102 protein-coding genes, 3 tRNA genes and 1 pseudogene (2 of these 106 cut by a window edge) are annotated in these 115,343 nt (G+C 57.7%); 52 read left to right on the top strand and 54 right to left on the bottom strand.

The features are described from left to right. Positions 1-923: the 5' portion of a glutamate--tRNA ligase gene (gene gltX / locus P2081_RS03780; RefSeq protein ID WP_278921555.1), read on the bottom strand. 490 nt of this gene lie to the left of the window's left edge; only the first 923 of its 1,413 coding nucleotides appear in the window; the start codon lies at positions 921-923; its stop codon lies beyond the left edge, outside the window. Positions 924-1,000: 77 nt separating this feature from the next. Between gltX and P2081_RS03785 the strand changes: the two genes are divergently transcribed. After that, positions 1,001-3,064 carry a ComEC/Rec2 family competence protein gene (locus P2081_RS03785; protein ID WP_278921556.1) on the top strand — a complete coding sequence of 688 codons (2,064 nt, stop codon included), beginning with the start codon at positions 1,001-1,003 and terminating at the stop codon, positions 3,062-3,064. Positions 3,065-3,100: 36 nt separating this feature from the next. Here the strand turns inward: P2081_RS03785 and lexA are convergent, their stop codons facing one another. From lexA to P2081_RS03820, 7 genes are all read right to left on the bottom strand, one after another. After that, on the bottom strand, positions 3,101-3,808 hold the full coding sequence (lexA, locus tag P2081_RS03790; RefSeq protein WP_278921557.1) for a transcriptional repressor LexA: 708 nt from the start codon (positions 3,806-3,808) through the stop codon (positions 3,101-3,103). A gap of 242 nt (positions 3,809-4,050) precedes the next feature. Beyond that, positions 4,051-5,223 carry a molybdopterin molybdotransferase MoeA gene (locus P2081_RS03795; protein ID WP_278921558.1) on the bottom strand — a complete coding sequence of 391 codons (1,173 nt, stop codon included), beginning with the start codon at positions 5,221-5,223 and terminating at the stop codon, positions 4,051-4,053. Beyond that, the gene (moaC, locus tag P2081_RS03800) at positions 5,224-5,694 is read right to left on the bottom strand and encodes a cyclic pyranopterin monophosphate synthase MoaC (protein WP_278921559.1); all 471 of its coding nucleotides are present in this window, start codon (positions 5,692-5,694) and stop codon (positions 5,224-5,226) included. 2 nt (positions 5,695-5,696) lie between these two features. Beyond that, the gene (gene trpC / locus P2081_RS03805) at positions 5,697-6,509 is read right to left on the bottom strand and encodes an indole-3-glycerol phosphate synthase TrpC (protein ID WP_278921560.1); all 813 of its coding nucleotides are present in this window, start codon (positions 6,507-6,509) and stop codon (positions 5,697-5,699) included. 84 nt (positions 6,510-6,593) lie between these two features. After that, positions 6,594-7,304: a uracil-DNA glycosylase gene (locus P2081_RS03810; protein ID WP_278921561.1), complete on the bottom strand. Its 711-nt coding sequence runs from the start codon at positions 7,302-7,304 to the stop codon at positions 6,594-6,596. Next, positions 7,301-8,323, bottom strand: a complete 1,023-nt coding sequence (trpD, locus tag P2081_RS03815) for an anthranilate phosphoribosyltransferase (RefSeq protein ID WP_278921562.1) — start codon at positions 8,321-8,323, stop codon at positions 7,301-7,303. Before trpD ends, P2081_RS03810 begins: the two co-directional genes overlap by 4 nt. Continuing rightward, on the bottom strand, positions 8,320-8,904 hold the full coding sequence (locus P2081_RS03820; protein ID WP_278921563.1) for an anthranilate synthase component II: 585 nt from the start codon (positions 8,902-8,904) through the stop codon (positions 8,320-8,322). The genes trpD and P2081_RS03820 overlap by 4 nt, the downstream gene beginning before the upstream one ends. 309 nt (positions 8,905-9,213) lie before the next feature. Between P2081_RS03820 and P2081_RS03825 the strand changes: the two genes are divergently transcribed. Beyond that, entirely contained in the window at positions 9,214-10,863 is a 1,650-nt protein-coding gene (locus P2081_RS03825) for a divergent polysaccharide deacetylase family protein (protein WP_278921564.1), read from the top strand. 96 nt (positions 10,864-10,959) lie between these two features. Here the strand turns inward: P2081_RS03825 and trpE are convergent, their stop codons facing one another. The 5 genes from trpE to fabI all read right to left on the bottom strand — a co-directional run bounded on the left by trpE (position 10,960) and on the right by fabI (position 17,316). Beyond that, positions 10,960-12,471, bottom strand: a complete 1,512-nt coding sequence (gene trpE / locus P2081_RS03830) for an anthranilate synthase component I (protein WP_278921565.1) — start codon at positions 12,469-12,471, stop codon at positions 10,960-10,962. A gap of 14 nt (positions 12,472-12,485) precedes the next feature. Next, positions 12,486-14,327, bottom strand: a complete 1,842-nt coding sequence (locus P2081_RS03835; protein ID WP_278921566.1) for a peptidylprolyl isomerase — start codon at positions 14,325-14,327, stop codon at positions 12,486-12,488. 255 nt (positions 14,328-14,582) lie between these two features. Then, positions 14,583-15,758, bottom strand: coding sequence for an aminotransferase (locus P2081_RS03840; protein ID WP_278921567.1), 1,176 nt, complete (start codon positions 15,756-15,758; stop codon positions 14,583-14,585). 214 nt (positions 15,759-15,972) lie between these two features. Continuing rightward, entirely contained in the window at positions 15,973-16,503 is a 531-nt protein-coding gene (gene gpt / locus P2081_RS03845; protein WP_278921568.1) for a xanthine phosphoribosyltransferase, read from the bottom strand. 6 nt (positions 16,504-16,509) lie between these two features. Beyond that, positions 16,510-17,316 (bottom strand): enoyl-ACP reductase FabI, encoded by an 807-nt coding sequence (fabI, locus tag P2081_RS03850; protein WP_278921569.1) that lies wholly within the window; start codon positions 17,314-17,316, stop codon positions 16,510-16,512. 186 nt (positions 17,317-17,502) lie between these two features. Between fabI and pdxH the strand changes: the two genes are divergently transcribed. The 5 genes from pdxH to P2081_RS03875 all read left to right on the top strand — a co-directional run bounded on the left by pdxH (position 17,503) and on the right by P2081_RS03875 (position 24,085). After that, positions 17,503-18,108, top strand: a complete 606-nt coding sequence (gene pdxH, locus P2081_RS03855) for a pyridoxamine 5'-phosphate oxidase (RefSeq protein WP_278921570.1) — start codon at positions 17,503-17,505, stop codon at positions 18,106-18,108. 119 nt (positions 18,109-18,227) lie between these two features. Next, on the top strand, positions 18,228-18,770 hold the full coding sequence (locus P2081_RS03860; protein ID WP_278921571.1) for a cold-shock protein: 543 nt from the start codon (positions 18,228-18,230) through the stop codon (positions 18,768-18,770). Between the two features lie 4 nt (positions 18,771-18,774). Beyond that, positions 18,775-19,263, top strand: coding sequence for a DUF192 domain-containing protein (locus tag P2081_RS03865; protein WP_278921572.1), 489 nt, complete (start codon positions 18,775-18,777; stop codon positions 19,261-19,263). A 44-nt stretch (positions 19,264-19,307) separates the two neighbouring features. Further along, positions 19,308-19,384 (top strand) — tRNA-Pro (locus P2081_RS03870). A 1,050-nt stretch (positions 19,385-20,434) separates the two neighbouring features. Then, positions 20,435-24,085 (top strand): vitamin B12-dependent ribonucleotide reductase, encoded by a 3,651-nt coding sequence (locus P2081_RS03875; protein ID WP_278921573.1) that lies wholly within the window; start codon positions 20,435-20,437, stop codon positions 24,083-24,085. Between the two features lie 151 nt (positions 24,086-24,236). Here the strand turns inward: P2081_RS03875 and proB (P2081_RS03880) are convergent, their stop codons facing one another. Beyond that, positions 24,237-25,397 (bottom strand): glutamate 5-kinase, encoded by a 1,161-nt coding sequence (proB, locus tag P2081_RS03880; protein WP_278921574.1) that lies wholly within the window; start codon positions 25,395-25,397, stop codon positions 24,237-24,239. A 272-nt stretch (positions 25,398-25,669) separates the two neighbouring features. Between proB (P2081_RS03880) and proC the strand changes: the two genes are divergently transcribed. From proC to P2081_RS03935, 11 genes and pseudogenes are all read left to right on the top strand, one after another. Continuing rightward, a complete protein-coding gene (gene proC, locus P2081_RS03885) occupies positions 25,670-26,449 on the top strand; it encodes a pyrroline-5-carboxylate reductase (protein WP_278921575.1) in 780 nt (259 codons plus the stop codon). 36 nt (positions 26,450-26,485) lie between these two features. Further along, on the top strand, positions 26,486-27,766 hold the full coding sequence (locus tag P2081_RS03890; protein WP_278921576.1) for a glutamate-5-semialdehyde dehydrogenase: 1,281 nt from the start codon (positions 26,486-26,488) through the stop codon (positions 27,764-27,766). A 209-nt stretch (positions 27,767-27,975) separates the two neighbouring features. After that, on the top strand, positions 27,976-28,734 hold the full coding sequence (locus P2081_RS03895) for an enoyl-CoA hydratase-related protein (RefSeq protein ID WP_278921577.1): 759 nt from the start codon (positions 27,976-27,978) through the stop codon (positions 28,732-28,734). 292 nt (positions 28,735-29,026) lie between these two features. After that, the gene (locus tag P2081_RS03900; RefSeq protein ID WP_278921578.1) at positions 29,027-31,372 is read left to right on the top strand and encodes a FecR domain-containing protein; all 2,346 of its coding nucleotides are present in this window, start codon (positions 29,027-29,029) and stop codon (positions 31,370-31,372) included. A 54-nt stretch (positions 31,373-31,426) separates the two neighbouring features. Next, positions 31,427-36,286, top strand: a complete 4,860-nt coding sequence (locus P2081_RS03905; RefSeq protein WP_278921579.1) for a PKD domain-containing protein — start codon at positions 31,427-31,429, stop codon at positions 36,284-36,286. A 9-nt stretch (positions 36,287-36,295) separates the two neighbouring features. Beyond that, positions 36,296-38,017 carry an adenylate/guanylate cyclase domain-containing protein gene (locus tag P2081_RS03910; protein WP_278921580.1) on the top strand — a complete coding sequence of 574 codons (1,722 nt, stop codon included), beginning with the start codon at positions 36,296-36,298 and terminating at the stop codon, positions 38,015-38,017. A 149-nt stretch (positions 38,018-38,166) separates the two neighbouring features. Further along, positions 38,167-38,586, top strand: coding sequence for a hypothetical protein (locus tag P2081_RS03915; protein ID WP_278921581.1), 420 nt, complete (start codon positions 38,167-38,169; stop codon positions 38,584-38,586). 152 nt (positions 38,587-38,738) lie between these two features. Beyond that, entirely contained in the window at positions 38,739-39,038 is a 300-nt protein-coding gene (locus P2081_RS03920) for a hypothetical protein (protein WP_278921962.1), read from the top strand. A 108-nt stretch (positions 39,039-39,146) separates the two neighbouring features. Next, positions 39,147-39,251 (top strand): annotated as a pseudogene (locus P2081_RS03925) (IS5/IS1182 family transposase); the annotation flags it as partial. Positions 39,252-39,289: 38 nt separating this feature from the next. After that, positions 39,290-39,430 carry a tail protein X gene (locus P2081_RS03930; protein ID WP_369011390.1) on the top strand — a complete coding sequence of 47 codons (141 nt, stop codon included), beginning with the start codon at positions 39,290-39,292 and terminating at the stop codon, positions 39,428-39,430. Then, positions 39,421-39,732 carry a hypothetical protein gene (locus tag P2081_RS03935; RefSeq protein WP_278921582.1) on the top strand — a complete coding sequence of 104 codons (312 nt, stop codon included), beginning with the start codon at positions 39,421-39,423 and terminating at the stop codon, positions 39,730-39,732. Before P2081_RS03930 ends, P2081_RS03935 begins: the two co-directional genes overlap by 10 nt. 85 nt (positions 39,733-39,817) lie before the next feature. Here the strand turns inward: P2081_RS03935 and P2081_RS03940 are convergent. Together P2081_RS03940 and mepK are read right to left on the bottom strand one after the other, a co-directional pair. Beyond that, positions 39,818-39,894 (bottom strand) — tRNA-Arg (locus P2081_RS03940). A gap of 263 nt (positions 39,895-40,157) precedes the next feature. Continuing rightward, positions 40,158-40,727: a peptidoglycan L,D-endopeptidase MepK gene (gene mepK, locus P2081_RS03945; RefSeq protein ID WP_278921583.1), complete on the bottom strand. Its 570-nt coding sequence runs from the start codon at positions 40,725-40,727 to the stop codon at positions 40,158-40,160. Positions 40,728-41,080: 353 nt separating this feature from the next. Between mepK and P2081_RS03950 the strand changes: the two genes are divergently transcribed. Genes P2081_RS03950 through P2081_RS03965 form a run of 4 tightly spaced genes read left to right on the top strand, consistent with a single transcriptional unit; the run spans position 41,081 to position 45,372 of the window. Further along, positions 41,081-42,706 (top strand): L,D-transpeptidase family protein, encoded by a 1,626-nt coding sequence (locus P2081_RS03950; protein ID WP_278921584.1) that lies wholly within the window; start codon positions 41,081-41,083, stop codon positions 42,704-42,706. Between the two features lie 46 nt (positions 42,707-42,752). Then, on the top strand, positions 42,753-43,826 hold the full coding sequence (lpxD, locus tag P2081_RS03955) for a UDP-3-O-(3-hydroxymyristoyl)glucosamine N-acyltransferase (protein WP_278921585.1): 1,074 nt from the start codon (positions 42,753-42,755) through the stop codon (positions 43,824-43,826). Between the two features lie 48 nt (positions 43,827-43,874). Further along, positions 43,875-44,132 carry an acyl carrier protein gene (locus P2081_RS03960; RefSeq protein WP_278921586.1) on the top strand — a complete coding sequence of 86 codons (258 nt, stop codon included), beginning with the start codon at positions 43,875-43,877 and terminating at the stop codon, positions 44,130-44,132. A gap of 31 nt (positions 44,133-44,163) precedes the next feature. Continuing rightward, on the top strand, positions 44,164-45,372 hold the full coding sequence (locus P2081_RS03965) for a beta-ketoacyl-[acyl-carrier-protein] synthase family protein (protein WP_278921587.1): 1,209 nt from the start codon (positions 44,164-44,166) through the stop codon (positions 45,370-45,372). A gap of 271 nt (positions 45,373-45,643) precedes the next feature. On the opposite strand, the gene P2081_RS03970 is transcribed toward P2081_RS03965, so the two are convergent. Beyond that, the gene (locus P2081_RS03970; RefSeq protein WP_278921588.1) at positions 45,644-46,264 is read right to left on the bottom strand and encodes an invasion associated locus B family protein; all 621 of its coding nucleotides are present in this window, start codon (positions 46,262-46,264) and stop codon (positions 45,644-45,646) included. A gap of 573 nt (positions 46,265-46,837) precedes the next feature. On the opposite strand from P2081_RS03970, the gene P2081_RS03975 reads away from it, so the two are divergent. Next, complete coding sequence (locus P2081_RS03975; RefSeq protein ID WP_278921589.1) at positions 46,838-48,382, top strand: helicase HerA-like domain-containing protein; 1,545 nt, start codon at positions 46,838-46,840, stop codon at positions 48,380-48,382. Positions 48,383-48,566: 184 nt separating this feature from the next. Here the strand turns inward: P2081_RS03975 and P2081_RS03980 are convergent, their stop codons facing one another. From P2081_RS03980 to P2081_RS04005, 6 genes are all read right to left on the bottom strand, one after another. Beyond that, positions 48,567-49,889, bottom strand: coding sequence for a branched-chain amino acid ABC transporter permease (locus P2081_RS03980; protein WP_278921590.1), 1,323 nt, complete (start codon positions 49,887-49,889; stop codon positions 48,567-48,569). Continuing rightward, complete coding sequence (locus tag P2081_RS03985) at positions 49,886-50,896, bottom strand: branched-chain amino acid ABC transporter permease (protein WP_278921591.1); 1,011 nt, start codon at positions 50,894-50,896, stop codon at positions 49,886-49,888. Before P2081_RS03985 ends, P2081_RS03980 begins: the two co-directional genes overlap by 4 nt. Before the next feature lie 3 nt (positions 50,897-50,899). Next, positions 50,900-51,613: an ABC transporter ATP-binding protein gene (locus P2081_RS03990; protein WP_278921592.1), complete on the bottom strand. Its 714-nt coding sequence runs from the start codon at positions 51,611-51,613 to the stop codon at positions 50,900-50,902. A 108-nt stretch (positions 51,614-51,721) separates the two neighbouring features. Continuing rightward, the gene (locus P2081_RS03995; RefSeq protein ID WP_278921593.1) at positions 51,722-52,507 is read right to left on the bottom strand and encodes an ABC transporter ATP-binding protein; all 786 of its coding nucleotides are present in this window, start codon (positions 52,505-52,507) and stop codon (positions 51,722-51,724) included. Between the two features lie 99 nt (positions 52,508-52,606). Next, complete coding sequence (locus P2081_RS04000; protein WP_278921594.1) at positions 52,607-53,800, bottom strand: ABC transporter substrate-binding protein; 1,194 nt, start codon at positions 53,798-53,800, stop codon at positions 52,607-52,609. Between the two features lie 520 nt (positions 53,801-54,320). Beyond that, positions 54,321-55,319, bottom strand: a complete 999-nt coding sequence (locus P2081_RS04005; protein ID WP_278921595.1) for a GlxA family transcriptional regulator — start codon at positions 55,317-55,319, stop codon at positions 54,321-54,323. Positions 55,320-55,512: 193 nt separating this feature from the next. Here P2081_RS04005 and P2081_RS04010 point away from each other — a divergent pair, with 193 nt between their 5' ends. Next, positions 55,513-56,886 carry a class II 3-deoxy-7-phosphoheptulonate synthase gene (locus tag P2081_RS04010; RefSeq protein ID WP_278921596.1) on the top strand — a complete coding sequence of 458 codons (1,374 nt, stop codon included), beginning with the start codon at positions 55,513-55,515 and terminating at the stop codon, positions 56,884-56,886. 191 nt (positions 56,887-57,077) lie between these two features. Here P2081_RS04010 and P2081_RS04015 read toward each other — a convergent pair whose 3' ends face one another. Next, on the bottom strand, positions 57,078-57,890 hold the full coding sequence (locus P2081_RS04015) for a PAS domain-containing protein (protein WP_278921597.1): 813 nt from the start codon (positions 57,888-57,890) through the stop codon (positions 57,078-57,080). 253 nt (positions 57,891-58,143) lie between these two features. Here P2081_RS04015 and P2081_RS04020 point away from each other — a divergent pair, with 253 nt between their 5' ends. From P2081_RS04020 to phoB, 10 genes are all read left to right on the top strand, one after another. Next, a complete protein-coding gene (locus P2081_RS04020) occupies positions 58,144-59,040 on the top strand; it encodes a YicC/YloC family endoribonuclease (RefSeq protein ID WP_278921598.1) in 897 nt (298 codons plus the stop codon). A gap of 19 nt (positions 59,041-59,059) precedes the next feature. Further along, positions 59,060-59,701, top strand: a complete 642-nt coding sequence (gmk, locus tag P2081_RS04025) for a guanylate kinase (protein WP_278921599.1) — start codon at positions 59,060-59,062, stop codon at positions 59,699-59,701. Continuing rightward, positions 59,698-60,219: a gamma carbonic anhydrase family protein gene (locus tag P2081_RS04030; protein ID WP_278921600.1), complete on the top strand. Its 522-nt coding sequence runs from the start codon at positions 59,698-59,700 to the stop codon at positions 60,217-60,219. The genes gmk and P2081_RS04030 overlap by 4 nt, the downstream gene beginning before the upstream one ends. 140 nt (positions 60,220-60,359) lie before the next feature. Then, complete coding sequence (locus P2081_RS04035; RefSeq protein WP_278921601.1) at positions 60,360-61,403, top strand: ATP-binding protein; 1,044 nt, start codon at positions 60,360-60,362, stop codon at positions 61,401-61,403. Between the two features lie 255 nt (positions 61,404-61,658). Beyond that, positions 61,659-62,714, top strand: coding sequence for a substrate-binding domain-containing protein (locus tag P2081_RS04040; protein ID WP_278921602.1), 1,056 nt, complete (start codon positions 61,659-61,661; stop codon positions 62,712-62,714). Positions 62,715-62,817: 103 nt separating this feature from the next. Next, complete coding sequence (gene pstC / locus P2081_RS04045; RefSeq protein WP_278921603.1) at positions 62,818-64,296, top strand: phosphate ABC transporter permease subunit PstC; 1,479 nt, start codon at positions 62,818-62,820, stop codon at positions 64,294-64,296. Continuing rightward, entirely contained in the window at positions 64,296-65,648 is a 1,353-nt protein-coding gene (gene pstA / locus P2081_RS04050; RefSeq protein ID WP_278921604.1) for a phosphate ABC transporter permease PstA, read from the top strand. The genes pstC and pstA overlap by 1 nt, the downstream gene beginning before the upstream one ends. Before the next feature lie 14 nt (positions 65,649-65,662). Further along, positions 65,663-66,460 carry a phosphate ABC transporter ATP-binding protein PstB gene (gene pstB, locus P2081_RS04055; protein ID WP_278921605.1) on the top strand — a complete coding sequence of 266 codons (798 nt, stop codon included), beginning with the start codon at positions 65,663-65,665 and terminating at the stop codon, positions 66,458-66,460. Positions 66,461-66,480: 20 nt separating this feature from the next. After that, positions 66,481-67,191 (top strand): phosphate signaling complex protein PhoU, encoded by a 711-nt coding sequence (phoU, locus tag P2081_RS04060; protein ID WP_278921606.1) that lies wholly within the window; start codon positions 66,481-66,483, stop codon positions 67,189-67,191. A 3-nt stretch (positions 67,192-67,194) separates the two neighbouring features. Further along, entirely contained in the window at positions 67,195-67,884 is a 690-nt protein-coding gene (phoB, locus tag P2081_RS04065; RefSeq protein ID WP_232402585.1) for a phosphate regulon transcriptional regulator PhoB, read from the top strand. 72 nt (positions 67,885-67,956) lie between these two features. Here phoB and P2081_RS04070 read toward each other — a convergent pair whose 3' ends face one another. Then, entirely contained in the window at positions 67,957-68,871 is a 915-nt protein-coding gene (locus P2081_RS04070) for a LysR family transcriptional regulator (RefSeq protein WP_278921607.1), read from the bottom strand. A 104-nt stretch (positions 68,872-68,975) separates the two neighbouring features. Here P2081_RS04070 and P2081_RS04075 point away from each other — a divergent pair, with 104 nt between their 5' ends. The 3 genes from P2081_RS04075 (at position 68,976) to P2081_RS04085 (ending at position 73,613) form a co-directional block, all read left to right on the top strand. Next, positions 68,976-70,196: an acyl-CoA dehydrogenase gene (locus tag P2081_RS04075; protein ID WP_278921608.1), complete on the top strand. Its 1,221-nt coding sequence runs from the start codon at positions 68,976-68,978 to the stop codon at positions 70,194-70,196. A 736-nt stretch (positions 70,197-70,932) separates the two neighbouring features. Next, positions 70,933-72,672 (top strand): SulP family inorganic anion transporter, encoded by a 1,740-nt coding sequence (locus tag P2081_RS04080; protein WP_278921609.1) that lies wholly within the window; start codon positions 70,933-70,935, stop codon positions 72,670-72,672. A gap of 173 nt (positions 72,673-72,845) precedes the next feature. Then, complete coding sequence (locus P2081_RS04085; RefSeq protein ID WP_278921610.1) at positions 72,846-73,613, top strand: SDR family oxidoreductase; 768 nt, start codon at positions 72,846-72,848, stop codon at positions 73,611-73,613. Positions 73,614-73,617: 4 nt separating this feature from the next. Here the strand turns inward: P2081_RS04085 and P2081_RS04090 are convergent, their stop codons facing one another. From P2081_RS04090 to P2081_RS04130, 9 genes are all read right to left on the bottom strand, one after another. Beyond that, positions 73,618-74,481, bottom strand: a complete 864-nt coding sequence (locus tag P2081_RS04090) for an acyl-CoA thioesterase (protein ID WP_278921611.1) — start codon at positions 74,479-74,481, stop codon at positions 73,618-73,620. A 44-nt stretch (positions 74,482-74,525) separates the two neighbouring features. Continuing rightward, entirely contained in the window at positions 74,526-75,737 is a 1,212-nt protein-coding gene (locus P2081_RS04095; RefSeq protein ID WP_278921612.1) for a serine hydrolase domain-containing protein, read from the bottom strand. A 50-nt stretch (positions 75,738-75,787) separates the two neighbouring features. Then, positions 75,788-76,552, bottom strand: coding sequence for an enoyl-CoA hydratase/isomerase family protein (locus P2081_RS04100; RefSeq protein ID WP_278921613.1), 765 nt, complete (start codon positions 76,550-76,552; stop codon positions 75,788-75,790). A gap of 192 nt (positions 76,553-76,744) precedes the next feature. Beyond that, complete coding sequence (locus P2081_RS04105; RefSeq protein ID WP_278921614.1) at positions 76,745-77,779, bottom strand: phosphotransferase family protein; 1,035 nt, start codon at positions 77,777-77,779, stop codon at positions 76,745-76,747. A 12-nt stretch (positions 77,780-77,791) separates the two neighbouring features. Further along, positions 77,792-78,442 (bottom strand): histidine phosphatase family protein, encoded by a 651-nt coding sequence (locus P2081_RS04110; RefSeq protein WP_278921615.1) that lies wholly within the window; start codon positions 78,440-78,442, stop codon positions 77,792-77,794. A 2-nt stretch (positions 78,443-78,444) separates the two neighbouring features. Beyond that, positions 78,445-79,440 carry an NAD(P)H-dependent flavin oxidoreductase gene (locus tag P2081_RS04115; RefSeq protein WP_278921616.1) on the bottom strand — a complete coding sequence of 332 codons (996 nt, stop codon included), beginning with the start codon at positions 79,438-79,440 and terminating at the stop codon, positions 78,445-78,447. Positions 79,441-79,482: 42 nt separating this feature from the next. Then, the gene (locus P2081_RS04120) at positions 79,483-80,301 is read right to left on the bottom strand and encodes an SDR family NAD(P)-dependent oxidoreductase (RefSeq protein ID WP_278921617.1); all 819 of its coding nucleotides are present in this window, start codon (positions 80,299-80,301) and stop codon (positions 79,483-79,485) included. An 11-nt stretch (positions 80,302-80,312) separates the two neighbouring features. After that, positions 80,313-81,431, bottom strand: a complete 1,119-nt coding sequence (locus tag P2081_RS04125) for an acyl-CoA dehydrogenase family protein (RefSeq protein ID WP_278921618.1) — start codon at positions 81,429-81,431, stop codon at positions 80,313-80,315. 5 nt (positions 81,432-81,436) lie between these two features. Beyond that, on the bottom strand, positions 81,437-82,612 hold the full coding sequence (locus tag P2081_RS04130; RefSeq protein WP_278921619.1) for an acyl-CoA dehydrogenase family protein: 1,176 nt from the start codon (positions 82,610-82,612) through the stop codon (positions 81,437-81,439). A 161-nt stretch (positions 82,613-82,773) separates the two neighbouring features. Between P2081_RS04130 and P2081_RS04135 the strand changes: the two genes are divergently transcribed. The 3 genes from P2081_RS04135 to P2081_RS04145 all read left to right on the top strand — a co-directional run bounded on the left by P2081_RS04135 (position 82,774) and on the right by P2081_RS04145 (position 85,125). Beyond that, the gene (locus P2081_RS04135; RefSeq protein WP_278921620.1) at positions 82,774-83,769 is read left to right on the top strand and encodes an NADPH:quinone oxidoreductase family protein; all 996 of its coding nucleotides are present in this window, start codon (positions 82,774-82,776) and stop codon (positions 83,767-83,769) included. A 148-nt stretch (positions 83,770-83,917) separates the two neighbouring features. After that, positions 83,918-84,370 (top strand): type II 3-dehydroquinate dehydratase, encoded by a 453-nt coding sequence (gene aroQ, locus P2081_RS04140; protein ID WP_278921621.1) that lies wholly within the window; start codon positions 83,918-83,920, stop codon positions 84,368-84,370. Then, complete coding sequence (locus P2081_RS04145; protein ID WP_278921622.1) at positions 84,370-85,125, top strand: LuxR family transcriptional regulator; 756 nt, start codon at positions 84,370-84,372, stop codon at positions 85,123-85,125. The genes aroQ and P2081_RS04145 overlap by 1 nt, the downstream gene beginning before the upstream one ends. A gap of 548 nt (positions 85,126-85,673) precedes the next feature. Here P2081_RS04145 and tsf read toward each other — a convergent pair. The 5 genes from tsf to P2081_RS04170 all read right to left on the bottom strand — a co-directional run bounded on the left by tsf (position 85,674) and on the right by P2081_RS04170 (position 89,434). Beyond that, entirely contained in the window at positions 85,674-86,549 is an 876-nt protein-coding gene (tsf, locus tag P2081_RS04150; protein ID WP_278921623.1) for a translation elongation factor Ts, read from the bottom strand. 78 nt (positions 86,550-86,627) lie between these two features. Beyond that, a complete protein-coding gene (gene rpsB / locus P2081_RS04155; RefSeq protein WP_278921624.1) occupies positions 86,628-87,395 on the bottom strand; it encodes a 30S ribosomal protein S2 in 768 nt (255 codons plus the stop codon). Positions 87,396-87,552: 157 nt separating this feature from the next. Next, on the bottom strand, positions 87,553-88,380 hold the full coding sequence (gene olsA, locus P2081_RS04160) for a lyso-ornithine lipid O-acyltransferase (protein ID WP_278921625.1): 828 nt from the start codon (positions 88,378-88,380) through the stop codon (positions 87,553-87,555). Between the two features lie 2 nt (positions 88,381-88,382). After that, positions 88,383-89,144: an L-ornithine N(alpha)-acyltransferase gene (gene olsB, locus P2081_RS04165; RefSeq protein WP_278921626.1), complete on the bottom strand. Its 762-nt coding sequence runs from the start codon at positions 89,142-89,144 to the stop codon at positions 88,383-88,385. A 107-nt stretch (positions 89,145-89,251) separates the two neighbouring features. Then, positions 89,252-89,434 carry a DUF3553 domain-containing protein gene (locus P2081_RS04170; RefSeq protein WP_232402655.1) on the bottom strand — a complete coding sequence of 61 codons (183 nt, stop codon included), beginning with the start codon at positions 89,432-89,434 and terminating at the stop codon, positions 89,252-89,254. A gap of 27 nt (positions 89,435-89,461) precedes the next feature. On the opposite strand from P2081_RS04170, the gene P2081_RS04175 reads away from it, so the two are divergent. Next, positions 89,462-90,058 (top strand): histidine phosphotransferase family protein, encoded by a 597-nt coding sequence (locus P2081_RS04175; protein ID WP_278921627.1) that lies wholly within the window; start codon positions 89,462-89,464, stop codon positions 90,056-90,058. Between the two features lie 97 nt (positions 90,059-90,155). Here the strand turns inward: P2081_RS04175 and P2081_RS04180 are convergent, their stop codons facing one another. From P2081_RS04180 to P2081_RS04210, 7 genes are all read right to left on the bottom strand, one after another. Beyond that, positions 90,156-91,421 (bottom strand): glutamate-5-semialdehyde dehydrogenase, encoded by a 1,266-nt coding sequence (locus P2081_RS04180; protein WP_278921628.1) that lies wholly within the window; start codon positions 91,419-91,421, stop codon positions 90,156-90,158. Between the two features lie 109 nt (positions 91,422-91,530). Then, a complete protein-coding gene (gene proB / locus P2081_RS04185) occupies positions 91,531-92,637 on the bottom strand; it encodes a glutamate 5-kinase (RefSeq protein WP_278921629.1) in 1,107 nt (368 codons plus the stop codon). Then, the gene (gene obgE, locus P2081_RS04190) at positions 92,625-93,659 is read right to left on the bottom strand and encodes a GTPase ObgE (RefSeq protein ID WP_278921630.1); all 1,035 of its coding nucleotides are present in this window, start codon (positions 93,657-93,659) and stop codon (positions 92,625-92,627) included. Before obgE ends, proB (P2081_RS04185) begins: the two co-directional genes overlap by 13 nt. A 133-nt stretch (positions 93,660-93,792) precedes the next feature. Beyond that, positions 93,793-94,329 carry a GNAT family N-acetyltransferase gene (locus P2081_RS04195; RefSeq protein WP_278921631.1) on the bottom strand — a complete coding sequence of 179 codons (537 nt, stop codon included), beginning with the start codon at positions 94,327-94,329 and terminating at the stop codon, positions 93,793-93,795. Positions 94,330-94,579: 250 nt separating this feature from the next. Then, positions 94,580-94,849 (bottom strand): 50S ribosomal protein L27, encoded by a 270-nt coding sequence (gene rpmA / locus P2081_RS04200; RefSeq protein WP_027240304.1) that lies wholly within the window; start codon positions 94,847-94,849, stop codon positions 94,580-94,582. Positions 94,850-94,860: 11 nt separating this feature from the next. Continuing rightward, a complete protein-coding gene (locus P2081_RS04205; RefSeq protein ID WP_278921632.1) occupies positions 94,861-95,424 on the bottom strand; it encodes a 50S ribosomal protein L21 in 564 nt (187 codons plus the stop codon). Positions 95,425-95,660: 236 nt separating this feature from the next. Beyond that, on the bottom strand, positions 95,661-96,524 hold the full coding sequence (locus P2081_RS04210; protein ID WP_278921633.1) for a DUF2059 domain-containing protein: 864 nt from the start codon (positions 96,522-96,524) through the stop codon (positions 95,661-95,663). A gap of 123 nt (positions 96,525-96,647) precedes the next feature. On the opposite strand from P2081_RS04210, the gene P2081_RS04215 reads away from it, so the two are divergent. Further along, positions 96,648-96,737: transfer RNA gene (locus tag P2081_RS04215), tRNA-Ser, on the top strand. Between the two features lie 199 nt (positions 96,738-96,936). On the opposite strand, the gene P2081_RS04220 is transcribed toward P2081_RS04215, so the two are convergent. Both P2081_RS04220 and P2081_RS04225 read right to left on the bottom strand, forming a co-directional pair. Continuing rightward, positions 96,937-97,383, bottom strand: a complete 447-nt coding sequence (locus tag P2081_RS04220) for a hypothetical protein (RefSeq protein ID WP_278921634.1) — start codon at positions 97,381-97,383, stop codon at positions 96,937-96,939. Continuing rightward, positions 97,380-97,946, bottom strand: a complete 567-nt coding sequence (locus P2081_RS04225; RefSeq protein ID WP_278921635.1) for a type II toxin-antitoxin system PemK/MazF family toxin — start codon at positions 97,944-97,946, stop codon at positions 97,380-97,382. Before P2081_RS04225 ends, P2081_RS04220 begins: the two co-directional genes overlap by 4 nt. 449 nt (positions 97,947-98,395) lie before the next feature. On the opposite strand from P2081_RS04225, the gene drt3a reads away from it, so the two are divergent. From drt3a to P2081_RS04250, 5 genes are all read left to right on the top strand, one after another. Beyond that, entirely contained in the window at positions 98,396-99,772 is a 1,377-nt protein-coding gene (gene drt3a / locus P2081_RS04230) for an antiviral reverse transcriptase Drt3a (protein ID WP_278921636.1), read from the top strand. Then, positions 99,762-101,852: an antiviral reverse transcriptase Drt3b gene (gene drt3b / locus P2081_RS04235; RefSeq protein WP_278921637.1), complete on the top strand. Its 2,091-nt coding sequence runs from the start codon at positions 99,762-99,764 to the stop codon at positions 101,850-101,852. Before drt3a ends, drt3b begins: the two co-directional genes overlap by 11 nt. A 716-nt stretch (positions 101,853-102,568) precedes the next feature. Beyond that, positions 102,569-103,798: a plasmid recombination protein gene (locus P2081_RS04240; protein ID WP_278921638.1), complete on the top strand. Its 1,230-nt coding sequence runs from the start codon at positions 102,569-102,571 to the stop codon at positions 103,796-103,798. 189 nt (positions 103,799-103,987) lie between these two features. After that, positions 103,988-104,407 carry a hypothetical protein gene (locus P2081_RS04245; protein ID WP_278921639.1) on the top strand — a complete coding sequence of 140 codons (420 nt, stop codon included), beginning with the start codon at positions 103,988-103,990 and terminating at the stop codon, positions 104,405-104,407. A 199-nt stretch (positions 104,408-104,606) separates the two neighbouring features. Further along, the gene (locus tag P2081_RS04250) at positions 104,607-104,870 is read left to right on the top strand and encodes a hypothetical protein (protein ID WP_278921640.1); all 264 of its coding nucleotides are present in this window, start codon (positions 104,607-104,609) and stop codon (positions 104,868-104,870) included. A 129-nt stretch (positions 104,871-104,999) separates the two neighbouring features. Here the strand turns inward: P2081_RS04250 and P2081_RS04255 are convergent, their stop codons facing one another. The 3 genes from P2081_RS04255 to P2081_RS04265 all read right to left on the bottom strand — a co-directional run bounded on the left by P2081_RS04255 (position 105,000) and on the right by P2081_RS04265 (position 108,056). Then, on the bottom strand, positions 105,000-105,200 hold the full coding sequence (locus tag P2081_RS04255) for a hypothetical protein (RefSeq protein WP_278921641.1): 201 nt from the start codon (positions 105,198-105,200) through the stop codon (positions 105,000-105,002). A gap of 335 nt (positions 105,201-105,535) precedes the next feature. Then, entirely contained in the window at positions 105,536-106,861 is a 1,326-nt protein-coding gene (locus P2081_RS04260) for a DUF6538 domain-containing protein (protein ID WP_278921642.1), read from the bottom strand. Positions 106,862-107,189: 328 nt separating this feature from the next. Further along, positions 107,190-108,056 (bottom strand): LysR family transcriptional regulator, encoded by an 867-nt coding sequence (locus P2081_RS04265; RefSeq protein WP_278921643.1) that lies wholly within the window; start codon positions 108,054-108,056, stop codon positions 107,190-107,192. Positions 108,057-108,162: 106 nt separating this feature from the next. Between P2081_RS04265 and P2081_RS04270 the strand changes: the two genes are divergently transcribed. From P2081_RS04270 to P2081_RS04290, 5 genes are read left to right on the top strand one after another with little or no spacing between them, the layout of a single operon-like run. Next, positions 108,163-108,762, top strand: coding sequence for an amino acid synthesis family protein (locus P2081_RS04270; protein ID WP_278921644.1), 600 nt, complete (start codon positions 108,163-108,165; stop codon positions 108,760-108,762). Beyond that, entirely contained in the window at positions 108,734-109,522 is a 789-nt protein-coding gene (locus tag P2081_RS04275) for an alpha/beta fold hydrolase (RefSeq protein WP_278921645.1), read from the top strand. Before P2081_RS04270 ends, P2081_RS04275 begins: the two co-directional genes overlap by 29 nt. Continuing rightward, positions 109,519-110,433 (top strand): flavin reductase family protein, encoded by a 915-nt coding sequence (locus P2081_RS04280; RefSeq protein ID WP_278921646.1) that lies wholly within the window; start codon positions 109,519-109,521, stop codon positions 110,431-110,433. Before P2081_RS04275 ends, P2081_RS04280 begins: the two co-directional genes overlap by 4 nt. Positions 110,434-110,436: 3 nt before the next feature. Continuing rightward, positions 110,437-111,471, top strand: coding sequence for an LLM class flavin-dependent oxidoreductase (locus tag P2081_RS04285; protein WP_278921647.1), 1,035 nt, complete (start codon positions 110,437-110,439; stop codon positions 111,469-111,471). Between the two features lie 8 nt (positions 111,472-111,479). Further along, positions 111,480-112,958 carry an aldehyde dehydrogenase gene (locus P2081_RS04290; protein ID WP_278921648.1) on the top strand — a complete coding sequence of 493 codons (1,479 nt, stop codon included), beginning with the start codon at positions 111,480-111,482 and terminating at the stop codon, positions 112,956-112,958. A 290-nt stretch (positions 112,959-113,248) separates the two neighbouring features. Here the strand turns inward: P2081_RS04290 and P2081_RS04295 are convergent, their stop codons facing one another. The 3 genes in view from P2081_RS04295 to napA are tightly spaced (at most 1 nt apart) and all read right to left on the bottom strand, a layout consistent with a single transcriptional unit that may run on beyond the window. Further along, positions 113,249-113,941: a NapC/NirT family cytochrome c gene (locus P2081_RS04295; protein ID WP_278921649.1), complete on the bottom strand. Its 693-nt coding sequence runs from the start codon at positions 113,939-113,941 to the stop codon at positions 113,249-113,251. A gap of 1 nt (position 113,942) precedes the next feature. After that, on the bottom strand, positions 113,943-114,401 hold the full coding sequence (locus tag P2081_RS04300; protein ID WP_278921650.1) for a nitrate reductase cytochrome c-type subunit: 459 nt from the start codon (positions 114,399-114,401) through the stop codon (positions 113,943-113,945). After that, positions 114,401-115,343, bottom strand: partial view of a periplasmic nitrate reductase subunit alpha gene (gene napA, locus P2081_RS04305; RefSeq protein ID WP_278921651.1) — the 3' end only. 1,565 nt of this gene lie beyond the right edge of the window; the window shows 943 of its 2,508 coding nt (coding positions 1,566-2,508); its start codon lies off the right edge, out of view; its stop codon occupies positions 114,401-114,403. The genes P2081_RS04300 and napA overlap by 1 nt, the downstream gene beginning before the upstream one ends.

Here is a 115,343-nt window from a genome sequence, read left to right on the forward strand (position 1 = left end):
AGGTTTTCCAGCTTCTTGGTGTCAAAACGTGCCGGGCTTTTGCCGATTGCTTCCAGGCCGAACCATTCTTTCGCCTGCGCGTCGCTGAAGAATTCGTCGTCGCCGTGGCTCCAGCCCAGGCGGGCCAGGTAATTGCGCATGCCAGCCGCGCTATAACCCATGGCCTGATATTCCTGCGCGCCAAGCGCCCCATGCCGTTTGGACAGTTTTTTTCCATCGGGCCCATGAATAAGCGGAATATGGGCCCAGATAGGAACCTCCCAGCCCATGGCATCATAGATCATCATCTGGCGCGCGGCATTGTTCAGGTGGTCATCACCGCGAATGACATGGGTGACGCCCATATCGTGGTCATCAACCACAACCGCCAGCATGTAGACCGGCGTTCCATCCGAGCGCAGAAGAATCATATCATCCAGCTGGTCGTTTTGAATGGTAACATCACCCTGGACCTGGTCGTGAATCACCGTGGTGCCCGTGGTTGGTGCCTTGATGCGGATCACAAAGGGCGCATCCGGATGGCTGGCGGCATCCGCGTCGCGCCAAGGAGAGCGGTAAAGCGTTGATTTGCCTTCAGCCTTTGCCGCCTCGCGGAAGGCTGCGATCTCTTCCTGACTGGCAAAACACTTGTAGGCCTTGCCCGCAGCCAAGAGCTGCTGTGCGACCTCTGCGTGGCGACTGGCACCTGCAAATTGGCTGACAATCTCGCCATCATGATCCAGGCCCAACCAGGCCATGCCCTGCAAAATGGCGGCGGTGGCCTCTGGAGTGGAGCGGGCGCGATCAGTGTCTTCGATGCGCAGCAGGAATTTCCCACCCCGCCCGCGCGCAAAAAGCCAGTTAAACAAGGCGGTGCGCGCACCACCAATGTGCAAATAGCCTGTAGGAGAGGGGGCGAATCGGGTGACGACCGGTTTGGACATGAGGTGATCTACCTTTGGAAACCAAATATGAGCGAGATTTTCCGCCTATGTACCGGGCCGCGTGGCTTGGAGCAACCATGCGGCTCTTGCGGGGTGCCGATCATGCACTGCAGGCGCAGCGTGGCCATCTGTTGGCCTGGGGGCCTGTCTGCATCGGGCTGGGCATTGGCAGCTTCTTTTGTCTGAAACGTGACCCAGACGCGCTGATCTTTGGCTCTCTTTTTCTGACTATGATCGTGGCGCTGTTTTTTATCCGCAAAAGCGATATACGCGGGATGCTGGCAATGGCCATATTTCTGGCCGGACTGGGATTTTGCATCACCGCCTCGCGCAGCTATCAGGTTTCTGCCCCCATTCTGAGCTTTCGCTATTTTGGCCCGATCGAGGGGCGTGTGATTGCCCTGGATCGTTCGGGCAGCGGGGCGCTTCGGATGACGCTGGATCAGGTGCGCCTTGTGCGGGTCGCACCGGCCAAAACACCTGAACGGGTGCGCCTGTCCCTTGGGCCGACGCAAAGAACGCCGCTGATTGGCGCGCGGGTTGCCACCACCGGGCATCTGATGCCGCCGCAGGGCCCCAGTGAACCAGGCGGGTTTGACTACCGACGCCATGCCTGGTTTTTACAACTTGGGGCCAATGGTTACACCCGCAATCCCGTTCTGACCGTGATGCCACCGCAGTCCGGCCTGGCGCTGCAACGGTTCCGTCAGAACCTGTCGCAGCTGGTGCAGCATCGTTTGGATCCTGCGATCAGTGGGTTTGCCGCAGCGATCATTGCCGGGGACCGCAGCGGCGTGACGCAGCAGGTCACTACGGCGCTGCGCGCAAGTAACCTTTCGCATCTCTTGGCGATTTCCGGACTACACATGGGGCTGTTGTCCGGGTTTGTCTTTGCCTTTCTCAGGTTCGGCCTTTGCCTTTGCCCACCCTTTGCGTTGCGTTGGAATGTCAAGAAAATTTCCGCCGGTGCAGCGCTGGTCACGGCAATGGTCTATCTCGGTATCTCCGGCGGAAATGTTTCAACAGAACGGGCCTTTATCATGGTTTCGGTCCTGCTCTGTGCGGTCTTGCTGGATCGGCGGGCCCTGTCCTTGCGGGCGGTTGCGGTGGCCGCGATTCTTGTGCTTTTGCGCCGACCTGAAACCCTGCTGAGCCCAGGTTTCCAGATGAGCTTTGCCGCCACGACCGCATTAGTGGCGGTCTTTGGATGGATCCGGTTGCAGCCCTGGAAGCTGGGGCCGACCTGGCTGCGCCCGGTCTTCACAGTCGTGATTTCCTCTGCAGTTGCAGGCCTCGCAACCGCCCCCTTTGGCGCGGCGCACTTCAATACTCTGTCTCACTATGGGTTGGTGGCGAATGTTCTGGCGGTGCCCGTCATGGGGGCTGTGGTTGTTCCGTCGGCGGTGCTGTCCCTCTGTCTTGCGCCATTTGGTCTGGAAGAGGTCGGGTTTTGGCTGTTAGAGCGGGGGCTGCGTTGGATACTATGGGTGGCGACTTGGGTATCGGGCTTTCCCAATGCCCAAAGTGGCGTCCCATCGCCAAATAGCTGGGTCTTGCCTGTCTTTTCCCTTGGGGCACTGATCCCGCTGCTCTGGCAGGGAGGGCGGCTGCGTTGGTGTGGGATTCCTGTCATTCTGCTCTCCCTAGGGGGATGGGCAGGCAGCAGCAGACCGGTTGTCTTGATCTCATCTGATGGCGGCCTGGTTGGAGTCTTGACCCCTGCTGGACGGGCGGTGTCGCGCAAGGCGGCGAAAGGATATGTAGCCAGGTCATGGTTGGCCGCAGATGGAGACCTGAGTGAACAAGCACAGGCAGCGGCACGCTGGAGTGCATCCTCTCTATCCGCCCCCTCGGTGCCAGAGCCAGCCCCCCCAAAGGCAGGTGGCCTGCGCAGAATAAAGATCCTGGGTTTCAGCCTGACCCATGTTGTTGGCAAAAGGCAGGCGCGCGCTCAAACAGAGTGTTCCGCAGCAGATCTTGTGGTGACCAATGTCGCCTTGGACTTGCGAGGGCCCTGTCGAATTCTCACTCCTGCCCTGTTGCTGCGCAGTGGAAGCATCAAAATAGGTTCTGATGGCATCCTTGTTTCAGCCCGTGACGTTGCAGGAAACCGCCCCTGGTCCCGTCCTTGGAGAAGGTGAAGGCCTCGTCCTTGCCATTCGCCATGGGCAAAACCACTAGTAGCTGCGGATCAAACCGACCAACCGTCCCTGAACCTTGACCTGATCTTCAGAATAGCTGCGCGCTTCATATGCTGGGTTTTCAGCCTCCAGCACGACAAGGCCATTCCTGCGGAACAGTCTTTTTAGGGTGGCTTCTTCATCGGCCACCAAGGCGACGACAATGTCGCCATCATCAGCTGTATTCGTTTCGCGGATCACAACGGTGTCGCCATCATTGATGCCTGCATTGATCATGGAATCGCCGCGAACCTCCAATGCGTAGTGCTTGCCATTCGAAGATAGCATGGTTTGCGGAATTGCAATTTGATGGCTGATTTGATTGATTGCTTCGATTGGAACACCTGCCGCGATGCGGCCCATGACAGGGATCTCCTGCGCGGTGGCGACCGGCTGCGCCGTCGATTGGCGCGTCTCCCGCAGTGGTCCCGGGGAAGGCGTGGCGACGCTGCTCTTCGGTGGCGGAGAGGACATGGGAGGAGGGCTCATATTCTCAGGTAGGCGCAGGATTTCAATGGCCCGGGCTCGGTGGGCAAGGCGACGAATAAAGCCGCGTTCCTCGAGGGCTGTGATAAGCCGATGGATCCCCGATTTGGAGCGAAGATCCAACGCAACTTTCATTTCATCAAAACTAGGGGGAACACCGTCCTTCTGCAGGCGACGATGAATGAAGTTCAATAGATCCAACTGCTTCTTTGTCAGCATGACTGCCCCTTTCAACCCGTAATTGGCATTTGTTCTACTCATGTTCCCGTTTTGTGTCAATGCTTCAAGCATGCTTTGAGGTTTTTATGAGAGTTTTACTCCGCTTGTTCATTTTTTGTTCTATAAGCGAATAATAATATCTCTTCTGGCGAAGCGAAAAGGCAGGCCTGGAAAATGGAGGTCCAATTGTAAAAAGGCAGTTGCTTAAACTATTCCGACAAACGGGGCGGACTGTTTTGAGTTCAGAGCGGTAGGTATTGCACCGTGTCACCGGCGTCATGGGCGGGTTCATGCGGTGGGAGAATTAGAAGCGCATTGGCTGCTGATAGCACCGTGAGCAGCGCGCTGTCCTGGTTGTCTGCCACGGTGATTTCGCCGTTGGAAACGGTGGCGCGCATATAGTGTTGGCGCGGGCCGTTCCCTTTGGTGGGATGAGAAAGCCGGGCCATCGAAATTTGGCAGAGCTGGGCCGGTAGCCCGCACATTTGGCGGATCATCGGTTGTAGAAAGACATGACCGCAAACCATTGCGGATACAGGGTTTCCAGGCAATCCAACCATCGGAGTGCCCTGCAGCCGCCCGGCCATAAGCGGTTTGCCCGGACGCATAGCAACCTTGTAAAATGCGCGCTCCATGCCAAGGTCGGCGGCAACCCTTGCGACAAGATCATGGTCTCCAACCGAGGCACCGCCAATTGTGACAATCAGGTCAGCGCCTGCGGTCAGAGAGAAAGCAGTGCGCAGGGAGGCGATATTGTCTTGTGCGATTGGAAGTATACGCGCGTCGGCACCAAAACTTTCGAGCATCGCCTTTAGCCCAAAGGTATTAGAGGCGATGATTTGATCCGGGCCCGGGGTTTCCCCTGGCATGACCAATTCATCGCCCGTAGAAATAAGGGCAACAATGGGGCGACGGCGGACCGGAATGTTGGGGATGTTCATGGCCGCCAAGAGAGCAACATCTGCAGGCCGCAAAATCCGCGGGGCCGTAAGGCACTGACCATTACAAAAGTCGCCAGCTCTTGGGCGAATATTGTCAGAGGGCCCAGGTTGGTTGACGATGGTGATCAGGTCTTTTTTTCGGCTGACATCCTCTTGAATAACAACAAAATTTGCGCCGACGGGCAGCGGCGCGCCGGTGAAAATTCTGACCGCCTGACCGGGCTTGAGTGGCGCGTCATATCGATGTCCTGCAGCGGCTTCTCCGACCACCTGGAACATCGCGTGTAATTCCACCTCTTCGGCCTTTACGGCATAGCCGTCCATGGCCGAGGCGGAAAAGGGCGGCTGGTCGCGGCGGGCGTGGACGTCCTGCGCCAGGACCCGGTTTGCCGCCTGACTCAGGGGGACATCTTCGATCTCTAGTGTCGCGCAAAGATCCAATAGGGCCGCGTGGGCCTCGGAAACTGAAATCATCTATGCCTCGTACAGACCTGATTTTCCACCGTCTTTAAGAACAACACGGATGCCGCCAATTTGCATCGCCTTATCCACGGCCTTTGCCATGTCATAGATCGTCAGACAGGCGATGGATACAGCCGTGAGCGCCTCCATCTCTACACCAGTTTGGCCGGTTGTTTTGACAGTGGCGGTGACCTGCACACCAGGCAGGGCGGGATCCAGGGTTAATTCAACTGCAACCTTGGTGATCGGCAGGGGGTGACACAGGGGGATCAGTTCAGGGGTTTTTTTTGCTCCCATAATACCGGCGAGCCTTGCGACACTGAGCACATCGCCCTTTTTTGCCTTGCCTTGTGAAATGATTTCAAAGGTTTCGGGCGCCATGCTGATCTCGCCCGTTGCTGTCGCAATGCGCGCAGTAACAGCTTTATCAGAGACATCCACCATATGGGCATCTCCCTTCCCGTCGAAATGGGTTAGCGCCATACCTACAGTGCTCCGGGGGTTAGGGGGGTGGCAAGCAGGTTGCGGGTGGCCTGGGCCACGTCATCCTGCCGCATCAACGATTCACCAATCAGAAAACTACGGGCACCGTAACGGGCCATATCGGCCAGATCTTGCGGTGTTGACAGGCCGCTTTCACAGATGATGGTGCGCCCGGCCGGGACCAGCCGCGACAGCTGCCGGGTGGTGTCCAATGTCGTCTCAAAGGTTTTGAGATTGCGGTTATTGATGCCCATCAAGGGCGATTTCAGCAGCGAGGCGCGCTCCAGCTCTGCTTCATCGTGAACTTCAAGCAGCACGTCCATGCCCCAGCCCATGGCGCAGTCTTCCAGTTCTGCCGCCTGGTTGTCGGTGACAGAGGCCAAGATGATCAGGATGCAATCAGCGCCAAGGGCACGGGCCTCGGCGACCTGATAGGTATCATACATGAAATCCTTGCGCAGGGCGGGCAGGGTGCAGGCCTCGCGGGCTTCCACCAAAAAGGATTTTGCGCCTTGGAAACTGGGCGTATCGGTCAGCACGGACAGGCAGGCGGCCCCCCCCTGTTCGTAGGCCTCTGCCAGCGCCGCTGGGGCAAAATCTTCCCGGATCAAGCCTTTGGAAGGGCTTGCTTTCTTTATTTCAGCGATGAGCCCATAGCCATCGCGTGATGCCGCGGACAGAGCCTTGGCAAAGCCGCGTGGTGCAGAGGCGTCGCGGGCTTCGGCCTCAAGCGCGGACAGTGGCTTGGCGGCCTTGTCGGCAGCTATTTCTTCCAGCTTGTAGGCTTTGATCTTGTCCAGCACATTTTCAGCCATGTCCCTGCCTTTCGGTCTTAGTGTTTATCATTGTATGTCGCATTCGGTCCGGTTTGCCATCAGGCCAGCATTTCGGCAGGCCGACTAGCCCGCCCAATTTATCGGCTTGGACCCACGGGCAACAAGCCAAGTGTTTATCGCCGAAAAGGGCCGCGAGCCAAAAAAACCGCGATGCGCGGAGAGCGGTGAGGGATGGGCGCTTTTCAAGACCAAGTGATCGCCCGGATGGATATGTTTTTCAAGCCTTTGCGCTTGTTTACCCCACAATACATAGGCGGTCGGCACAATTGAAGTCTTTGCAATCGCCTGCTGCGCCAGCTTCTCCCAGCCGAGATGCTTGTGGCCGTTGGCCTCACCCGCCGGTACAGAAAGTGCTGTGTTCAGCAACAAAACCCCCTGACGGGCCCAGCCTTGCAAATCCCCGGTGGCAGGGCATACGCCAATGTCGTCTTGTAACTCTTTGAATATATTTGAAAGAGAGCGCGGTAGCGGGGTGACGTCAGGCGCGGTTGAAAAGGCCAACCCATTGGCGTGGCCGGGGGTTGGATAGGGGTCCTGGCCAAGGATCACCACCCGCGTTTGCGCCGCTTGGGTCAGGGCCAGGGCGGCAAAACGCTGCGGCGAAGGTGGCAGGATCTGGCGCTGATCAGTTGCGATCTGCGCCCGGATAGCTGGCCAGTCTTGGTCGAAAAACGCCAGATCGGCCCAGTCGCCGATGGCAGAGGTATCGTTCAAACTGGCCGTGTCTGCCTGTGGCTTGCCGCCGTCAGCTATGCGCGCTGGGGGCAGGGTCATCCGGCTGACGTGGTGATTTCGGCAAGCGCTGCCAGCTTGGATTTTGCCGCACCGGAATCAATGCTGTGCCGCGCCATTTCAACGCCTTCTGTCAGCGACCCGGCTGCATTGGCCACCACCAATGCGGCGGCAGAGTTCAGCAAGACAGCATCGCGGTAGGCACCTTGATCCCCGTCGAGCAGGGAACGAAAGGCGGTCGCGTTATCCGCTGGGCTGCCGCCGACAATTGCCTCAAAGGGATGCACAGGCAGCCCGGCCTCTTCAGGGTGCAGTTCGAAATCGCGGATCTGGCCGTCTTCTTCCAGCGCCGAGACCCAGCTGATGCCGGTGATGGTCAACTCGTCCGTGCCGTCAGATCCATGCACCAACCAGGCGCGTTCAGATCCGAGCTGGCCCAGGGTTTCGGCCATCGGGCGGATCAGATCTCGGCTAAAGGCGCCGGTCAACTGTCGCGTGACGCCTGCAGGGTTTGTCAATGGTCCCAATATGTTAAATATCGTTCTTGTACCAAGTTCCTGGCGGGTGGGCATCACATGGGCCACGGCCGGATGGTGCATGGGCGCCATCATGAAGGCAATGCCGCACTGTGCGAGGGCGCGTTCAACCACCGCAGGGGGCACCATGACATTGATGCCCATCTGCGTCTGTACATCCGCAGTGCCCGAGCGCGACGACAGGTTGCGGTTGCCGTGTTTTGCCACCACAACCCCTGCGCCTGCGGTGACAAAGGCGGTGGCGGTTGAAATATTCAGCGTATGCTTGCCGTCGCCGCCAGTGCCGACGATATCCATCGCGCCTGCCGGGGCGGCGACAGTATTGCACTTGGCCCGCATCACCGTGGCAGCGGCGGTATATTCATCGACCGTTTCGCCACGGGTGCGCAGGGCCATCAGAAGCCCGCCAATCTGGCTGGGTGTCGCTTCGCCTTCAAACAGAAGGGTAAAGGCCTGCTCGGCTTCGCTGCGGCTCAGGGGGCGGTCGGCAACCGCATTCAGCAGGGGCTTCATCGGATCGCTCATGCGGGCACCTTTTGCATGTCGTCAAGAAAGTTTTTTAGCAGGGCATGGCCATGTTCGGATGCAATGGATTCGGGGTGGAACTGGACGCCATGGATAGGCAGGCTGCGGTGTTGCAGCCCCATGATGGTTCCGTCTTCCAGTTCGGCGGTGATTGCCAGGCAGTCCGGCAGGCTGTCACGATCCACCACCAGTGAATGATAGCGCGTCGCCGCAAAGGGGCTGGGCAACCCGGCAAACAGCCCGGTATTGCTGTGCTGCATCTGCCCCATCTTGCCATGTACGATTTCGTGGCAGCGCACCACCTTGCCACCAAAGGCCTGGCCGATGGTCTGATGGCCAAGGCAAACCCCCAAAAGCGGTGTGCCGGTCTCTGCCGCTGCCTGTGTCAGCGCGAGGCATATGCCAGCCTGTTCAGGTGCCTTGGGCCCAGGCGAGAGCAGAATGCCCTTGGGTTTGAGCGCCATGGCATCCTGCACGGTCAGCGCGTCATTGCGATGCACCTGCATCTCGCAGCCCAGTTCACCCAAATAGTGCACCAGATTGTAGGTAAAGGAATCGTAGTTGTCGATTAGCAGCAGCATCTTGGCGGGCTCTTTTATGGGTGGCGGGCGGGGGCCGCGCCGCAGTATAGTGGTTGCTGTATACATGTTCAGGCTTGCGCGGCAGCGTCAAGGGCGCGAGGGTCAATTGCTGCGCGGCATGGCGTCGAAGATATGGAATCCGACCATGGGGTCGTGGCCTGGCGGGGCTATTTGCTGCGCTTGTCTGTGCTGGGCGGAATGGGGCCAGTCTAATGTTGGCCGGTAGAATTTTGGCCTCTAGCTTGGCCATAGGATGAAAACCACCACGAGATGTCAGGGTGGAAACAGGTGATGAGAGGCAGGACGGCAATGAAAGGGTTTCTCGGAGGGGTCAGCATTGGCGCAGTGGTTGCAGTTGCGGGGGCTGCGATGTGGTCGCTTTCCGTGCCGCTGCCGCCGCAGGTCGAGGTCGAAACAACAACCCCGAACCAAGCCGCACAGCCCGTGAGCGGGCAGGACACCGCCCCTCAGCCCCCAGAGCAGCGCGATGCTGATCTGGTCGAGGTCGCGCCAAGCAGCCCACAGGGGCTTGATGGCGCGGATAACAGCCCGATTGCGGTGCTTGATACGGACCCTGGCAGCCGACCTGAGGTGACGATTCCCGATGGCGCATCGGCGGGGAATACTGCGCCCTCTGGGACGGTTGTAAGCCTGCCACAGGCCCCGGGCGCGGCCCCCACAGGCCAGGCCAGTGGCAGTGTGCCAGATGCGCCGGGTCAGGATGATCGCCCGGAGGTTTCAACCGAGACCGCGGCCCTGCCAGAGCCCCCCCTGAAGGAGCAAGTCCCCCCCGCAGCTCTCGATACGGCGGAGCCCGAGGCCGAGGCGGCTGCACCAGAGGTCGTTCAGGTGGCGCCCTCGCCGGATGAGGCCGCGCCCCAGGACAACCTCGCCAGCGGGCAGGGCGCGCCGGCTGCAACCTCTGCATCGCCGGTTCTGCCTGAGATTACGCTGCCGGACATGGGCCAGGCCCCGCAGCCGACGGCCCGGCCAAACCTTGGTCAGTCCACAACAGCGCAGAAGACCGCCGAACCTGTCATGCAAGAGGTGGTCCCAGATGGGGCAACCTCTGCCGAAGGGGCCGCGTCAGAAGCCGGTACCGACCCGGAGCAAGTAGCAGCTGCCGAGCCCGGCACTGGCACTGACACGGGTATCGACACGGAGGCTAGCCCAGGTATCGGCACCCCGGTGGTGCCGTTGACAGAACGTAGCAGCACGCCGACGCTGATCGCCGGTGATGACCCGCAAGAGCAGGCAGAGGATGCGACCGCAGCGTCACCAACCCCGTTTGAGATCAACGCAGAGCCCTATGCCGCGCTGGGGGATCGCCCCTTGATGTCGATCATCTTGATCGATGATGCGGCGGCAATCGGTGCCGAGGCCCTGGCAGAGTTCCCCTATCCGCTGACCTTTGCGATTTCCCCCGACGATCCACGCGCGGTTGAGAAAATGCAGGCCCGCCGCGCAGCCGGGTTTGAGGTGCTGATCCTCGCCGATCTTCCGCGTGAGGCGGCGCCACAGGATGCCGAAACCGCCTTGCCCGTCTGGATGAAGAAGCTGCCGCAAGCGGTTGGGATCCTGGAAGGCGTCGAAACCGGGTTTCAGGGCAATCGTCCCTTGGCGGATCAGGTGGTGGCCGTATTGGACAGCGCTGGCTACGGCATGGTGACCCAGAACAGTGGCTTGAATACGGTGCAGAAACTGGCGCTGCGCGATGGCATGCCTTCGGGTGTGGTGTTCCGCGATTTTGACGGGGCAGGGCAAACCCCACGCGCCATTCGCCGCTTTCTTGATCAAGCGGCCTTTCGGGCGCGGCAGGAAGGCGCTGTTATCATGCTGGGACGTTTGCGCGCGGACACGATATCGGCCCTGCTGCTCTGGGGGGTGCAGGATCGCGCAAATCAGGTGGGCCTTGTGCCGGTCTCGGCGGGGCTCAAGGCGAACCTGACGTCGCAATAAGATCAGAAGTATCAGCCGGTAGCGGACATAAAAAGGGCCTCAAAGTCTGAGGCCCTTTTGGTGTTACAGGTGCAGGTGCAGTGGCACGGGGGGCGGTCAGGTGTTGCCCTTACCGATAAAGCGGGCAGCATCGGCGGCTGCGCGCCGGATGGCATTGGATTTGTGCACCGTTTCCATAAACTCTGCCTCGGGGTCGCTGTCATAGACCACGCCGCCGCCCGCCTGCACATACAGGGTTTGATCCTTGATGATGGCGGTGCGTAGCGCGATACACATATCCATGTCGCCACCGGCCGAGAAATAGCCAACACCGCCGCCATAGACACCGCGTTTTTCCGGCTCCAGCTCGTCGATGATTTCCATCGCCCGCACCTTTGGCGCGCCGGATACGGTACCCGCAGGCATGCCGGCAAAGAACGCATCCAGCGCGTCTTTGTCCTCGTGCAGTTCCCCCACCACATTGGAGACGATATGCATCACATGGCTGTAGCGTTCGATAATGAATTGCTCGGTCGGGTGTACGGTGCCTATCTTGGCCACGCGGCCTGTATCGTTGCGGCCAAGATCCAGCAGCATCAGGTGCTCTGCCAGTTCCTTTTTGTCGGCCAGAAGATCCAGCTCGTTTGCCTTGTCCTCTTCCGGTGTCGCGCCACGCGGGCGGGTGCCGGCGATGGGGCGGATGGTGACCTCATTGCCAAAGACACGCACCAGAATTTCCGGGCTGGCACCAATCACCTGAAAATCGCCAAAATTGAAATAGAACATAAAGGGCGACGGGTTGGTGCGCCGCAGAGAGCGATAGAGCGCAAAGGGGGGCAGCGGGAAGTCCTGGCTCCAGCGTTGCGCCGGAACCACCTGGAAGATATCGCCTGCGCGGATGTAATCCTTGGCCTTTTCCACCGCTTCCATATAGCCGGATTTGGTGAAATTCGACACCGGCGGCGCCACCTCGCGGGCATCGCCCAGATCGCGGGTTTCAGACGGCATGGCGCGTTCCAGATCACGCACCGCATCCATCACCCGTTCGGCGGCCTGGGCATAGGCGGCGCGGGCCGTCTGGCCGTCGCTGGCCCAGGCGGGGGATACCACTGTGACCTCTCCCTTGACGCCATCCAGCACAGCAATGACCGAGGGGCGAAGCATTAACGCATCGGGCAATTGCAGCGGGTCGGGGTTCACATTTGGCAGGTGTTCCACATGGCGCACCATGTCATAGCCAAGGTAGCCAAACAGACCCGCCGCCGCCTGTGGCATGTCTTCAGGCAGGTCGATTTTGCTCTCGGCCAGCAGGGCACGCAGATTGTCCAGCGGGTTGCCTTGCTGCGGCTCATAGGCCTCTGGGTCAAACCGGGCAGAGCGGTTCAGCTCTGACCGGGGGCCCTGGCTGCGCCAGACCAGATCCGGCTTCATGCCAATGATGGAATAGCGCCCGCGCACCTCGCCGCCAGTGACGGATTCCAGCATAAAGGCGTCTTTCTGGGCACCGGTCAGTTTCAGCATCAGCGACACAGGCGTGTCGAGATCTGCCGCCAGCCGGGTATAGACAACCTGGTTTTCCCCGGCGTCATAGGCCCGGGCAAAGCTGTCAAATTCTGGGGTCAAAGCCATCTTGGCCGCCTCGCTTACTGGAAATTGGCCTGAACGGCATTTAGCGCCTGTTGATCAACGCGCGGCGCGGCGCGCAGCTGTGCATCGGCAACAAAGGCGGTGAACAGCGCCTCTGAAACCGCCTGATCAAGCTGAGTTCCCAGCGCATCCGCCATGAGCTGCATTTCTTCGCTGGTTTCCGTGGGCAGCACCGCATCAAGACGTACGATAACGGTGCTATCCTCGCCGGAGATCACCTTGAAATCACCGGGTTCCATGGTGAAAATCTGGTTCATCATATCGGCCGGTGTGTTGTCGAGATAGGCGGTGCGGGTCAGGCCAGTTTCGGTTTTGACCTCACTCTCTTCGGGGAAGGCACCCGCCTCCTTGGCGGCCAGCAAAAGCGCATCAGCCCGGGCCTGCAGCGCAGCCGCAGCACGGTCGGCATTCCAGGCATCCAGAACTTTTTGTTTTGCCGCTTCAAAAGGTTCGGGGCGTTCTGGCAGGATTTCGTCCAGGCGCAGGGCAAACAGGCTGCCATCGCCCAGGAATTCCGCCTCTGGGAAGTCCTCCAGTGTTACCACGCTGGCAGCCGTACGAAAGTCTTCATAGGCGCTGATATCTTCGCCTGTTTCGCCGCTCCAGTTGATGCTTGCGACCTGCATGTCGCTTTCAGTTGCCAGGTCTTCCAGAGTGGCGCCACCGGCCAAGAGATCGTTGATCTCTTCGGCCTGCTGTTCGATCAAGCGGCGGGCGCGATCGGCTGCCAGTTCGTCGCGCAGCTCTGGCATTGCGTCTTCATAAGAGGTTACCCGCGCTTCAAGGTGACCATTGATCCGAAACAGGGCCGGCCCCAGATCCGTCGGGAGCGGGCCGACAACTGTGCCCACTTCGGCAGCAAAAACACTGTCGGATGCCGCACCCAGGTCGCCGGTGGTGACATCGCCAAGATCAACATCGCTCAGCGCCAGACCGCGCCCATCAACCAGGGCTTCAAAGGTGGTGCCGCCAACATCCAGCTGCGCCTTGGCCTCTGCGGCGCTTTGCTCATCGGCAAAAACCAGGCGTTCGACCAGGCGGCGTTCCGGCACCTGATACTGATCTGCCCGCTCGTCATAGAGCTTGCGCAGGGCAACCTCGTCGAGCTCGACGCTGTCCATGATCATTTCGGGGCTGAGGCGCGCATAGGTGATGCGCTTGGTTTCGGGCAGGGCAAAGCGCGCCTGGTTGTCATCGTAGTAGGATTGCAGTTCTGCATCGGTGGGCATCACCTGAGTCAGGGCAACCTGATCGGCAGATAGCTGAACATAGGAAAAGCTGCGGCGGGCACCGATATAGTTGGTCAGCGTGTCGGTGAGCGTCTGGGGCATTTTTGCGCCAACCACGATGGCCCCTTGGACCAGGGTGCGGGCAGATTCGCGGCGCAGGTCAGCCTCAAAGTCCTTTTCGTTCAGGTTTACGTTCTGCAGGGCAAAACTATAGGCCTGCCGGTCAAACTTGCCGCTGGCGTCCTGAAAGGCTGGGATCTCGGCCAGTTCCTGGCGCAGGTTTTCGTCGCCAATGGAAATGCCAAGGTTCTTGACCTCGTTGTCTATGGCGGCAATCGAGATCAGGCGCTGTAGAACAACCCGGTCCAGACCAAAGGCAGCCATTTGGGCAATGGTAAGCGACTGACCGCCCTGCGCCTGCAAAGCGCGCTGTTCGCGCTGCAATTCCCGCAGGTAGGCATCAACGCTGACTTCTTCGTCGCCGACCTGGGCGATCGAAGACATGGAGCTGTTGAAATTCACCGCACCAAAGCCGGCAAGGCCGATGATCAGCAAACCCATGAGGATCCAAACAAAGGTATTGGATAGTTTCTTAATGCCTGTGGCCATGCTGCCCTCTTTAACTTCGCTTTCGGGGGGAGGTGCCGGGATGTCGTGTCCGGGGCTCCCTGCTTAATAGATGTTCCTGCCTTGCATACGCTGCTGCCCCAAGCGGGGCAAGATCCTCTGCCCGCTCAAAGGCTTGATTGCTGGGCTTTGTCGGGTCATGGTGCATGTCGGGCCGGGGTTCTGCGCCCCCGCACGGTGTCCGGCCGATACCCGCGTGGGGCAATGGCTTGGGGCGGGCGGATGTCAGGGCGGGTCTCAGGGCTGAAACTGGCTCAGCCGGGAAAAGAGTTCACCAATGCCTGCGGCATCGACATTGGCAAAGGCAATGCGGAACTGTCGTTCGGCGGATTGGTCGCCTTCGGGCATGAACATGGTGCCGGGCAGCATCAAGATAGAGGCCTCGGTGACCAGTTTCTGGGCGATCTGTGACGCCGGCAGATCAAAGGGATGTTCGACATAGGCAAAATAGGCACCACACCCCAACAACCGCCACCCGCGCGAGGCGAGTAGCGGGAAAGCGTCAAGAATTGCCTGCTTGCGGTCCAAGATTTCGGCGCGCTCACCAGCGAGCCAGTTTTGAAGGTTGTGAATTCCCCACTGCGCCCCGATCTGTCCCAGCTGCGACGGGCAGATGGTTACTGTATCCAAAAATTTTTCCATTTCGAACAACCGTGCCGGTGCTGCGGCAATGGCGCCAACCCGGTGACCGGTCAGGCGATAGGCCTTGGAAAAGGAATAGAGGTGGATCAGGGTCTGATCCCAGTCTGTCTGCTGAAACAGTGTATGCGGCGGCCCGGAGCGGCTGTCGAAATCGCGGTAGGTCTCATCCACGATCAAGGCCAGCCCGCGCGACTGTGCCAGATCAAAATACGCCCGCAGTAGGCCTTCGGGGTATTCCGCCCCGGTTGGGTTGTTGGGCGTCACCAACAGTATCGCTTTCGTGCGGGGCGTAATCAGGGCCTCGGCCGCAGCCGGGGCGGGCAGCATGTCATCGCCAACCTGCAGCGGGCGGGCGGTGACGCCGCTTAGGTCCAGCCACATCTTGTGGTTGAAGTACCAGGGCACTGGAATGATCACCTCATCGCCTTCACCGCAGAGCGCGGCAATGGTGGCGGCAAAGGCCTGGTTGCACCCCGAGGTGATGCCGATCTGAGCGGGCGAAACCGTGGCACCGTAGTGTGAAGACATCTGTTCAGCCAGGGCGCTGCGCAGGCCGTCACGCCCCAGCACGGGACCATAGAGATGTGCGTCATCCTGGTTGAGCGCCGCCTCGGCCAGGGCCTGGCGCAGCCCCAGCGGTGGCGGATCAGCCGGGGCGGCCTGGCTTACATTCAACAGCGGGCGGTCATCCGGGAAGGTGACGCCGGCAACCCAGCGACGGGATTCGACGATGGGAGAGAGGAAGGTTGCCTCTGTGCGCGATGTGATCATGCCCACTCCTGTTGGTCTTGTGGTGATTTGCTGCAGAATTGGTAGGGGCTTGCCGGGGGGATGGCAATCACTTGTCACAGATCCACTGGCCGGGTGCGCAGCCTTTGGCGGGGATCCGCATTGATCCAAATCGACCGGGCGCATCGCACCGCAAAAAAACGCGCCCTGGACAAGAGAGCGCGTTTGGGTCGTTTCGGATGTGTTTGGTCAGGCCTTAGTCGGTGCCGCGATAGGGTTCGACATATTGCAGAGCCATATCCCAGGGGAAAAAGATCCATGTATCCTGGCTCACACCGGTGATGAAGGTGTCCACCTGCGGCTCACCCTGAGGTTTCGCATAGACGGTGGCAAAATGCGCCTGCGGATAGAGGTCGCGCACCAGTTCCAGGGTTTTGCCAGAATCGACCAGATCGTCGACAATCAGAATGCCGGTGCCATCGCCCATCATGTCCGCATCGGGGCTTTTCAGCACCTCAGCTTCACGGCGCTGATCGGCCTTGCCGCCGCCAGAATGGTAGGACTTGACGCTGATCGTGTCGACGGTGCGAATGTCCAACTCGCGGGCGACGATCATGGCTGGGGCCATGCCACCACGGGTGATCGCCACAACGGCGCGCCAGTGGCCATCATCGGGACCCTGCCCATCCAGTCGCCATGCCAGCGCCCGGCTGTCACGGTGGATCTGGTCCCAGGAGATGTGAAACCCTTTTTCATGGGGCAGGCGGCTTGTATCCTTGGTGCTCATCTCGGGTCAGCCTTTCTCGATGTCCGGGGCGTCCACGGCCTTCATGCCGACCACATGATAACCCGCATCCACGTGCAGATTCTCACCGGTCACGCCAGAGGCAAGATCCGACAGCAGGTAGAGCGCGGATTTCCCCACGTCACCGGTGGTCACGTTGCGGCGTAGCGGTGAATTATACTCGTTCCATTTCATGATATAACGGAAATCGCCAATACCAGAGGCCGCAAGGGTCTTGATCGGACCGGCGGAAATTGCGTTGACGCGAATGCCATCCTTGCCCAGATCTTCGGCCAGATATTTGACCGAGGCCTCTAGCGCGGCCTTGGCAACGCCCATGACATTATAATGTGGCATAACCTGCTCAGCGCCATAATAGGTCAGGGTCAGCATAGAGCCGCCCGCATCCATCATCTTTTCGGCCCTCCGCGCGATGGCGGTAAAGGAATAGACCGAAATATCCATGGTCATCTGGAAGTTTGCGCGGCTGGTGTCGACATAGCGGCCCCGCAGTTCGCTCTTGTCGGAAAAGCCAATGGCGTGCACGACAAAGTCCAGTTTGCCCCATTTTTCTTCGAGCGCGACAAACAATTCATCCATCGAGGCCTCATCCGAGACATCGCAGGGCAGAACGATATCGCTGCCCAGTTGTTCTGCCAGCGGCAGGACGCGTTTTTTCAGCGCATCCCCCTGGTAAGAAAAGGCCAGTTCGGCACCGGCCTCGGCACAGGCCTTGGCGATCCCCCAGGCAATCGATTTGTCATTGGCCAAGCCCATGATCAGACCGCGCTTGCCGGTCATCAGTTGATTAGACATTCAGGTTCTCCGCCTGTGATCCGTGAAGTTAAAGACGTTTAATATGCCGCGGCGTTTGCTTCAAGGGGCGACCTTGAATGATCGTACAAGCCTTACCATATGCGCGGGGGCTGGTTCTGCCCGAGGCCCCTTGCCGATCCCTGGGGGGCTGCCTAATGTGGCGCAAGTTTCAGACAGGAGGTTGTATTGAGTGAACGTTCAGGGCTGTTTGCCGGAAATGACCCCTTTGCCATTGCGCGCACTTGGTTGGCGGACGCCGAGAAAACCGAAGTGAACGACCCCAATGCCATCGCCTTGGCCACGGTGGATGCCGATGGTCTGCCCAATGCCCGTATGGTCTTGTTGAAAGACATCGAGGCCTCGGCTTTTGTTTTCTACACCAACTATGAAAGCGCCAAGGCGCAGGAGTTGGACAGCGCTGGCAAGGCCGCCTTTGTGATGCACTGGAAATCGCTGCGCCGACAGATTCGGGTGCGTGGCGATATTCGTCGGGAAGAGGGGCCAAAGGCGGATGAATACTATGCGTCGCGCTCTCTCAAGAGCCGCCTGGGCGCCTGGGCCTCAAAACAATCGCGGCCGCTGGACAGTCGCGCCAGCCTCATGGCCGAAGTGGCCAAGGTCACTGCAAGCAAGGGGCCGAATCCGCCGCGCCCGCCATTTTGGGGGGGCTACCGGATCACCCCGGTCGAGATTGAGTTCTGGGCGGATGGGGCGTTTCGCCTGCATGATCGTTTTGTATGGCGGCGTAGTAGCGAACAGGACGATTGGTCGGTTTCGCGCCTTAATCCTTAAGCTTTTGATGTCAAAAATAGCACTTTTCTTACAACTGAGAGGATTTTTGCTTGAACTTGGTTGGTGAAATCGCGCATCACGCTGGCAAGAAAATGAAAAAGACGCAGTGGAAAAGTTAAGTGGCAGAAGATCTGAGCAGCCTCCAGCACATCCAAGGCCTTGTTAAATGGTTTGACCCCACCAAGGGGTTTGGTTTTGTTGTGTCCGATCTGGGCGGCCCTGATATTTTGCTGCATGTGAATGTACTTCGTAATTTTGGACAGAGTTCGGTTGCGGATGGAACCCGTATCGAAATCGTCACCCATAACACCGATCGTGGTGTTCAGGCGGTTGAGGTTCTGGCCATTCACCCGCCGGAGCGGGAAGATGTCCCGGTGCTGAGTGATTTTGCCGAGCTGGATCTGACGGACCTGCAGGCCAAACCATTGGAACCCGCACGGGTGAAATGGTTTAATAAAGGCAAGGGCTTTGGCTTCGCCAATATATTTGGTCGCAGCGAAGATATCTTTCTGCATGTCGAAGTGCTGCGCCAGTCGGGGTTGGCCGATCTGCAACCCGGAGAAGCCCTGGCAATCCGGGTGATCGATGGCAAGCGGGGGCAGATGGCCACCGAAGTTCAGGCCTGGGAAGCTGCCATACCTTGCAGCGATCAGGCAGGCTGATCCGATGACGCGACCGAGAGCTTCTCTCGTCGCACCGGCCCTGGCCCTGATTCTTGGCCTGGGCCTTCCCCTTTCCGCCCAGGCAGAGACCTGCCGCCCAGAACGGATTGAGCTGCGCGGCAGCTGGGGACAAACCTCCTTTCATATAGAAATCGCCGATGACGAAGCGGAACGCGCCCGTGGCTTGATGTTTCGCGAGTCGCTGCCCCGTGGGGCTGGCATGCTGTTTGTCTATCCAAAGCCGCAGCGCGCTGCCTTTTGGATGAAGAACACCCTTATTCCGCTTGATATTATCTTTCTGGATCAAACCGGCCAGGTGACCGGGATCCAGGCCAATGCGATTCCCGGTGATCTAACCCCGCTTCCGGGCGGGGATCAGGTCTTTGCGGTGTTGGAAATCAACGCGGGTTTGGCGGCGCGATACGGCATTTCTATGGGTACAGAGGTGCGCCACAAAGTTTTTTCAAAAACTGGCCCAATTTGGCCTTGTTAGGGGTTTTCAAATCCATTCACTGGCGTTAGGAACAGCGCACGGTTCGGGGCGTGGCGCAGTCTGGTAGCGCACCTGTTTTGGGTACAGGGGGTCGTGAGTTCGAATCTCGCCGCCCCGACCACTTTCAAAGAAAACCCAATGTTTCTTTGATGTTCTCGCGAGAGGCCAGGATATCCTGGCCCCTCGCCAGAGATCAGATCCTGAAGAACTCATCAACATCAATAACCGCTGATCCGACCACGGCACTTGGCGGTTTCTTGTGGCGTTCGTGGTCGCGTGGTCGGAGCTTTGCTTTACCATTTCACCCTGCCTTTGACTGGCAGCTTTGCGCTGCATTGCCCCTTTGCGAATCCGGGGTCTGATTCTGCATCACGGTGCAGACATGGCCTTGTGGTGACGCGATAGGGGGCTCTAGCCGCGATCTGTTGCGCCTGTTTCCCCTGATCTCTTGCATGGCCTGTCAGTCGGCGGTGGGGCTTGTCGATAGAATCACAGAATCTAGCGGTGCGATCTGCGTGCCGGGATGGATTGGCGTTAAGACATCATTAAGGAATTGACGCGGAGTTGTTTCAACTCGTTGCCAATCTTGCGCGTGCTGGTAAAAGCCTCGGCGCAGGGGCCGCCGGATTTGGGGCATCGATGCAACATCTGCGGCCCGCGTGCCGTGTTGCATCGGGGTGGGAAAAGACTGCACAAAATTTTGGCTAAGGCTGGCATTCGCGGCGATCAGTTTTTGGCTTTGCGCGGCAAGTCTTTGCTGTTTCGCGGAATTTCGAGGAGGATCGAGACAAGACTGTTTGGGCAAAAGAAGGGGGGATGGGCAGATGAATCACCAAGACAGCGCATCACCTGTTTCGCCTCTGCTAGGTCAACAGCAAAGAAGGCAAAAAAAGGGTAAATTATTCGTTGACCCTCTTGGCTGGAATACGTCAAGTTGTAGTGGTCATCTGCAAGGCCACAATATCTAGTTACATATTGCCGCTTTGTGACAATGTGAAAACACAAGCTACATCCACCGAAATGACCGGCGAAGGTCTCTTAAACAGCAAGCCCATCAAAAGGCATGCCGGTCCGCTCGTGCTTTCAAAATGAAGAATGTCGCATTCAATGCGGCGCAGATATGTGACCGGGGTGCAGGCGCATCAGGTCGTACAGGCACAAGGGGCAGAGCATGAAGATCGAGCGCAAGTTTACAAAGGCCGGGCAGGACGCCTACGCTAGTCTGGATTTCATTTCGGCAACCTCCGAGATCCGCAATCCGGATGGCACCATTGTATTCCGGCTGGAGAACATCGAAGTTCCCGCCGAGTGGAGCCAGGTGGCCAGCGATGTGATTGCACAGAAATACTTTCGCAAGGCCGGGGTGCCGCAGCGCCTGAAGAAGGTCGCGGAAAAGGGCGTGCCAGAGTTTCTCTGGCGTTCTGTGCCTGCGGGCAAGGATGTGCCCTGCGGCGGCGAGATCTCTTCCAAGCAGGTGTTCGATCGTCTGGCCGGTGCCTGGACCTATTGGGGCTGGAAGGGCGGCTATTTCTCAAGCGAGGATGATGCCCGCTCGTACTTTGATGAGATGCGCTACATGTTGGCCAGCCAGCGCGCCGCCCCCAACAGCCCGCAGTGGTTCAACACCGGGCTGCATTGGGCCTATGGTATCGACGGGCCAGCCCAGGGCCACCACTATGTTGATTTCAAAACCGGCAAGCTGACCAAATCCACCAGCTCTTATGAACACCCGCAGCCCCACGCCTGTTTCATCCAGTCGGTTTCCGACGATCTGGTCAATGACGGTGGCATCATGGATCTCTGGGTGCGCGAGGCGCGACTGTTCAAGTATGGGTCTGGCACGGGCACCAACTTTAGCCATCTGCGGGGCGAAGGAGAGCCGCTGTCAGGCGGCGGGCGCTCCTCTGGCTTGATGGGGTTCCTCAAGATTGGTGACCGGGCCGCAGGGGCGATCAAATCGGGGGGCACCACCCGGCGCGCCGCCAAGATGGTGATCGTCGATGCCGATCATCCGGATATCGAAGACTTCATCCAGTGGAAGGTGATCGAAGAGCAGAAGGTGGCCTCTATTGTTGCGGGCTCCAAGATGCATGAAAAGATGCTGAACGGTATCTTTGCAGCAATCCGGTCCTGGGATGGTGCCGCAACAGAGGCCTATGACCCGGCAGCCAATCCAGCGCTGAAACAGGCGGTGCGCGAGGCCAAGAAGGTTGCAATCCCCGAGACCTATGTCAAACGGGTGCTGGACTATGCCAAACAGGGCTACGACAGCATCGAATTCCCGATCTATGACACCGATTGGGACTCTGATGCCTATAGCTCTGTTTCGGGGCAGAATTCCAACAATTCGATCCGGGTGACCAATGCCTTTTTGCACGCGGTGGAAAAAGACGCCGATTGGCAGCTGATCAACCGCACCGACGGCAAGGTCGCCAAGACCGTCAAGGCGCGCGATCTGTGGGAAAAGGTCGGCCATGCGGCCTGGGCCTGTGCTGATCCTGGCATTCAGTTCCACGATACCGTCAATGAATGGCACACCTGCCCGGCAGACGGTGAGATTCGTGGCTCAAACCCTTGTTCAGAATACATGTTCCTGGATGATACTGCCTGCAATCTGGCCTCTTTGAATCTGCTGACCTTTTACAAGGATGGCAAATTCCAGGCAGAAGACTTTATGCATGCCTGCCGGTTGTGGACGGTGACACTGGAAATTTCGGTCACCATGGCGCAGTTCCCATCCAAGGAAATTGCCCAGCGGTCATATGACTTCCGCACCCTGGGGCTGGGCTATGCCAATATCGGCGGCTTGCTGATGAATATGGGGCACGGTTACGACAGCGAAGAAGGCCGCGCGCTTTGTGGCTCTTTGACGGCGCTGATGACCGGGGTGGCCTATGCGACTTCCGCTGAGATGGCGGCCGAGTTGGGCGCTTTTGCCGGTTATGCGCGCAACGCCGATGCCATGCTCAAGGTGATCCGCAATCACCGCACTGCCGCCATGGGCAAGATCAGCGGCTATGAGGGGCTGTCGGTGCCGCCGGTGCCGTTGGATATCGACAACTGCCCAGATGCGCGGCTGGTTGATCTGGCCATGGGGGCCTGGGACGAGGCGTTGAAGCTGGGCGAAAAACACGGCTACCGCAATGCCCAAACCACTGTCATTGCGCCCACCGGAACCATTGGGTTGGTGATGGACTGTGACACCACGGGGATTGAACCAGACTTTGCGCTGGTGAAGTTCAAGAAACTGGCCGGTGGCGGCTATTTCAAGATTATCAACCGTTCGGTGCCTGCGGCGCTGGAAGGGCTGGGCTACAGCTCTTCGCAGATCGAAGAGATCGTGTCATATGCGGTGGGGCATGCGACCCTGGGTAATGCCCCGGTCATCAATCACACCTCGCTCACCGGGCACGGCTTTGGCCCCAATGAATTGTCCAAGATTGACAGTGCCTTGGAGGCCGCTTTTGATATCCGCTTTGTGTTCAACCAATGGACCCTGGGCGAAGATTTCTGCACCGGCGTGCTGGGCATTCCCGCCAAGAAACTGAACGATCCAACCTTTGATCTGCTGCGCCACCTTGGCTTTACCAAAGCTGATATCGACGCCGCCAATGATCATGTCTGCGGCACCATGACCCTGGAAGGCGCGCCGCACCTGAAGGAAGAGCACTACAATATCTTTGACTGTGCCAACCCCTGCGGCAAGAAAGGTAAGCGTTATCTTGGTGTTGAAAGCCATATCCGTATGATGGCCGCAGCCCAGAGCTTTATCTCCGGGGCGATTTCAAAAACCATCAACATGCCAAATGATGCCGCGATCGAGGAATGTCAGAAAGCCTATGAACTCAGCTGGTCGCTGGGGGTCAAGGCGAATGCGCTCTACCGTGATGGATCCAAGCTGAGCCAGCCACTGGCCGCCGCGCTGGTCGAAGACGACGACGAGGCCGCAGAGGTGCTGGAGAGCGGCAAGCCGCAGGAAAAAGCCACAGTTCTGGCGGAAAAGATCGTCGAGAAAATCATCATCAAAGAGATCGCCAAATCGCAGCGCACCAAGATGCCACAGCGCCGCAAGGGCTACACGCAAAAGGCAGTTGTCGGCGGACATAAGGTCTATCTGCGCACTGGCGAATACGAAAGCGGTACTCTGGGCGAGATCTTCATCGACATGCACAAGGAAGGTGCAGGCTTTCGGGCGATGATGAACAACTTTGCCATCGCGGTGTCGGTCGGCCTGCAATATGGCGTGCCGCTGGAAGAGTTTGTCGATGCCTTTACCTTTACCAAGTTTGAACCGGCCGGCATGGTGCAGGGCAACGACTCGATCAAGAATGCCACCTCGATCCTGGACTATGTGTTCCGCGAACTGGCGGTCAGCTATCTGGACCGGACAGATCTGGCCCATGTGAAACCACAGGGCCCAGCCTTTGATGATATTGGCCGCGGCGAGGAAGAAGGCGTTTCCAACCTGTCAGAGCTGAGCGAAAGTGCTGCAAGCCGCTCGCTGGAGGTTCTGAAGCAGATCTCTTCCACCGGCTATCTGCGCAAGCGCCTGCCACAGGATCTGGTGGTGTTGCAGGGCGGGCAAGCCAGGCCCTCCAGCCTGTTGGACGCAGCCAAGACGGGCAGCAATCCGGTGGCCGATCTGCAAGCGCTGGTTCCCGAAGCCTCGCCATCAGTAGCAACCGGGATGGATGCACGGGTCAAGGCAAAGATGCAGGGGTATGAGGGCGAAGCCTGCGGCGAATGTGGCAATTACACATTGGTACGCAATGGAACCTGCATGAAATGCAATACCTGCGGATCCACCTCTGGGTGTTCGTGATAAACTGCGACTGAGCCTGCGGGCGACGTTTACAGGACGTAGAAAGAAAGGGGGCCGCAGAAACTGCGGCCCCCATATTATTGATGCAATCAGTATGGGCTGAAGCTGCCCGCTTATTTCCAGAACAAGCGGGCAGGATCAGCCGCAACCATTATGCCGGAATAACGACCTTCTGATCATGCTCTGGCGCATCAAGCTGCAGGTGGTTGTCCTTCAGGATCAGTATGTTCTCGATCGCGATGACATCGCTTTTGGTCTTGTAGCCAATCACGTCTTCGACGGGCATATCAAGGTGGCGTGCCATCAGCATGGTTTCTTCCGATGAGAAGTTTGTCAGCCCGCGTGCGACTTCTTCCCCGTCTTCGTTATAGACGTGCAATACATCGCCCTTGGTGAAATCACCCTGGATCGAAATCACATCTCCCCGGCTCACGCCGCAATTCCCGTTGACAAGTGCCGCCGCCATATCGTTGCCCACCACCAGGGTGCCGGAAACCTGCAAGCGGTTGCTGAGCCACACCTTCAGTGGCGATGCCGTCTCGCCCGTGACCAGACAGCGGGTAAAGCGGCGTTCGTTTTTCAAGACCGAGGAAACCGGGCGTTCGATGATGCCTTCGGCGATGATGGTTTCGACGCCGGCGTTCTGGGCCATATTCGCCGCATGCATCTTTGTCAGCATCCCGCCGCTGCCCAGGGCGCTGATACTGGTAGTGGATTCCAGGTGTTCGCTGACGTCGTCGATTTCAGCGATGAACTCGGCGTTTGGATCCGAAGGGTCGATGTTATAGAGCCCGTCAACACTGGTCAGGATGATCAGCGCATCTGCTTCGACCATCTGGGCGATTTTGGCCGACAAACGGTCATTGTCACCCACCCGCAAGTCGCGTGTCGCGATGGAATCATTCTCATTCAGGATCGGCACGATGTCGTTTTCGAACAATCTGTACATGGTGTTTTTGATGTTCAAAAAGCGGCGTCGATCTTCCATATCGTCGACCGTAACAAGCATCTGGGCGACGTCCATATCATGTTCGGATGCGACCTGCCGATAGGCATTCATCAGCAATGGCTGCCCGCATGCGGCGGCCGCTTGCTTGTCCAAAATGCCTGCATCTTCGGGCCGCTTATCAACCATATTCAACCCCAGAGCGACCGAGCCAGAGGAGGTCAGAATAATGTCGTGGCCCTCTTTTTGCAGCTGTGCCAGATCGCTCATCAACCCGTTCATAAAGGCATATCGAAGGGTCAGCTTTTCGCTATTTGCAAGCAGGCTGGACCCGATCTTGACAACGATTTTCTTCTTCTTTGGCATCAGTATCTCCGATATCTATCTGTATTTAGAGGATAAAATACTACCTGTTTGCGTCTTGTCGCGCAGCCAGATAGCTAGACCTCATTCAGGGCTGGTGTCTGTATAACACGTAGACCGCACCTGAATGCAAATAGGTTGCTGCAATGCAGCGTCCGCAGCGGGGAGGTTTGCATCCCTGGTGCCGACGGGAAACACCACCAGATTCGGCCCCCGTTTCAGGCCGGGCAACAGGCAATGCCTGCGGGTCTGGATGAAGAGAAAGGAAAGCGACGATGAAGATACTTTTGATTGGCTGCGGCAAGATGGGCGGGGCGATGTTGCGCCAGTGGGTCCGACGCGATGAGCATGAATTTACCGTCGCCGATCCCGCTGCTGCCGACCTGCCAGAGGGTGTGCGTCATGTCACAAAAACGACAGATCTGCCTTCGGGTGCATTTGATGTTGTGGTGATCGCTATCAAGCCGCAAATGATCAAAGATCTGCTACCCGCCTACACCCATGCGCTGAAACCCGGCGGTTGTTTTGTGTCGATCGCGGCGGGCTACAGTCTGGACAGTCTGGCAGAGATCACCGGCAAGGCGGCGATCATCCGGATTATGCCGAACCTGGCCGCGATGGTCGGGCTTGGGGTTTCCGGGCTTTATGCCAATGCATCCTGCAGCGTAGAGCAGGTTGAACAGGTCAGCGCCTTTATCGCCGAGACGGGCCGCTGCGTCGAACTGGCCAACGAGGATGAAATCGATCGGCTGACGGCGGTCAGCGGCAGTGGGCCCGGCTATGTGTTTGAAATGATGCGTAGCTATGTCGCGGCAGCCATGGGGCTAGGCTTTGACGAAGACACTGCACGTGCCTTGGTTTTTGACACCATCACGGGAACGGTGGAAACCGCGCGCCAGTCGGACGCCTCGCTTGAGGAGCTGCGCAACTCGGTCACCAGCAAGAATGGCACAACCCAGGCCGGGCTGGATGAGCTGCGCCGAGATGGCCAATTGCATGCACTGTTCGAAAACACCGTGCAGGCCGCCTATCGCCGCGCCGCCGAATTGAAATGATACGGGGCGCGCTTGGCGCGCCAGACAGGATTTATCATGAATACGATGACAACTGAGACAGACAAACCGCAGATCAAGGCCCTGGTTGATACCCTTGGCCAGCGGGCACGGGCGGCGGCGCAGGCCCTGGCCCTGGCCACAGCCGAGCAGCGCAACCTAGCCCTGCGTGAAGCGGCCAAAGCACTGCGCGAGAGCAGCGACGCAATTCTGGCCGCGAATGCGCAGGATCTCGACAGTATCCAGGGCAGCGGCAAAGACGCGGCCTTTATCGACCGGCTGACCCTGACAACGGATCGGGTGGCGGATATGGCGACAGCGGTAGAGGCCATTGCCCACCAGGCGGATCCGCTGGGCCGGTGTCTTGCAACATTTGAACGGCCCAATGGGCTGAAGATCGAGCGCAGAAGCGTGCCGATCGGGGTGATTGCGATGATCTACGAATCGCGCCCCAACGTTGGATCAGATGCCGGGGCGCTGTGCATCAAATCCGGCAATGCGGTGATCCTGCGTGGTGGCTCTGAAAGCCTGCATTCCTCGCGGGTGATCGTGGCCTGTCTGGCGCGTGGGCTCAAGGCGGCGGGCCTGCCTGAGGATGCGGTGCAGCTGGTGGATACCCGCGACCGTGAGGCCGTCAAACTGCTGTTGCACAGCACCGAGAGCGTCGACCTGGTGATCCCGCGTGGCGGGCGTGGTCTGGTCTCTTTGGTGCAAAAGGAGGCGCGGGTACCAACGCTGCTGCACCTGGATGGTAACAACCACAGCTATATTCACGAAAGCGCAGATATCACCAAGGCGGTTGGCATCGTGCAAAACGCCAAGATGCGCCGCACCGGGATTTGTGGCGCCACGGAATGTGTGGTGATCGACCGCAAGATTGCCGATCAGGTCCTGCCGCAGCTGGCGCAGGAACTGGGCGATTGTGAGCTGCGCGGCGATGCGGCCGCACAGCAGATCCTGGCCAATATGACACCCGCCACAGATGAAGACTGGGATACGGAATACCTGAGCAACATCATTTCGGTGAAAATCGTCGAAGATCTGCAAGAGGCGATCACATTTGTTCAGGCGCATTCCTCGGGCCATACAGATGCCATCGTCACCGAGGATCACAAGGCTGCTGCCGCCTATATGACGGCAATTGATTCCGCGGTGGTGATGCACAATGCCTCTACCCAGTTTGCCGATGGCGGCGAATTTGGCATGGGGGCCGAGATCGGCATTGCCACTGGAAAAATGCATGCACGTGGGCCGGTGGGCGCCGAACAGCTGACCAGCTTCAAGTATTTTGTCTTTGGCGACGGCCAGCAACGCCCCTAAGGCCGCAATGGCTGGTTTGAGAGAGCAGGGGGCGGGCCGGGCTAGGGGTTTTGCCCGCCTTGCGTAACGACAGCCGCCGCTGTGACACAGGGTAACCTGTGACAGCGGCGGCTTTGTTTTGTAGGCAAAGACATAAGGGGCGGTGCGCAACTCTGGGTGGGAGGCGGCGAAATGGCTTCTGGTGAAACCTAACACATCGGGCGGATATTATGAGCGATACAATTACCCTGCAAACCCTGGATCGGGTCACCACGCTGACCATCAACCGACCAGCCAAGCGCAATGCAATCACCCAAGAGATGTATGGCGAAATGGCAGCGGCGCTACGCGCCTATGAGGCCGCGCCCGATCAGCGTGCCTTTGTTATCACCGGGGCCGAAGACTATTTCACCGCAGGCAATGACTTGCAGGATTTTTCTATGGCGGATCATTCCGCCGAGCAGCCACCCGTGGCCCAGTTTCTGGCGGCGATTTCGACCTGTTCAAAACCGGTGATTGCCGCCGTCAATGGCCCGGCGATTGGCATTGGCCTGACCATGCTGCTGCATTGCGATCTGGTTTATGCGGCTGAAAGTGCCACCTTTACCGCGCCTTTTGTCAAACTGGCGCTGGTGCCAGAGGCAGCCTCTTCGATGCTGCTTGCGGCCTCGGTTGGGATGGCGGTGGCCAATGATATTCTGCTGGCAGGCCGTAGTCTTAGCGCAGCTGAAGCACATGACTATGGCCTGATTTCGCGGGTCTTTGCGGATGCGACACTGACGCAAGAGGTCGCAGCCCTGGCCAAACATGTTGCGGGCTCTGCGCCAGAGGCGATGAAGCTGTCAAAGTCGCTGATCCGTCACCAGCGTGACCAGGTCACCGCGCATATGGCGCAAGAGGCAGCGCTGTTTGTCGCGCAGTTGAAATCGCCGGAATTTGCCGAGGTGGTCTCGGCGATGATGCAAAAGAGAGCGCCCTCTTTTCCCTGATCGGCCCGTATTTTGGGTGCGGGGGGTGGTTGAATTCCGGCCTCTCGCCAGTTCGCGTGCGGCGGCTTGGGCCAAGTCGAAAATTTCAATCCAGCCCAACCTGTCGACAGGTGTATTAACGCGCCGATTTATCTGCCCTGGGTTGAATTGTGAGGTATTAACAAGGGGTCAGCGGCGGCAATTTAACCGCCTGTTTTAGATTTTTCCTTGCTGAAATGGGGGTGATCAGGAAAGATACGTAACAATTAACCAGTTTTGAAAACTTCGACAGGCCCGGTTTTGAGGATGCTGCATGAAGTTTATTGTACCAAGTGTTCCAATATATGTTCGACTGCGTTTTGCAGCCGTGGTGGTCGGGCTGTCTCTCTGCTCTGCGCTGACCTTGGCCGCTGAACCGCGCGGTTTGGACGCGCCGATGCAGATCGTTCGCTTGGGTGAGGGGGACAGTATTCGTGGTGTGGTTGGCCAGTATCTAAACGACCCGGATCTGTGGCCAACGGTTCTTGAGATCAACCAGATCGCCTCTGTTGCCGATCTGGTTCCGGGGATTGAGCTGCAACTGCCGGTGCAGCAGGTGCAGGCCGCTGATGCAGCGCTGTCGACCTCTCTTGCCGCCATTCAAAAAGCCACCTCCGAGGGCGCCGGGATATTTGCCCCGCGCCAGATTGGCAGTGCCATTGAAAACCGCGACGCTGCTGTCGCCCAGCGTCAGACGGGATCTTGGCGCAAGGTGGTAAGCTTTGCCACGATTGCCACCGACTTTGCTGTCGAGGCGCTGGAGATAGCCCTTGCCCAGCGTGACAAGGCCGCCGAGGCGCTTGTCTCGGATGTGCAGGGGACCGTAGAGGGGCGGTCTCCGGTGCAGCAGGGGTGGTCGGCGCGTAAGGTGAACGACATCCTTGTCGAGTATGAACGCATGCGTACGCTTTCGAACAGTACCACCCAAATAACCTTTCGCGATCTGAGCAGACTACGGCTGAACCCGAATTCCAATGCCACGATCCAGCGCATGCGATCGGATCCGCTGACCGGCGGTGAAGTCACCAAGGTATCGCTTGTGAACGGTGATTTCTATGCGCTGCTCAACCAGCTGTCAGAAAAGACCTCTTTCGAGATTGATGTTCCGGGGGTTCAAACCAACACCGGATCGGGGGACTTCTGGGTCAAGAATGACCAATCAGGGGCGCGGTTTGTAAACTACGACGACAGTGGTATCGAAATCACCCGCAATGGTGAAAGCATCCTGCTGGGCGAAAACGAGGGCGCGGTGCTAGGTGGCCAGGGGATTGAAAAGGCAGAGGTTCTTGTCAGCCCGGTTCTGCTTGCGCCGCCCATTGGGGGTATAATCTATACCAAGGTTTCTGGGGTGGCTTGGCAGGCCTTTGATCAGGCAGAGGCCTATTGGCTGGAGATCGCCAGCGACCCCGGATTCAATCACATGCAGATTTCAGAGTGGGGCATCCGAGAGAGCCGCTTTGACGCACCCCTGCCGCCGGCCCGGTATCACTGGCGCGTCGCCGCGCTTGATCAGCTGGGCCTGCCGGGGCAATGGAGCAAGGCGCAGGATTTCACCGTGCGTCACGACGAGAGCCCTCCCTTCCTGACCCTGCTGTCACCGGGGCCTGATGTCATCGTGGCCATACCCTTTGTGGAGGTTCTGGGCGCGACCGAAACGGATGCGTTGTTAACGCTGAATGGCGCTGCTTTGGACAGGGCGGCTGACGGCAGCTTTGTTACCCGTGTGGCCTTGGAACAGGGACAAAACACAATATCGGTGGTGGCGATGGATCCAGCCGGCAATACCAGTACCCGCAGCCAAACCGTGACCTTCCGTCCCGCAGCCTCTATCAAGATCACGCTGGATCCTGCGCTGCCGCGGCGCGGTGATGCTCTGGCGACCCGGTCTGCGGATCTGTCTGTTGTTGCCCAAACAACGGCAGAGCCGGACGCCCTGGCGCGCGTCCGGGATGCAGGCGGAGAGATCGTAGTGCAGACCCGCGTCACCGACAGCGGAGGCTTGCGTTTCACTGTTCCTGCCAAACCCTCAGTGCGCAGCTATCAGATAGAGGTTCTGGGGCCGGGGGGCGCTGTCGAGGGACGGCTGAAGTTCACCGTGCTGCGCGATCAGACTGCGCCCAAGATCGACCTGGACCTGCCGCCGCCGCGCGCCACCTCTGAGGCTGAGATTGACCTTTCCGGCTTTGCCGGGGATGCCACCGCGCTAGAGCTGAACGGTCGCCCGGTTGCGATGACATCCGGGCGGTTCGTGCTGGATCTGGTATTGCAGCCAGGTCTGAACATTTTTGAACTGGCCGCCAGCGATGCGGTGGGCAACGTGAATGTGAAACAGTTTCAAAGCGTTCTGGATCTTGCACCGCCTGAAATTCTGGCAGTTGATTTCAACCGCCCACAGGGGGCGAAGGGTCCAATAGAACTGAAGGTTGCCGCCAAAGATGCCAGCGGCCTGCGCCAGGCTGCGCCTTTTGTTGTAGCTGTTGGCAGCAGCCAAATTGAGGGATTCATGCGCTGCGATTCCGCCAGCGGGCTTTGCCGCACGAGTTTGCCGCCGCAGGACGGAACCCTCAGGGTTATTGAACTGATCATCGAGGATTATGCCGGGAATACAGCGATCAAGTAATCAAGGAAGATATTGACCCCGGGCCAAAACCTATGCCGTGAAAGGACGACCGCTATGAGGATGATTTTTCGTTTGGCAGTGGTGACTGTACTGATGCTGGCCGGGATGCTTCCAAATGTTACCATTTCGCAGGCAACAGCGGCAAAGGAAGGCCTGCTGGTGGTCTATGGCGTTTTGGCGCCGACCCGTGAAGGGGATGTTGACCACCGGGAACAGATCTTTGTCAGCGTGCCTGCGGATCTGCGTGATCGCTTTTACCTGCGGATCTTTGACCCGGAAGTGTCTGGCTTTGGCGATTTTACCTATGGCGGCACAGGCAATGCGCTGACCACCTTTCGGATTTTTGGCGGTGCGGGGGCCTATAGCGCGGCTGATCGCCCTGCGCCGGAACCAGATGGCGCGCGTGTACCACAGCAAAGACGGGTTGAACCGATCACCGGCCCCGGAACCCTGCTGAAAGACGTCAGTTTTGGCAACGATAGCGCAACGGACAAAAGCTGGGTGAGCCTGTCAGCCTTGCAGGCGAAACAGGGGGAAGTGATCGGCCAGCGCGCTTACTTCCGTCTTGATATTCAGGGCAGCGGCGGCGATGACGGCAATGGGTTTTCGGTTGCTGTCAGCCTGGCGCGGGACCGCAACAAACCGGTGGAAGGGGCTGATATGTTTGCCTTTCGTCCCACCGTGCGCTGGTGGAAAGGGCAACCTGCAACCCAGATTTGGCTGCAGCCGGACAGCACAGGCCCCCACCGGATCCAGAGTTTTGATGCCGCCAGGGGCACCCTGGCGCTGACCACGGATTATGTTGATATTCCGGTACGGGTGTCTGGCCAGGATTTCTGGACCTCCGATCTGGTCCCGCTACAGGGCGACAATCTCGCGCTGAGCCTGGTGGGCGGCTTTGAAACGCCAAATGACGTGACGCTGGCGGTGTTTGACGCCGAGGGCAACCCCGTGCCGTTGCAAATGCCGCCGCAGCGGGCACCGACGCCGGCCCGTCCCAGTGCCATAGCAACGGGACGCCCGCTGGCGGATTGTCGTAGTGTTGCTTTTGACGGTGACCCGTCCGTCGGGCGCAGACCTTTGGCCTATAACTGGGATTTTGGTGACGGCACCAACAGCGACGCCGCCGTCATTGCCCATCGCTATGATCGCGTGGGGCATTATACCGCCCGACTGCGCGTGCTGGAACCGGGGGTGCGCCCTGGTCGCGGGGCCGAGGTAACAATCCCGGTGCACATCCGTAACGCCCCCATCGCAAAGGCTGGCGCAGAGGTTGTGGTCGCGCCGGGGCAGATGTTGGATTTTGACGGCTCTGGATCGCAGGCCTCGGATCTGCCGATTACCCGGTTCCACTGGACCTTTGGGGATGGCAGCCTGTCCACTGCGGCGCAAACGCAAAAATCCTACGCGGTGCCGGGCCAATACCGTGTGGTGCTGCGCGTGGAAGACGACAGCGCCCACCCCTGCAATTTCGGCCTGGCCACCAGGCTTGTCATCGTCAATGCCCGGCCCATCGCCGAAGCGGGCCGCGATCAATCGGCGATCGTTGGGCAATCGGTGCGTTTCAACGGCGGTGCTAGCTATGACATTGACGGCCGGATTTCGGCCTATCAGTGGGATATGGGCGATGGCATGCGGCTCAGCGGCGAAACGGTTGATCATGTATTTGAAAAGGCGGGTAAATATGATGTTGTCCTACGCGTGGTGGACGGCAGCGGTGTTGCCAATGACAGCAGGGTGGACCGGATGCAGGTGGTGGTGAATGCGCCGCCAGATCCGCAGTTTACCATCCCGGAGCGCCCCATTTCGGTGGCCGAGGTTGCAACACTGGATGCCGGTGCCTCCACCGACGATGACGGCGCTATCCTAAGCTATCAATGGGATTTTGGCGACGGCGTGGTCGCGGAAGGCCTTAAGGTGAACTACGCCTGGAGCCAGCCCGGTGTTTTCCCGGTGACGCTGACCGTGCTGGATGACAGTGGCACGGCCTCGGCACTGCAGCGACTGACGCGAAAGGTCACTGTGGATGCTGCGCCGGTGGCCGATGCCGGGCCAGACCAATATGTGACCGCCAGCGAGGTGCGCTTTGATGGTCGCGGCTCATGGGATGCCGAGGGGCAGATTACGTCATATGAATGGGATTTTGGCGACGGCAGCACGGGGCAGGGTGCAACTGTTGATCATGCCTATCTCCGTCCCGGTGTTTTTGAGGTCGCCTTGCTTGTACGGGATGACAGCGGCGCGCCACTGAACCGGCATCGCGACACCATGACCGTCACCATCAATGCCAGCCCGATTGCCGATGCCGGTCCGCCGCAGACGGTTGCACCGGGAGAGGAGTTCGTTCTCAGCGCCCGCGCCAGTGTGGATCCCGATGGCGATATTTCACAGTATATCTGGACCTTTCCAGATGGCAGCCAGGCCCGCGGCCTGCGGGTTGCGCAGAGCATGTCAAAGCCGGGACTGCATCGCATAGGGCTGACCGTTCATGACAATTTTCAGGGCGGTGCCGCCTCGGACGAAAGCGAAGTGTTGATCACCGTCAACAGTGCACCGGTTGCGGTTGCCGGGGCCGATATGCTGATCGCTCCGGAAGGTACAGCCATATTTGATGCCTCGCAGTCCTTTGATGTGGATGGAGATATTCAAGGGTTTCGCTGGGAATTTGACGATCTTGGCGCCCCGCTGGAGGCCCCGGTGGTAGAGCGGGCCTATGTAAACCCAGGCGTCTGGTCGGCACAGCTCTTTGTGACCGACGACAGCGGGGTGGCAAATAGCACTGCAACCGACAGCCTTACCATTCGGGTCAACAGCCAACCAGTGGCCGAGGCCGGCCCCGCCATCGTCAGCGACGAGTTGCATGTCCGGCTAAGTGCTGTCGGCTCTGCCGATAGCGATGGCGACGCCCTGATTTATCGCTGGGATTTTGGCGATGGCTCGGCGCCTGCTGTTGGCCGTGAGGTCTTGCATGTGTTTCCCGGTGCTGGGGTCTACCCGGTCACCCTGCATGTTGACGATGGCACCGGCCTGTCAAACGCAGGGGCAATTGATGCAACCTCGGTGACAATCAACGCCAGACCTGTTGCCAATGCCGGTGGCAATCGTGATGTCTGCTCGGGCGAGCCAATCCTGTTTGATGCCTCTGACAGTCTGGATCCGGATGGCGGGTTGCTGCGGTATTCCTGGGATTTTGGCGATGGCTCCGGATCGGATCTGATCAACCCGACCAAGATCTACGAACAGCCCGGCGTCTATTCCGTTACGCTTCAGGTCGACAATGAAACGCGGAGTGATCGCGGCAGCAGCCTGGACCGGATCGCCGCAATTGTCCGCGAAGGCCCGATTGCGGATGCTGGGCCAGACAGGACCGTCTGCACCAACAATAAGGTCCGCTTTGATGGGGCGGGCTCTTCCGATGCGGATGGGGCGGTAAACGCCTATGCTTGGACATTTGGCGACGGCGGCTCCGCCAGCGGTGAATCGCCAGAGTATTTGTTCGACAATGCAGGGACTTATGTCGTGACCTTAACCATCACGGGCGAGGCCCTTGGCAGCTGCAGCCCGCTTGACACCGATACGGCTGCGGTCACCGTTGTCGAAGCGCCGGGCCTGCGGATTCTTGGCCCGGATCGGGTGGCCGCTGCGGTAGAGACAGGCTTTAGCGCCGGTCTTTCACGGCTTGGCCAGTCGGTGCCAGAGAGTTTTCAGTGGGATTTTGGCGATGGGAGCCAGGGGGCTGGCAAGGAGGTCACGCATAGCTATGCCAAGCCGGGGACCTATCTGGTGACCCTGTCGGCAGAGCTGAGCGGCGGCAGTGCCGAATGTGGTCGGCTGCAGGCGCGCCGAAAAGTCACCGTCAATGCCGCGCCCCAACCGGTGATCACTGGCCCCCTTGTGGTGGCGGCGGGTCAGGCGGTGGTCTTTGAGGCCGACAAGAGCAGCGACAGCGACGGTGCGGTAACTGTCTTTGACTGGGATTTCGGCGATGGTCAGTCCGCAAGCGGGGTCTTGGCCACGCATCGCTTTGCCGAACCGGGGCGCTATACCGTGACGCTTGGCGCGACAGACGATGCTGCGGTGGCGAACAGTCGGGCGACCACGACCCAGGAGGTCATGGTCAACCCGCCGCCGCTGGCCGGATTGGCGCGGCGCGGCGTGGTTTGTCCCAAGGTTGATCTTGACTGGGCTGTTGCCGCAGATGCAGGCACGCAGGTTGCATGGGATATGGGCGATGGGACCAGCGCAAAGGGCAGCAGTCTTTCGCATCCCTTTGCACGGCCAGGCGTGTATCCGGTGGTCGTCACGCTGGATGATGGGCGCGGGCTGGCGAACAGTCGCAATAGTGAAGCAACCTATGTCCGGGTGAACGCCGCGCCAAGCGCCTTTGCCGGCCCTGACAGGCTGGTCTGTGCGCAAGACACCGTTGTGTTCGACGCCGGCGCATCCAGCGATCTGGACGGGCGCCTGACAAAATGGATTTGGGAATTTGCTGATGGCGTTACACTGGAAGGTGCACGGGTCGAGCGCAGTTTTCCCGCCGCGATGGACACCAGCGTTCGCCTGACCGTCACGGATGACAGCGGGGCGCCGGGCTGTACGACAGGGACGGACAGTGCCCGCATCCTGGTGAATGCGCCGCCGCAGGTGGACGCAGGCCCAGACAGACAGGTCATGGTCGGGGCCAGCCATGATGTGGTGCGCTTTGACGCCAGCGCAAGCACAGATCCCGATGGGCAAGGCGTTCATCTGAGCTGGATGTTTGGCGATGGCGGCGAAGCCTCGGGCGCAATTGTGCGTCACCGATATTCCGCCCCCGGTACCTACGAGGTGCAGGTGGTCGCACGTGATACCAGCGGTTTGATCTGTGGTACCGCAACAGATACGGCGACGATAATCGCAATCGCGCGCGAGTAGGGGGAGGTGATGAAGTTTCCACTACGCCTGAAATTTTTTGTTTTTGCCAGCCTTCTGGCTGTCGCGCCTTTGGTTTTGGTTGCGCAAAATCTAACACGTCTGACGCGGGATGAACTGAGAAGCGCCGCCAATGAAGAACTTACAACCGTTGCCACCCAACTGCGGACGGAATTTGACAGCACCTTTCGCGGACGATGGCTGACACCGCTCATGGTGATCCGCAATGCTATCGACAGTGACGCGCTTGGGGTGTCGCAAAAGATTTCGTTGCTGACGCTGGGGCTGGAAGAGCTGCCGCAGGTGGTAGCGCTGCAGCTCTCGGTGCAGGGGTCGGACCTGCCCATCCTCGTAACCAATGAGAGCTTTTCCAAAAGGTTGGTGCAAAATGGCCTGGATCCGATTGAGACACTGACCACATCGGATGATCTTATCAGCGCCATTGAGGGCACCGGTCAATTTGGCCGCCCACTGATTGCACAGATCAGCGAGACGGGCGATTGGCTGGCGACACTGGCGCTGCCGTTGACCAGCACAATTGCCGGGCGGCAGGTGACCATGGCCGCCAAAATCGATCTCTCGGTGCTGGGGCAACTGGTGAAACGCCACCCCTTTGCCCAGCGTGGAGAAATCACGGTGATTGATCATGCAGGGCGCCGGGTTTTGGGCGAGCAGGTTGAACTGCTGACCACGCGCAGCATCGTCAGCTCGGCCCTGCCTCTGATTGTTGCCGGGGCCAGGGCGGACGCGCTGGAACCCTACACCCGCCCGGATGGCAGCGCGATGCTGGGTGCCTACGCCTTTCCGGATTGGTTTCCATGGGCGGTAATCACCGAATTAAGCGAAGCCAGCGCCTATGCGGTGAGCAATGCCATCACGCGCCAGATCCTGGTGGTCGGCCTGGTTGGTTTTGCCATTGCCAGCCTGGGCGCGATGATCTTTGCCCGGCAATTGACGCAGCCGATCCTGTCGATTGGCCAAGTGGCTGAACGGGTGCGCCATGGGGATTTTACCGCGCGCGTCGAAAACATTCGAACTGGCGATGAAATCGCCGATTTGGCAAGACGTTTCAACCAGATGATTGCCCAACTGGGCCAGCGGCTGGAGCTGATGAAATTTGTGTCCGAGGGCACGATCTCAGCGATCCGCAAGGCCGATCAGGACGGCATATCGCGCGGTGGAGAACGCAGCAGTGTTTCGGTGATCTTTACCGATATTCGGGGTTATACAGAGTTTTCGGAACGTGTCGCGCCAGAGGTCGTGATCGAGGCGCTGAACTGCTATTTTGAGGTGCAGACAGGGATCGTGAACCGTCATCACGGCGACATCGACAAGTTTATTGGCGATGCCTTGGTGGCGGTCTTTGAAGGCCCGGATAAAGAACAGCGGGCTGTCACCTGCGGCGTCGAAATCACCGAGGCAATGACGAGCCTGCTGGAGGAATACCCTGAATACAACCTGCATGTGGGCATTGGTGTGGCCTCTGGAGAGGTCGTCAAGGGTGCGATTGGCGCGCGCAACCGGATGGATTTCACGGTCTTGGGATCAACGGTCAACCTTTCGGCACGGCTCTGCAGCAAAGCTGCACCAGAACAGGTTCTGGTTGATCAGGCAACGATGAAAGCCGGTCAGTCAAAGGCCGATCTTCAGTTCAACCAACTGGCCCCGATCATGCTAAAAGGCTATTCTGATCCGGTTCAGACCTACTCGGCCTTGCGGCATATACAGCCCTAGGACGGGCGTCTTTCCAGGGCCAAGTCGCTTGTCTTATTGTCCAGAAATTTTACTGGTGCCAATCGCTCTGATATATCTCAGGACGGGGAGATACCCGGCAATATCCGCCTGATGCAGGTGATTTTAGGCGTTGCGAGAACCTGGTGGAAATGCTGCCTAGCCTACGCGCCGAGTTGCACCGCATGGCCGAGGTCAATGCATATTGGGCGGCGCTTTCTACGCGCTGGGAAGAAATCCGGGGCAGCAGAAAGAGAACTGCGCTGATTCAGAAAATTGTTGAGCCGCCAAGAAAAGCTGATCCGGGTCAGGTTCCCTTTGGCGATGATGTTCATATCCACGTCGGCGCGAATACTTACCAAGGGAAAGATGGGGCACCAGCTGCAGCCCCGCTAAAATCCGAAGGAGAGGCGGCCACACGCCTCAGTTTCAGCCATGGCAACTGCATTGTTGAGCTGCCGTTCTGTTTTGCCCTGCGTAACAAGGCCTATGCCGCAGATCATGCGTTGCGCCTGCGCGATGTTGGTGCCCCCGCGGCAGAGATTGCCGAAGAGCTGGGCCTTGAGCAGTAAACCGTCCAGAACTTCTTGGAGGCTGCAGATTATTGGCACCCTCGGCTTGGTTGAGTGAGCGGATGATGTGGGATTCGCTGAGCTCCAGATCCGGATCGCGATAGTGAACCGCTACACCGCTCTTGGCATACTCGTCACAGAGGCCGTAGGAAATGTTCGTCTGGGGAAAGGGGAAGAGCGCTCAAACCCCGATTGGTGCGACAAAGCCGCCCGGCGTCAGAACTCCCGCCGGGCGTTCTCTTGATCAACCGCCGGCAGCAGCTTTTGCTACTGTCGCTGCACCTGCAGCAACCGCACCAATGACTGCAACCTTGCTGGCGGTTTTGGCGGTGGTATTTGTGGTGTCAGCAACCTTGTCAGCGGTGCTGCAGGCAGAGATCAACGCAACAAGTGTCAATACGGAGACAATCTTCATAGTCTTTTATTCTCATAAAGTTAGTGTTTCTACATAAGCTCGAAAGCCTCAATCTCTATGCATCATTCTTAGGCACAAGCAAGGCTTTGTTGCACAAATAATGTGCTGGATTCCCTCTGTGAATTCAGCATGGTAGCTGGCCGGCATGAGCAGTTGGTCCCCTACGACGTACAAGGCCTGGAACTGGCCTTCGTACAACACGGCGCTAGAGCAGCGCGGTTCGCTATTGATCTGGTTTGATCCTGAGATACGGTCGATGAGATCGTCTGGCGCCACTATGAAAACACCGTGACGGGTACTCTCGAGCAAGTGCTCGAGGCAAACCGGGGGCTGGCAGATCTGGGGCCGGTCCTGCCGGTTGGCACTGTCGTTTTGCTGCCAGTGTTTGAGAAAACAAGAGAATCCGAGAGCGTGAGCCTATGGGACTAATCGATTTTTTGCCCATGTTCCGTGTCGAGGTGGATGGCAAGAACATCAGCAAGGCTCTGGCGCCGCGCATGTCGAGCCTGACAGTAACAGATGGGGCCGGGGTCCAATCCGATCAGGTGACAATGACCCTAATCCCGCGCCATTTCCGGTCCTATGTCGATGAGGCTTGGTTGATCACGCGGGCGGTTCACATGCTGGACAGCGGCGGCTACCGCACCAGCATTGCCGCTGAACCGGTGGCGGAAGACAGGTCGATTGCCTCAGTTCTGTCCTCTAGGTCGGCGTTGAAAGATGTAAGGTAAAAACCCACTCACACTTGCTCTGTTCGTTTCTGTTACATGTAACAACAAACTACGAGAACTGGGATTTGCTAAGTCATTGGAAAAATGGCGCACCTGAGAGGATTCGAACCTCTGGCCTCTGCCTTCGGAGGGCAGCGCTCTATCCAGCTGAGCTACAGGTGCTTTTGGTAGGGCGGGTATAGCGGCCAGGCCAATGCACCGCAATGGGAAAAACTTCTTCCTTTTGGAAAAAACACCTAGGTAATCTGGCGGCCGGAGGCATGTCCTATGGACCTTGCTCTGGACTTTTACATCAGGAAGTTGGTGAAAGAAAAAGGCCCAACTGCATATGCAATGGGCCTTGCCTCATTTCGAACGGGCTGGGATGGCCTGTCACAGAAAGATATGATTTGTGGGCCCGCAATGACACGAGCGCAAGCGCGGGATTAGCCGCTCCAGCTGCGCACAATGCCACAGTCCATGTGAACAAAGTTAGAGCCGCGGTACTTTCCAACGCCACCGGCGCGACAGGCCTTTGCGGCGTTTGCCATTTGCCCAACAGAGCGCGATGCGAGACGCAGATCGGCGGCCTGACCGCGCATATGCAGCGAATTCTTTGCAACGCCGCGGGACCGCCTGCGCAGCATCGCGTTGGTTTTGGGGCTGCGGTAGCCCGACAGCATCATGTAGGGTTCGTCTACATCCAACAAGTTGTGAGAGGCTGCCATGATATCAATGGTACGCAGATCGATGGATATGGTTTCATCGGTGCGCCAGTCACGCATGAAATGGTTAATCTCTTTCACGGCGTCCTTGATATAGTCGCCGTCGATCCAATAGACCATGTCGATGCGCTCGCCCGTTCGGCCAGAGAACATCCGGATGCGGCGAATATCGCCGCCGCCACGCAGGAAGCCTGCTGCTTTGGAAAAAGTAGGTGTTGCTGCAACTGCTGTTGCAGCAAACGCGCCCAACAGTGCCCTCCGGGTCATGCCCGTCTTGGTGATTTCTGCCATGTGTAACTACGCCATCCCGAACGAGTTTAGTCCTGCCTATGTCCGATGTTACGGACCTGCTAAGTTTTTCTGTGGGTTGTATGCCACAGGGCGGAAGATTTACCAAGTTCCGTTTTACGCCAAATATGATTGCTGCATTTTATCGGCAAAAATTTGCGCAAAGGGGGACGATTGGTTAATTTTTCCCCTAAGAGACAGGTCAATTACGCTGTTTATGCGACTGCATCGCACCAGTCTGAGATTGTCACATCATGGTTTCGCAAATGTGAATGGACTTTCCCCCCTGCCTTTCACCAAAATTTCATGTAGCTGCCCTGATAATTGTTGCGCATCGCTGTTGAGGACCAAATATTATGACCAAACCGCACACCCCGAGCCGTTCTGCCCGGTTGAAATACGGGCTTTTTGCTCTGGCCCTGAGCGGGATCGGCAGTCTTGGGGTTGGCTCATCGGTTGCCGCGCAGTCGACGGCCTTTCGTCAGGCCGTTGCCGAGCAGGCCTCGGTTAACGATGCGGTTGCGCAATTCTATCGTGACACCACCTATGCACCGCTTTGGACGGGCTCGGATGAGGCGGCAGCCATGCGCCGCGCCGCGCTGTTGCGGGCGCTGGAAGATGCCACCAGCCATGGTTTGCCGGATCAGTCCGCTACAGTGGCAGATCTGGTAGGGCAGATGCGCGCCGCCCGTACCGCCCGTGACTTTGGCCAGGTTGAAGCCGCGCTGAGCACCGCCTTTGTTACCTATGCCGCGATGCTGCAGACTGGCATGTTAAAACCATCGTCGATTGATGATGGTATGGTCCGCACCCGGCCAAGCCATGACGGCGTCGCCGCGCTGAACGGTCTGCGCACAGCACAGCCCTTTGCCTATCTGCGCAATTTGGTGCCGACATCTTCGCAGTACCGCGCCCTGATGCGTGAAAAGCTGCGGCTGGAACAATTGATCGCAGCGGGCGGATGGGGCCCAACGGTACCTGGCAGCAAGCTGGAACCCGGCGATCGGGGGCAGCAGGTAATTGCCCTGCGTGATCGCCTTATTGCCCTGGGCTATATGGAGCGCAGCGCCACTGCCAGCTATGACAATGATATCGAGCGCGCTGTGCAGCAGTTCCAGTCGGATCACGGGCTGGAAGAGGATGGCGTCGCCGGTGCCGGCACCCTGAAAGAGATCAATCGCCCTGTACGGGATCGCCTGAAATCGGTCATCATCGCGATGGAGCGTGAGCGCTGGCTATCGCCGGATCGTGGCGCGCGCCATGTGCTGGTGAACCAGACCGATTTCACCGCCAAGATTGTCGATAATGGCGATGTGACCTTTGAAACCCGCTCCGTCATTGGCAGCACTCAGTCGGATCGCCGCTCGCCCGAGTTTTCGGATATGATGGAGCATATGGTGATCAATCCCAGCTGGTATGTGCCGCGCTCGATCATCACCAAGGAATACCTGCCCAAGCTGCGCAACAATCCCAATGCGGTGGGCCATATCGAGATCACCGATAATCGCGGTCGCGTGGTCAGTCGCGCCAATACCGATTTCTCGCAGTTTACCGCGCGCAACTTTCCCTATGCGATGCGCCAGCCGCCCAGCCGCAGCAATGCGCTTGGCCTCGTCAAGTTCATGTTTCCAAACAAATACAACATCTACCTGCACGATACGCCGCAAAAAAGCCTGTTCAAACGGGAAGTGCGCGCCTTTTCGCATGGCTGTATTCGCCTGGCCCAGCCCTTTGAATTTGCTTATGCGTTGCTGGCCCGACAGACCGAAGACCCATCTGCCTTTTTCAACCGGATCCTGAAGTCCGGCAAGGAAACCAAGGTTGAGCTGGAGCAGAAGGTGCCTGTTCACATTATCTATCGAACCGCATATGTGTCCAACAAAGGCCGGGCCGAGTTCCGCCGGGATGTCTATGGGCGTGATGCCAAGGTTTGGGCCGCATTGGAGCGGGCCGGGGTGGCACTGCCAGACGTCCAGGGCTAAATTGGGGGCCGGTTTTACTGCGTGACGCCTGGAAAGGGCCCTCAATATGTATACAGTTCGCGAGATTGCTCGCTCTCTTGATCTGACCGCCGAAGGGGATCTGGATCTTGTGATCATTCGCGCGGCCGAGCCGCAGGATGCAGGTCCGCAGGATCTGGCGATGGCGACCTCTGCCAAATACAGTGAAAACCTGTCGCAGGGCAGCGCCCAGGTGGCGCTGCTGTGGCAGGGGGCCGATTGGCAGGCGATGGGGCTGAAGGCGGCAATCTTTGCGCCGCGTCCCCGCATGGCGCTTGGCGGGGTTTCAACCCTGCTGGACCGTGGACAGGGGTTCGAAACGGGCATTCACCCCACGGCTGTTGTACATGAAACTGCCGTGCTGGGGGATGATGTATCGGTCGGACCGCTGAGCATCATTGCCGCAGGTGCCAAGATCGGTGCCGGATCGGTGATCGGACCGCATTGCTACATCGGGGCAGAGGTCGAGATCGGCGCGCAGGCGCAGCTGCGCGAGATGGTTTCCATTGGTGCCCGCGCCCGCATCGGTGATCGGTTTCGCGCCCAGCCCGGTGCCCGGATTGGCAGCGACGGTTTTTCCTATGTCACCCCCGAGGTTTCAGGCGTTGAAAATGTCCGCAAGACGGTCGGCGATCAGGGCGAAGCACAAGCCCAGAGCTGGATGCGCATTCATTCACTGGGAGCGGTCAGCATTGGCGATGACGTGGAGCTGGGCGCCAATTGCACCATCGACAATGGCACCATTCGCGACACGGAAATTGGCAGCGGCAGTAAATTGGACAATCAGGTGCATGTGGGTCACAACACCCGGATTGGGCGCGATTGCCTGCTCTGCGGTCAATGCGGGATTTCGGGGTCGGTAAACATAGGCAACAATGTTGTGCTGGGCGGCCAATGTGGCGCGGCCGACAATATCTTTATTGGCGACGGGGTGATTGCGGGGGGCGCGACCAAGATTATCTCTAACGTGCCTGCGGGCCGCGTGGTCATGGGCTATCCGGCGGTAAAGATGGAAACCCATACTGAAATCTACAAGGCACAGCGGCGCTTGCCACGTTTGATGCGCGATATCGAAAATCTGAAAAAGGCTGTTTTCAAATAGGGAATCAGCCGCTACATCTGCCAGGACATCACAGATCAGGGGGCCGAAATGAGCACTCGAGACAAGGTCATCGCAATTGTTGCGGAACAGGCGCTTTTGGCGCCATCGGATGTAACCCTTACCAGCACCTTGGACGATCTTGGGATCGACAGCATGGGCCTGGTAGAGTGCATTTTTGCCATCGAAGAAGAATTTGATATCTCTATCCCCTTTAATGCAAATACCCCGGATGAGAGCGATTTTGACATTTCGAACGTTGCTGCAATCATCGCTGGGATTGACAAGCTGGTGTCACAGAAAACGTGATATAAGCGCCTGAACATTAAGGGACAGATCCATGAAGCGCGTTGTCATTACCGGGGCAGGGACGATCAATGCCCTGGGCCATTCGGTCGCTGCCACCTTTGCGGCAATGCGCGAAGGTCACTGTGGCATTGGCCCGCTGGAGTTTCGCGATGTTGAACGGCTTGCCATTCGAATCGGTGGCCAGGTGCACGGGTTCGAGGCCGAGGGCCGGTTCAATCGCCAACAGATGAGCCTCTATGACCGGTTTACCCAGTTCACCCTGATTGCTGCCAAAGAGGCGATTGCCCAATCGGGCCTGGAATTCCATGGCGAGCTTTCCGCCAAATCCGGTGTTGTGCTGGGCACTGCGGGTGGCGGCGTTTCGACCTGGGATGATAATTATCGTTCAGTCTATGAAGACGGTAAAAATCGGGTGCATCCCTTTGTGGTTCCCAAGCTGATGAACAATGCGGCCGCTAGCCATGTCTCGATGGAATTCAACCTCAAAGGCCCCAGTTTCACCGTTTCCACTGCCTGTGCGTCTTCGAACCACGCCATGGCGCAGGCCTTTCAGATGGTGCGCTCGGGCATGAGCGCGGCAATGGTGACGGGCGGATCGGAATCCATGCTGTGCTTTGGTGGCGTCAAGGCCTGGGAAGGGCTGCGGGTAATGTCAAAAGAGGCCTGCCGCCCCTTCAGTGCTAACCGAAATGGAATGGTACAGGGCGAAGGGGCCGGCATTTTTGTGTTTGAAGACTACGATCATGCCCGCGCGCGTGGCGCAGAGATCCTCTGCGAAGTGCTTGGCTTTGCAATGTCTTCGGATGCCTCTGACATTGTGATGCCCAGCAAGCAGGGCGCGGCGCGGGCGATTGCCGGCGCATTGAAAGATGGCGGCATCAACCCTGAACAGGTTGGCTACATCAATGCTCATGGCACCGGTACCGTCGCCAATGACAAAACCGAATGTGCCGCCGTCGCCGATGTCTTTGGTCCGCATGCGGATCGCTTGATGATCTCTTCGACTAAATCCATGCATGGCCATCTGATCGGCGGCACCGGCGCGGTCGAATTGCTGGCCTGTATCATGGCCCTGAAAGATGGGGTGATTGCCCCGACAATCAGCTATGAAGAGCCGGACCCGGAATGCGCGCTAGATGTGGTGCCCAATACCGCCCGCGATGCGCGGGTCGAGGTGGCCCTGTCTAATGCCTTTGCCTTTGGCGGGTTGAACGCGGTACTGGCCCTGGGGCGGGTTTGACGCAGCCTGAAACATGTGCGCCAACCTGGGCCGCAGTATTGCGCCGCTGAAATATGTAAGACCAAATAGGGAAAGCCCGCCGCGCGAGCGTAGATGAACGCGCTCCCCTCTCGTCTAGGTGCTACGCTGGAGTATACCATTCGGGGTGCTTGTCAGCTTGCCTTGCAAAATCAAAGCCACCAAAGGGGAAACCCGATGGTGGCTTGTTCTTTGCCCGGCAGCCCCAGATAGGCGGGCGCTGCCAAAGGTGGTTTTGTTTTAGATCAGGCGGTTACTGCGTGACCACGTCAACAACATCAAATCCGGCGGTAAAGCCCTTGAGCGACATCTTCATTTCAACCAGCTGATCGGGGGCTGGGGCAGGGCGCAGAGACAAAACTGCCTCGCTACCGCGTTTGAAAGTGTCGATATCTGCCTGTGTCAGACCGATCTGCGCGACGCAGCCCAGCGGATTACAGAACGAGTAGTTATAGCGCTTGCCAGGCGCGCCATCGACCGACAGGGTCAGGGCGGCGGGCAACAGGGTTTCCAGCGGCACGATGATGGTGGCCCCGGCAACGGCCTGGCCGCCTGGCTGGTCAATGCGGAACAGCGACACCTCGGCCATCGGGTTGCCGTTTGGATCGGTCAGGATCTGCAGCAAGGAACAGGGGTCTGTTTCTTCTTCGGTTTTGACGCAGGCCAGATCCCAATCACCATGGGTTTCCTTGGCGTAGCGATCACCAAGCTTGGGGGTACCATCATCAACAGGTTGGCCAAGGTCCAGGACCTGATCCGCCGACGATTCGGTGGCTGGGGCTTCAGGTGTTGTTTCACTGCTTTCCTGGGCGAAAACTGGGCTCGCCACCGCTATAAGTGCGGCCAGGGTCATCGGCGTAAGGGACTTGATCATGCATGCCTCATTTATCACAGGTCGTTTGCAATGGCTTTACCATGTTGCAGCAGGGGTGTCAGGCCACAATCCCCGCCCGTGCCCAGAATAAGCGGGGAATTACCTGCAAGTTTAGTAACAAGTGAAGCGCTTGAACAAACAGCAAAAAAGGAAGCTCTCCGGCTTCCTTTTTTGGTCTTACTCCCCGTCGGACTGGCCGACTTAGTTATTGGATAGGACGTTACGAAAGGCCTGTGTCTGGGTCAACATGCAATACGGAAAAAATCTGCCGTCCGGCCGCTTTAGTTGGATTTGAGCGTTTTACGCGCGTATTTCGCGATCGTCAGACTGGCCCTGCCCGATAAAGAGGCAGGGTTGGGGCGAAAAAAAGGGCCGTGCCCATGGCACGGCCAGTCTGACAGGGAGGAAATGCCCAACTATCTCGAAAGACAGGGTGGGCAAGACATATATCGCATGTAAAAGTTAATAATCGATGTTCAAGGGGTTACCTGGGACACAGGCCTGTTTTGCGCCGGAAACCAACAGATTCCGCAAATGAGGTTAAAGCCCAGTCAAGGCAGCTAAAGGATGAATATGACGGACAAACTTTTTATCGGCGGTGGCGGTGAAGACTATGGCGTGCCCCAGGAGATGCATTTTAAATACGCCAACCGGCATGGGCTGATTGCTGGGGCCACCGGTACTGGGAAAACCGTCACCCTGCAGATCCTTGCAGAGAGCTTTTCCAATGCGGGGGTGCCAGTCATCCTGGCGGATGTCAAAGGGGACCTTTCTGGCCTGGCCAAGCCCGGCACGCCCGGCCACAAATTGCACGATGCCTTTATGGGGCGGGCCCAAACCATTGGCTTGCACCCCTATCACTATCACAGCTGTCCGGTTACCTTTTGGGATCTTTTTGGCGAGCAGGGCCATCCGGTGCGCACCACCCTAGCAGATATGGGGCCGCTCCTGTTGGCACAGTTGCTGGAGCTGAGCGAGGCACAGGAAGGCATTTTGAACATTGCCTTCCGGCTGGCTGATGAACAGGCCTTGCCACTGCTGGATCTGAAGGATCTGCAGGCGCTCTTGGTCTGGGTCGGAGAGCACCGGGCGGAGCTGTCGCTGCGCTATGGCAATGTCTCGCCTGCCTCGATCGGGGCGATCCAACGCCGCTTGCTGGTGCTGGAAAACCAGGGAGGCGCCGATCTGTTTGGCGAACCTGCCCTAGCGCTGAGCGACCTGATGCGACAGGACGGCAGCGGGCGCGGGATGGTCAATATTCTGGCCGCCGATAAATTGATGGCTTCGCCGAAGCTTTATGCGACCTTTCTGCTCTGGCTGTTGAGCGAGCTGTTCGAGGAATTGCCAGAGGTGGGGGATCCGGAAAAGCCGCGCCTGGTGTTCTTTTTTGACGAGGCGCATCTGCTGTTTGATGATGCGCCAAAGGCGCTGGTGGACAAGGTCGAGCAGGTCGCCAGGCTGATCCGTTCCAAGGGGGTTGGGATCTATTTCATCACCCAGAACCCTGCCGATGTGCCCGAGGACATTCTTGGCCAGCTGGGCAATCGCATTCAGCACGCGCTGCGCGCCTTTACCGCGCGCGACCGCAAGAACCTGAAACTGGCAGCGGAGACCTACCGCGAAAACCCGCGATTTTCCACGATGGAGGCCATTCGCGAGGTTGGCGTCGGCGAGGCCGTGACATCAATGCTGCAAAAGAAGGGCGTGCCCGGGGTCGTTGAACGCACCCTTATTCGCCCGCCCAGCAGCCAGCTGGGGCCGATCAGCCCAGCAGAACGCGCCGCTTTTTTGCAGGGATCTGACATGGCGGGGAAATACGACAAGTCGCTTGATCGGCATTCTGCCTATGAAATCCTGATGCAGCGCAGTGCCAAGGCGGCGGAACAGGCGGCAGTTGCAGAGCAGGCGGCAGAAGAGTCACCAGAACCGATGGCGCGCGAATTCAGCGCCGCCCGGCGCTATTCCGGCAGCCGTATCCCGCGTTCCAGCGCCCGGAACTATCGGCCCAAGGACAGCTTTGCCTCTGCCATGTCAGAAGCGGTGATCAAAGAGCTGAAAGGCACAACTGGGCGGCGTCTGGTGCGTGGTATTCTGGGGGGGCTGTTCAAGGGCCGCTAGCGTTTGATTTCGTATGCTCAAGTTGTGCGAAATCAGCCCGCAGTTTTGCCCGACATGCCTTAGAAGGAAATAGAGGCCCGGCGTTGCCAGGCCTCTATGGGGTCCGCCTTCGGCGGGGATATTTTTGGCCAAATGAAATCTGGACCAGTTCAAGGGCCGCCATGGGTGCAGCGGCCCTGGTTTGTCATTTTTCCGGTATCAATCCACGCGGGCTGAACCGTAGGACCAAGAGCAGGATCAACCCCATGGTGAACAGCCGCATATGGGCTGCGTTTTCCATCAGATGGGCGCGCAGGCCACTGTTTTCGCCCAGGCCCGAGGTCAACAGGGTGATCAGTTCCAGGCTCATCGGTTCGACCTTGATCCACAGGAACCAGATCAAGAAGCCGCCCAGGACTGCGCCAAAGTTGTTGCCGGAGCCGCCAACAATCACCATCACCCAGATCAGGAAGGTAAAGCGCAGGGGATTATAGGTTCCTGGCGTCAGCTGCCCGTCCAGAGTGGTCATCATCGCGCCAGCAATGCCACAGATGGCAGAGCCGAGCACAAAGATCTGCAAATGCCGTTTGGTGACATTCTTGCCCATGGCGCGGGCGGCGACCTCGTTGTCGCGGATGGCGCGCATCATCCTGCCCCAAGGACTTTTGAGGGCCATCTGCGCCATCCACAGCAGTATCAGAAGCACGAGAGTGAAGAGGAACGCGTAGCCCAGCTTGACATAGAGCGTCGAGCCAAGCACGGGATCAAGGCCAAAACCCGCGAACCATTCGACATAGGCCGGGTCATTTTGCAGATCGACCTCAAACGGAACCGGACGCGGCAGGCCCACGACGTTTTTCACTCCGCGCGACAGCCAGTCCTCGTTCTTGAGGACGGCAATGACGATCTCCGCAATGCCAAGGGTGGCGATTGCCAGATAGTCAGAGCGCAGGCCCAGCGCGGTTTTGCCAATGAGCCAGGCCGCCCCGGCAGCCAGCAAGCCGCCCACGGGCCAGGACAGGATCACCGGCCAGCCGAGCCCACCAATATTGCCTTCCAAGGCTGGGTTAATGGCCTCGATCGCTTCGACCGAGGGGTCAAACAGCGCGCGGTAAATGACAAAGCCAACAGCCAGGATCAAAAGGATCAGCAGTGCACGCAGCCCCCCGCGGGGCAGGAAACGGGTGACGGTAACCGCTGCGACCACGGTCAGCGCGCCCATGACCATGGCCATGACGATACCTGGACCGCCCGCGCTCCAGGCGCCCGGGGTTGGTGGGGTTGCGGTCAGCACCACCGCCAGACCGCCCAGCGCGGTAAAGCCCATGACGCCGACGTTGAACAATCCGGCAAAGCCCCACTGCAGGTTTACCCCCAGCGCCATGATGGCCGAAATCAGCCCCATGTTGAGGATCACCAAGGATGAGTTCCAGGATCCTGAGAAGAAGCTCCAATCGGTGAGGCCTTCAAGCAGGATCAAAAGCGCGACAGCGGCAAACATCAGGCTGTGTTTTATGGTATCAGTCATACCGATTTCCCCTTGAAGAGCCCTGTTGGCTTGAACAGAAGAACGATGATCAGGATCGCAAAAGAGACGGCAAATTTGTAATCTGTGCTCAGCAGTTGCACCAAGCCATCTGGCCCCATGTTTTCAGGCATCAAGTAGCCGAGCACCTTTTTCCAAGCATAGGTGATCGTCACCTCGGAAAAGGCGATGATGAAGCCGCCTGCAATGGCCCCCTGAGGGCTGCCCAGTCCGCCAACAATCGCCGCGGCAAAGATCGGCAGCAACAGCTGGAAATAGGTGAAGGGCTTAAAGCTTTTGTCCAACCCGTAAAGCACCCCGGCGATGGTCGCCAATGTGGCCACGATCAACCAGGTGTACATCACGACGCGTTCAGGGTTGATCCCCGATAGCAGCGCCAGATCTTCGTTATCCGAATAGGCGCGCATTGATTTTCCGGTGCGGGTCTTATTGAGGAACCAGAACAGCAGCGCCACAACCACAATAGCAGTCACCACGGTGATGCCCTGGGTGGTCTTGATCGCCAGCCCTTCGCTCAGGCCGGTCATTTCCTTGAAAGCGCGGGCCTTGATGATGAAACGCTCACCATCGGTGAAGCGCTGGTCTCCGGGCCCAATGATAAAACGCACAAGCCCGTTCATCATGAACATCACGCCAAGCGAGACCATAACAAAAACAACCGGTTTCGCCTTTTGCGCGCGGTAGAACCGATAAACCGTGCGATCCGTCACCAGCATCAGTGCCATCGTCGCCATGATCCCAAAAGGCAGGGCCAGCAGGGCGGTGGGTAGCGGACCAAAACCAATGCCCCAGGACTGGAACGCCCAGGTCACCAAAATGGTTATCATGGTGCCAAAGGCCATGGTGTCGCCATGAGCAAAGTTGGAAAACCGCAGGATACTGTAGATCAGCGTCACACCCAGTGCACCCAGCGCCAGCTGAGAGCCATAGGCCACGGCGGGGATCATCACAAAATTGGTAAGTGCCACAATGGCATTGAGAAAATCCATGGCTCAGCCCCCCAAAAACGATTTGCGGACTTCGGGATCAGCCAAAAGCTCCTGCCCGGTGCCGGAATAGGCATTGCGGCCCTGGACCAGAACATAGCCTTTATCTGCGATCTCAAGTGCTTGCTTGGCGTTCTGTTCCACCATCAGGATCGGCAGGCCTGTGCGGGCCACCTCGATAATGCGGTCAAACAGCTCATCCATCACGATGGGCGATACGCCTGCCGTGGGTTCATCCAGCATCAGAACTTTGGGCTTGGTCATCAGCGCCCGCCCTACGGCGACCTGCTGCCGCTGGCCACCTGATAGCTCTCCAGCGGGCTGGCTGCGCTTGTCGCGCAGGATCGGGAACAGCTCGTAAACCTGCTCCATCGTCTCGGTGATATCATCGGTGCGGATAAAGGCCCCCATCTCCAGGTTCTCTTCTACCGTCATCGAGGTGAAGATATTGCTGGTCTGCGGCACAAACCCCATGCCCTTCACAACCCGGTCTTGCGGGCTCAGGCGGGTGATATCCTCACCGTCCAGACGCACGGCCCCGGCGTTGAGGGACAGCATACCAAAAACCGCCTTCATTGCGGTGGATTTGCCAGCTCCATTCGGGCCAACAATCACCGCGATCTCGCCAGGGTTCACAGCAATGGTGCAGTCATGCAGAATATCCGGCCCCTTGCCGTATCCGCCTGTCATGCCATCACCAATCAAAAAGGGTTCAGACATGTGCGCCTCCCACCTTCATCTTACCAAAAATACCTCGGGGGGGCCGCACAGCGGCGGGGGCAGCGCCCCCACTGGTGCGCCGCCGCCCCAGGTCCAGCGTCTCGCCCATCAGGTCTTCTCCAGTTTGTCTTTGTTTTTCAGGCCTGTGCCCAGATAGGCCTCGATGACCTGCTCATTTGCCTTGATCTCGGCCAGCGACCCTTCGGCCAGCTTGCGCCCCTCGGCCATGCAGATCACCGGATCACAAAGCCGGTCAATGAACTCCATGTCATGCTCGATCACCACAAAGGTATAGCCGCGCTCTTCATTGAGCCGCTTGATGGCATCGGCAATGGTATAGAGCAGCGTTCGGTTCACCCCGGCGCCGACCTCGTCCAGAAACACGATCTTGGCGTCCACCATCATGGTGCGGCCCAGTTCCAGCAGCTTCTTCTGACCGCCAGAAACCTCACCGGCACGCAGGTCGGCGATATGGCTGATGGTCAGAAACTCGAGCACCTCATCCGCCTTGGCGCGAAGGGCGCGTTCCTCCTCGGCGATGCGTTTGCGGCCAAACCAGGTGTTCCAGAGGCTTTCACCCGATTGTGCGCCGGGTACCATCATCAGGTTTTCGCGGCAGGTCATAGAGGAAAACTCATGCGCGATCTGAAAGGTACGCAGTAGCCCCTTGTGAAACAGCTCATGCGGCGGCAGGCCGGTGATATCCTCACCATCCATGGTGACGCGGCCGGAGGTGGGTTCAAGAACCCCAGCGATTACATTGAAAAGAGTGGTCTTTCCGGCGCCGTTTGGCCCGATTAAACCGGTGATGGAGCCCTTGGCGATTTCGAGCGAAGCGCCGTCAACCGCATGGAACCCGCCGAAGTGCTTGTGCAAATCCTCGACGACGATCATATCATTTATCCCCTGCCGCAGTTTGTTTGCGGGTACTGAATTTGGAACAGCCCGGGCAAAACCCGGGCTGTTCTTTGCGTGTTGATCTGCCGACTAAGCTTAGCGGAACTTCACAGTAGTGTTCTCGCCGTCCTTGACCAGGATCTCGCGGTAGGAACCTGCGCTCTCACCAGGGCCGATCAGCTCAACACCGGTGGCACCCTGGAAATTAACGTCTTTGCCAGCGGCAATCAGTTCCAGTGCCTTGCCCAGATCACCTGGGTTGATCTCTTCGCCCGGTGCATTGGCAACATCCATGATCTTGGCGCCATATACGGCTGGATCGGTGGAGTTTGCCGCCTGCATCGCCAGCAGGATCAGCGCCGCCGCATCATAGGATTCTGATGCATAGGCAGATGTGCCGTCAAAGCCAGCTGCCTTGGACATCTCGGCAAAGATGCCGGCACCTTCACTGTCAGATCCAGCAATCTGGCCAAAAGAGCCATCCAGATCGGGGCCGACGTTCTTGGGCAGGCTGTCCCCGATCATGCCGCCGGGCAGGCCGAAGGTGTCAAAGGCACCGGAATCCAGCGAGGACTGGATGATGCCAAGCCCCCCCTGGTCCAGATATCCAGCGACAACCAGAATATCGCCACCAGCCGAAGCCAGCGAAGCAACTTCGGCAGAGTAGTCGCCTTTGCCGTCTTCATGCGCTGCCACGATGGTCACTTCGCCACCGATTTCTTCAAAGGAGGTCTGGATAGCATCTGCCAGGCCCTTACCAAAGTCGTTGTTGGTATAGGTCAGAGCGATGGACTTCACGCCGCGCTCTTGCAAGATGTCAGCCATGATCTGGCCTTCGCGGGCATCAGACGGAGACGTGCGGAAGAACAGGCCATTGTCTTCCATACCGGACAGGCCGGGCGAGGTCGCAGAGGGCGAGACCATGACCATGCCGTTGGGAATGGCTACGTTCTGCAGGATCGCGCCGGTCACCCCAGAACAGTCACCGCCAACAATACCCATGACGCCTTCGGCGATCAGCTTTTCGCCGTTTGCCACGGCCAGGCCGTTATCAATGCAGCCGGTGTCGGCACGTACGGAGGTAACGGTGGCACTGTCCAACAGCTTGCCGGATTTGGTCACTTCCTCCATCGCCAGCTCAGCGCCCGCGGCCATGGCAGGGGACAGCGATTCAATGGGGCCGGTAAAACCAAGCAATACGCCAAGTTTGACTTCCTTGGCTTGGCCTTCGGCGAAGGCCGTGCCAGCGGTCAGCGCCAGGGCCGTTGTAGCCATCAATATTTTTTTCATCTGAGATCTCCCGTTTATTGGAACACACGTGTTCATACCGAACCCTAGGCAAGGCGATTTGAAAAGAAAAGTCCCCTTAGCTAGGGTGCCCCTCCCCAGGGCCACCTGTGCGTCTTCTTGGGCCAGCCATGATGGCAGGCCTGATGCGGCGGATGCTTTACAGGCTTCATGCCAAGAGGGAAAGAACTCAATCGCGCATCGGCCCTTGGCGTCGCGGCACCCAAGGGGCATCCGGGGGTGCCGCCTGTGAAACGCGGTGAACATTGGCGGCGCAGTTTGTGCGCCATGTGATCAGATCAACTACTTGAAGCTTAAAGCATTTTTTTGGGCCAGGCGACGTGACAGCGGCAAATTTCTACGCAGGCTTGGCCAGATCGGCCCGATTCAGCGCCCAATGATGTGGTGGAAAAAAAATGGGAAAAAAGTTGGGCCTGCTGATGCCGCGGCCCAAATTCACACCAATATCACGCATCATCTGACGGCAGTTGCGCCCTGTCAGGGCCATCGGCCAACACTAGAATCAAGGCTTGCCTGATTTGCTGCCACGTTCGCGGTAGGGGGTGGTTTCGTAATGTGCACGGTAACATTTGGAGAAATGCGAGGGTGAAGCAAAGCCGCAGGCCAGCGCCACATTGATCACACTCATATCCGTTTGCATTAGAAGATTGCGCGCCTTCTGCAGCCGCAGCTCCATATAGTAGCGTTTCGGGCTGCGGTTCAGGTAGCGGCGAAACAGACGTTCAAGTTGCCGTGTCGACATGCCCACGTCCTGTGCCAGGACTGAAGGGCTGATGGGGTCTTCAATATTGGCTTCCATCTTCTGGATCACCAGCGAGAGTTTCGGATGACGCACCCCGATACGCGTTGGGATCGACAGACGCTGGGTATCCTGATCGGTGCGGATCGAGGAATAGATCAGCTGATCCGCCACAGCATTGGCCAGTTCTTCGCTTAGGTCATTGGCAAGAATCTTCAGCATCAAATCAATGGAGGATGTGCCGCCGGCAGTAGACATCCTGTTGTTATCAATGACAAAAACAGATTTCGTCAGGGTAACTTCGTCAAACTCTTCTGCAAAACTATCGATGTTTTCCCAGTGGATCGTCGCCCGCTTGCCATCCAGCAGACCTGCCTTTGCCAGCACATAGGACGCGGTGCACAACCCGCCAACCCTGACCCCTTTGCGGGCCTCGCGGCGCAGCCAAGCCAGCAGCCTTTTGGAGGTTGCAGTCTGAACATTCACGCCGCCACAGACCATGATTGTATCGTCGCGCTGCAACTCGGCCAAGTCGCCATCTGACGTGAAGGTCGTTCCGGCAGAGCAGGTCACGTTTCCGCCACCTTCGCTCAGCAGGGTCCAGCTATAGGCGTCATAGCCGACCATACGGTTGGCAATGCGTAGACATTCCAATGCCGATGCAAAAGAGAGCATCGAAAATCTATCAAGTAAAACAAACACGTAGTGACGTTTTGGGGCGATAGCCTTGGGGATCTCTGGCTTTTTCTTATTGGTTTGCATTGGGCACATCCTTGGCAAAAAGTGAATGCACCGGGAGAGACTAAAGAAAGTCAGCCCCGCGTGAGACCGGAAAACCGTGCTCACAGCTTTGCGTCGGGGTCAAGAGGCGCAAATCTAAACTGGTCAGAGTGGGATGGTTTTTGTATAGGTGGCTTCCGTCCTATCAATATGACCTCTTATGCGGAGAAAAGCTATGAGTGAGTGGCAAAAAGCGGCCTGGCGCAACAAAGCACGCGTGCAGATGCCCGACTATACCGATGCCGCGGCCCTCGGGGCCGTAGAGGCGCAGCTTTCCAACTATCCGCCCTTGGTCTTTGCCGGTGAAGCGCGCCGTTTGAAACAGCATTTGGCGGCTGCCGGGCGCGGCGAGGCATTTTTGTTGCAGGGCGGCGATTGCGCCGAAAGCTTTGAACAGTTCAGCGCCGATGCAATCCGCGACACCTTTAAGGTGATGCTGCAGATGGCCATGGTTCTGACCTATGGTGCCAAGGTGCCAGTGGTGAAAGTGGGCCGTATGGCGGGGCAATTTGCCAAGCCACGCAGCGCACCAACTGAAACAGTGGATGGGGTTGAACTGCCCAGCTACCGCGGTGACATAATCAACGATCTTGGCTTTACTGAAGGATCGCGTATTCCAGACCCCAAGCGGATGCTGCAGGCCTATACCCAGGCCGCGGCAACCCTGAACCTGCTGCGCGCCTTTTCCACTGGTGGCTATGCGGATGTGAATCAGGTGCATGCCTGGACCCTGGGCTTTACCGAGGGTGAGAAAGCGCAAAGCTATCGTGAAATGGCCAACCGGATCACTGATACGCTTGATTTCATGCGCGCCGCCGGGGTCAACAACGATGCCTCGCACGCGTTGCATTCGGTTGAATTCTACACCAGCCACGAAGGCCTGCTGCTGGAATACGAAGAGGCGCTGACGCGGCTTGATTCAACCTCTGGCAAATGGCTTGCCGGGTCCGGCCACATGCTGTGGATCGGAGATCGCACCCGTCAACCTGACGGCGCGCATGTGGAATTCTGTCGTGGCGTGTTGAATCCCATTGGCCTGAAATGTGGCCCGACCACCACGGCCGAGGATCTCAAGGTGTTGATGGCCAAGCTGAACCCGGACAATGAGGAAGGTCGCCTGACGCTGATCGCCCGCTTTGGGGCCGGCAAGGTGGCAGAGCACCTGCCGCGCCTGGTCAAAGCGGTGCAGGAAGAAGGGGCCAATGTAACCTGGGTCTGTGATCCGATGCATGGCAATACCGTCAAGTCCTCTACCGGGTATAAAACCCGGCCCTTTGAAAGCGTCCTGCGCGAAGTCCAGGATTTCTTTGCGGTCCATAGCTCCGAAGGCACCATTCCCGGCGGCGTGCACTTTGAAATGACCGGGCAGGATGTCACGGAATGCACCGGCGGCGTGCGGGCTGTGACCGACGAGAACCTGAGCGATCGCTATCATACCGCCTGCGATCCCCGCCTGAACGCCAGCCAATCGCTGGAACTGGCCTTTCTGGTCGCCAAAGAGCTGTCAGAGCTGCGCAGCCAGCAGAACCGGAAAGCCGAAGCCGGCTAGGCCCGGCCTCAAGCGTGTATCGCTGTGGCGATGAGATGAAAACAGGCCCGTCCCGATTGGGGCGGGCCTGTTTGTGACGGGCAGCGGCAAAGGATCGGTCCCCGGAAAATGGGAAACGCCCCGGGAATTCTTCCGCGGGGCGTTGGTAACTAGACTACGACCAAATAGACTAGAAATAGACTAAAATTTTACTAAAGGGCTGACTCACTTCGGCTGGAAACCAGGCGTAGATGCGGCGCTTTGGATTTGCTTTTTGCATCTGCACGGGCGGTGTCGCGCACCGGCTTCAGGGTTTTGCGGTCGGCCAGATCACGGGCTTCCTGCAAGATAGAGGTCTCTGGCTGCATTCGCGATTGCAGCTCTGCAAAATCGGGGTTGGCGCTGTTTGCATCTGCGGTATCGCGGGGTTTGGATTTGAACTCAGCATCCCCTGACTTTTTGGCGACGGCGCGCATTTCAATTGATGAGATGCTGAAGCGCTGCGAAGTCTTGGAGGGGTTGCCGTCGGAAACAAAGACCCCTAGCGCGCGACTGACATCGCCCAGATCACTGCGCAGCGGCAGCAGCAACATGCGGGCTTCGCGGCGGCCGCGCAGGCGGGAGCCTTCGGTTTGCATGTCGATTTCGACAATCGCAGGGGCTTCGAACATATGCTCCAGTGCGGCGCTCATCTGTTTGCGGGCATCCGGGGTGAAAAAGGCGGTGATGGGCATGCCACGCACCTCCATGCCGGCCATTTCGTTGACCTTTTGGCCAGCCAGACGAAAACGGGCAACGCCCGGTGCAACGCGTTCCAGAATAAATGTCTGCGACAGAATGTTTTCCAGCCCGCGCGGATCAATCTGCGACCGGTTTGGAATGTCATCGCCACGCTGCAGCGCTGTCCAGTAGGCCTCTGCCTGCCGCATCGGAGAGATCGAAACGCTATTACGGAAATTTTTCATAGGAACCACCTTGTCGTGCCCCTTATCCTGCTCTGAATTTTTGCTACCGCCAAAAAACATGTGCTTTCCTTACGTTGTTCGGTCCATCCGCCATCAAACACGCTGCACGAGCCTCTCGACTGCCTTATTTGTAGCGTCAGGATGGTTACCTTGCAGTTAACATGCCACAATATTATTCAAATTTGGACTAAAATTTAAAGCAATGGTTAACGCCTTCCGATGACAGGCCTATCCTTATGCGTCAAACGCTACCCCAGACGCACTGTTGGAATTGATGCTTTTGCCAGAAAACACGCCAGAAAGGGCCATATAGATGACTATTCGCAGCATGACGGGGTTTGCCTCGGGGCAGGGCGGGCTTGACACCCATAATTGGAGTTGGGAAATCCGTTCGGTCAACGCGAAAGGCCTGGATCTGCGTTTGCGGGTACCTGACTGGCTGATCGGGCTGGAGGCGCATCTGCGCAAGCGCTGTAGCGCTGAACTGGCGCGGGGCAACGTGACGCTGGGTCTGCGGATCACCCGTTCAGAGGCAGGCGCCACCAGCCTGGTGCTGAACAAGCCGCTGTTGCAATCCGTCCTTGCCGCCCTGGCCGAAGCCGAGGCCACCGCTCAGGCTGCGGGGGTGGATCTGTCGGTGACCTCCGGCGCGGATCTACTGTCTATTCGCGGCGTGCTGGAAACCAACCTGCGCGAAGATGACCCCGCACCGCTGGTCGCCGCGATGGGTCATGAATTCGAAAGCATTTTGGCGCAATTCGTTCAAATGCGTGAAGCCGAGGGGGCAGCCCTGGCGCAGGTATTGCAGGATCAGCTGGCAGAGCTGCGCCGCCTGACGGATCTGGCCGCCGAGCTGGCAGCGGCGCGCAAGCCGCTGGTGGCCCAAAACCTCAAGGTCAATCTGGCCAAGGTGCTGGAGAATGCCGAAGGCGTTGATGCCAATCGGGTGGCGCTGGAACTGGCGATGCTTGCGGTGAAATCCGATGTCACCGAAGAAATCGACCGGCTTGGCGCGCATATTCTGGCCGCCGAGACCCTGTTGACGACAGGCGGTGCGGTGGGGCGCAAGCTTGATTTCTTGATGCAGGAATTCAATCGTGAGGCCAATACCCTGTGCTCAAAAGCGCTGAACAGTGACTTGACCTCGGTCGGTCTAGAGTTGAAAGCAGTGATCGACCAGATGCGCGAGCAGGTGCAAAATATTGAATAACTCCGAAGGAACAGACGAGATGGCAAACCGCCGTGGCCTATTGATCATCCTGTCCTCGCCATCCGGCGCGGGTAAATCCACCCTGGCAAAGCGGCTACGCAGCTGGGATGACAGCATCCGCTTTTCCGTCTCGGCCACCACTCGCAACCCGCGCGACGGGGAAGTGGACGGACAGGACTATCACTTCGTTTCGGTGGATGATTTCAAATCCGCCGTCACCGAGGGCGAAATGCTGGAGCATGCGCATGTCTTTGGCAATTTCTACGGCTCGCCCAAGGGGCCGGTGCGCGCCGCGATCGACAAGGGCCAGGATGTTCTGTTCGATATCGACTGGCAGGGAGCGCAGCAGATCCGCAATTCTGAACTTGGCCAGCATACATTGTCGATCTTTCTGCTGCCACCTTCGATCACCGAATTGCGCCGCCGGTTGGAAAGCCGCGGGCAGGATGATCAGGACACCATCAAACGCCGGATGGAAAAAAGCTGGGACGAGATCAGCCATTGGGGCAGCTATGACCACGTGTTGGTCAATGATGACCTGGATGCCACCGAAGAGGCGCTGAAGACCATCATTTCAGCCACCCGGCTGCGTCGCATTCAACAGCCACAGCTGGTGGATCACGTGCGGGCGCTGCAATCAGAATTTGAGGAGATGTCATGACACTTTATGCTTTGGGTGTGCAAAGGCCGCAGCTGCATGCAGATACCTGGGTGGCACCGGATGCCAATCTGATCGGCCAGGTGGTGTTGGAAGCCGCGGCTTCGGTCTGGTTTGGCTCGACCATTCGCGCTGACCACGAAGAAATTCGCATCTGCGAAGGGGCGAATGTGCAGGAAAACGTGGTTATGCATGTTGATGCCGGCTTTCCACTGACTGTAGGTAAGAACTGCACCATTGGTCACAAGGTCATGCTGCATGGCTGTAGCATCGGTGAAAACAGCCTGATCGGCATGGGCGCCACCGTTCTGAATGGGGCCAAGATTGGCAAAAACTGCCTGATCGGGGCCGGGGCCTTGATCACCGAAAACAAGGTTATTCCTGACAATTCCCTGGTGATGGGCGCGCCAGGCAAGGTGGTGCGTGAGGTATCGGAAGCGCAGGCCCAGACGTTGACGCAGAGCGCGCTGCACTATCAGGACAACATGCGCCGGTTTCGCGACGAGCTGCGCGCGGTTTAAGCCCAGATCGCGAGCTTGGGCAGGCTGCAGGGCAGGGCGGCTTCAGCGGATGTTGCGTCTTGTCTTTCACAGGGCGGCTGGGCCGCAACCTCTTCGTTACATTTGCCTGATACCCCGTGCCAACCCATTTGGAGAGCGCAATGAAACAAGAGGTGATCGCAGATTTTCTGGATGCATTCCCGCTGCCTTCGGTGTTGGTGGATCAGACTGAGCGCTTTATCGCAGCCAATCAGTCTGCCCAGGAATTGCTGGGGCAACAGATCTTGGGGCGTCATTTTGCCACCATCCTGCGCCAGCCCAGCGTTACCGGGGCCATCGAAAAATGCCTGGAGGATCGCGGCAGCCGCTGCGCCAAGCATTTGTCAAACGACGGCGCGCAGGACACCAGTTTTGATGTGACGCTGCGCTATGTCGGTGGCATCGGCGCGGTTGAGGGCGGCGCTGTGTTGATCACCTTTACCGATGTGAGCGAACGCGAGCAGGCCGGCCAGATGCGGCGCGACTTTGTCGCCAATGTCAGCCATGAACTGCGCACGCCGCTGACCGCGCTGATGGGCTTTATCGAAACGCTGCGCGGCGCCGCCCGCGACGATCCCGCCGCCCGTGATCGGTTTCTGACGATCATGGAAGGAGAGGCCAGCCGGATGAACCGGTTGGTGGGGGATCTGTTGTCGTTGAATCGGGTCGAAAGCAAAGAGCGCATTCGCCCCAGGGAACAGCTGGATCTTGTCGGGCATCTGACATCAACCCTGAGGACGGTGCAGCCTCTGGCTGATGCCGGCGAGACCCGATTGATCTTTACGCCGCCCGATGACCCGGTGATGATCACAGGGGATGCGGACCAGTTGTTGCAGGTCTTCATAAACCTGATTGAGAATGCCATCAAATACGGCGGTGATCGGGTCGAGGTTACTCTGGAACTTCTGGAACGCGATCCCTCGCTGCGCTGTGCCGCGGTTCGGGTCCGGGTGATGGACAATGGCGCCGGGATCGACCCCATTCACCTGCCGCGCCTGACCGAACGGTTTTACAGGGCTGACAATCACCGCTCGCGCGAACTGGGCGGAACGGGCCTTGGCCTTGCCATTGTCAAACATATCGTCAATCGCCACCGGGGACGGCTGCGGGTGGAAAGCGAGCCGGGAACTGGCAGCTGTTTTTCCGTGATCTTGCCACTGACATAATGACCTCTGTCATAATATGGCGACCCATTCGGGTGTGCGACGCCCCTGGGCGGCGGGCAAATCGCGGTCATCTGCTGGCGAAGGCGATAAAAGATTAACGTGAGGGCGGCTTTTGTGACAATTTCCGGCGAATTTCCGATCTTGTCACACGCCTGTTACATAAGCGTCACAAAAGCCACATGCCAGCCTTTTAGGAGGGGCGCATGATCATCACGAAGATGGTCACACAACTTTCTCTCTCTCATGGAGATACGCATGTCCTTTGTGAAACTGACCGCTTCCGCCCTGACCATCGCTGCCGCTACGGCCACTGCTGCCACTGCGCGTGACCAGGTCCAGGTTGCCGGCTCTTCGACCGTTCTGCCTTATGCTTCCATCGTTGCCGAAGCCTTTGGCGAAAACTTTGACTTCCCGACACCAGTTGTGGAATCCGGTGGCTCTTCCGCAGGGCTCAAACGGTTCTGCGAAGGTGTTGGCGAAAACACCATCGACATTGCCAACGCATCGCGCCGCATCAAGGAAAAAGAGATTAAGGCCTGCGCCGAAGCTGGTGTCACTGACATCATCGAAGTGCGTATCGGCTATGACGGCATCGTTTTTGCCAGCGACATCAACGGCAACGCCTTTGAATTCACCCCAACCGATTGGTTCCTGGCCCTGTCCGACGAAATCATGGTTGATGGCAAGATGGTTGCCAACCCAAACAAGACATGGGCCGATGTGAACCCCGCTTTCCCGGCGCAACCGATCCAGGCCTTCATCCCCGGCACCAAGCACGGCACTCGTGAAGTGTTTGAAGACAAAGTGATCCTGGCCGGCTGTGAAGCCACCGGCGCCTTTGAACACATCCTGGCCGGTGCAACAGGTGACAGCGCCAAGGCCCAGAAAAAGGCCGCTGAAAAGGCCTGTATCTCACTGCGCACCGATGGCGTGTCTGTTGACATCGACGGCGACTACACTGAAACCCTGGCCCGCATCGGTAGCAACGCCGACGGCATTGGTGTCTTTGGTCTGGCTTTCTATGAAAACAACACGGACAAGCTGCAGGTTGCCACCATGTCCGGCATCGTGCCCTCGACCGAAAGCATCGCAACCGGCGAGTACCCCGTCTCGCGCCCCTTGTTCTTCTATGTGAAGCAAGCCCACATCGGCGTGATCCCGGGCCTGAAGGAATTTGCTGAATTCTTCGTCGCAGACGAGGTTGCCGGCCCCGATGGTCCGCTGTCCGAATATGGCCTGGTTGCCGACCCAGAGCTGAGCCAGACCCAGGATGCGGTTGCTGACGAAGCCACCATGGGCGACAATTCCTGATCGCTGTACATCTTGTAAAACTCTGGGGCGGCTCCTTCCGCCCCAGAGCCAATTTGAACCAGACCAACCGCCAAAACCTGCTGCTGTCATCCCGGAGTTTTTGATGCCAATATTCTGGCTTATCGTTATTCTGCTTGCGCTTACCGCCTGCGGCTATTGGTTTGGGCGCAGTCGCGCCCTGGCCTCTGCCAATGGTAACCCGCGCGAATTGCACTCATTGCCCGTCTACTATGGCGCCAATGTCGCCATGAGCATTGCCATTCCGGCCCTCATGACCCTTGCGATCTGGCTGCTGGTCCAGCCCATGGTGATTGAGAGCCGCGTTTCCGCCAGCCTGCCGTCTGAGGTGATCCCTGAAAATACCAGCATCGGCCTTATTATGGGGGATGTGCGCCGCCTTTCTGATGGCCTTGATGAGGTCGTGGCGCAGGGATTTCTTGATGCAAAACAGGCCCTTGACCTGAATTCCGAAACTACTGATATTCGTGCAACCCTAGGCGAGGTTGGTGTTGCGCTTGGCTCGGATGTGCGCCCCGAAGTGCTGGCTGCTGCGCAGCAGTACCGTCAGTTGTCCGCAACCGGCGGGCGCGCCATGACGCTGGTATGCCTGTTTCTGGCACTTGGCGGACTGGTCCTGTCGCTTCGCAAAACCAACAAGACGTTTCGCGCGCGAAACGTGGTTGAACGCGGTATTCTCGCCCTGCTGGTCCTGGCAGCCTCTCTTGCGATCCTGACAACGGTGGGCATCGTCTTTTCGATGCTATTTGAAACCATCAATTTCTTTGGCCTGCACGCCTGGCGCGACTTTTTCTTTGGTACCACCTGGGCACCGAATTTTCGCGGTGACAGCGAATTGTCGATGCTGCCATTGCTTTGGGGAACGCTGTATATCTCGGCGATTGCGCTGTTGGTAGCGGTGCCTGTTGGGTTGTTCGCGGCGATCTACCTGTCGGAATATGCCGGGTCTACGGTGCGTTCCTTTGCCAAGCCTCTGTTGGAAATTCTCGCAGGGATCCCGACCATTGTTTATGGCCTGTTTGCCCTGCTGACGGTTGGGCCCCTGCTGCTTAAACTCTTTGGTCAGGGCGAAGAGGGCCTGTTGGGGCTTACCTGGATGAGCGGCGCCACCTCGGTGCTGACCGCTGGTGTCGTGATGGGCATCATGTTGATCCCATTTGTCTCTTCGCTGTCGGACGATATCATCAACGCGGTGCCGCAAGCGCTGCGCGATGGGTCCTTGGGGCTGGGGGCAACCAAATCGGAAACCATACGCCAGGTGGTTCTGCCGGCTGCCCTGCCGGGCATTGTGGGCGCCATCCTGCTGGCGGCGTCGCGCGCCATCGGCGAAACGATGATCGTGGTAATGGGGGCCGGTGCGATCGCCAAGTTTTCGGCCAATCCATTTGAATCCATGACGACAATCACCACCCGCGTGGTCAGCCAGTTGACTGGCGATACCGATTTCGCCAGCCCGGAAACACTGGTGGCCTTTGCCCTCGGGCTTTCTCTCTTTGTCCTTACCCTGGGCCTCAATGTCCTGGCGCTCTATATTGTGCGCAAATATCGGGAGCAGTATGACTAATGACCGATTTCAGCCCCTCTTCAACACCGCCAACCTCGGTTCAAACATCGCTGCTAACCCTATCGGACCGCACCAAAAAGCGAAACGCGAACGAGCGGCGCTTTAAGGCCTACGGTATTGCCGCAATCGCGGTGGGACTGCTGATGCTCCTGGTTCTGGTGGTCACAATCTTCGGCCGCGGCACCGGCGCCTTTCAACAGACCTTTGTGACCCTGGATGTCGAACTGCTGGAAAGCAAGCTGGACAAGACCGGCGAGCGCAATATCGAAGATATCGAGCGGATCAGCACCTTTGGCTATGCGCCATTGGTGAATGGCGCGATGAGCGCGGCCATCGAACAACACGGTGTTGACACCTCGCTCAAATCTAAACAGCTGGCCGGTCTCTTGTCGAAAGGCGCGGTGGCGCAGCTACGTGCCTATGTGCTGGCCAACCCGCAACAGATTGGCGAAACAGTGGAATTCCGCTTTCTGGCGCAAAGCCGGGTTGATGGCTACCTGAAGGGGCGTGTCAGCCGCGACAGCATTGAAAACGATAAGAATATTTCAGCAGCGCAGCTTGATGTAGTGGATGCGCTGGTGGCGGCCGGGGTGATTGAAAAATCCTTCAATCTGGACTTCATTCTCGGTTCCGATGCCTCTGACCAACGCCCCGAAGCTGCTGGTATGGGGGTCTCCATGCTGGGATCGTTCTTTATGATGCTGGTGGTACTGGCCCTGGCGCTGCCCATCGGCGTCGCCGCCTCGATCTATCTTGAAGAGTTTGCGCCAAAGAACTGGATTACCGACATTATTGAGGTCAATATCGCCAATCTCGCGGCGGTGCCCTCGATCGTCTACGGGATCCTTGGTCTGGCCGTCTTTATCAACTACATGCACCTGCCGATGTCGGCGCCGCTGGTGGGGGGGCTGGTGCTGACGCTGATGACGCTGCCAACCATCATCATTTCGACCCGCGCGGCCCTGAAGGCGGTGCCCCCGTCGATCCGCGATGCCGCGCTGGGGGTTGGTGCATCAAAAATGCAGTCAGTGTTTCACCATGTGTTGCCCCTGGCGGCACCGGGCATCCTTACTGGCACCATCATTGGCCTGGCCCAGGCGCTTGGGGAAACCGCACCGCTGCTGCTGATCGGCATGGTTGGCTTTATCGCCTCCAACGCGCCGGAAACCCTGGGTGAAGGGCTGCTATCGCCAAATTCCGCCATGCCGGCCCAGATCTATGAATGGGCTAAACGGGCGGACCCCGCCTTTTATGAACGCGCCTGGGGTGGCATCATCATCCTATTGCTCTTTCTTGTAACCATGAACACGGTGGCCGTTGTGTTGCGTCGCCGCTTTGAACGCCGCTGGTAACCGGAGGTGAGGCTATGAACACCATGAATATGTTGGATAAATCCTTGGATACAAAGACCACCAAGATCACCGCGCGGGACGTCAATGTCTACTATGGCGACAGCCATGCGATCAAAGATGTGAATGTCGAAATCGACGCCAATACCGTCACAGCCTTTATCGGGCCGTCGGGCTGCGGCAAGTCGACTTTCCTGCGCTGTATCAATCGGATGAACGATACGATTGATGTTTGCCGCGTGCGTGGCGACATTCTTCTGGATGGCGAAGACATCTATGACAAACGTGTCGATCCGGTGCAGCTGCGCGCCAAAGTCGGGATGGTGTTTCAAAAACCCAATCCTTTCCCGAAATCCATCTATGACAATGTCTCTTATGGGCCGCGGATCCATGGGCTGTCGCGAAACAAGGCCGAAATGGATGATATCGTTGAAAAATCTCTACGCCGTGCCGCCATCTGGGAAGAGGTGAAAGACCGGCTGGATGCCCCCGGTACCGGGCTTTCTGGTGGCCAGCAACAGCGGCTGTGCATCGCTCGTGCCATCGCCACAGAACCCGAAGTGCTGCTGATGGATGAGCCTTGTTCTGCCCTCGACCCCATTGCGACGGCTCAGGTAGAAGAGCTGATCGATGAGCTGCGTACCAATTACTCTGTTGTTATCGTAACCCATTCGATGCAGCAGGCCGCACGGGTCAGCCAGAAGACCGCGTTTTTCCATCTCGGGAACCTGGTAGAATTTGGCCCCACTGGCCAGATTTTTACCAACCCGGAAGATCCGCGTACCGAAAGCTATATCACTGGCCGTATCGGCTAGCGCCCACAAAGGAAATTATCATGGTAGAACAACATATTGCCTCCGCCTTTGATCGGGACCTCGAAGCCATTCAGGCCCAGATCATGAAGATGGGCGGCCTTGTTGAGGTCGCGATCGTGGACTGCGCCCGCGCACTGGAAACCCGCGACGAGGAGTTGGCGCAGCAGGTACGCAACAGCGACAAGGCGATTGATGGGCTGGAAGAGCTGATCAATGAAAATGCCGCCCGTTTGATTGCCATCCGCGCCCCGGCGGCAGTGGATCTGCGGGTGGTTCTGTCGGTGATGAAAATCGCTGGCAACCTGGAACGTATTGGCGATTATGCAAAAAACATCTCCAAACGAACCGGCGTTTTGATCCAAGGGCAAGATATTTCGGACAATGCCGCAGCGCTGCGTCGCATGGCGCGCGAGGTAGAGCTGATGCTGAAAGACGCGCTTGATGCCTATATCCAGCGCGATATCGAGCTGGCCGCTGATGTGATCACCCGTGACCGCGAGGTCGACCAGATGTATAATGCGCTATTCCGGGAATTCCTGACCCATATGATGGAAGATCCGCGCAATATCACCTCTTGTATGCACCTGCATTTCATTGCCAAAAATATCGAACGCATGGGTGATCATGTAACTTCTATCGCGGAAGAGCTGATCTATCTGGTGACTGGCCACCGCCCCGAGGAAGACCGGCCCAAGGCGGATACCACCTCTACCGCGCCGCAGGAGATTTAAGAAATGACTGCCGATCAGCCTACTGTTCTGATCATCGAAGATGAACTGGCACAGCGCGAGGTGCTTGCCTACAATCTGGAGGCCGATGGCTTCCGCGTGAGCCGCGCTGAAAACGGGGAAGAAGGACTGCTGCTTGTCGAAGAAGACATGCCCGACATCATCGTGCTGGATTGGATGATGCCAAATCTCAGCGGGATCGAGGTCTGCAGGCGGCTGAAAACCCGCCCCGAGACCCGCAACATTCCGATCATCATGCTGTCGGCCCGATCAGAAGAGGTCGACAAGGTGCGCGGGTTGGAGACTGGCGCCGATGATTATGTGGTAAAACCCTATTCTGTCATCGAGTTGATGGCGCGAGTGCGTACACAGCTGCGCCGGGTCCGCCCATCAACCGTCGGTATGCGCCTGGAATTCGATGACATCGTGCTGGATGCCGAAACGCACAAGGTCAGCCGGTCTGAAAACGCGCTAAAGCTGGGGCCAACCGAGTTTCGCCTGCTTTCTACCTTTATGGAAAAGCCTGGCCGGGTTTGGAGCCGCGAACAGCTGCTGGATCGTGTCTGGGGCCGCGATATCTACGTGGATACCCGTACGGTGGACGTACATATCGGCCGCCTGCGCAAGGCGCTGACCCAGCATGGCGGCAGTGATCCGGTGCGCACGGTACGCGGTGCCGGCTATGCTCTGGGCTAGGTCGCGGGGCATAACCCAGCGGTAGGCATATGGAACGGGCTCTTTCTAAGGGCCCGTTTTTGTTAGTTTTAACTATCGGGGCAGGGGGTCTTCGGGCTGGGCCTGCCCCTCTAGCCAGGTGCGAAAGCTCTGCAAGGCGGGGTCGCGCGACTTGCTTTGTGGCCAAACCAGGTAATAGGCACCATTTGCCTCGCTTGGCTGCGGCTGTAGCGCAGTCAAACGCCCGGTCGCGATTTCCTGTTCGACCAGGTAATCGGGCATCAGGGCCACGCCAAGCCCATGCAGCGCCGCCTGAGTGATCGTTGAGAATTGATCATAGATGGTCCCGCCCAGATCTTCTGGCAGGGTCGATACTCCCTGCATTTCGCACCAATCGCGCCAGGCATTGGGCCGGGTCTGAATATGCAGCAGCGGCATTTCGATGATTTTTTTCACCGGAAGGTACCGGCCTATCTCGACCAGTTCGGGGCTGCAGACCGGGATCAGATGTTCATGCTTTAGCAGCAGAGAACCCGTCCCGGGCCATTTCGCATCTCCAAAATGTATGGCTGCATCAAATGGTTCGGTAGTAAAGCTAAAGCTCTCTAGCCGGGTGGTCATATTGATGGTGACATCGGGATGTCGACGGGCAAATTCTGGCAGGCGTGGCATCAACCACCGCATACCGAAGGCCGGCAAAATCGCCAGGTTCAAGCTGCCGGCCATCGGTGCCATCTGCACCCGCAGGGTTGATTGGGTGATCTGATGCAGCGCTTGACGCACCTCTTGAGCGTAGGTTGCCGCCTCGGCGGTCAACTGCAGCTTCTTGCGATCCCGCTGCACCAAAGTGACACCCAACTGGGTTTCAAGTGATTGTAATTGCCGACTTACTGCCCCTTGAGTCAGGCAGAGCTCTTCAGCGACAGCCGAGGCGCTGCCAAGCCGGTCTAGGGCTTCCAGTGCGCGCAGGGCGGCGATAGAGGGCAGGAAACGTCTGGGCAATTGCATGTATGCGCTTTTGTCATGTTTGGTTGCCAAAGTCTCGCTGTTTTTCAGAGCTGCTGCCTGTTAATGTTTGCGCAATACTCACAGATTTTACAAAGGGCCACGTCATGACCGATAAACCACAGCTGCGCGCCAAGGATGCCCCCGATCTGGGGCGTTTCACCTGGGAAGATCCGCTGCGGATGGATGATCAGCTGAGCGAAGATGAGCGCATGATCATGGCCTCTGCGCGGGCCTATGCACAGGAAAAGCTGCAGCCACGCGTGACCGCTGCCTATGAAAACGAAGAGACCGATCCGGCAATCTTTCGTGAAATGGGTGACATGGGCCTGCTTGGCACCACCATCCCCGAAGAATACGGCGGCTTGGGCGGCGGCTATGTGTCCTATGGGTTGGTCGCACGCGAGGTAGAGCGGGTAGACAGCGGATATCGTTCAATGATGTCCGTCCAAAGTTCGCTTGTTATGTACCCGATCTATGCCTACGGCAGCGAAGAGCAGCGGCAGAAATACCTGCCAAAGCTGGCCTCGGGCGAATGGATTGGCTGTTTTGGTCTGACAGAACCTGATGCCGGCTCTGATCCGGCCGGCATGAAAACGCGGGCCGAAAAAACCGCGACCGGCTATAAGCTGACCGGCTCCAAGATGTGGATCTCCAACGCGCCGATCGCGGATGTGTTTGTTGTCTGGGCCAAATCCGAAGAACATGGCGGCAAGATCCGTGGCTTTGTGCTGGAAAAAGGCATGAAGGGTCTTTCGGCTCCAAAAATTCAGAACAAGGCCAGCCTGCGCGCCTCGATCACCGGTGAAATCGTCATGGATGGCGTTGAAGTCGGCGATGAGGCCCTGCTGCCACATGTGCAGGGGTTGAAGGGGCCGTTTGGCTGTTTGAACCGGGCCCGTTATGGTATCAGCTGGGGCGCCATGGGCGCAGCCGAGGCCTGCTGGCACGCGGCACGGCAATATGGTCTGGATCGAAAGCAGTTTGACCGCCCGCTGGCCAACACGCAGCTTTTCCAGCTGAAACTTGCCAATATGCAGACGGAAATCACCCTTGGGTTGCAGGCCTCCTTGCGGGTTGGTCGCCTGATGGATGAGGCAAACGCAGCCCCAGAGATGATTTCAATCGTCAAGCGCAACAACTGCGGCAAGGCGCTGGAGATTGCCCGCAATGCCCGTGATATGCATGGCGGCAACGGTATCAGCCTGGAATTCAACGTCATTCGCCACATGGTGAACCTTGAAACCGTTAACACCTATGAGGGCACCCACGACGTGCATGCCTTGATCCTGGGGCGGGCACAGACCGGTCTGCAGGCATTTTTCTAGGCAATATTGGCCTGCGACGGACTTCGCGGGCCTATCGAGTATAAGATCTTGGCGAGGGAGCAGAGGCTTTTCCTCGCCATTTTTACATTGAGGCGTGCGTTTTTGCAGTTCCGTTTTGCGAAATTGCAATCTGGTGATTGTTCGCGCTGATACCTGTAGCCTTACAAAGCAAAGCAGGCTGCTGATGAGGCACTCCCACCGAGGATTGGATCCAAAACCATGAACGTCGCGAAGTGAAGGCTGCGCCAAGGCTGTCGCGTTTTGCCATGAATACAAGGGCCCGCAGCACCTGTCCTTGCCGAGGCCCGCGTGGCAAAGGTTAACCGGCAGAGGCGGTCCATTGCAGTGCGACCCGCGCGGATCGGGTTTTTCGGCTGTCGCTGTGAGAATACGCAAGGGACAATTTTTCACCACGCAACGTGGCTCATCTTGCACCATTGCAATGGTGGCAAGATCGATCCGAGCCCCCATGACAGCGGGCTGCATTTTTGCACGGATGATATTGCGAAAATGCGCGCGAAATTTCGCAAAGGTAGCGGCCTTATATGGGCGTGACCCCAAGCATTTTCGCTTATTTACAATATCTTAACCTGGCCAAAGCCGAAAGAAAAGCCCTATTTTTCACAAGGCGTAGGCAAGGGGTTTACAGCAGGAATAATATATATAGATAAGTGAATGTGTAAACGCGGAAGCGCTACCAAGATCTGTTTCACGGAAACCAAGAGAGATCGCGACAATGAAAACCCAACCGCCAAAACTCCTGATGGAAAAGATCTTTCCGGTGCTGAGCTGGGGGCGGACCTACAGTCGACAGGACCTTGGCGGCGATCTGACTGCGGCGGTGATCGTGACCATCATGCTGATCCCGCAATCGCTGGCCTATGCGTTGCTTGCAGGGCTGCCCGCCCAGGTTGGGTTATATGCTTCGATATTGCCGCTGGTGGCCTATGCGCTCTGGGGCACATCGCGGGTGCTGGCGGTGGGGCCGGTTGCGGTGGTGTCCCTGATGTCGGCCTCGGCGCTGGCACCGCTTGGTCTGACGCAGGTGGCGGACTATGTGGCAGCCTCGGCGGTGCTGGCCTTGATGTCGGGGGCATTGCTATTGCTGATGGGCGGGCTGAAGCTTGGCTTTATCGCCAACCTGCTGTCGCATCCGGTGATCGCAGGCTTTATCAGCGCCTCTGGTATTCTGATTGCGATCAGTCAGGCAAAGCATATTCTTGGTATCACGGCCAGCGGTCACAACCTGCCGGAAATCCTGCTGTCATTGGGGCAGGGGATTGGGCAGATCAATCCGGTTACCGCCGTGTTGGGATTGGCGGTATTAGGGTTTTTGTTCTGGTTGCGGCGCGGTGTTCCGGCGCTCCTGCAGAACCGGCTTGGCCTGTCGCAGCAGCTTTCGGGCACCATCGTTCGTATTGGGCCGGTCTTTGCTGTGGTGGGCACGATCTTGCTGTCCTGGGGGCTTGGCCTTGCGGATCAGGGCGTTGCAGTTGTCGGTAAGGTACCAACCGGCTTGCCGCCCATCGGCGTGCCAGCTATGGACGCCGAACTGGTTAAGGCGCTGATTACACCCGCTATTTTGATCACCATTATTGGCTACGTCGAAAGCGTGTCGGTGGCGCAGACCCTGGCGGCCAAGCGTCGACAGCGGATCGACCCCAATCAGGAACTCAACGCGCTGGGGGCTGCGAATATTGCCTCGGGCCTGTCGGGGGGCTACGCGGTGACCGGAGGATTTGCCCGCTCGGTGGTGAACTTTGATGCCGGGGCGCGCACTCCGGCGGCGGGTGCCTTGACAGCAATTGGATTGACTTTTGCCGCTATCTACTTGACACCATTTATGTATTTTCTGCCCAAGGCAACGCTTTCCGCAACAATTATCGTGGCCGTGTTGTCGCTGGTGGATCTGTCGATCCTGAAGACCGCCTGGCGCTATTCGCGTGCTGATTTCGCAGCTGTCTTTGCCACCATCTTGCTGACGCTCCTGGCTGGGGTGGAAATCGGCGTCGGCGCTGGAGTTATCACGTCGATTTGCCTGTTTTTGTGGAAAACATCCCGACCACATGTGGCCGAGGTCGGTCAGGTGCCGGGCAGTGAACATTTCCGCAATATTGAGCGCCACAGCGTTTTCACGGATCCTAAAATCGTCACGCTCCGGATTGATGAAAGCCTGTACTTTGCCAATGCGCGGCGGATGGAAGACCTGATCCTGGATCGGGTTCATCGCGGTGGTGGCGCGGTCAAACATCTGGTCCTGATGTGTTCAGCGGTGAATGAAATCGATCTCAGCGCGCTGGAGTCGCTGGAGGCGATCAACCATCAGCTGGCGGATATGGGGGTGAGCTTGCACCTGTCAGAGGTCAAGGGGCCGGTGATGGATCGGTTGCAGCGCAGTCACTTTTTGCAGGACCTGACCGGAGAGGTGTTCTTGTCACAAAACTGCGCGTATCAGAAACTGCGCGAGATGCTGTAAGACTGGGGATTTCTATGCAGGTGGTCGCTGCAGGGGTTCGGTATTTGTGCTAAGTAAAATCTCATAATCAGTATTATGGTAAATAAAGATGTTCCGTTCCGTCACACAGGATTGGCAGCATGTGTTTTGCGCGATAGCCTTTCTTGAATAAAACCAGGGACAAGGCGATTGAAATGGATATCAAGGGCAGTTGTATTGTAGTGACCGGTGCCGCTCAGGGCATTGGCAAGGCGCTGGCGCAGAGGTTTGCCGTGCTTGGCGCTGCGCATGTCATCTGCGCTGATATTGACCGCGACGGTGCCCAGGATGTAGCCGCACAGATCGGAGGCACCGCCTTTGTGGTGGATGTGAGAGATGAATCCAGCATCAAGGATCTGATCGAAACCGTAGAAGACACCATTGCGCCGATTGATCTATTCTGTTCCAACGCGGGCATCCTGACCATGGGTGGTTTTGAAGTCGCCAATGAGGAATGGCAAAAGATATGGGATATCAATGTGATGTCTCATGTCTGGGCCGCACGTCATCTGGTGCCCCGGATGATCAAACGCGGTGGTGGCCATATGTTGAACACTGCCTCGGCGGCGGGTTTGCTAAACCAGATTGGCGCTGCACCTTACGGCGTGACAAAACACGCTGCGGTTGGCTTTGCGGAATGGCTGGCCATCACCTATGGCGACCAGGGCTTGGGTGTTTCGGTTCTGTGCCCGCAGGCGGTGCGCTCGCAGATGACCAAGGGATTTGAAGAAAGCGTTGCCAGTGTCGATGGGATGCTCGAACCTGAAACCGTTGCGGATTTTTGTGTGGACGCGATTGAAAACAACGAGTTCCTGGTGCTTCCGCATCCACAGGTCAAAGACTACATGCAGGCAAAAACGGCGAATTATGGCCGCTGGATCACCGGCATGCAGAAGCTGCGCGACCGATTTTCCGGCCGATAAGGCGTCAGCTGGTGATGGGCCGCATCAGGCCTTCCTGGGCAACGCTGGCCACCAATTTGCCATCCCGAGTGTAGATAGAGCCGCGGTTAAAGCCGCGGCCGCCACCGGCAAAGGGCGAATCCATGGTGTAAAGATGCCATTCATCAAACTGCACCGGCGCGTGAAACCACATGGCATGATCCAGACTGGCCGTCATGGCTTCGGGTTTATGCCAAGTCAGCCCATGCGGCCGCAGCGCCGATCCCAGCAAGCCAAAATCTGACGCATAGGCCATCAGCACATGTTGCAACTGCGGCCCTGCCCCTTTGGCGGCCTCCATTCTGATCCACATATGGTTGATATCACTGGTAATACCAGGATCAAGCGGATCCCGGGGTTCGATGTCACGAATTTCGAACGGCCGCTGGCGGATAAAGTCGGCGCGGTTTTCTTCGTCTATGCGATGGGCATGCTGCTGGTGCAATTCATCCCGCGACAACAGCCCCTCTGGTGGCGGGATATCGGGCATTTCATGCTGATGTGCCCAGCCTTCTTCGACGCGATGAAAAGAGGCCGCGAGGTTCAGGATCTGACGACCATTCTGAATAGCCGTCACGCGACGCGTGGTGAAGCTGCCGCCATCCCTGGAGGGATCCACCTCATAGATCACCGGCTTGCTTGGATCGCCCGGACGGATGAAATAGCCGTGCAGTGAATGGCACAGCCGTTCTGGAACGCTGGCATAGGCCGCTGCCAGGGCCTGGGCAATGACCTGTCCGCCATAGATCCGCATTGGCGTTTCACCGCCAGACCCAATGCCGCGATAGAGATTTGTATCCAGCTCTTCCAGATCAAGCAGGTTGAGCAGAACAGTCCCGGCATCAGTCATTTGGCGTCTCTTTCTAAAGCGGATATTGGCGTTACCGCCACAGGTTAAGCGGTCAGTGCGCCGTGAACCAGTGCTTTCAGTTCTGCCCGCGCCGGATAAGAGCTGGAGGGCGCAAGCTGGGTAAAGAAAACAACTGACAGATCCTGCACGGGATCGACCCAAAAGAAGGTCGAGGCCATGCCGCCCCAGCTGAAATCCCCAACAGATCCGGGACAGCGCGCCCGCGCTGGATCAAGCACCACAGCCCCACCCAGACCAAAGCCCATGCCGTCCATCGGCTGCTCCGCAAAGCTTTGCGGTCCCATCGAGGCAATATCACCCGGAAGGTGGTTTTTCATCATGAATTCAATGGTTTTAGGCGACAGGATAAAGCCGTCCCTCGTCCGTCCCTTTTGGCGTAGCATCTCGGTAAAGCGCATATAATCGTCAATTGTGCCAACCAAACCGCCGCCGCCGGACATCATGTCTGCGGTTTCAAACGGAGAGCCCCCGTGCAGATCGGTGAGCCGTAGCCGCTCGACGCTGGGCTCGGCAGCATTCAGCGCCATGGCATCGCCAGACAGCGGCGTATAGAGAGAGGCAAACCGGTTGCCCGCCGTGCGTGGCACCCTGAAACCGGTCTCACCCATGCCAAGGGGCTCGAAAATCTCTGTGGCAAAGAAATCGCCCAGGCTCCGGCCCGAAACCACCTCAATCACCCGTCCAAGCACGTCAATTGAAACGGAATATTCCCATCGCGTGCCGGGTTGAAACGCCAAGGGATAGCTGGCCAGATGCGCGACCATCTTGCCCAGGTTTCCCTGGTTTGGCTTGAACATCAGCTGTTCGTGATCCATCGCCTGCGACAGAATGCCGGGATTGAACGGATAGCTAAGACCAGAGGTATGGGTGAGCAATTCATGCAGGGTTGGTGTGCGGGCTGGCTCTGTCTGGTCAATCGACGTGGCACCAGGGATAAGCGCCTGCATCTCGGCAAATTCCGGGATGAAGTCCGACACTGGCGCATCCAGGTGAAACAGCCCCTTTTCCGCCAGGATCATCAGCGCAACAGAGGTCACTGGTTTGGTCATCGAATAGATCCGCGCCAGCGTATCGCGGGTGAAGTCGAGGTTCTCCTCGACATTGCGCCGACCAGCCGCATGAAAGTAGCGCTCGGTGCCCGCCTGTTTTATCAACAGGGCGCTGCCGGCATATTTTCTTTCATCTACATAGCGCTGCTGCCAAAGCCTAATGTTTTCCAGCCGGTTCTGATCCATTGCCTACACCTTTCTATTTTCAACCGGGCGCGTTTGTCCGCGCCGTGCTGTTACCCGCGATCAATCATGCGCTGCATCGCCGCTTTGGTCTGGCTGTTGAACCAACCGCCCTCGGGCGTATTTCCACCAGCCTCTATCGCTGCCCTGATCCGCGCGATTGTGTCACCTCTTAGCTGTTGCTTGATGGAGGCATAGGCAATCGAGGGGAGTTCGGCGAGTTTGCGCGCCTCGGCGAGAGAATACCCCATCAGGTCTTCGCGATCTTCTGCGACAATGTCGATAAAGCCAAAGTTGCGCGCGGCAATTGGGCCAATTGGCTGCCCCGTGAGCATCAGGCGGCGCAGCGTGTCGGCGTCCAGCGTTGCCTTGGCGATTTCAAGCGGGCCAACCGGAAAATCGGCACCCACACGAACCTCTGCCAAGCCAAATGCGGATTTTGTCATGGCGACCCTGCGATCACTGGCCAGCACAAAGAACAACCCGCCCGCAATCGCAGCGCCGCCGACGCAGGCAACTACCGGTTTGGGACAGGCGTAAAGGGCCAGAAAGCCCTCGTTCAGGCCACGCACAATGGCGTGTTGTTGATGCAGGTCGAAATCCTGTGCCTCCTTCAGGTCAAGGCCTGCAGAAAACACCTTGAATGGGCTGGATATAATGATTGCGCGCACCGCATCATCAGCGCCAAGCTGGGTGATCAATGTGCCAAATTCCATCAGGAATTCGGCGCTCAGCGCATTGACCGGGCCGCGCCCCAATTGCAGTTCAACAATCCCGTCACCGTGTTCACAGATACTAAGGGTGTCCTCTTCTGCCATTCCGGGCCTCCTTCGTTGGATAAAGGCCCGCGCTTGGCAAAGGCCCTTTGGGGACATATTGCACAGCCCAGGCCCAATCGGTCGAGGGCAAAGAGCTACGTAGAACCACGCATAAAACATCGTGGCACGCAGGGTTTAGCCAAAGAGTGTAAAGAAATTCGCCCCCGCAGAGAGGCGCAGCGAATCTTTGCCTCAGGCGTTTTTGTTAAGCGCGTCCAATCCGCTACGGGCAAAGCGAGAGACAAACCTGCCCAGCTTTATGGCGCGTTCCGGGTTGGAGGCATTGCCATCCACGGCACGTTTCAGCACGCCTTGCAAAATGGCGCCCATGCGGAAAAAGCTGAACGAGAGATAGAAGCCAAAACCGTCAATGCCGTCCAGCCCGCGCCGTTGACAATAGCTGTCAACAAAGGCTTGATCCGATGGCAGCCCAAGCGCGGCACGATCAATCCCCGCAAGGCCCCTGCCCTCGTCGCCTGGCGGCATTTGCCACTGCATGATCACCCCGGCCAGATCGGCATAGGGATGGCCAATTGTCGAAAGCTCCCAATCCAGCACTGCCCGGCAGTCCGCCCCATCTGCGGCAAAGATCATATTGTCGATCCGATAATCGCCATGCACCAACCCACGTTGACCATCATCCGCAGGCATCGCGCTTTCCAGCGCTGCGATCAGTTCGTTCATTTCGGCAATCACTTCGATTTCCGAGGCGCGGTATTGCTTGGTCCAGCGGCCCAGCTGGCGTTCAAAGTAATTGCCCGGAGGGCCAAAATCCGACAGGCCGACAGCCTTGATATCGACCTGATGCAAACAGGCCAGAACCCGGTTCATTTCTTGTATCACATCCCGGCGGGTCGCAGGGTCGAGATCCGGCATGGCCGGATTGGTGATATTGCGTCCAACCACATGATCCATCACATAAAAAGAGGATCCGATCACCGTGTCATCTTCGCAGAGCAAGTGCATTTTTGCGACGGGAACCTCGGTATTGGAAAGCGCCTTTTGCACCCGGAATTCGCGGTCCACCGCATGGGCTGATTTCAGCAGCACGCCCGGTGGTTTGCGCCGCAGCACATAGTTGCCCGCCACAGTCTTCAGCAGGAAGGTTGGATTAGATTGCCCGGTTTCAAATTTCTGAACCTCAAAATCGCTGTCAAAGCCCGGCAAATGGTCGCGCAGATAGGTGCCAACCGCCTCTTGGTCGAGGGTCTGGGTATTTTTGCTCATCCTCTGCTCCTGTCAGCTATAGGTCATAAGTGCGGCACGTTCGGTGTTATGAAAGTGCGGCACAGAATTGAATTCATGTAGAAAAAACTTCTCTTTCGAGAACACGAAACGGCTGGTTGAACTGTTTTTGATCTGCAAGTTCAGCGCAATCATCTGATCATTGGGCAGTTGCAGGCTGGCTGCAACCAACCTGGCAATCACCCCGCCGGAACTGACCACCAGTACCCGTTTGGCCTGGGTCTCAACCGCGTGCTGGCGCGCTTGTTCGACGCGCTGGCAAAACCGGCTCCAGCTCTCTTGCGCCTGAGAAATGCCACCGTCCTGCCATTCTGCAAGGGTTTCACGCAGGGCGCGAAAGTGGGTTTTGCGATCGGTGATCACATCTCGCGGTGCCTCTCCGCCAAACCGGCTGTGCAGCAGATCGTGAAAATCATATTCGTTCCAGCCGGGATGTTGTTCAAATCCTTGGTCAAAGCCCAGATCCGTGAGTGTCTGTTTCTGTCGTTCGAGGCTGCCGCTGATCATACGATCCGGCACCCAGTTCAGGGCGCGCAGGGTTTCCCCCAGAGCACGTGCTTGCTCTCGCCCCAGATCGCTCAGCCGGTCATAATTGTCGGCCCCAAACGAGGCCTGGCCATGACGCACAATCAGCAGCTCAGCCATCTTCAGGCACCAAATTCCTGCGCCAAGGCGCGGCCTGCGCGCTGGTATTCATCGGCGATGCGGTCGATCAGTTCCTGTGCAGAGCAGATGGATTTGACGTCACCGATGCCCTGGCCTGATCCCCAGATTTCTTTCCAGGCTTTGGGTTTTGACGATCCGCTGCCAAAATTCATCGAAGAGGCATCCGCCTGAGGAAGATTGTCTGGATCCAGCCCCGCCTGGGTGACCGATTTTTTCAGGTAGTTACCCCAAACCCCTGTAAACAAAGACGAATAAACAATATCCTCGGCGCCGCTCTCAACGATCATCTGTTTGTAACCGGCCTGAGCGTTGGCCTCGTGGGTGGCAATAAAGGGGGAACCGGCATAGCCAAAATCTGCCCCAAGCGCGCGTGCCGCCAAAAGGGCCTCACCGCTGGCAATCGCGCCAGAGAGCGCCAGCGGCCCGTCGAACCAGCTGCGAATTTCACGGATCAAGGCAAAGGGAGATTGCTCGCCCGCATGGCCCCCGGCACCGGCGGCAACCGCAATCAGACCATCGGCCCCTTTTTCAATCGCCTTTTTTGCAAAGGTATTGTTGATCACGTCATGCAGCACGATGCCACCACAGGAATGCGCCGCCTCGTTGACTTCGGGGCGGGCCCCAAGCGAGGTAATCCAGATTGGCACCTTCCAACGGTTGCAGATCTCCAGGTCACGTTCCAGCCGCGCGTTGGAACGATGCACGATTTGATTGACCGCAAACGGCGCCGCCGGGCTATCGGGGTTTTCCTGGTTGTGACGATCCAGTGCCTCGGTGATCTGTTTCAGCCAGGCCTCCAGCAGGATTGGATCGCCCTCGCTTTCCCGGGCGTTGAGCGCCGGAAAGGAGCCAACGATCCCCGCCTTGCACTGCGCGATCACCAGCTCTGGCACAGAGATGATAAACAACGGCGAGCCAATGAGCGGAAGGCGCAGCCCCTGCAGCGCAGCGGGCAGATGTGTTTGGTTTGAAGGCACGGTATATTTCCTTTATCAGTAACTTATTGCCCGAAGCTGTATCTAATCGTCCAGCGCACCAGCAAAGATGTTTTGCCCGGACATGACATTGATACCACCTGAAATGGGCACCACAGAGCCGGTCACATAGGCGCCGCCCTTGCCGCTCAGGAACAGGACAGATCCGGCAATATCTTCATAGCGACCAACCCGGCCCAGCGGCACATCCCGGCCGACTTTTTCGCGCTTTTCCTCATCCCCGGTGGCAAAGGCGGTCATGCGCGACACAAATGGCCCCGGTGCCAGGGCATTGACCGTGACATTCTTGTGCGCCAGTTCTTTGGCAAGGATTTTCGACAGATGGATCACCGCCGCCTTGGAGGTCGCGTAGCTATAGGCGCCATCGCCCATTGGAATTTCGCCCATGACAGACCCCACGTTTATGACGCGTGCCGGGTCGCCAGAGGAGCCGCTTTTGATCAACATTGGCAGCAATCGGCGCGTCAGGTCAAACACCGCTGTCACATTCACTGCCATCACCTTTTCCCAGCCATCATAGGGGAAATCCTGCAACTCTGCGCCCCAGGTGACACCGGAGTTATTCATCAAGATATCAAGCTGTTCTGTGCGGGATTTGATCTCTGCCACCAGGGCTTCAATCCCCGCCTCAGAGCCAAGATCGCCACCAAAGCCTTCCGCGCTGCCAGGCGCGTCCAGCGCGTTCAGCTCCTCTGCCACGGCGGCGCAAGCCGCGCCCTTGCGCGAGGCAATCAACACCCGCGCGCCAGCCCGGACCATGGCCTCGGCGGCCATGCGGCCGATACCGGTGGCCCCGCCTGTGATCAGCGCGGTCTTGCCGTTCAGTGTAAATAAATCCTGCATCTACGTCTCTCCTAAAAGCCGCGTAACTGCGCCACGATACCAGCATGATAGCCATAGTCACCCAGCCATTCCGCTGCCACCCGCGCGCGTTTCATGTAAAATCCCATATCAAAGGCATCCGTCATGCCAATGCCGCCATGCATCTGCACGCCTTCCTGCACCGATTTTTGCGCCGTATCTGTTGCCCGCGCCTTGGCAACCGATACTGCAAGCCGCGCCGCTTTGGGGTCCTCATCCAGGATGCGGCCGGCGTTCAACACGGCCGATTGGGTCAGCTCTATCTCGCACCACAGATGTGCGGCGCGATGCTGAAGGGCCTGAAAACTGCCAATGGTGGTGCCAAATTGTTTGCGTTCTTTCAGATAGCTAGAGGTCAGATCAAAGGCGGCCTGCGACAGGCCAACAGTTTCTGCGGCCAGCGCGGCCTGCCCGGCCTCCAGCGCCGGTTTCAGAAGGTCATACCCAGCCCCCGCAGCCCCAAGAAGCGCATCGCCTGCGACCTCGACCTCGTCAAATGTCAGATCTGCGGCATCGCGGCTGTCGATCATTTCCAATGCGTCACGCTGCAATCCTTGGGTGGCAGTATTGGCAAAGTCGAACAAACAAGGCCCCTCTTCGCTCTCGGCGAGGAGCAAGATGCGGTCCGCGTCGCATCCATCTACGACAAAACGCCTTTTTCCGTTCAACGTATAGCCATTTCCGCGTTTCTGCGCCGTGAGTCGAATGCTGTCAGGGGCAAATTTTGCCGTCTCATCCAAGGCAAAGGCATAGGTCAGCCCGCCACTTGCAATCTTTTCCAGCTTTGCCCTGGTGGTGGCGTCGTCGAATTGGCGCAACAGGGTTGCGGCCATGACGGCGGTGCTCAGAAATGGGCTGACGGCCAGGGTGCGCCCCATTTCACGCGCCAGGACATGGGCGGCAGCATGGCCCATATCAACGCCGCCGGCGGCTTCCGGGATCAAGACACCAGCCCAGCCTGCTGCGGCCATTTCCTGCCACAGCGCCGGATCTGATCGGGCGCCGCTGTCGCGCATCTGCCGTAGATGCGTCAGCGGTGCAGATTTATCCAAGAGAGAGCGAGCGGCCTCTGCCAAGAGGGTTTCTTCCTCTGTTTCAACGAGTTTTGCCATGGTTATTATCCTGGAAGATTCAAAATGCGGCGGCTGATAATCGACAGCATCACCTCTGAGGTGCCACCCTCGATCGAATTTGCCTTGGTGCGTAGCCAAGCCGAGGCCGGCGTCTCACCCCAGGTGAGCGCAGCGCTTCCCTCGGCTGCCATCACCAGTTCCAGCCGCTGTTTGTTCAGCTCGGTTCCCATGTATTTCAACATGGCAGAGGCATCGCCAACCCCTTGCCCCCCCTCGGCCTGGTCTTTGTACCGTTCCAGCGTCATCTCAAACGCAAGGCTGTCAACCTCAGCCCGCATCGCATCGCCCCGCAGTACCGGATCACTCTGTCCAGTGTCGCTTTCGCTCAGAACAGCGCCAAGGGCGCGTCCCGTGCCCATGGCATTGCCGCCACTGCTGATCATCTCGCGCTCATGGGTAAGCAGATACTTTGCCACATCCCAGCCCCGGTTGATGGTCCCGACGACCTGTTGCTTGGGCACGGTGACATTATCAAAGAAGGTTTCGCAAAAAGGCGAGGCCCCAGAGATGAGCTGAATTGGCCGCGTGCTGACACCTTCGCTGCGCATGTCTATCAGAACAAAGGAAATTCCCAGATGTTTCTTGGCCTCTCGATCAGTTCTGAGCAGGGCAAAGATCCAGTCGGCGCGATCGGCGTAAGAGGTCCAGATCTTTTGACCATTGACCAGCCAGGTGTCCCCCTGATCGGCTGCATGGCACTGAACCCCGGCCAAATCTGACCCGGCCCCCGGTTCGGAATAGCCCTGGCACCAACGGATTTCACCGCGGGCAATTGGCGGCAGATACTGTTGTTTTTGCTCTTCGCTGCCAAATTTGAGCAGGGCCGGCCCCAGCATCCAGATACCAAAGCTTTGCAAGGGCACACGGGCGTCGATGGCCTGCATTTCTTCCTTCAGGATCTTGTCCTGCGCGCGGCTGAACCCTGCCCCGCCATAGGCTTTCGGCCAGGTCGGCACGGTCAGGCCCCGCGCGGCGCAGCGCTCTAGCCAGTCTTTCTGCGCTTCAGATGTGAATTGCCAGGTGCTGCCACCCCAGCAGATACTGTCTTCTCCGGCGGCGCCATCTCGCATCTCTGGCGGGCAGTTCTGCTGCAACCAGCTGCGGATCTCGTGGCGAAAATCCTCGCCGGTGGGCGGGGTGTGGTCCTCTACGGTAGCCATGTTCTCTCCTCCTCACCGCTTGCGTGCCTCCTCCGGCGTGTCACGGTTTCACAATGTAGAATTACATTTCGCTATTGCATTGACAACGCGGCTGAGCGGCAGAAGACTTTACGTAATTTTAAGAAACAGCATGCTGCCGCAGCGCAGCTGAAGGGGGACAAATGAAATCCATGTTGAGCACCAGCCCGGGTGGGCCGGAAACCCTGGTCTGGACCGAACAGCCTGATCTGCCCCCCGCCAAGGGGGAGTTGCAGGTCGAGATTCGCGCTGCGGGCGTCAACTTTCCGGATACGCTGATCATTCGCGATCTGTATCAAATGAAGCCGCCACGCCCCTTTGCGCCGGGCGGCGAGATCTCTGGTGTTGTCACCGCCCTGGGCGAAGGCGTGAGCGGGTTCGAGATTGGTGACCGGGTGCTGGCCCTGACCGGTCATGGCGGCTTTGCCACCCAAATCTGCATCAGTGCCGCGCAGGCGGTTAAATTCCCCGAGGCAATGCCCTTTGAGGATGCGGCCGGTTTTGTCTTTACCTATGGCACCTCTTATCACGCCCTGAAAGATCGGGCGGCGCTGCAACCGGGTGAGACCCTGCTCATCCTCGGGGCTGCGGGCGGCGTCGGCGCGGCGGCGATTGAGCTGGGGAAATCTATGGGGGCAAAGGTGATTGCGGCGGTGTCGACGCCAGAAAAGGCCGCCTTTTGTCGCCAGATCGGCGCCGATGAGGCCCTGGTTTACAGCCGCGATATGGGGCGGGATGAACAGAAGGAATTTTCCAAATCTATCAAGGAAGTATCGGGCAAAGATGGTGTGGATGTCGTCTATGACGCGGTCGGCGGTGCCTATGCTGAACCGGCCCTGCGCGCCACGGCCTGGCTGGGGCGGTATCTGGTTGTCGGCTTTCCGGCTGGTATCCCCGAGATCCCTTTGAATCTGCCCCTGTTGAAAGGCTGCGATATTCGCGGTGTTTTCTGGGGGGCTTCGGTGTTTCGGGATCCAAAGGGCCATGCGCAAAACATGCAGGAACTGCAGGCGCTTTATGCAAGCGGCGCTGTAAAGCCGCAGATCTGTGCCGTGCTGCCGATGACAGAGGCGGCGAAGGCCTTGGACATGATGCAGGCCAGGCAGGTTCAGGGCAAGGTGATCCTGACCAACGCCTAACCAGATTTGGCTGCAGGTGCCGGGATGTCCGGCACCCGTCATTTGCGTGCGATATTCGCAACTGGCCCAAGGAAATCACCGGGTTCGGGCGTCGCTTTCCCTGTGCAATTCGCCTATTTCAGCCTAGGCTTGTACTGGGGGAAATACGATGCAGAGCATATTGATCTTGAACGGCCCGAACCTGAACCTGCTTGGCACCCGTCAACCAGAGGTTTACGGAGCCGAGACACTTGAAATGGTCGAGGCCCGCTGCCTTGCCCATGCAAAAAAGTCCGGGTTTCAGGCCCAGTGCCTGCAATCCAACCATGAAGGCATATTGCTGGATGCCATCCATGGCGCGCGCGGCCTGCATTCCGGGATCGTGTTGAATGCCGGAGCCTTCACCCATACGTCGATCGCGCTGATGGATGCGATCTACTCGGTGGAGATCCCAACCGTTGAGGTGCATCTATCCAATATTCATGCCCGTGAAGAATTTCGCCATCAGTCCTATATCGCGCGGGCGGCCCTTGGCCAGATCTGCGGTTTTGGCAGCCAGGGGTACCTGATGGCCATCGACGCCCTGGTGCAAAACCTGTCGCAGGTAAGTGACGCAACCTAATGGGAATAATGAATTATCTTCACGTCATTGCCGGTTCGAAAAGCCTGGAAGAGCTGTGGCATGCGCATGTATTGAAGATGGCTGAATACGGGTTTGATCGCCTTATGTATGGCTATACCCGTTTCAAGACAGATACTTCGCTGGGGGATCCTGACGACTTCGTCATCCTGACCAACCATGACCAGGACTATGTTTCAGGCTTCCTGAATGAGGGGCTGTATCGCCATGCGCCAATGTTGCGTTGGGCGCTAGAGCATGAAGGGGCCGGCAGCTGGCAGATGATCCAGGAAAAGCATCTTCAGGGTGCGTTGCAGCCAGAAGAAGAGAAGGTGCGCGCATTTAATGAGCGGATGCAGATGACGGCTGGCTATACCGTCAGCTTTTTTTCGGCTTCAAAACGGTATAAAGGCGCAATTTCTTTGGGGGGGCAGGTTGGTACCACCCAGAAAGAACTCGATGCGCTTTGGCAGGACTGTGGCGAAGACATCATTCTGATGAACAATATGGCGCATTTGAAGATCCTGACCCTGCCCTATGATCCACCGAATCGCAGCCTGACACGCCGCCAGAGAGAGGCATTGGAGTGGGTTGGCGATGGCAAGACAACCCAGGATATTGCCCTGCTCATGGGTCTGACGCCTGGCACGGTTGAAAAACACCTGCGTTTGGCGCGGGCCTCATTGTCAGTGGAAACCACAGCCCAGGCGGTTCTAAAAGCGGCGCTGCAAAACCAGATGTATGTGGTCGAAAGCTAGTATTCTGGCGCCACCTCAACGCAGGAAACCGGTAGATATATCGCTTTGGTTGAACCAAAGCAGGCCTATACCCAGAGAGAAGTTGCCCTAGGGGCAGGACGCGGCATTCGGGTAAGGAAAACACGACTACACGCGCAACCTGATTTGGGGCAAACTGCAGCTGTTCCGTGAGTGGTGGCTTTGGCCTAGGAACTAAGGGAAATGAACCTTGCAATATCAAGGCTCTCAATCCTGTTCGGTTGCTGGCGTGTATTTTTCCGCGCCGGTGCCGTGTTAAAGAGAGGTCCCATTCATCCCCATCGATGGGGCCTCTCGGTTCTCCTTTTCGATCTTTATCTGTTTATTTTTGCCGTGAAATACCGGTACTGCGCTGCGGATTTTTCCCCAGCTTACCCTAGTAATGGATTGCGAAACTTACTGCAAAGCCAAGGCATTCGGGCATCTGAAATGAGTTGAACTACTGCTCACCACTCCCCGCATCAGGCCACAAAAAAAGGGCCAGCAGAAAAGATCTGCCAGCCCCAATACGCATCCTCTGAAAGAGGATCTTAGCCCTGTGCTGCCTTGGCAACTTCGGCTGCAAAGTCTTCTTTTTCGACTTCGATGCCTTCGCCAACTTCCAGACGCACAAAACCGGTGATGGTGGCGCCAGCTTCTTTGGCAGCCGCTTCAACGGTGAGGTCAGGGTTCACAACGAAGGGCTGGTTCAGCAGGGTCGATTCGCCGACGAATTTCTTCATGCGGCCAACGATCATCTTTTCGATCACGGCTTCGGGCTTGCCAGATTCGCGGGCAATGTCCATCTGGACCTGCTTTTCTTTCTCGACCACAGAGGCATCGAGATCCGCTTCGGACAGGGCCGCAGGGTTCACCGCTGCGATATGCATGGCAACCTGTTTGCCAAAGGCTTCGTCGCCGCCGGTCATCGCAACCAGAACGCCGATTTTGCCCATGCCGGCAGTCACGGCATTGTGCACATAAGAGATAACAGTCTCGCCTTCGGCAGTAGCCATACGACGCACAGACATGTTTTCGCCAATGGTGGCGATCTTGTCGGTGATGACGGTTTCAACGGTTTTTCCGCCCATGTCAGCCGCTTTCAGCGCCTCAACATCTGCAACATCCAGAGCAACCTTGGCGATACCGCCAACCATTTCCTGGAATTCGGCATTTTTACCAACAAAATCGGTTTCCGAGTTCACTTCAACGGCAACACCTTTGCCACCGTCCACAACAACGGCAACCAGGCCTTCTGCTGCGGTACGGCCGGATTTCTTGGCCGCTTTCGCCAGGCCCTTGGTGCGCAGCCAGTCAACCGCGGCTTCCATGTCGCCATTGGTTTCGGTCAGCGCTTTTTTGGCGTCCATCATGCCGGCGCCGGTAGAGTCGCGCAGTTCTTTAACGAGTGCAGCTGTGATAGCCATCTGTGGCTCTCCTCATATCAAAACGGAATTGGGGCAGGTGATACCCTGCCCCACATGTCAAACCTGTGACAGGTCGCTTCAGGCAGATGCTTGTTCAGCAACAGCTTCTTCTGCGGGCGCTTCTTCCAGCGCGCCGAGGTCAACACCGGCAGCACCCAGCTGGGCAGACATACCGTCCAGCGCAGCGCGGGCAACCAGATCACAATAAAGGGTAATGGCGCGCGATGCGTCGTCATTGCCGGGGATAATGAAGTCAACGCCATCAGGAGAGCAGTTGGTATCGACGACAGCAACAACCGGGATACCCAGTTTTTTGGCTTCGGCGATGGCCAGCGCTTCTTTTTTCACGTCGATGACGAAGAGCAGATCAGGAACACCGCCCATTTCGGCGATACCGCCCAATGACGCCTGCAGCTTCTGCTGGTCACGTTCCATGCCCAGACGCTCTTTCTTGGTGAGGCCTTCGGCGCCACCTTCGAGCTTCTCGTCGATCTCGTTCAGACGCTTGATCGACTGGGAAACGGTTTTCCAGTTGGTCAAGGTGCCGCCGAGCCAGCGGTGGTTCATGAAGTACTGAGCGGATTTTTCAGCGGCTTCGGCGATGGGGCCTGCGGCCTGACGCTTGGTACCAACAAAAAGAACGCGGCCGCCCTTGGCAACGGTGTCACGCACGATCTGCAGCGCCTGGTCCAGCATTGGAACAGTCTGCGTCAGGTCCATGATGTGGATGCCGTTACGCGCACCATAGATATAAGGTGCCATGCGGGGGTTCCAGCGCTGTGTCTGGTGACCAAAGTGTACGCCTGCTTCCAGCAGCTGGCGCATGGTGAACTCGGGAAGAGCCATGCTAATATTCCTTGTTTCCGGTTTCAGTCCTCGGTGGGGGTTCAGAGCGGTTGCTCCAACCGGCGGCCCATTTGGGGATTTCTCCCCCAGACAGGCCAAACCCCACCTGCGGGTTTGATGACGCGCGTATAGGCCAGCTTTGCCCTACCTGCAAGCGCTATTTGCGCATCCGGGCATGGCCTGTGGCGACGCGTTCTTCGCAGGCTGCCGCCAGAGCTTTGCGATCGGAAAAATCAGCCACCTTCAGCGGTGCATGGTAGATCAGTTCTGCCCGGCCCTGGCGTGGGGCTGCCAAGGTTTTCAACAGATGCGGAGCAAAGTCCATCTCGCCCCACCAGCCGTAATACCGGGGGTCCTGCCCCTGTGGGGCATGAAACACCACGGACACCGGCTGGATATAGCATATGTCGCGTAGATGATCGCTAAAGAACGCTGCAAACAACGTTGTTTTGAATGGCAAAATTCGCAAGCCATCGGTCGATGTTCCTTCAGGAAAGAACAAGAGCTTGTGTCCCGCCTTCAGTCGCGTCTCAAACAGATCGGTCTGTTCTTTGGCGCGGGCGCGGTTGCGTTCAATGAACACGGTGCCAGTGGCGCGGGCAAGCCAGCCGATGCCGGGCCAGGCGGCGACTTCGGCTTTGGACACAAAATAGATCCGCTTTCGCGCGTTGAGCGCAAAAATATCCAGCCAAGATGTATGGTTGGCAACCACAGCGCCGCGTTCCTGCATCAGGGTTCCATGGGTGGAAAACCCCATGCCAAGCACCCGAAAGGCGGTGCGGCAGACAAACTGGGTGATAAAAGGCGTTACTGGCCGGTGCAAACCGCAAAGCGGCCGTTCAACCAGCCGGATCAGCAACAGAACAAGCAAACCACCAAATACCAGCACCGCCAACAGACTGGCACGCAGCGCGACCCGCAGCCAGCCAAGCGCGGTGATACGACCGGGCTTTGGCGCGTCGCCCCCTTGCCAGGTTGCTGACATCGCTATGCCTCGCCTGTGCGTGGCGAAAAGAGGCGCCGTTGCCGCGCCGTCATCTGGGCGGTGTCCAGGATCATGCAGACATCGGTGGTGTTGAAATCATGGTCCAGAAAGGCACCATCACCGACCTTGCCGCCAAGTCGCAGATAGGCCTTGATCAGGGCTGGGCAGGCAACCATTGCCTGGCGACGGTCAATCTGGTCCTGCGGCAACAGATCCATGCGCTGATACTGCCTGGAGCGACAGCGCAGGTCACTGGGGGCAAGATAGTCGTACTGCAAGACCGACAGCGGCCCGGCCAGCGCCGCGAGGTCGGTGCCCGCAAAGCTGGCAACCCCAAAGAGCACCTCGATCTGATGCCTATTCACATAGGCGCTTAGCCCTTCCCAGAGATGGAACAGCGCCTTGCCACCGCGAAAATCGGGATGCAGGCAAGAGCGCCCCAATTCCAGCAAGCGGCGCCCCGAAGCGGTCAGCGCGCCAAGATCGTATTCGCTGGCCGAATAGAACCGCCCCGCAGCCAGGGCCTGATCGCTACGCATCAAACGATAGACGCCAATGACCCGGTTGGTCGCGCTTTCGCGGATGATCATATGATCGCAAAAGGCGTCAAACTGATCTGTTTCCAACCCGGATTGATGATCAACCTGCGCCCCATCCGCGCCCATTTCGCGCACAAAAACCTCATAGCGCAGTGCTTGGGCCGCACGCAGCTCTGCGGCGTCCTGTGCCAGGGACACAGAGAATTCGGATGGGGTATCAGCCATATACCGGACCTTTCCAAAGACAATCCTGGCGGCAAATAGACCGCCAAACCGGGCAGAGGCAAGGTTTTCCTAAAACTCTAGGGGCTTTCTTAATCATTCATAAACCACTATGGCTCATTCACAAGAACCAGGGGGACACGTGCCCCGTCGAAGACCAGTTTTCCCTGGTCTGGAAAATTGACAGTAATTTTGCCGCCTGCGTTGGATTGGACCTCACCTGGTCCCCATTCTGGGTGATCCGGGTGCTGAACGCGCATGCCAGGGGCTAAGAAAGCATTGAGGTCGATCATTGGATAGGCCTAGTTCGGAGGAATGATATGGCCGTAGATACCGCCAATTTGGCTGCTTTGATAGGGTCCAGAATTTGTCACGATTTGATCAGCCCTGTTGGCGCGATCAACAATGGGCTGGAACTGCTGGAAATGTCCGGCGCCATGGCCGGACCAGAGTTGGAACTGATCTCTGACTCGGTGCTGAATGCCAATGCCCGTATCCGGTTTTTCCGCATTGCCTTTGGCGCAGCCGGTGACCAGCAGATGGGCCGCGCCGAGGTGGTTTCGGTTCTGGATGACCTCGCCAAGGCCGGTCGAATGAAATACCAGTGGGACCACCCGGAGGGCTGTAGCCGCAGCGAGGTGCGCCTGGCGTTCCTTGCGGCACTTTGCCTGGAAACCGCCCTGCCCTATGGCGGCACGATTAAGATTTCTTGTCGCGATGGTGCCTGGAGCGCGTCTGGCGAAGGCCGTAAAATTGCTGTCGAGGCAGGCCTTTGGGGTCATCTTGACGGCAGTGACACTGCAAATGCTGTGACCCCGGCATTGGTGCAATTTGCCATGTTGCCCGCCGCCGCGCAGGAGGCTGCCCGCAAGATCTCTTTTGATAACACGGCTGAAACGGTGAACATTCGGTTTTAACCAAAACCCGCGACATCTTGGAAGAACAGAAAAGCCCCCTCCACCTGGAGGGGGCTGTTTATGTTTTACTGGCTCTGCCTATGTGGCGACGCCTGTTCTAGGTGCGAATGGTCCCGTTTCCGCGCACCAGGTACTTGAAGCTGGTCAGTTGCGCCGCGCCAACGGGGCCACGTGCATGCATCTTGCCGGTGGCAATTCCGATCTCTGCCCCCATGCCAAATTCACCGCCATCGGCAAATTGGGTCGAGACATTGTGCATCAGGATTGCGCTGTCCAGTTCGGCAAAAAACTGCGTGGCGGCCGCCTGATCTTCGGTAATGATACAATCGGTGTGCTGCGAATGATGTCTGCGAATATGCGCAATTGCCGCGTCTATATCGGCAACCGGCTTTGCGGCGATCACCTTATCAAGGAACTCTTTTCCCCAGTCGTCATCACTGGCGGGCTGCATTGTATCCGGACCGGGCAAGCCGACAGCGGCGTGGATATCAACCCCTGCCGTGGCCAGCGCCGTCAGGACGTCGCGGCCGATGGTCTCGGCAATATCCTGGTGGATCAGCAGGCATTCTGCAGCGCCACAAATGCCGGTGCGGCGGGTTTTTGAATTCAACACCACCTCAAGCGCCTTGGTCGGATCCGCTGCCTTATCAAGGTAGATATGCACGATGCCTTCCAGATGGGCAAAGACGGGCACGCGGGCTTCGCGTTGCACCAGCCCTACCAACCCCTTGCCACCGCGTGGGACGATGACATCTACATAGTCTGTCATGGTCAGCAGCGCCTGCACCGCAGCGCGATCCCGCGTCGGCACCAGTTGCACCGCGTCTTCCGGCAGACCGGCGCTGCGCAGGCCCTGCGCCAGACAGGCGTGGATCATCTGGCTGGAATGAAAGCTCTCAGAGCCGCCGCGCAGGATCACCGCATTGCCAGATTTGAGGCACAGTGCCCCGGCATCCGCCGTCACATTGGGGCGACTTTCATAGATCACCCCGATGACACCAAGCGGCGTGCGGACCCGCTGAATATTCAGGCCCGAGGGTTGCTCCCATTCCTCCAGCACCTGGCCAACCGGATCTGCCTGCTGTGCCACAGCGCGCAGCCCGTCAACAATGCCCTGAATGCGCGGTTCATCCAGCATAAGGCGATCCATCATCGCTGATGACAGCCCTTTTGTGCGGCCAAATTCAAGGTCTTGTTCATTGGCGGCAATGATTTCGGCGCGCCGGTCCCAGACTGCATCTGCGGCAGCGGTCAGGGCAGCCTCTTTGCGCGCGGCGTCGGCTGTGGCCAAGACCTGCGCGGCCGCCTTTGCGCGAATGCCAAGGTCCACCATCAGATCGGGGATAGAGTGAATGTCGTTCATTGGTCAAATATACCTTTGCTGATCAAAGCTGGTGCTGCGGAGCCCGCCGCCGGTTTTGCCGCAAGAATAGGCGCGACGCCCCGGCGGGTTCCAGCCCAAAGTAAGAGGATCAGAGCGCCATATCGTCCCGGTGGATCAAAGCGGCGCGGCCTGGGTAGCCCAGCGTCGCTTCGATCTCGGCGGACTGGCGCCCCTGAATGGCGCGGGCTTCATCGCTGGTATAGCGAGACAGCCCCTGCCCCAAGCAGCGCCCTTCCGGGGTCAGGATGGCCAGAGGATCGCCCCGGCCAAAATCGCCCCCGATGTCGAGCACCCCCGCTGGCAGCAGGCTCTTGCCGTTTTGAAGGGCGCGCACGGCGCCTGCGTCAATCATGACTTCGCCGCGCGATTTCATCGCGGCGATCCAGCGCTTACGGGCCACCTGCGGATCATCCTGCGCGGTGAACCAGGTGCATAATGCGCCATCATTCAGCGTTTTCAATGGGTTCAGGGGGGAACCTTCGGTGATCACCATGGCGCAGCCCGCCGCTGTAGCCATCTTGGCCGCCAGCACCTTGGTGATCATGCCCCCCTTGGACAGCCCAGAAACCCCATCGCCGGCCATGGCTTCGATCTCGGGGGTAATGGTGTCAATCTGGTCATAGCGGTGCGCGTCTGGATCCAGCGCCGGATTGGCGCTGTAAAATCCATCCACATCCGACAGCAGCACCAAGACGTCTGCGCCGACAGTCACCGCCACCTGGGCCGCCAGCCGGTCGTTGTCACCATAGCGGATCTCGTCGGTGGCGATGGTGTCGTTTTCATTGACAATGGGCACCGCGCCCAGCCCGATCAGGGTTTCCAGCGTGGCGCGCGCATTGAGATAGCGGCGGCGATCGGCGCTGTCTTCCAGGGTGACCAGCACCTGCGCCGTGGTGATGGCGTGCGGCGCCAGGGCCTCTTCATAGGCACGCGCCAGACGGATTTGCCCAACAGCTGCAGCCGCTTGCGATTGTTCCAGTGGCAAGACGCTGCGCGGCAGGCCCAGAACTTCACGTCCCAGCGCAATAGAGCCGGAGGACACCAATATCACATCCTTGCCCAGCGATTTCATCCAGGCCACATCATTGGCCAGCGAATGCAGCCAGCCAGAGCGCAGCTTGCCCGTGTCGCGATCAACCAGCAGCGCCGAGCCGATTTTGATGACAATGCGCCGGGCTTCGGTCAGGGCCGCCAAGGCGCTTCCTCCTCGACGGGTTTCTGGCGGATGCGATCATCGTCGATCTCGGCGCGCACGGCGCGCAGCACCTCGTTCAGACCTTCGCGGCTGACACCGGACATCATCAGCACCTTGTCACCAACGGCAGCCTCCAGCGCCTTGCGCGCGGCTTCACGTTCTTCATCGTCCAATGCGTCGATCTTGTTCAGCGCGGTCACGCGAGGCTTGTTGGCCAGTTCGCCGCCATAGGCCTCCAGTTCATCAATAATGGTCTGGTAGTCGCCTGCCACATCTTCGGATGTGCCGTCGACCAGATGCAGCAGCACCGCGCAGCGTTCCACATGACCCAGGAACCGATCACCGATGCCCTTGCCTTCATGCGCCCCCGCAATGAGACCAGGAATATCGGCCATCACAAATTCGGTGTTATCAATGCCAACCACACCCAGGTTCGGGTGGAGTGTGGTAAAGGGATAGTCAGCGATCTTGGGGCGCGCATTTGAACTGGCGGCCAGAAATGTCGATTTGCCGGCATTGGGCAGGCCCAGCAGGCCGGAATCCGCGATCAGTTTCAGGCGCAGCCAGACGGTGCGCTCGACGCCTTCTTGGCCGGGGTTGGCGCGCCGAGGCGCCTGGTTGGTCGACGATTTGAAATGCAGGTTGCCAAAGCCGCCGTTGCCACCCCTGGCCAGCTGCACCCGCTGGCCGATCTCGGTCATGTCCGCCAGCACGGTTTCCTGATCTTCATCTAGGATTTCAGTACCAACGGGAACCCGCAGGATGATGTCATCGCCGTCCTTGCCGGTGCGCTGACGCCCCATGCCAGACTGGCCGTTATTGGCAAAAAAGTGCTGCTGATAGCGGAAATCAATCAGTGTATTCAGCCCATCAACGGCCTCGGCCCAGACCGAACCGCCCTTGCCGCCATCACCACCATCCGGGCCGCCGTATTCGATGTATTTCTCACGGCGAAAGCTGACGCAGCCATTCCCGCCGCCACCAGAGCGAATATAGACCTTTGCCAGATCGAGAAACTTCATGGTGGCTCCTTACTGCGCGACGGCCCCTGTGGGCGCGGCGCGAACATAGAAATGGGTCGTGATGAAGGGCCGGATTGCGGCCCCTAGCGGGATCATTGCCGAGTGCCTTACCTGAAAGCGCAGGCCGGGCCAATCACAGTTTTCGGCTGTAGGTCCATGTTGGCACATTTGCGTTGCGACTAACTGAAAAGGATTCCGCATCGCCAAGATAGTCAAAGCCGCAATGGATCAGCACCCGCGCCGAGGCCGGATTGTCCTGAAACACTGCCGCAAACATGGTGGCGTTTTTCAGCGGGTTTGCGGTCACCAGCGCCTCCAGTGCCTCTGACGCGAGACCGCTGTTCCAAAACACCGGGGCAATCCAAAAGCCCACCTCGGATTGATCGCGGTCCATGCGTTTCAGACTGATGAGGCCCTTCAGTTCCTCGCCGCCGTCGCGGGTGCCATCGATGGCCCAGATATCTTCGTCCCGATCCGCTGCGGTAGCGCGCGCCACCAGGGCCTCTACCGCGCCAGGCGGCATCGGGTGCGGCAAAGAGGTGGTCATGCGGGCCACCCGTTCATCACCGCTATAAAGGGCAATGAGACCACTGTCGGAGCTGCGCAGCGGCCGCAGCACAAATCGGCTGGCCTCAATCACCGGCTGATCGTTCACTGTATCCAGGCTCATATCTCTGCTCCTTTTCGCAAAGAGATCGGTAACGGTGGGATACCCGTCTAGATGGGGGCAAAAATCCGGCATTGGAAGGGGCGCGATATGCGTAATCCCAGGTTCAAACCACCCCACCCACGGGGCGGCATTGCCAGTTTTGCAAAGGCGGGTCCCTTACAATATGTAACGCGGCGCCAGGGCACCAAAATAGAAAAAAGGGGACCGGCGGTTGCCGATCCCCTCATTGTTAAAACCTTGTGGGTTCGGTTTACTCAGCGGCCTCCGCCACTGGGAGAACCGATACAAAGGTGCGGCCTTTCAGGCCCTTGTGGAAGGTGACAGCACCGTCCGCCGTAGCAAAGATCGTGTGATCCTTGCCCAGGCCCACGCCTTCGCCCGGCCAAAATTTGGTGCCGCGCTGACGAATGATGATGTTGCCTGCGATGGCCGCTTGGCCACCATAGAGTTTCACGCCGAGGCGGCGACCCGCTGAGTCGCGGCCGTTACGGGAGGAACCACCAGCTTTTTTATGTGCCATTCTGTCTCTCCTTAGCCTTTAGCCAGATCTTTGGCCTGTTCAACCCATTCGGGTTTCACTTTGACCGCGTCAATACCAGCAATATCGTCTTCCGACAAGGCTGCGATCTGGGCAAAGCTGGTCAGGCCAGCTTCGTTCAGCTTTTTGGCGGCGGCAGGGCCTACACCGGTCAGCTGTGTCAGATCATCAGAACCTGCTGCAACAGCCGGAGCAGCCTTTGGGGCAGCTTTGGCGGCGGCTTTTGGTGCGGCTTTGGTTGCGCCCGATGCCAGGATCTCGGTGATCTTGATCAGGGTCAGCTTTTGACGGTGGCCCTTGGTACGCTTGGAAGAGTGCTTCCGGCGACGCTTCACAAAGTGAATGAGCTTTTCGCCTTTGATCTGGTCGATCACTTCGGCTTTGACAGCCGCGCCATCTACCAGAGGAGCGCCCACAACAGGGGTGTCGCCACCCAGCATGAGAACTTCGTCGAACTGGATTGTTTCGCCAGCATCTGCAGCCAATTTTTCAATGCGGAGGATATCGCCCGCGTGAACTTTGTACTGCTTGCCGCCAGTCTTGAGGACCGCAAACATATGCGTGTTTCCTTTATCAACCGCGTCCTTTGGTCCCAGGGATCAATCAGATCCCGGCGTTTTGGCCCGATGGCCACCTCGAACAGCGCGCCCCCTTGGGGGACGTATTACAAATGAACCCGGCACAGGGAATCCGGGCCGGGATGGCGCATTTGCCCGATAACCCGCCCCCCTGTCAACCCATTGCGATACGCGTCGCACCATCAGAGCTGTCGAAACTGAAAGAGATCACAGGCTCAGATGTCTTCGCCCTGCCCCAGGTCCTGCATCCGGTAGGCCAGCGCTTCGAACCGATCGGCGGTGATTTCAAACTGGACCGCGTTCAGCAGTTCATAGACCTGTTGCATCAACGGGGTCTCCAGGGCTTCGACATAGGCCTCTATCTCGGCATCGCTGAAATCCTGATAAGTATAGGCCGAGGTCGCCAGATTGGCGGCCCGCAGCGCGAGCCGCATCTCGGGTTCCTGCGCGCGTTGCAATGCGCGCAAGCCATCGGCATCAAGCTGCAATTCGATGATCCCGGCCGCACTGGCCGCCATGAGAAAGCGAAACTGGATCTGTTGTACCGATTTCAGCCCGGCCCCCGCAGCATCGATCGCCTGCCCCATCCGGTGATACAGCGCAATGCGGGGGCTGCCGACTTGAACCAGGTCGGATATGATCCGCTCGCCAGCCACCTGCTTGGTGTCATCCTCTGCCACCAGATGCGAGGCGTTTTCGGCTGTGACCAGCCGTTGCCCCAGATCACTGGCATAAAAGGCAGCAGCATGGCTGAGAGTGTCGTCTTCCAGGGTTTCTTCCAGAATATCCAGCGCCAATTCGCGCATTTTGTCCTGATCAAACACGCTTTGCGACAGGCGTGTCCACTCGCTGCCAAAATCACTGGCAGACAGCCCCAGCATCATCGGCGCGTTGCCGGCCGAGAGCGCAATACTGTCCAGTGCCACATCAAACCCGGTGACCTGCAAAAAGGCTTCGACCTTGCTACGCTCTGCCGCTTGGGATGCGGGCGGTGCGCCAAGGATCACCAGTCCAACAAGAAGTAAAGCACGGGCCAGATGTGCAACCTGGCTGGAAAGCGGAATTAATAACTGTGTCATAGGTAGAGCCTAGGCGAAATATGTGGCCAGACAAATGAAAAAATGGCTTTCTCCAGAGAAGTTGAAAAACCCTCTTGCACTGCCGCCGGTTCCCCCTTACACGCTGCCCCACCAGACCCCCGCGGAGAGGTGCCGGAGTGGTCGAACGGGGCGGTCTCGAAAACCGTTGAGCCTTCACGGGTTCCCAGGGTTCGAATCCCTGTCTCTCCGCCATAAAACCTGCAAAAAATTGAGGTTTTATTCATACAAAACAATGTCGTATATATACTCAAGCACGCCCGACCAGGGCGATTTGCTACACAATTTGCTACACATTTCTTCCATTTTTTGGGCGGCGCGCTGGCATCTGTAGCAGCAGAAGGTTCGCCAGCGCGCCTGACGCGGGATGTCTAATCCCGCGTATCTCTGTAAATCAAAGCGCCTGGCGCAGCGCGTCCAGAGCCTCCTGCGCGTGCATCAGGTCATGCACGGCTTGCAGGGTCTCGTAGAGCTCGAAGAACATGATCATCGCGCGGCCCAGTTCATCCGCGCGCTCGGTCGTTTGCGTCTCCTGCCAGCAGGCAGGCGCCGAAACATTGCACTCATCATAGTCGCGGTGCTGATGCACCGTCGTGCCCTTGTCGATCTCCCGGGTGAGGAAATCCATCTGCACGTCCAGTTCCTCCAGAATCTCTGGCTTGAAGATCTGGCGGGCTTCGATGATCTTGATCAGCCGCTCAAAGCCGACGCGTTCCAGCGGTTGAATGTTGTGCAGCACGTCCATGCGGATTGCCGTGATGCAGTCACGGGATTTAGCGAAGGCTGCCGCGGCGATGGCTTCGATATTGTCGTATGTGATCGGCAAAAAGTGGTGGGTCATACGAGACCTCCTTTGGATTTGAGGGTGATGGCTGCGCGAGATGCGCGGTTCCGCTTCAGGAAACCGCGCTCTTCGCGTTGCCAGCGCGCCTGTTCTTCCCAACGCTCCCGCCGGGCCTCGGCTTGGATGTCCGCCTCCGCTTGCAGGCGGGCGCGCACGTCGTTCATACGGTCCAACAGGGGCGGATCGAGACGACCGATCAGGGTGCCGCGCTCCTCGCCGCCCTCAAAGCCAGAATGGTTGACGCTGACGATGACACGGCGCGAGCAGACAAAGCGGGACGGACGATCCAGCCCCGCCGCGTGGCAGGAGGCGGTGTGCCCGACGCGGACTTCATATCCGGTGTTGGCTTTGGTGCGGGCTGAGGTGCCATAGGCGAGTTCGACAAATTTTACGCCGTTCAGCTCGAAGACATCGAGCACCAGGCAGGGGCGCAGTTTGGGCTGCTCTGCCGGACCTTCGGCATCCTCGTTGGTCGGAAAGGCGAACAGAACAACGTCACCGCGCTCGACAAGGTCTTTCCAGTCGAAGTCCGGCACGAAGGATTGGGGGGAGTGATACATCTGGGGTCTCCATTGATGTGATTGAAAATCGACACCAGCTTTGGAAACCTAAAAGGCCTCCCGTTTTGCTGCGCGTCACAAAAAACGCGCAGCAAAACGGGAGGCAAAAATCGGGAGAGCGGCGAGAGGGTGACCCTCTCGTCAAATTTGGGCAGGCGATAGGAAGAAGGGCGGAAACCTTGCCTTCGCCACACGCCCCCCCCTAGCAGCGGCTATGCTCGCTTTCGTTGACAATTGTGGCGAGCTAAGCTGACTGTAGAAACAAAAGAATAACATCGCTTGTCGCAGAAAGCACCATGTGCCAGCTTGGCGTGAGGTCACCACCAGAGCTTGGAAGACTTCAGGCGCAACATCTCGTTGGAAAAATATTCACACGCAAGACGTGAACTGCACTTCAATGGGAATGGGGCAAACTTATAGAAATTTTATAAAAACCATGTGAGTGTAATTTGCTAGATCAAACATTTTCTGGAAGTAACCTCCGAAGAGTATCCGAGGCCGAGAAGCGGCGAGGAAGGGTCCGAGATCTGCATTTTTTCGAATCCGTGAATGAGAAGACGGAGGAATTAAAGCAGGCTATTCAGCAGACCAAAGAGTTTAGGCGCCTTCATCCGGGGAAATACTCAGACGAGGAGCAGGCTGAGTTCAATGTCCTAAAAGAGTTTCGCGAAGAGAAGCGACGCGAGCGAGATGATACTCTGCTCCTTGAGCTCGACATGGTTTCTAAAAAAATCAACAGAAAAGATTTCGAGGTTTCGTTCACACAGGAAGATGGCCCTCGCGGAACGAAGGTCTACGTGATAGATCAGGAGCTTCCAGATCAATTCTACGCTATTAAGAAATTGGAAACCAACCTTGCGTCTCTCTATCGGCTCAAGCCGGCCAACAGAGATGAAGTCATGAAGCAGCTAATAGGGATGATTTCGGACGGCTTTGATTACCATGTACTACGGACGGATATTTCAAGTTTTTTTGAGAGTATTCCTCACGATCGCCTCCTCAGAAAGCTGAAAAATGATCAACTGCTGAGCCAAAAGTCCCTCAGACTGATTTCCGGAATTTTGTTCAGGTATGGAAGGTTGGCGGGCACCCCAGGCGTTGGGTTGCCGAGAGGGCTTGGAATAAGCTCATACTTGTCCGAACTGTACATGCGGGAGTTCGATCAACATGTAAAAAGGTTGGGCGACGTTGTTTTTTATGCGAGATATGTCGACGATATCGTCGTTCTCTTTGCGCCACTGCCTGGTGCAGATGTCAGGGAAAAGCGATCAAAAATTCGTGGTTTCCTAAGCGATATATCTCTCTCAATGAACGAAGCTGCGGAGAAGACGAAGGAATCTCCCTATGACGCTCAGGGCTTTCCAGCCGCGAAAGGCACTTGGGACTTTGAGTATCTCGGATACTGTATAGACTTTCGCTCTGGCGTTTCCGTTTCTATGAGTAGAAAACGACTAGCGAGGTACAAAAATAGAATTTTTGGTTGCTTCCAAAGGTATGAGAGTCAGAAATCAAAAAACTACAAGAAGGCCTATCGACTTCTCATAAAGAGAATTCGATTCCTTACAAGCAACACTCAGCTTACTCACAACAAGAGTAATGCGTATGTTGGAATCTATTTTAATAATATGCATCTCACGCATGATAGGAACCTTAGAGCTCTTGATGCGATCCTAGCGGCGAAAGTCGGCTCCCTTTCCAGTCCATCCTTGAGGCCGAAGCTGTCAACATATTCCTTCGTTAAAGGTTATGGCGAAAGAACATTTAGACGCTTTCACAGGAAGGGTGAATTCAAGGAAATTGTAGAGGCTTGGAAGTATGAAGAGTAAAGCTAGAAAGATAAAGCTGTCACCAAAGGCTCGCTATCAAAGGCCTGTGGCTACAGACATTATGCCCTTTGAGGTGCCCCCCTCTTTTTCGAACTCTGGATTTTTCGCATTTCTGATGCGGCTCGAAGTCAAGATATCTCGCTGGGGGAAAGACAAAGCAGTCCGTTGGGTCGCTCCTGATGACAGATTTGATGATTCCTTTCAACTAATTTTCAGGCTCTCTGACAAGTCCTCGAAGAACTTCCGAACAGTCACGGAAATTCATGATGGGAAAAGTCTCTCCATTAGGGAGTGGAGGATTTCCTCAAATTGGACAATGCCTTTCAATTTTCGAATATCTCACAAGGAAACGGAATTTCGACAGCTATCTGTGATACATCCTCAGGCACAGATGTTCGTGGCGGAGTTCTATCAATTGCACGCGCCGGAGATCCTCTATCATTGCTCAAAGAGTAACTTCTCGATCAGATTCCCCGCATCTGTCGCAAAGTCCGTTAGGTACAAAGATCGGCTCTTCAATGAAAACGTCGGAAACTCTGACGATTCTATTGAGGAGGCTGGAAAGGAGTATGAAGGTTCGGGGTCATATTTTACCTATAGTAAGTACAGTAATATTTTTAAGTTCTACGAGAATTATGCATACCTGAACGCCGAGCGAAAGTTCGGAAGCCTGTATAAACTTGACGTGTCCAGCTGCTTTGACAGCATCTATACTCATTCCATCGCATGGGCGACTCTGGGTCAAGAAGTTGCCAAAGAGAATATTAAGCGTCTTGATACTACGTTCGGAGGGAAGTTTGATAGACTTCTTAGGGAACTAAACAGAGGTGAGACCAACGGGATTGTTATCGGGCCTGAGTTTTCGAGAGTATTCGCAGAGATTATCTTGCAAGATGTCGATCGAAGTTTAGAGCAAGTTCTTCTCGACGAGCATGGCTTCTCAAATAGGGTCGATTACGAGGTATTCAGGTACGTCGATGATTACTTTGTTTTCTGCGATCGAGAAGAAGTAGGTCTTTATGTGAAGCGACATCTATCTGAGCTTCTGAAGCTTGTTAAGCTCACTTTGAGCTCGGAAAAGTCGGAATTTTATGAAAGACCCATAATTACACCGCTTACAATAGCGAAGAATAGAATAAGCAGTTGCCTCGCCGAGAGGATCGTGACGAAGATCGAGAAGAAAAGCGACCCAGATGGCGGCGATGATATTGATTACTTCAGCTGCAAAATTCAGGCCAAGAGCCTCATAGTAGACTTCAAGGCAGCGCTAAAGGAAAGTGGCGTAAAATACAAAGACGTTCTGAACTACACGCTCGCTACCGTTGAGAGAAAGGTGAACTTCATTTTTCGGAAGTTCAAGGCCAACCATGATGCACACAAGGACTATCGAGAGCTAGTTTCAGCTATTTTAGGGCTCTTGGAGTTCTCTGCGTTTGTCTACGCTGCACAGCCTCGTGTCAATTTTACAGTCCGACTTACTCGAATTATCGCCATCATAGTGGACAAGCTGCACGAAGTTGAAGTTGAGCGCGACCTGAAAGATCGCGTATTTAAGTTCATCTTCGACAGTATAAATCGGCATATTAAGCACACTCCTCATGATCGTTTTCATGAGGTGGAGACGCTCTATCTGCTTCTTGCGCTAAACAAGCTTGGTCGGGGCTATAGAATTCCTGAGCCCAACATAGCGACCTTTGTTGGGCTGGATGTCAGCGATGCAGGGGACTATTCATTCAAGCGGCACATGAGCTACTTCTCGATTTCTGTTTGCCTGCTCTACGTAAGAAATCAGGCCAGATACGGAAAGCTTCGTGACTTTTTAGAAGCTGAAATAAAGAAGAAATTCGACGACAGAAGAGCCTATTTGCACCAGGATTCTGAGCTCGTAATAGCTGCGCTTGATCTTCAGTGTTGCCCATACATTTCCCAAGGGCTCAAAGAGTATATCGCGTCCAGCTATGGGATAGAGGTCGCGCGGTTACCTCTACTTCAACGTTCGGCCCCGTACTGGTTTACGAACTGGGAGAACTTTGACCTTTCGAGAGAGCTTGACAAGAAGCGCGCTCGTGAAGTCTATTGACGCTAGAGCGGCACCCAAGCTAAATTGCCATACGCAGATCTTACTAAGTGAAGCGTAGTTGCGGCACACACACAAGCTCCATTTCCTGCGTGCCTATAAACGTCATCAGGATCCCGTCGGTGGTCGAGGTGCGCCACCGACATAAGTTTTCTAAATCGAAATATGCTATAATCTCTGAGGGCTTTCCGGAGACCGCGCGACCGACCGTGACGGCTGGAATCGGTTGTTCACTGGATGGAGCTCGAATGGCGGCTAAGGGCCCCAAGTACTTATGACGGCGACCACGAATTTACCGTCGCAGACGCCGGATAGGGTGCAGGGACAGATGGCGAGTGGTCCCTGCCTTGGAGTGTCCAGAGAGGGGAAGGCCCCCTCTTTGGTCCCAGCTGGATAGGCTGCCAGGGGGTGCAGGGGGAGTGGCGAACGACGACCCTGCGAGTGGGGATGAAAGGGGTGGGCGAAACCTCCCTTTCTCGGGCTGAAAGCCCCTTGAGGGTTTGGGAGAGCTGGGCGTCTCCCAAGGCCGCCGCAGGCGGCCAGGGTCCAGGGGCGCGCCCCTGGCGAACGGCAGGCCGAACGGAGGTGCCGTAGGCACTGGAGTGCGGGCTGTTTAGTGAGTAATCTCCCCGCACATCCGCTCAACTTTCTGCTCCAAATTTCTCACGACGCCCAAACCATCGACCGATGTTCTGATCTCATAGTCCGGAGATCACAAAATGAAGTCGACAAAACACCCTATCGTGCTGCGGTTCGCAGGAATGGATCCGACCGACATCGGCGGGTATGAAGCCCACCGCTATCGTAAGAATGGCGACCTTGGGCACATCGACCGCAACAAACCCGAGCCGCGCCGGTTGCTCGGAACAAAAACCTGGGCCGAAGAGGCTTTGGCCGAGATCAATTTGATCAAGATGGAGACCTTTGCTGCGGAGCTGACAGAACTGGACCGGCGCAAGCGTCGGAAAGATCTTACAAAGCGCCGCATCGAAGGTCCACGGGACCCTTGGCGTGCATCCCGTCACGGGCCACTGCGAGAGGTGATCCTGACGGCCAACAAGGATTGGTTCGAAGAGACCGAAGACAATAGCCAGCTGTTCAGCACCGTCCGAGAAAAACAATTTGAGGAGCGTGCTATCGCGTGGCTCAAAGAGAACTTTGGCGATGATGTCATTCACGCCCGTGCCGACACAGATGAGCAGGCCTATCACATCCACGCGGTAATCATGCCGCGCGCGACGGTTCACAAATATGGCGTCGATTGTCAGGTGCTTCAGCCATCGGTGCATCCGCTGATCAAGGATTACGAAGCAGCGCAAGACAGCGTCGGAAAATGGTTCAGTGACATCGGTCTGGTGCGTGGAGAAGCCCGCAAGCAAGCAATCCGGGACGCGCTGAACAATGGCAAAGCGCCACCAAAGAAGCGGCGTCACGTGCGCCCCGCAGAGTGGCGCGCGCAAGAAGAGATGCGGCTCGCAAAGCAAGCGGCCAAGCTCGAAACTCAGCGTCGCGATCTCTCCGAACGTGAGGACATCGCTGACGACGTAATCGCATATGCCGATGCCGTTTCCGCTGGCGATATCGACGTGGACGGAACGCCGCGCGAGGAAATGGCCGCGACGGAGGCCCCAATCCCCCCTGCCCGGCGAGCCAGTTTTGGTATTGCCAAAGCTCGAAAGGCGTTCCGAGCGGCTGCCCGTAGGTTGGCCATCCGGGCCGAAAATAAGGCGAAGAAGGCTGCGGACGCGCGGATCGCAACAGAAGTTGCAGAGATCAAGAAAGCGGACGCCGTCATCCTCCAAATCGCACAGCTCTTGCCAAAGGGTCTTCGCGCAAAGATCGCTCACGTCCGCCGCCAATTGACCGCCAGCATTATGGTTCTCGATCCTGGGTTGCGCGCGAAATCAAGCTCTCATCGGCCGAAAAATGGTGAGAAGGATCAACCCTAAAATCTTGCACCTGAAAGAATGCAGAAATTGAATTCAACAATTTCAACGCGTTGTGATTTTTTCATCGAAAAACACGACTTTTTATAGAGTCACAAATTTGAAGCTTCTGAATTTCTCCAATACCGAACGCGGCGGGCAGCAAACCCAAGGCTTCGGTTGAATGTAAAACCTTAAACTGGAGCTCCAGAAATGACAAAGACCCTGATGCCAAAGACCACCCGCAAAACCCACACCGCCAACTTCGTCCTGACCGACTCGATGAACCTTCGAATGGCGAGCGCTATAAAGTCCATCGCGCATCACGCGGACAAAGATGCTCGTAAGGATGACAAGATACAGCGAGAGGCACGCGCCGCCGTTGCCGCCACGCTCGACACTTGGATTGATTACATGTTGGAGAATGACCCCGAACGGGTCGAAGATCTGTTCTTCGAGTTCGCGTGCTTTGCAACAGCGACAAATCGCAAACGGATGCTGAAACATGCGCAAGCGCCTGAAGACGTTGCAGAGCGCGCCGAAGTGCAGCTGGAACAATGGAAAGCCGACGCGGAAGCTAAGAAAAGCGCTTCCGATGCATTGGTGTCGGGTGAAAAAAGCACTGACGACTGAGCGTGCCGCCCCGTGCGCCAATGGGCGGCGGGGCCACAGTTCGCCAATTCGAGAACACAGTGTTTCCAGATGAAAGCATTATAACGTGCCCCCTCAGCGCTTAACTCATACTCACAATCAACGGAGATCGACATGTAGCCAGCCATCCCCCCGCCCCCGAAACCAGCCGCAAGCCAGCGGTGGTGGGGTATGGAGTGCTATGTCCACCAGACACACCGCGCGGGCAGCGGATACGAAAATCGCCCACATCCGCCCAGTTCGAAACAACGCCATCGACGGCCAAATCAAACGGGTTCTTCGCGCCAGACAACAGATCGCTCAACAGATCAACAACGGCGAAGAATGGATGCTCCCTCTGCTCAAACGCTTCAACTCCGAAATCGAAGCGCTCGAAGAGAAACAAGACCTGATCTTCCAAGCCGCCCAAATCGCAAACCACGCCGCCCCCAACCGGGCGGCGTGATGCGTTTCGGGGCATGGTGCGAAGGTCTGAGAGGCGTTCTTTTCTGCCGTTAGCTGCGAGCGCAATATCACGAGCGGTGCTGAGGTGGCAGTATTTAAGGATGTTGGCTCTCAGATTTACACTGAGCAATCAGTCGGGAAATCTGGCGATAATTTCCCCGCCGTTTGCCGTTTCGAAATGCCCATCGCTACGCTCAACCAGAAGTTCGTTGCCTCGGCTCGCCAGCCACCGCGTCTGACGTCGTCCGTCGATCAATCGCGTCTGCTTGGTAACGTCGATGAATTCGCCACGCTCCCCCAAGCACTCAACAGTTTCAATATCTTCCCACACGTAACCGTTTCCTTCTTATTTCCTCGGCACCGTCTCGATTGAAGCAATAGAATGATTTAACGAGTCAAGTCCTCTATTCGCTATCGTGGATTAGCTTCAACTTCCACAAGAGCGTCGTTGCAATCACTCAGTTTGAGCAGCAGACCCGAGAGACCCCGAATTGCAGTAAAAAAAGGCCGCTTTCCGACCTGGCCCGTTCGCGTCGACTGAGGCTTCTACGCGAGCGAAATGCTGCGGGGCGGCGTCTGGAAAAGAGAGCTCTTAGCGAACGTTGGCCTGGAAGTCCCTATTATATCCGCATCTCTTTTTTCCGCGAGCGGCCTTGCTACCCCCGATCATTTCAAGTGGTCCGGCACCTTCAGCATGACACTCAAAGCAAGTTCCTGCCTCTGTGCCAAATCCATCGCGTCTCCATATACTGGACGACCCCGGATTACCTTGACGCTATGCCCCATCATTTCCCCGCTGACGTCCATCCGCTTAGTCGCATCCAGTATCCGGCTTTCCCACGTGTGGCGAACACCACCGATCGTGTGCTGAGCGGAGGGCAGCAGGTCATTGCTTCGCAGGTATTTGTTCATGGTGCCTGAATAGTTGCTTTTGCCTCGGTATCGCGGAAATCCGTCGGGATGGCGCTTGGCGGCTGCAAGTGCGACGCCAACCAGAGGAACCAGGCGCACGGATGCACTGTTCTTGATCTCTCTGCGGTTTTCCCCTTCCTCAAAAGCCAGGCGCAGGTGCGGGACCGGATGATCGAGCACAATGGCACTGGCAGGCAGGTCGTGGATTTCGGACTGACGGCATCCCGTTTCGATCGAGATCAATAGAATGTCCCGTGCTTCGGAGTTCGTCGCGTCAAAGACCCCAGGCGCAAACCACTTCTCGGTGATCCAATCCACCGGAATCTCCAGCTTCCGTGCCTCAACTTTGTGCCGATCTTTAAGTGCAATCCGGCGATAGGGTTCGGGAGGATTTGGCTGGGCGATGCTCTCGTAGTATCGGCGCAGCATTCCAGCCATATTGGCAAAGTCCTTGTTGGCGCTTTCCATGGAAAGGTTTTCGGCCGCGATCTTCTTTTGCCACCAAGCCTTGTGCTTCAGGGCCGCAGCGTGGTCGATCTCTGTCACGAACACGTCCTTGCCGCCCAGGGCGGCTGTGAGATTGCCGACTGCACGCTTGCGAGGGTTTCGCCAGAGACGCATCTGGTTTTCGCTTTTGAATCTGTTGTCGTGGGTTGCGAGGCGCTCAACTTGATCCACAAGCCCGGACAGTAGCAGTGCGGGTTCATCCACAGCCCCAAGGAGCGCTTTTGCCGTCTCCGTGGCCGGATCAGCCACGGCGGCTTCCACGCGGTCCAGGATATCATCCAACGGCGCATCAAGAAGGTCTGAGATCGGGCGATAGGCGAAGCCCCTTGCCTGCGCGATTTTCTGTGCTGCACGGTATGCATCGGCGTCGTCCGGACGCTCTTGGATGATTGTCATCTCATCAAGCTCGGCAAGCAGCTTGGCTTTCACATCAGGCAATAACTCACGCGCTCGGCGCTCACTGTCGGTCTCAAGACTGCGGTGGATTTCCCGGCGCCCCGCGACTGCAAGATACCGTTTCGGTACGCGCATCCGCAGATGCCAGGTATCGCCGCGTTTGATCAATCCAGCCATCCGTGTCACCCTTTTCCATAATTGCTGCCGCACCTCAGTTGCCAGAGCTCTGCTACACAATTTGCTACACATTTCTGCAAATGAGCGAAACAGAAACATACCCTAAGGTCGTTGAACATATATATTATTTTGCAATCTCATAAGGCGGTATGAATCCCTGTCTCTCCGCCATAATCTTCTGTTGCAAGAAAACCCCTAGTACACCTTGAACCGCAAGGGCATTATTGGTGTTCGAAGCCCTTCAGATCGGGCAAAGTTAAGCTGCTGTGCCAAAGCCAAGCTTAGGTCAGATTGCTTCGTCGCAGTAAATGCTGTCAGAGGGGCGGCATCAAACCGCCGCAGGTTCAGTCTCTGGTAGAGACAGCCTGCCCAACAACCATTCGCGGAATTCCAAAGCTTCAGGTTTGTCCTTGGCAATCGACAGGTAGTAGCCTTCGTGGCTCGGTATCGAAGCCGGGTGCGCCCGCTCGACCATCCCTGTTTTCACCGCGTGATCGGCGAGCAGTTCGCTGACGAGGGCAACGCCGTTTCCATGGGCCGCAAGGTGCAAGGCCATGCCGTATGTATCAGTATAGAGCGATGGTGGCGGTGTGCTGCCAACCAGCTTGGCCCAGGCTTGCCAGCCGCTGGAAGTTCCAACTGCCTCGATGAGCGGCAGGTCATGCAAATCTCCGCTTAGATTTGGCGATTTCAAGGCAATGAGCTGGTTGGGGAGAAGAGGCTCGGCGTCAACCCCGCCCTGTCTGGCCGAGCCGAACCGTATTTCGACGTCAGCGCGGGTAGAGTGGAAGTCATCAGGCCAGATCGCGCTGTAAATTCTTACCCTGAGGCCGGGGAAACGCGCTTGGAAATCTGGCAATCTCGGCGCGATTAGCCAATGTGCTACACTTACCGATGCAGCGATTGTCAGCAGGTTTTTTGCGGAGCCGGTGTCGACAATATCCATCGCGGCCGCCAGGGCGTGTAGCGGTGCGTCGACTTCGGGAAGAAGCCTCCGCCCGGCATCCGTCAACGCCAATCCACGCGCCTGGCGCATAAAGAGCGGAACGCCCAGCCGCGTTTCAAGCGATTTTACTTGCTGGCTGACGGCTGATTGCGTGAGGCCAATTTCCTCCGCAGCAGCGGTGAAGCTCAGATGTCGTGCTGCTGCTTCGAACGAACGAAGCCAACCCAACGGGGGAAGGGATTTTGCCATGGTTCAATTCAGCCATTAATAACACTAATACCTAAGCGCATAATTCAATCGTTTGTCAAAAATATTCCGGCTTCATACCGTCTCCTGCAGCGAACAGGAGGATGCAATGAAACCGGAAATCAGGAAAATCGTCACCTATGATGAGGAAATCTTCATCGAGGGGTTTCGCGAAGCGGATAAGCCCTGGCGAATGTTCGCCGTCGCTGCCGTGCTACGCAACCCTTGGGCAGGTCGGTTTGTCGAAGACTTGACGCCACAGATCAAGGCCTATGGCCCCATCTTGGGCGAGATGATGACCAAGCGGATGATCGACCTTGCTGGAAACGGAGCGGCGATCGAGGCCTACGGCAAGGCGGCAGTTGTCGGACTTGATGGTGAAATTGAGCACGCGTCGGGACTGATCCATACCCTGCGGTTTGGCAATTTCTACCGCGAAGCCGTTGAGGCCAAATCTTACCTTGCCTTCACCAATACACGCGGCACGGCGAATGCACCGATCATGGTTCCGCTGATGGACAAGAACGATGCAGGGCGACGTTCGCACTATCTGACCATCCAGTTCTCGATCCCTGATGCTCCGCGCGATGATGAGGTTGTCGTGGTGCTTGGTGCAGCCATGTCTGGCCGGCCTCATCACCGGATTGGGGATCGCTATCAGGACTTGAAGGACTTGGGCCATGGTCTCGACAATCCTGCCGCGGTCTGAAGTGGCAGGCCTGTCGGCTATCGTGGCAGGCGCGGGGCGGCCCGTGCTGCTGTTGCACGGCGTGGGCCTCAGGGCCGAGGCCTGGGGCGCGCAGATCGAGGCACTGCGCGGCAGCTATCAAGTGATCGCGCCTGATATGCCGGGCCATGGGCACAGTCCTTGCCCTTCTGGCCCGATCACGCTGGCCGAATATGCACAGGCTTTTCTACCTATTCTGCAAGAGCTTGCCGAGCCTGCGCTGGTTGTGGGTCATTCCATGGGGGCAATGATCGCACTTGAATTGGCCTGCCGCGCCCCTGCCAACGTTGGTGCCGTTGCCGCGTGTAACGCTATATTTGAGCGTCGCCCAGAGGCGGCGGCGGCGGTGCAAGCCCGCGCAGGAAGCCTTGATGGGACTATTGCACCTGACCCCGGCTCAACGCTTGAGCGGTGGTTCGGAAGCGCGCAATCAGATGAACGCAGCGCCTGCGAAAGCTGGCTTCTTGCCGCCAACCCCAGGGGCTACCAGCTGGCCTATACCGCGTTTGCCCATGCAGATGGTCCGCGCCGAGAAACCCTGCAGGCGCTGACCTGCCCCGCCCTCTTTGCAACAGGTGCGCTTGAGCCGAACTCAACGCCTGAGATGTCACAGGCCATGGCCGATCTTGCCCCGAAAGGCCGCGCTCTGATCGTTGAGGGCGCGGCCCACATGATGCCGATGACACATGCGGGCGCGTTGAACAGCGCGCTCTTGGATTTTACGCAGGAGATCTGGCCATGAGTGCGATAGATCCGCGTGCGCTGCGCAGCGCATTTGGCACCTTCATGACGGGGGTCACCGTCGTCACAGGCAAAGCCGTTGATGGAACAGTTGTCGGATTTACGGCCAATTCCTTCTCATCCGTCTCCCTTGATCCGCCGCTATTGCTGGTTTGCCCAGGCAAGTTCCTCTCTAGCTATGAAGCGTTTGCGGGCTGCACGCAGTTCGCGGTCAATATCCTGGCCGAGGGGCAGGAAGACGTGGCAAACACCTTCGCAAGTTACAAGGGCGACCGTTTCGCGCGTGTGCCTCATCGCCAAGACGCCTTGGGCAACCTGCTGATTGACGGTGCGCTAACACAGTTTTCATGCACAACTCACAGCGTGGTTGATGCCGGGGATCATGCGATCCTGATTGGCGCAGTGCAGAGCTTTGAACAGCGTGCCGGACGTGGACTTGGCTATGCCGACGGACAGTTTTTCAGTCTCGGACTTGAACGCGCGGCGCTTGAGCATTCGGGCAATACGGCCCTTGGGGGTGCAATCATCACCTGCGGCGATACTGTGCTGTTAGAGCGGACTGAGGCCGGATACCGCCCACCGCAGTGTCTGGCAAAGCACCGCGACAACCTACGCCCTACCCTTACACGTGACCTTGAGGCGCGCGACCTTCCCGTAAAGCTTGGTCCCGCCTATTCTGTATTCGAAGATGGCAAAACCCATTGCTCCTATTTTCTCGCCGCAGAGCCGTTCACCAACAACGGCGGGTTCGAAGCCCATCCAATCGGTGACATTCGCAAACTGAAATTCACCTCCCAACCCATCGCTGATATGATGAACCGCTTCGCGCTTGAGATTCAGACGCGCAGCTTTGGTCTCTATGTCGGTGATGCACAGCGCGGCGATGTACACCACCTGCCTGAAAGGAGCTGAAAAATGGAGTTCTCACTCTTTGTGCATATGGAGCGCCTGACGCCCGAGCAATCGCACCAACAGCTAAATGAAGAACTGATCGCGCTGTGTAAAATGGCAGACGATGCAGGGATGCGCGCCATCTGGACCGGAGAACACCACGGGATGGAGTTCACCATCGCGCCGAACCCCCTTATGTCGCTCGTGCATATTTCCCATCACACAAAAAACGTGAAACTGGGAACGGGTACGGTGATCGCGCCGTTCTGGCACCCTGTCAAGCTGGCTGGCGAGGCGGCATCTGCCGATCTGATGACAGGCGGGCGCATCGAGCTTGGGATCGCTCGCGGGGCATATTCATACGAATACGAGCGGCTAATGCCTGGAATGGACGCGTGGGAAGCGGGTCAACGCATGCGCGAATTGGCGCCACTTCTCCCCAAGCTGTGGGAAGGTGACTGTACCCATGAGGGCACGTTTTATAAATTCCCAGCCACGACAGCCGCGCCCAGGCCCTTGCAGGACGGTGGCCCGCCGATCTGGATCGCAGCACGCGACCCGAACAGTCACGAGTTTGGTGTGCAGAACGGGTTTAACATTCAGGTGACGCCACTGTGGCAGGGGATCGAGGAAATCAAAACCCTGATGGAGCGCTTCAACGCCGCCTGCGCCAGCTATGACGGCCCACGACCCAAAATCATGCTGCTGCATCACACCTATGTTGGCGCGGATGCCGATGATGTGACACAGGCCGCCCGCGAGCTGTCGCGCTTCTATTGCTACTTTGGCGCCTGGTTCAAGAACGAGCGCCCGGTAGCACAGGGGCTGATTTCCCCTCTCTCAGAGGAGGAGCTTGCCGCCAATGGCCTTATGGCCCCCGAGAACATGGCGCGTGATCTGACCATCGGAACCGCAGAAGACGTCATCGAGAAAATACGCAAATACGAAGAGCTTGGGTATGATGAATACGCGTTCTGGATCGACAGTGGGATGAGTTTCGAACGCAAGCGCGCCTCGCTTGCTCGTTTCATCGACACTGTCATGCCGGCCTTCAGGTGAGGAACAAAATGGACCGCAAACCACACTATCAGCTTTTTATTGACGGCGCTTGGACGGAAGGTTCCGAAGGTCAGGTCATGGCCTCGCAAAACCCCGCCAACGGACGGGACTGGGCGACCTTCGCCTGCGCGTCGCGGGCCGATGTCGCGCGCGCCATCAAATCTGCTCGCCGGGCGCTGAACGACCCGGCATGGCGCGATATGACCCAGACACAACGTGGCAAACTGCTTTATCGGCTTGCCGAACTGATCGAAGAAAACGCCGCTGAAATCGGGCGCATCGAAACAACAGACAGCGGCAAGCTCCTGGCGGAAACTGCCAGCCAGTCGGCCTATGTCGGCGACTATTACCGCTATTACGCGGGGCTTGCCGACAAGATCGAAGGTGCGGTCCTGCCGATCGACAAACCAGACATGCATGTCTTTACCCGGCGCGAACCGATCGGTGTTGTCGCTGCCATCGTGCCGTGGAATGCCCAGATGTTCCTGACAGCAACAAAGCTGGGCCCCGCATTGGCGGCGGGCTGCTCCGTGGTGTTGAAAGCCTCGGAAATTGCCCCCGCGCCGATGCTCGAGTTTGCCCGCCTGATCGAACAGGCAGGTTTCCCGGCCGGTGTCGTTTCGGTCATCACAGGAGATGCCGAAAACTGTGCCATCCCGCTGACACGTCACCCCGATATCGACCGCATAGCCTTTACCGGTGGGCCGGAAACCGCACGGCACGTCGTGCGCAACTCAGCTGAAAATTTTGCGGTCACCACGCTGGAGCTCGGCGGAAAATCCCCCATTCTGGTCTTTGAAGACGCTGATCTCGACGGCGCGGCCAATGGGCTTATCGCAGGCAATTTCGGCGCCTCGGGCCAAAGCTGTGTGGCGGGCACGCGGGGCCTGGTGCATCGCTCTGTGTTGGAGGTCGTAGCGGCGAAGATCAAAGAGAAGATGGAGGGCGTTGTCATCGGCGACCCGCTTGATGTGACAACCCAAATCGGCCCCCTTTGCACGGCCGAGCAAATCAGAAAGATCGAAGCAACCCTTGCTGCGGCCGTATCAAGCGGCGCGACAATCCGCTTTGGTGGCGCGCCTCTGGAACGCCCCGGCAATTACATGGCACCCACCCTTGTTGAATGCGCTGACACAAACGCCGAAACGCTCAAGATCGAAATGTTCGGACCTGTCATGTCGCTCTTGCCATTCGACACCGAAGAAGAAGCTATCGCAATTGCCAACAGTACTCCCTTCGGGCTCGGCTCGGGTGTTTTTACCGAGAATGTCGCACGCGCGCATCGCGTCTCTGCGCGGCTCAAGGCGGGCATCTGTTGGGTCAATACCTACCGTGCGGTGTCGCCCATGGCGCCCTTCGGAGGATTCGATCAGTCAGGCTATGGGCGCGAGGCCGGGATAGAGGCCATACATGACTACACGCGCAGCAAAACAACGTGGATTAGCACGTCCGAAACACCAATGGCCAACCCGTTTGTGATGCGTTGAGTGGAGGCTGAAGTCTTCTTGATAACCCCCTAAACCAATAGGCGAATAAGCCGACGTGCTGCCATAGTGCAGCCTATGTCGGCTTCTCTAACTGGGCGTCTGGGGCAAGCTGGTGCCATTGTGGGATCGTTCTTCCCGGTCACGCTTCGCTTTGCAGTCTGTTTTGGTGTCCAAAGGGCGGCGCAGCACGCATACGTCGGATTGGCAGTGGAGAGCGATCTGCAAGGTGATGGGTGATCACAACAGCGCGTTGCCATGACTGCCATGATTACCCGGAAACGTTCTATCCGTTACCCACGGGATTGCCGTTCCAACAGGAAGCTCTGGATTTCTTTCGCGCCGCTTGGGCCGGGTTGCGTTTCACCCAACAGGCTGTCCGGAACCGTCCAGCCAGGTTCGACGCCCGTCATATCGGGCAGTTCGTGGGCAATCCCCTTGTGACAGTCGATGCAGGTTCTTTCACCGGATAGCAGGTATTGCGTATGGATATCGGCCGCGCGCGGGGATTGGCGACTAAGGTCCATCGCAACTTCGGAATGGCAATTACGGCATTCCAGACTGTCATTTGCGCCAAGCCGCGCCCATTCACGCTTGGCCATGACCAGGCGATGTTCGAGAAACTTCTGCCGCGTGTTGATGGTGCCGAAGATCTTGCCCCAGACCTCTTTCGAGGCCTGCATCTTGCGGGCGATCTTGTCGGACCATTCATGCGGAACATGGCAGTCTGGGCATCCAGCGCGCACCCCGGAACGGTTCGAAAAATGCACCGTGTGCGACAGTTCCTCAAAGACGTTGTTGCGCATTTCATGACACGAGATGCAGAATTCTTCGCTGTTGGTGTATTCCAGTGCGGTGTTGAAACCGCCCCAGAAGATCACGCCGCCAAGAAAGCCACCGAGGGTCAGAAAGCCGAGGCCAAGCGTGACCGCTGGTGTCCAGAGCACGTTCCAGAACCAGCGAAAGGGGAACAAGATCCAACGCATTTCAATCCCCCCCTGCGGCCACAGTGCCGATGTCGGACATATCGGTGAAGGTATTGCCAATCAGCGCGGCGGTATCGGCCTGGGGAACGTGGCATTGGGTGCAGAAGTAGCGGCGCGGCGAGACATCCGCCAGCATCTGGGCCTCCCGCGTCATGTAGTGGGTGATCGAAATCATCGGTGCGCCTGCCCCAAGCGAGTGTTCGCGTTTGTGGCAAGACATGCAGCGGTTCGCATTGACCGTGAGTTGATAGCCCTCGATCGAATGCGGAATGATCGGCGGCTGTTCGGGGTAGGCGCGCATCTGTCGCACATCATCGGTGACATAGCGCTCCAGTGGTCCAGCGGGTACCGGCTCCATCGCGTTGGGCATCGGCCCCGATAGTTCAGGGACATTCTGCGCAACGACAAAGCTGGCAATCATGCAGGCTGCGAAGGTGGCGGCAAAGCGGAGCTGTTTCATCACACCGCCTCCACGCGCACAGCACATTTCTTGAAATCAGTTTGTTTCGAGATCGGGTCCGTTGCGTCAAGCGTCACCTTGTTGATGAGTTGGCTGGCATCGAACCACGGCACAAAGATCACGCCCGGCGGCATCCGGTTCCTGCCCCGTGTTTCAACCCGCGAGCGGATTTCACCCCGGCGGGAAATCACCCGGACCTCCATCCCCTGATTGAGCCCCCTTTCGCGCGCATCAATGGCGTTCATGAAGACCTTGGCGCCGGGGAAAGCCTTGTAAAGTTCCGGCACCCGCATGGTCATGGAACCGGAGTGCCAGTGTTCCAGCACCCGCCCCGTGACCAGCCACATGTTGAAATCATCATCGGGGCTTTCGGCTGGCGGTTCATATGGGACCGAGAGGATAACCGCCCGACCATCAGGTTTGCCGTAGAACTCCACATCACTGCCAGCAGTCACATAGGGATCATGGCCTTCACGGAACCGCCATTTGGTTTCTTTGCCATCAACAACCGGCCAGCGAAGGCCACGCACGTCGTCGCTCTGATAGGTATCATATGGCGCAAGGTCATGGCCGTGCCCCCGCCCAAAGGTGGCATATTCCTCGAACAGGCCTTTCTGGATGTAAAATCCGAAATCTCGGGCTTCGTGGTTGTTGTAATCCTCCCGCACCTCTTCCAGAGGATAGGCGTCGACCTGGCCGTTGGCATAACAGATATCAAACAGCGTCTTGCCCTTGTATTCGGGATGCGCGTCCAGAATTTCGGCCGGCCAGATCTCGTCGGTGGTGAAACGTTTTGAGAACTCGACCATCTGCCACAGATCAGAGCGCGACTCGCCCGGCGCGTCGACCAGCTGATGCCAGGCATGGGTCCGGCGTTCGGCATTGCCGTAGACGCCCTCTTTTTCGACCCACATGGCAGCGGGCAGGATGATATCGGCGGCC

This window comes from Pseudophaeobacter profundi (assembly GCF_029697505.1).
Taxonomy (GTDB): Bacteria; Pseudomonadota; Alphaproteobacteria; order Rhodobacterales; family Rhodobacteraceae; genus Pseudophaeobacter; species Pseudophaeobacter profundi.

Excerpts from the sequence above, each read along its gene's own strand:
- P2081_RS03795 (WP_278921558.1), bottom strand. The coding sequence starts at position 5,223 with ATGATTTCAGTTTCCGAGGCCCACGCGGCCCTATTGGATCTTTGCGCG.
- P2081_RS03960 (WP_278921586.1), top strand. The coding sequence starts at position 43,875 with ATGAGCACTCGAGACAAGGTCATCGCAATTGTTGCGGAACAGGCGCTT.
- P2081_RS04020 (WP_278921598.1), top strand. The coding sequence starts at position 58,144 with ATGACTATTCGCAGCATGACGGGGTTTGCCTCGGGGCAGGGCGGGCTT.
- P2081_RS04245 (WP_278921639.1), top strand. The coding sequence starts at position 103,988 with ATGACAAAGACCCTGATGCCAAAGACCACCCGCAAAACCCACACCGCC.
- rpmA (WP_027240304.1), bottom strand. The coding sequence starts at position 94,849 with ATGGCACATAAAAAAGCTGGTGGTTCCTCCCGTAACGGCCGCGACTCA.
- P2081_RS04170 (WP_232402655.1), bottom strand. The coding sequence starts at position 89,434 with ATGATCGACCTCAATGCTTTCTTAGCCCCTGGCATGCGCGTTCAGCAC.
- P2081_RS04030 (WP_278921600.1), top strand. The coding sequence starts at position 59,698 with ATGACACTTTATGCTTTGGGTGTGCAAAGGCCGCAGCTGCATGCAGAT.
- P2081_RS04100 (WP_278921613.1), bottom strand. The coding sequence starts at position 76,552 with ATGGCAGAAGAGGACACCCTTAGTATCTGTGAACACGGTGACGGGATT.
- P2081_RS04125 (WP_278921618.1), bottom strand. The coding sequence starts at position 81,431 with ATGGCAAAACTCGTTGAAACAGAGGAAGAAACCCTCTTGGCAGAGGCC.
- P2081_RS04000 (WP_278921594.1), bottom strand. The coding sequence starts at position 53,800 with ATGAAAAAAATATTGATGGCTACAACGGCCCTGGCGCTGACCGCTGGC.
- P2081_RS04010 (WP_278921596.1), top strand. The coding sequence starts at position 55,513 with ATGAGTGAGTGGCAAAAAGCGGCCTGGCGCAACAAAGCACGCGTGCAG.
- P2081_RS04195 (WP_278921631.1), bottom strand. The coding sequence starts at position 94,329 with ATGAGCCTGGATACAGTGAACGATCAGCCGGTGATTGAGGCCAGCCGA.
- P2081_RS04110 (WP_278921615.1), bottom strand. The coding sequence starts at position 78,442 with ATGGCTGAGCTGCTGATTGTGCGTCATGGCCAGGCCTCGTTTGGGGCC.
- P2081_RS04220 (WP_278921634.1), bottom strand. The coding sequence starts at position 97,383 with ATGACCCACCACTTTTTGCCGATCACATACGACAATATCGAAGCCATC.
- trpC (WP_278921560.1), bottom strand. The coding sequence starts at position 6,509 with ATGGCTGAAAATGTGCTGGACAAGATCAAAGCCTACAAGCTGGAAGAA.
- P2081_RS04180 (WP_278921628.1), bottom strand. The coding sequence starts at position 91,421 with ATGAACGACATTCACTCTATCCCCGATCTGATGGTGGACCTTGGCATT.
- P2081_RS03835 (WP_278921566.1), bottom strand. The coding sequence starts at position 14,327 with ATGGCCACAGGCATTAAGAAACTATCCAATACCTTTGTTTGGATCCTC.
- P2081_RS03810 (WP_278921561.1), bottom strand. The coding sequence starts at position 7,304 with ATGACCCTGCCCCCAGCGCGCATAGCTGACGGCGGCAAGCCACAGGCA.
- P2081_RS04260 (WP_278921642.1), bottom strand. The coding sequence starts at position 106,861 with ATGGCTGGATTGATCAAACGCGGCGATACCTGGCATCTGCGGATGCGC.
- P2081_RS03990 (WP_278921592.1), bottom strand. The coding sequence starts at position 51,613 with ATGTCTGAACCCTTTTTGATTGGTGATGGCATGACAGGCGGATACGGC.
- P2081_RS04120 (WP_278921617.1), bottom strand. The coding sequence starts at position 80,301 with ATGCAGGATTTATTTACACTGAACGGCAAGACCGCGCTGATCACAGGC.
- tsf (WP_278921623.1), bottom strand. The coding sequence starts at position 86,549 with ATGGCTATCACAGCTGCACTCGTTAAAGAACTGCGCGACTCTACCGGC.
- P2081_RS03910 (WP_278921580.1), top strand. The coding sequence starts at position 36,296 with ATGAAGTTTCCACTACGCCTGAAATTTTTTGTTTTTGCCAGCCTTCTG.
- P2081_RS04275 (WP_278921645.1), top strand. The coding sequence starts at position 108,734 with ATGGTCTCGACAATCCTGCCGCGGTCTGAAGTGGCAGGCCTGTCGGCT.
- P2081_RS04135 (WP_278921620.1), top strand. The coding sequence starts at position 82,774 with ATGAAATCCATGTTGAGCACCAGCCCGGGTGGGCCGGAAACCCTGGTC.
- P2081_RS04130 (WP_278921619.1), bottom strand. The coding sequence starts at position 82,612 with ATGGCTACCGTAGAGGACCACACCCCGCCCACCGGCGAGGATTTTCGC.
- P2081_RS04070 (WP_278921607.1), bottom strand. The coding sequence starts at position 68,871 with ATGCAATTGCCCAGACGTTTCCTGCCCTCTATCGCCGCCCTGCGCGCA.
- P2081_RS04075 (WP_278921608.1), top strand. The coding sequence starts at position 68,976 with ATGACCGATAAACCACAGCTGCGCGCCAAGGATGCCCCCGATCTGGGG.
- aroQ (WP_278921621.1), top strand. The coding sequence starts at position 83,918 with ATGCAGAGCATATTGATCTTGAACGGCCCGAACCTGAACCTGCTTGGC.
- P2081_RS04300 (WP_278921650.1), bottom strand. The coding sequence starts at position 114,401 with ATGAAACAGCTCCGCTTTGCCGCCACCTTCGCAGCCTGCATGATTGCC.
- lexA (WP_278921557.1), bottom strand. The coding sequence starts at position 3,808 with ATGCTGACAAAGAAGCAGTTGGATCTATTGAACTTCATTCATCGTCGC.
- P2081_RS03840 (WP_278921567.1), bottom strand. The coding sequence starts at position 15,758 with ATGATCACATCGCGCACAGAGGCAACCTTCCTCTCTCCCATCGTCGAA.
- P2081_RS03890 (WP_278921576.1), top strand. The coding sequence starts at position 26,486 with ATGAATACGATGACAACTGAGACAGACAAACCGCAGATCAAGGCCCTG.
- P2081_RS04085 (WP_278921610.1), top strand. The coding sequence starts at position 72,846 with ATGGATATCAAGGGCAGTTGTATTGTAGTGACCGGTGCCGCTCAGGGC.
- P2081_RS04265 (WP_278921643.1), bottom strand. The coding sequence starts at position 108,056 with ATGGCAAAATCCCTTCCCCCGTTGGGTTGGCTTCGTTCGTTCGAAGCA.
- P2081_RS03785 (WP_278921556.1), top strand. The coding sequence starts at position 1,001 with ATGCGGCTCTTGCGGGGTGCCGATCATGCACTGCAGGCGCAGCGTGGC.
- pstA (WP_278921604.1), top strand. The coding sequence starts at position 64,296 with ATGACCGATTTCAGCCCCTCTTCAACACCGCCAACCTCGGTTCAAACA.
- P2081_RS03875 (WP_278921573.1), top strand. The coding sequence starts at position 20,435 with ATGAAGATCGAGCGCAAGTTTACAAAGGCCGGGCAGGACGCCTACGCT.
- trpE (WP_278921565.1), bottom strand. The coding sequence starts at position 12,471 with ATGGCTTTGACCCCAGAATTTGACAGCTTTGCCCGGGCCTATGACGCC.
- P2081_RS04015 (WP_278921597.1), bottom strand. The coding sequence starts at position 57,890 with ATGTTTTTTGGCGGTAGCAAAAATTCAGAGCAGGATAAGGGGCACGAC.
- P2081_RS03900 (WP_278921578.1), top strand. The coding sequence starts at position 29,027 with ATGAAGTTTATTGTACCAAGTGTTCCAATATATGTTCGACTGCGTTTT.
- proC (WP_278921575.1), top strand. The coding sequence starts at position 25,670 with ATGAAGATACTTTTGATTGGCTGCGGCAAGATGGGCGGGGCGATGTTG.
- P2081_RS03970 (WP_278921588.1), bottom strand. The coding sequence starts at position 46,264 with ATGATCAAGTCCCTTACGCCGATGACCCTGGCCGCACTTATAGCGGTG.
- trpD (WP_278921562.1), bottom strand. The coding sequence starts at position 8,323 with ATGAGCGATCCGATGAAGCCCCTGCTGAATGCGGTTGCCGACCGCCCC.
- proB (WP_278921574.1), bottom strand. The coding sequence starts at position 25,397 with ATGCCAAAGAAGAAGAAAATCGTTGTCAAGATCGGGTCCAGCCTGCTT.
- P2081_RS04285 (WP_278921647.1), top strand. The coding sequence starts at position 110,437 with ATGGAGTTCTCACTCTTTGTGCATATGGAGCGCCTGACGCCCGAGCAA.
- P2081_RS03950 (WP_278921584.1), top strand. The coding sequence starts at position 41,081 with ATGACCAAACCGCACACCCCGAGCCGTTCTGCCCGGTTGAAATACGGG.
- drt3b (WP_278921637.1), top strand. The coding sequence starts at position 99,762 with ATGAAGAGTAAAGCTAGAAAGATAAAGCTGTCACCAAAGGCTCGCTAT.
- P2081_RS04290 (WP_278921648.1), top strand. The coding sequence starts at position 111,480 with ATGGACCGCAAACCACACTATCAGCTTTTTATTGACGGCGCTTGGACG.
- P2081_RS03975 (WP_278921589.1), top strand. The coding sequence starts at position 46,838 with ATGACGGACAAACTTTTTATCGGCGGTGGCGGTGAAGACTATGGCGTG.
- P2081_RS03905 (WP_278921579.1), top strand. The coding sequence starts at position 31,427 with ATGAGGATGATTTTTCGTTTGGCAGTGGTGACTGTACTGATGCTGGCC.
- P2081_RS04040 (WP_278921602.1), top strand. The coding sequence starts at position 61,659 with ATGTCCTTTGTGAAACTGACCGCTTCCGCCCTGACCATCGCTGCCGCT.
- phoU (WP_278921606.1), top strand. The coding sequence starts at position 66,481 with ATGGTAGAACAACATATTGCCTCCGCCTTTGATCGGGACCTCGAAGCC.
- P2081_RS04295 (WP_278921649.1), bottom strand. The coding sequence starts at position 113,941 with ATGCGTTGGATCTTGTTCCCCTTTCGCTGGTTCTGGAACGTGCTCTGG.
- P2081_RS04225 (WP_278921635.1), bottom strand. The coding sequence starts at position 97,946 with ATGTATCACTCCCCCCAATCCTTCGTGCCGGACTTCGACTGGAAAGAC.
- gmk (WP_278921599.1), top strand. The coding sequence starts at position 59,060 with ATGGCAAACCGCCGTGGCCTATTGATCATCCTGTCCTCGCCATCCGGC.
- P2081_RS04035 (WP_278921601.1), top strand. The coding sequence starts at position 60,360 with ATGAAACAAGAGGTGATCGCAGATTTTCTGGATGCATTCCCGCTGCCT.
- P2081_RS03820 (WP_278921563.1), bottom strand. The coding sequence starts at position 8,904 with ATGCTGCTGCTAATCGACAACTACGATTCCTTTACCTACAATCTGGTG.
- P2081_RS03825 (WP_278921564.1), top strand. The coding sequence starts at position 9,214 with ATGAAAGGGTTTCTCGGAGGGGTCAGCATTGGCGCAGTGGTTGCAGTT.
- fabI (WP_278921569.1), bottom strand. The coding sequence starts at position 17,316 with ATGTCTAATCAACTGATGACCGGCAAGCGCGGTCTGATCATGGGCTTG.
- P2081_RS04005 (WP_278921595.1), bottom strand. The coding sequence starts at position 55,319 with ATGCAAACCAATAAGAAAAAGCCAGAGATCCCCAAGGCTATCGCCCCA.
- P2081_RS03980 (WP_278921590.1), bottom strand. The coding sequence starts at position 49,889 with ATGACTGATACCATAAAACACAGCCTGATGTTTGCCGCTGTCGCGCTT.
- P2081_RS03985 (WP_278921591.1), bottom strand. The coding sequence starts at position 50,896 with ATGGATTTTCTCAATGCCATTGTGGCACTTACCAATTTTGTGATGATC.
- moaC (WP_278921559.1), bottom strand. The coding sequence starts at position 5,694 with ATGGCGCTAACCCATTTCGACGGGAAGGGAGATGCCCATATGGTGGAT.
- P2081_RS04095 (WP_278921612.1), bottom strand. The coding sequence starts at position 75,737 with ATGGATCAGAACCGGCTGGAAAACATTAGGCTTTGGCAGCAGCGCTAT.
- P2081_RS03920 (WP_278921962.1), top strand. The coding sequence starts at position 38,739 with ATGTTCGTCTGGGGAAAGGGGAAGAGCGCTCAAACCCCGATTGGTGCG.
- P2081_RS04270 (WP_278921644.1), top strand. The coding sequence starts at position 108,163 with ATGAAACCGGAAATCAGGAAAATCGTCACCTATGATGAGGAAATCTTC.
- P2081_RS03995 (WP_278921593.1), bottom strand. The coding sequence starts at position 52,507 with ATGATCGTCGTCGAGGATTTGCACAAGCACTTCGGCGGGTTCCATGCG.
- P2081_RS03915 (WP_278921581.1), top strand. The coding sequence starts at position 38,167 with ATGCTGCCTAGCCTACGCGCCGAGTTGCACCGCATGGCCGAGGTCAAT.
- P2081_RS04250 (WP_278921640.1), top strand. The coding sequence starts at position 104,607 with ATGTCCACCAGACACACCGCGCGGGCAGCGGATACGAAAATCGCCCAC.
- pstB (WP_278921605.1), top strand. The coding sequence starts at position 65,663 with ATGAACACCATGAATATGTTGGATAAATCCTTGGATACAAAGACCACC.
- P2081_RS03935 (WP_278921582.1), top strand. The coding sequence starts at position 39,421 with ATGGGACTAATCGATTTTTTGCCCATGTTCCGTGTCGAGGTGGATGGC.
- gpt (WP_278921568.1), bottom strand. The coding sequence starts at position 16,503 with ATGAGCACCAAGGATACAAGCCGCCTGCCCCATGAAAAAGGGTTTCAC.
- olsB (WP_278921626.1), bottom strand. The coding sequence starts at position 89,144 with ATGGCTGATACCCCATCCGAATTCTCTGTGTCCCTGGCACAGGACGCC.
- P2081_RS04090 (WP_278921611.1), bottom strand. The coding sequence starts at position 74,481 with ATGACTGATGCCGGGACTGTTCTGCTCAACCTGCTTGATCTGGAAGAG.
- lpxD (WP_278921585.1), top strand. The coding sequence starts at position 42,753 with ATGTATACAGTTCGCGAGATTGCTCGCTCTCTTGATCTGACCGCCGAA.
- P2081_RS04080 (WP_278921609.1), top strand. The coding sequence starts at position 70,933 with ATGAAAACCCAACCGCCAAAACTCCTGATGGAAAAGATCTTTCCGGTG.
- P2081_RS04210 (WP_278921633.1), bottom strand. The coding sequence starts at position 96,524 with ATGACACAGTTATTAATTCCGCTTTCCAGCCAGGTTGCACATCTGGCC.
- P2081_RS03895 (WP_278921577.1), top strand. The coding sequence starts at position 27,976 with ATGAGCGATACAATTACCCTGCAAACCCTGGATCGGGTCACCACGCTG.
- P2081_RS04175 (WP_278921627.1), top strand. The coding sequence starts at position 89,462 with ATGGCCGTAGATACCGCCAATTTGGCTGCTTTGATAGGGTCCAGAATT.
- pstC (WP_278921603.1), top strand. The coding sequence starts at position 62,818 with ATGCCAATATTCTGGCTTATCGTTATTCTGCTTGCGCTTACCGCCTGC.
- rpsB (WP_278921624.1), bottom strand. The coding sequence starts at position 87,395 with ATGGCTCTTCCCGAGTTCACCATGCGCCAGCTGCTGGAAGCAGGCGTA.
- olsA (WP_278921625.1), bottom strand. The coding sequence starts at position 88,380 with ATGTCAGCAACCTGGCAAGGGGGCGACGCGCCAAAGCCCGGTCGTATC.
- P2081_RS04105 (WP_278921614.1), bottom strand. The coding sequence starts at position 77,779 with ATGAGCAAAAATACCCAGACCCTCGACCAAGAGGCGGTTGGCACCTAT.
- P2081_RS04240 (WP_278921638.1), top strand. The coding sequence starts at position 102,569 with ATGAAGTCGACAAAACACCCTATCGTGCTGCGGTTCGCAGGAATGGAT.
- phoB (WP_232402585.1), top strand. The coding sequence starts at position 67,195 with ATGACTGCCGATCAGCCTACTGTTCTGATCATCGAAGATGAACTGGCA.
- obgE (WP_278921630.1), bottom strand. The coding sequence starts at position 93,659 with ATGAAGTTTCTCGATCTGGCAAAGGTCTATATTCGCTCTGGTGGCGGC.
- P2081_RS04280 (WP_278921646.1), top strand. The coding sequence starts at position 109,519 with ATGAGTGCGATAGATCCGCGTGCGCTGCGCAGCGCATTTGGCACCTTC.
- P2081_RS04205 (WP_278921632.1), bottom strand. The coding sequence starts at position 95,424 with ATGTTTGCGGTCCTCAAGACTGGCGGCAAGCAGTACAAAGTTCACGCG.
- P2081_RS03865 (WP_278921572.1), top strand. The coding sequence starts at position 18,775 with ATGACGCGACCGAGAGCTTCTCTCGTCGCACCGGCCCTGGCCCTGATT.
- mepK (WP_278921583.1), bottom strand. The coding sequence starts at position 40,727 with ATGGCAGAAATCACCAAGACGGGCATGACCCGGAGGGCACTGTTGGGC.
- P2081_RS03965 (WP_278921587.1), top strand. The coding sequence starts at position 44,164 with ATGAAGCGCGTTGTCATTACCGGGGCAGGGACGATCAATGCCCTGGGC.
- P2081_RS04145 (WP_278921622.1), top strand. The coding sequence starts at position 84,370 with ATGGGAATAATGAATTATCTTCACGTCATTGCCGGTTCGAAAAGCCTG.